Source organism: Pseudomonas sp. B1(2018) (assembly GCF_003097365.1).
GTDB lineage: Bacteria > Pseudomonadota > Gammaproteobacteria > Pseudomonadales > Pseudomonadaceae > Aquipseudomonas > Aquipseudomonas laurylsulfatiphila.
Genome location: NZ_PYUK01000003.1, coordinates 171,042 through 286,384, shown reverse-complemented (window position 1 = coordinate 286,384; position 115,343 = coordinate 171,042). Strand labels below are relative to the sequence as shown.

At 58.7% G+C, this 115,343-nt stretch carries 98 protein-coding genes (1 of these 98 only partly in view); 26 read left to right on the top strand and 72 right to left on the bottom strand.

Annotation, left to right across the window (positions count from 1 at the left end):
- Together C9422_RS06435 and C9422_RS06430 are read left to right on the top strand one after the other, a co-directional pair.
- Nucleotides 1-930, top strand: the 3' portion of a protein-coding gene (locus C9422_RS06435) for a methyl-accepting chemotaxis protein (RefSeq protein WP_116580058.1). The gene continues 552 nt to the left of window position 1, outside the view; the window shows 930 of its 1,482 coding nt (coding positions 553-1,482); the start codon falls outside the window, past its left edge; its stop codon occupies nt 928-930.
- 203 nt (nt 931-1,133) lie between these two features.
- Entirely contained in the window at nt 1,134-1,499 is a 366-nt protein-coding gene (locus tag C9422_RS06430) for an Mpo1-like protein (RefSeq protein ID WP_007973582.1), read from the top strand.
- A 1-nt stretch (nt 1,500) separates the two neighbouring features.
- Here C9422_RS06430 and C9422_RS06425 read toward each other — a convergent pair whose 3' ends face one another.
- The 3 genes from C9422_RS06425 to C9422_RS06410 all read right to left on the bottom strand — a co-directional run bounded on the left by C9422_RS06425 (nt 1,501) and on the right by C9422_RS06410 (nt 3,668).
- Nucleotides 1,501-2,298, bottom strand: a complete 798-nt coding sequence (locus C9422_RS06425) for an acyl-CoA thioesterase II (RefSeq protein WP_116580057.1) — start codon at nt 2,296-2,298, stop codon at nt 1,501-1,503.
- A 232-nt stretch (nt 2,299-2,530) separates the two neighbouring features.
- On the bottom strand, nt 2,531-3,289 hold the full coding sequence (locus tag C9422_RS06415) for a CHAD domain-containing protein (RefSeq protein ID WP_116580056.1): 759 nt from the start codon (nt 3,287-3,289) through the stop codon (nt 2,531-2,533).
- A gap of 100 nt (nt 3,290-3,389) precedes the next feature.
- Nucleotides 3,390-3,668 (bottom strand): hypothetical protein, encoded by a 279-nt coding sequence (locus C9422_RS06410; protein ID WP_104448937.1) that lies wholly within the window; start codon nt 3,666-3,668, stop codon nt 3,390-3,392.
- 221 nt (nt 3,669-3,889) lie between these two features.
- On the opposite strand from C9422_RS06410, the gene C9422_RS06405 reads away from it, so the two are divergent.
- Nucleotides 3,890-4,927: a patatin-like phospholipase family protein gene (locus tag C9422_RS06405; protein WP_116580055.1), complete on the top strand. Its 1,038-nt coding sequence runs from the start codon at nt 3,890-3,892 to the stop codon at nt 4,925-4,927.
- 143 nt (nt 4,928-5,070) lie between these two features.
- Here the strand turns inward: C9422_RS06405 and C9422_RS06400 are convergent, their stop codons facing one another.
- From C9422_RS06400 to kdpF, 6 genes are all read right to left on the bottom strand, one after another.
- Complete coding sequence (locus C9422_RS06400) at nt 5,071-5,760, bottom strand: response regulator (RefSeq protein ID WP_116580054.1); 690 nt, start codon at nt 5,758-5,760, stop codon at nt 5,071-5,073.
- Between the two features lie 48 nt (nt 5,761-5,808).
- Nucleotides 5,809-8,460, bottom strand: a complete 2,652-nt coding sequence (locus C9422_RS06395) for a sensor histidine kinase KdpD (RefSeq protein ID WP_116580053.1) — start codon at nt 8,458-8,460, stop codon at nt 5,809-5,811.
- Between the two features lie 123 nt (nt 8,461-8,583).
- Nucleotides 8,584-9,129 (bottom strand): potassium-transporting ATPase subunit KdpC, encoded by a 546-nt coding sequence (gene kdpC, locus C9422_RS06390; protein WP_116580133.1) that lies wholly within the window; start codon nt 9,127-9,129, stop codon nt 8,584-8,586.
- 143 nt (nt 9,130-9,272) lie between these two features.
- Complete coding sequence (kdpB, locus tag C9422_RS06385; protein ID WP_116580052.1) at nt 9,273-11,330, bottom strand: potassium-transporting ATPase subunit KdpB; 2,058 nt, start codon at nt 11,328-11,330, stop codon at nt 9,273-9,275.
- Nucleotides 11,331-11,341: 11 nt separating this feature from the next.
- Complete coding sequence (gene kdpA / locus C9422_RS06380) at nt 11,342-13,036, bottom strand: potassium-transporting ATPase subunit KdpA (protein WP_116580051.1); 1,695 nt, start codon at nt 13,034-13,036, stop codon at nt 11,342-11,344.
- An 8-nt stretch (nt 13,037-13,044) separates the two neighbouring features.
- Complete coding sequence (gene kdpF, locus C9422_RS06375; RefSeq protein ID WP_007899818.1) at nt 13,045-13,134, bottom strand: K(+)-transporting ATPase subunit F; 90 nt, start codon at nt 13,132-13,134, stop codon at nt 13,045-13,047.
- Between the two features lie 344 nt (nt 13,135-13,478).
- Between kdpF and rfbB the strand changes: the two genes are divergently transcribed.
- The 6 genes from rfbB (at nt 13,479) to C9422_RS06345 (ending at nt 19,008) form a co-directional block, all read left to right on the top strand.
- Nucleotides 13,479-14,561: a dTDP-glucose 4,6-dehydratase gene (rfbB, locus tag C9422_RS06370; protein WP_116580050.1), complete on the top strand. Its 1,083-nt coding sequence runs from the start codon at nt 13,479-13,481 to the stop codon at nt 14,559-14,561.
- On the top strand, nt 14,558-15,433 hold the full coding sequence (rfbA, locus tag C9422_RS06365) for a glucose-1-phosphate thymidylyltransferase RfbA (RefSeq protein ID WP_116580049.1): 876 nt from the start codon (nt 14,558-14,560) through the stop codon (nt 15,431-15,433). Before rfbB ends, rfbA begins: the two co-directional genes overlap by 4 nt.
- Before the next feature lie 46 nt (nt 15,434-15,479).
- Complete coding sequence (gene rfbD / locus C9422_RS06360; RefSeq protein WP_116580048.1) at nt 15,480-16,349, top strand: dTDP-4-dehydrorhamnose reductase; 870 nt, start codon at nt 15,480-15,482, stop codon at nt 16,347-16,349.
- A gap of 260 nt (nt 16,350-16,609) precedes the next feature.
- Nucleotides 16,610-17,974 (top strand): ethanolamine permease, encoded by a 1,365-nt coding sequence (gene eat / locus C9422_RS06355; RefSeq protein WP_116580047.1) that lies wholly within the window; start codon nt 16,610-16,612, stop codon nt 17,972-17,974.
- 141 nt (nt 17,975-18,115) lie between these two features.
- A complete protein-coding gene (locus C9422_RS06350; protein ID WP_079246726.1) occupies nt 18,116-18,283 on the top strand; it encodes a DUF2897 family protein in 168 nt (55 codons plus the stop codon).
- 167 nt (nt 18,284-18,450) lie between these two features.
- Nucleotides 18,451-19,008, top strand: coding sequence for a TetR/AcrR family transcriptional regulator (locus C9422_RS06345; protein ID WP_116580046.1), 558 nt, complete (start codon nt 18,451-18,453; stop codon nt 19,006-19,008).
- Here C9422_RS06345 and fabF read toward each other — a convergent pair.
- Nucleotides 19,005-20,279, bottom strand: a complete 1,275-nt coding sequence (gene fabF, locus C9422_RS06340; protein ID WP_116580045.1) for a beta-ketoacyl-ACP synthase II — start codon at nt 20,277-20,279, stop codon at nt 19,005-19,007. The genes C9422_RS06345 and fabF overlap by 4 nt on opposite strands.
- 31 nt (nt 20,280-20,310) lie before the next feature.
- Nucleotides 20,311-21,105 carry an SDR family oxidoreductase gene (locus C9422_RS06335; protein WP_116580044.1) on the bottom strand — a complete coding sequence of 265 codons (795 nt, stop codon included), beginning with the start codon at nt 21,103-21,105 and terminating at the stop codon, nt 20,311-20,313.
- A gap of 486 nt (nt 21,106-21,591) precedes the next feature.
- Between C9422_RS06335 and C9422_RS06330 the strand changes: the two genes are divergently transcribed.
- On the top strand, nt 21,592-22,872 hold the full coding sequence (locus tag C9422_RS06330) for a Wzz/FepE/Etk N-terminal domain-containing protein (protein WP_116580043.1): 1,281 nt from the start codon (nt 21,592-21,594) through the stop codon (nt 22,870-22,872).
- A 151-nt stretch (nt 22,873-23,023) separates the two neighbouring features.
- On the opposite strand, the gene C9422_RS06325 is transcribed toward C9422_RS06330, so the two are convergent.
- The 3 genes from C9422_RS06325 to C9422_RS06315 are packed head-to-tail and all read right to left on the bottom strand — an operon-like array spanning nt 23,024 to nt 27,508.
- Nucleotides 23,024-24,394 carry a TolC family outer membrane protein gene (locus C9422_RS06325; RefSeq protein WP_116580132.1) on the bottom strand — a complete coding sequence of 457 codons (1,371 nt, stop codon included), beginning with the start codon at nt 24,392-24,394 and terminating at the stop codon, nt 23,024-23,026.
- Nucleotides 24,395-24,429: 35 nt separating this feature from the next.
- Nucleotides 24,430-25,752: an HlyD family type I secretion periplasmic adaptor subunit gene (locus tag C9422_RS06320; protein WP_116580042.1), complete on the bottom strand. Its 1,323-nt coding sequence runs from the start codon at nt 25,750-25,752 to the stop codon at nt 24,430-24,432.
- A 13-nt stretch (nt 25,753-25,765) separates the two neighbouring features.
- Nucleotides 25,766-27,508 (bottom strand): type I secretion system permease/ATPase, encoded by a 1,743-nt coding sequence (locus C9422_RS06315; RefSeq protein WP_116580131.1) that lies wholly within the window; start codon nt 27,506-27,508, stop codon nt 25,766-25,768.
- Between the two features lie 289 nt (nt 27,509-27,797).
- Here C9422_RS06315 and C9422_RS06310 point away from each other — a divergent pair, with 289 nt between their 5' ends.
- On the top strand, nt 27,798-29,564 hold the full coding sequence (locus C9422_RS06310; RefSeq protein WP_165824754.1) for a calcium-binding protein: 1,767 nt from the start codon (nt 27,798-27,800) through the stop codon (nt 29,562-29,564).
- A 115-nt stretch (nt 29,565-29,679) separates the two neighbouring features.
- On the opposite strand, the gene C9422_RS06305 is transcribed toward C9422_RS06310, so the two are convergent.
- The 25 genes from C9422_RS06305 to mtnA all read right to left on the bottom strand — a co-directional run bounded on the left by C9422_RS06305 (nt 29,680) and on the right by mtnA (nt 61,867).
- Nucleotides 29,680-30,015: a ComEA family DNA-binding protein gene (locus C9422_RS06305; protein WP_116580040.1), complete on the bottom strand. Its 336-nt coding sequence runs from the start codon at nt 30,013-30,015 to the stop codon at nt 29,680-29,682.
- A gap of 112 nt (nt 30,016-30,127) precedes the next feature.
- Nucleotides 30,128-32,122 carry a nucleoside-diphosphate sugar epimerase/dehydratase gene (locus C9422_RS06300; RefSeq protein WP_116580039.1) on the bottom strand — a complete coding sequence of 665 codons (1,995 nt, stop codon included), beginning with the start codon at nt 32,120-32,122 and terminating at the stop codon, nt 30,128-30,130.
- A gap of 103 nt (nt 32,123-32,225) precedes the next feature.
- Nucleotides 32,226-33,251 carry a glycosyltransferase family 4 protein gene (locus C9422_RS06295; RefSeq protein WP_116580038.1) on the bottom strand — a complete coding sequence of 342 codons (1,026 nt, stop codon included), beginning with the start codon at nt 33,249-33,251 and terminating at the stop codon, nt 32,226-32,228.
- Nucleotides 33,252-33,315: 64 nt separating this feature from the next.
- A complete protein-coding gene (locus C9422_RS06290) occupies nt 33,316-34,278 on the bottom strand; it encodes an SDR family oxidoreductase (RefSeq protein WP_116580037.1) in 963 nt (320 codons plus the stop codon).
- A 20-nt stretch (nt 34,279-34,298) separates the two neighbouring features.
- Nucleotides 34,299-35,426 carry a non-hydrolyzing UDP-N-acetylglucosamine 2-epimerase gene (gene wecB / locus C9422_RS06285; protein ID WP_116580036.1) on the bottom strand — a complete coding sequence of 376 codons (1,128 nt, stop codon included), beginning with the start codon at nt 35,424-35,426 and terminating at the stop codon, nt 34,299-34,301.
- The gene (locus C9422_RS06280; RefSeq protein ID WP_015093995.1) at nt 35,419-36,429 is read right to left on the bottom strand and encodes a polysaccharide biosynthesis protein; all 1,011 of its coding nucleotides are present in this window, start codon (nt 36,427-36,429) and stop codon (nt 35,419-35,421) included. The genes wecB and C9422_RS06280 overlap by 8 nt, the downstream gene beginning before the upstream one ends.
- Before the next feature lie 33 nt (nt 36,430-36,462).
- Nucleotides 36,463-37,320 carry an SDR family oxidoreductase gene (locus C9422_RS06275; protein WP_116580035.1) on the bottom strand — a complete coding sequence of 286 codons (858 nt, stop codon included), beginning with the start codon at nt 37,318-37,320 and terminating at the stop codon, nt 36,463-36,465.
- Complete coding sequence (locus C9422_RS06270) at nt 37,317-38,561, bottom strand: glycosyltransferase family 4 protein (protein WP_116580034.1); 1,245 nt, start codon at nt 38,559-38,561, stop codon at nt 37,317-37,319. The genes C9422_RS06275 and C9422_RS06270 overlap by 4 nt, the downstream gene beginning before the upstream one ends.
- 3 nt (nt 38,562-38,564) lie before the next feature.
- Nucleotides 38,565-39,704 carry a glycosyltransferase family 1 protein gene (locus C9422_RS06265; protein ID WP_116580033.1) on the bottom strand — a complete coding sequence of 380 codons (1,140 nt, stop codon included), beginning with the start codon at nt 39,702-39,704 and terminating at the stop codon, nt 38,565-38,567.
- Between the two features lie 24 nt (nt 39,705-39,728).
- Nucleotides 39,729-41,654 (bottom strand): asparagine synthase (glutamine-hydrolyzing), encoded by a 1,926-nt coding sequence (gene asnB, locus C9422_RS06260; protein WP_116580032.1) that lies wholly within the window; start codon nt 41,652-41,654, stop codon nt 39,729-39,731.
- A 34-nt stretch (nt 41,655-41,688) separates the two neighbouring features.
- Complete coding sequence (locus C9422_RS06255; RefSeq protein WP_133248997.1) at nt 41,689-42,765, bottom strand: hypothetical protein; 1,077 nt, start codon at nt 42,763-42,765, stop codon at nt 41,689-41,691.
- A 250-nt stretch (nt 42,766-43,015) separates the two neighbouring features.
- On the bottom strand, nt 43,016-44,239 hold the full coding sequence (locus C9422_RS06250) for an oligosaccharide flippase family protein (protein WP_116580030.1): 1,224 nt from the start codon (nt 44,237-44,239) through the stop codon (nt 43,016-43,018).
- Nucleotides 44,240-44,244: 5 nt separating this feature from the next.
- Complete coding sequence (locus C9422_RS06245) at nt 44,245-45,294, bottom strand: NAD-dependent epimerase/dehydratase family protein (protein ID WP_116580029.1); 1,050 nt, start codon at nt 45,292-45,294, stop codon at nt 44,245-44,247.
- Between the two features lie 60 nt (nt 45,295-45,354).
- Nucleotides 45,355-46,632: a Vi polysaccharide biosynthesis UDP-N-acetylglucosamine C-6 dehydrogenase TviB gene (gene tviB, locus C9422_RS06240; protein WP_116580028.1), complete on the bottom strand. Its 1,278-nt coding sequence runs from the start codon at nt 46,630-46,632 to the stop codon at nt 45,355-45,357.
- 468 nt (nt 46,633-47,100) lie between these two features.
- On the bottom strand, nt 47,101-48,141 hold the full coding sequence (locus tag C9422_RS06235) for an LPS O-antigen chain length determinant protein WzzB (RefSeq protein WP_116580027.1): 1,041 nt from the start codon (nt 48,139-48,141) through the stop codon (nt 47,101-47,103).
- 406 nt (nt 48,142-48,547) lie between these two features.
- Entirely contained in the window at nt 48,548-48,862 is a 315-nt protein-coding gene (ihfB, locus tag C9422_RS06225) for an integration host factor subunit beta (RefSeq protein ID WP_104448966.1), read from the bottom strand.
- Nucleotides 48,863-49,012: 150 nt separating this feature from the next.
- Complete coding sequence (locus C9422_RS06220; RefSeq protein WP_116580025.1) at nt 49,013-49,294, bottom strand: hypothetical protein; 282 nt, start codon at nt 49,292-49,294, stop codon at nt 49,013-49,015.
- A gap of 207 nt (nt 49,295-49,501) precedes the next feature.
- Nucleotides 49,502-51,193, bottom strand: coding sequence for a 30S ribosomal protein S1 (rpsA, locus tag C9422_RS06215; protein ID WP_007973639.1), 1,692 nt, complete (start codon nt 51,191-51,193; stop codon nt 49,502-49,504).
- 120 nt (nt 51,194-51,313) lie between these two features.
- Nucleotides 51,314-52,003 carry a (d)CMP kinase gene (gene cmk / locus C9422_RS06210; RefSeq protein WP_007973641.1) on the bottom strand — a complete coding sequence of 230 codons (690 nt, stop codon included), beginning with the start codon at nt 52,001-52,003 and terminating at the stop codon, nt 51,314-51,316.
- The gene (locus C9422_RS06205; protein WP_240628981.1) at nt 52,000-54,207 is read right to left on the bottom strand and encodes a bifunctional prephenate dehydrogenase/3-phosphoshikimate 1-carboxyvinyltransferase; all 2,208 of its coding nucleotides are present in this window, start codon (nt 54,205-54,207) and stop codon (nt 52,000-52,002) included. The genes cmk and C9422_RS06205 overlap by 4 nt, the downstream gene beginning before the upstream one ends.
- A 28-nt stretch (nt 54,208-54,235) precedes the next feature.
- Nucleotides 54,236-55,348, bottom strand: coding sequence for a histidinol-phosphate transaminase (gene hisC, locus C9422_RS06200; protein ID WP_116580024.1), 1,113 nt, complete (start codon nt 55,346-55,348; stop codon nt 54,236-54,238).
- A gap of 12 nt (nt 55,349-55,360) precedes the next feature.
- Entirely contained in the window at nt 55,361-56,455 is a 1,095-nt protein-coding gene (pheA, locus tag C9422_RS06195) for a prephenate dehydratase (RefSeq protein WP_007939916.1), read from the bottom strand.
- On the bottom strand, nt 56,455-57,540 hold the full coding sequence (gene serC / locus C9422_RS06190) for a 3-phosphoserine/phosphohydroxythreonine transaminase (RefSeq protein ID WP_116580130.1): 1,086 nt from the start codon (nt 57,538-57,540) through the stop codon (nt 56,455-56,457). The genes pheA and serC overlap by 1 nt, the downstream gene beginning before the upstream one ends.
- A 203-nt stretch (nt 57,541-57,743) precedes the next feature.
- Nucleotides 57,744-60,398 carry a DNA gyrase subunit A gene (gene gyrA / locus C9422_RS06185; protein WP_007973648.1) on the bottom strand — a complete coding sequence of 885 codons (2,655 nt, stop codon included), beginning with the start codon at nt 60,396-60,398 and terminating at the stop codon, nt 57,744-57,746.
- A 392-nt stretch (nt 60,399-60,790) separates the two neighbouring features.
- The gene (gene mtnA, locus C9422_RS06180; RefSeq protein WP_116580023.1) at nt 60,791-61,867 is read right to left on the bottom strand and encodes an S-methyl-5-thioribose-1-phosphate isomerase; all 1,077 of its coding nucleotides are present in this window, start codon (nt 61,865-61,867) and stop codon (nt 60,791-60,793) included.
- 108 nt (nt 61,868-61,975) lie between these two features.
- Between mtnA and C9422_RS06175 the strand changes: the two genes are divergently transcribed.
- The 5 genes from C9422_RS06175 (at nt 61,976) to C9422_RS06155 (ending at nt 66,863) form a co-directional block, all read left to right on the top strand.
- Nucleotides 61,976-63,310 carry a TRZ/ATZ family hydrolase gene (locus tag C9422_RS06175; RefSeq protein ID WP_116580022.1) on the top strand — a complete coding sequence of 445 codons (1,335 nt, stop codon included), beginning with the start codon at nt 61,976-61,978 and terminating at the stop codon, nt 63,308-63,310.
- 57 nt (nt 63,311-63,367) lie between these two features.
- Nucleotides 63,368-64,066, top strand: a complete 699-nt coding sequence (gene ubiG, locus C9422_RS06170; protein ID WP_007985381.1) for a bifunctional 2-polyprenyl-6-hydroxyphenol methylase/3-demethylubiquinol 3-O-methyltransferase UbiG — start codon at nt 63,368-63,370, stop codon at nt 64,064-64,066.
- Between the two features lie 4 nt (nt 64,067-64,070).
- Nucleotides 64,071-64,742 (top strand): N-acetylmuramic acid 6-phosphate phosphatase MupP, encoded by a 672-nt coding sequence (gene mupP / locus C9422_RS06165; RefSeq protein ID WP_116580021.1) that lies wholly within the window; start codon nt 64,071-64,073, stop codon nt 64,740-64,742.
- A gap of 89 nt (nt 64,743-64,831) precedes the next feature.
- Entirely contained in the window at nt 64,832-65,572 is a 741-nt protein-coding gene (locus C9422_RS06160; protein WP_007999919.1) for a YciK family oxidoreductase, read from the top strand.
- Nucleotides 65,573-65,936: 364 nt separating this feature from the next.
- Nucleotides 65,937-66,863, top strand: coding sequence for a GGDEF domain-containing protein (locus C9422_RS06155; protein WP_116580020.1), 927 nt, complete (start codon nt 65,937-65,939; stop codon nt 66,861-66,863).
- A 151-nt stretch (nt 66,864-67,014) separates the two neighbouring features.
- On the opposite strand, the gene C9422_RS06150 is transcribed toward C9422_RS06155, so the two are convergent.
- The 7 genes from C9422_RS06150 to C9422_RS06120 form a co-directional block, all read right to left on the bottom strand.
- Entirely contained in the window at nt 67,015-67,776 is a 762-nt protein-coding gene (locus tag C9422_RS06150) for a TenA family transcriptional regulator (protein WP_256356713.1), read from the bottom strand.
- Between the two features lie 76 nt (nt 67,777-67,852).
- Nucleotides 67,853-70,312, bottom strand: a complete 2,460-nt coding sequence (locus C9422_RS06145) for an EAL domain-containing protein (RefSeq protein WP_116580018.1) — start codon at nt 70,310-70,312, stop codon at nt 67,853-67,855.
- Nucleotides 70,313-70,479: 167 nt separating this feature from the next.
- A complete protein-coding gene (locus C9422_RS06140) occupies nt 70,480-72,297 on the bottom strand; it encodes an ABC transporter ATP-binding protein (RefSeq protein WP_116580017.1) in 1,818 nt (605 codons plus the stop codon).
- The gene (locus tag C9422_RS06135; protein WP_116580016.1) at nt 72,290-72,925 is read right to left on the bottom strand and encodes a DsbA family protein; all 636 of its coding nucleotides are present in this window, start codon (nt 72,923-72,925) and stop codon (nt 72,290-72,292) included. The genes C9422_RS06140 and C9422_RS06135 overlap by 8 nt, the downstream gene beginning before the upstream one ends.
- Before the next feature lie 3 nt (nt 72,926-72,928).
- Nucleotides 72,929-73,870 carry a rhodanese-related sulfurtransferase gene (locus tag C9422_RS06130; protein WP_007973664.1) on the bottom strand — a complete coding sequence of 314 codons (942 nt, stop codon included), beginning with the start codon at nt 73,868-73,870 and terminating at the stop codon, nt 72,929-72,931.
- 171 nt (nt 73,871-74,041) lie between these two features.
- Complete coding sequence (locus C9422_RS06125) at nt 74,042-74,341, bottom strand: BolA family transcriptional regulator (protein WP_116580015.1); 300 nt, start codon at nt 74,339-74,341, stop codon at nt 74,042-74,044.
- A gap of 12 nt (nt 74,342-74,353) precedes the next feature.
- Nucleotides 74,354-74,878: a DUF2059 domain-containing protein gene (locus C9422_RS06120; protein WP_007973670.1), complete on the bottom strand. Its 525-nt coding sequence runs from the start codon at nt 74,876-74,878 to the stop codon at nt 74,354-74,356.
- 191 nt (nt 74,879-75,069) lie between these two features.
- On the opposite strand from C9422_RS06120, the gene C9422_RS06115 reads away from it, so the two are divergent.
- Entirely contained in the window at nt 75,070-76,464 is a 1,395-nt protein-coding gene (locus C9422_RS06115; protein WP_095966336.1) for a class II fumarate hydratase, read from the top strand.
- A 131-nt stretch (nt 76,465-76,595) separates the two neighbouring features.
- On the opposite strand, the gene C9422_RS06110 is transcribed toward C9422_RS06115, so the two are convergent.
- The 3 genes from C9422_RS06110 to pap form a co-directional block, all read right to left on the bottom strand.
- A complete protein-coding gene (locus tag C9422_RS06110) occupies nt 76,596-77,555 on the bottom strand; it encodes a DMT family transporter (RefSeq protein ID WP_116580014.1) in 960 nt (319 codons plus the stop codon).
- Between the two features lie 244 nt (nt 77,556-77,799).
- Complete coding sequence (locus tag C9422_RS06105; RefSeq protein WP_116580013.1) at nt 77,800-78,984, bottom strand: thiolase family protein; 1,185 nt, start codon at nt 78,982-78,984, stop codon at nt 77,800-77,802.
- Between the two features lie 102 nt (nt 78,985-79,086).
- Nucleotides 79,087-80,610, bottom strand: a complete 1,524-nt coding sequence (pap, locus tag C9422_RS06100) for a polyphosphate:AMP phosphotransferase (protein WP_116580012.1) — start codon at nt 80,608-80,610, stop codon at nt 79,087-79,089.
- A gap of 275 nt (nt 80,611-80,885) precedes the next feature.
- On the opposite strand from pap, the gene mnmC reads away from it, so the two are divergent.
- The 5 genes from mnmC (at nt 80,886) to C9422_RS06075 (ending at nt 88,363) form a co-directional block, all read left to right on the top strand.
- On the top strand, nt 80,886-82,865 hold the full coding sequence (gene mnmC, locus C9422_RS06095) for a bifunctional tRNA (5-methylaminomethyl-2-thiouridine)(34)-methyltransferase MnmD/FAD-dependent 5-carboxymethylaminomethyl-2-thiouridine(34) oxidoreductase MnmC (RefSeq protein ID WP_116580011.1): 1,980 nt from the start codon (nt 80,886-80,888) through the stop codon (nt 82,863-82,865).
- A gap of 170 nt (nt 82,866-83,035) precedes the next feature.
- Nucleotides 83,036-84,808: an N-acetylglutaminylglutamine amidotransferase gene (locus C9422_RS06090; protein ID WP_116580010.1), complete on the top strand. Its 1,773-nt coding sequence runs from the start codon at nt 83,036-83,038 to the stop codon at nt 84,806-84,808.
- A gap of 3 nt (nt 84,809-84,811) precedes the next feature.
- Nucleotides 84,812-86,560: an N-acetylglutaminylglutamine synthetase gene (gene ngg / locus C9422_RS06085; RefSeq protein ID WP_116580009.1), complete on the top strand. Its 1,749-nt coding sequence runs from the start codon at nt 84,812-84,814 to the stop codon at nt 86,558-86,560.
- Nucleotides 86,561-86,734: 174 nt separating this feature from the next.
- On the top strand, nt 86,735-87,925 hold the full coding sequence (locus C9422_RS06080; protein WP_116580008.1) for an osmoprotectant NAGGN system M42 family peptidase: 1,191 nt from the start codon (nt 86,735-86,737) through the stop codon (nt 87,923-87,925).
- Between the two features lie 210 nt (nt 87,926-88,135).
- Nucleotides 88,136-88,363, top strand: coding sequence for a YheU family protein (locus tag C9422_RS06075; protein WP_003199186.1), 228 nt, complete (start codon nt 88,136-88,138; stop codon nt 88,361-88,363).
- Between the two features lie 4 nt (nt 88,364-88,367).
- On the opposite strand, the gene csrA is transcribed toward C9422_RS06075, so the two are convergent.
- The 3 genes from csrA to C9422_RS06060 form a co-directional block, all read right to left on the bottom strand.
- Nucleotides 88,368-88,553: a carbon storage regulator CsrA gene (gene csrA, locus C9422_RS06070; RefSeq protein WP_007973685.1), complete on the bottom strand. Its 186-nt coding sequence runs from the start codon at nt 88,551-88,553 to the stop codon at nt 88,368-88,370.
- 154 nt (nt 88,554-88,707) lie between these two features.
- On the bottom strand, nt 88,708-89,040 hold the full coding sequence (locus tag C9422_RS06065; protein WP_007973686.1) for a YnfA family protein: 333 nt from the start codon (nt 89,038-89,040) through the stop codon (nt 88,708-88,710).
- A 64-nt stretch (nt 89,041-89,104) separates the two neighbouring features.
- Complete coding sequence (locus C9422_RS06060; protein ID WP_116580007.1) at nt 89,105-89,920, bottom strand: SDR family oxidoreductase; 816 nt, start codon at nt 89,918-89,920, stop codon at nt 89,105-89,107.
- 277 nt (nt 89,921-90,197) lie between these two features.
- On the opposite strand from C9422_RS06060, the gene C9422_RS06055 reads away from it, so the two are divergent.
- Nucleotides 90,198-90,356, top strand: coding sequence for a DUF3309 family protein (locus tag C9422_RS06055; protein WP_172435350.1), 159 nt, complete (start codon nt 90,198-90,200; stop codon nt 90,354-90,356).
- 58 nt (nt 90,357-90,414) lie between these two features.
- Here C9422_RS06055 and C9422_RS06050 read toward each other — a convergent pair whose 3' ends face one another.
- The 10 genes from C9422_RS06050 to C9422_RS06000 form a co-directional block, all read right to left on the bottom strand.
- Nucleotides 90,415-92,508 (bottom strand): LTA synthase family protein, encoded by a 2,094-nt coding sequence (locus tag C9422_RS06050; RefSeq protein WP_116580006.1) that lies wholly within the window; start codon nt 92,506-92,508, stop codon nt 90,415-90,417.
- A 337-nt stretch (nt 92,509-92,845) separates the two neighbouring features.
- Entirely contained in the window at nt 92,846-93,451 is a 606-nt protein-coding gene (locus tag C9422_RS06045) for an START domain-containing protein (RefSeq protein ID WP_116580005.1), read from the bottom strand.
- A 42-nt stretch (nt 93,452-93,493) separates the two neighbouring features.
- Entirely contained in the window at nt 93,494-93,748 is a 255-nt protein-coding gene (locus C9422_RS06040; protein ID WP_116580004.1) for a YkgJ family cysteine cluster protein, read from the bottom strand.
- Between the two features lie 166 nt (nt 93,749-93,914).
- Nucleotides 93,915-94,397, bottom strand: a complete 483-nt coding sequence (locus C9422_RS06035; protein ID WP_116580003.1) for a translation initiation factor 2 — start codon at nt 94,395-94,397, stop codon at nt 93,915-93,917.
- 80 nt (nt 94,398-94,477) lie between these two features.
- Entirely contained in the window at nt 94,478-95,917 is a 1,440-nt protein-coding gene (locus C9422_RS06030) for a PLP-dependent aminotransferase family protein (RefSeq protein ID WP_007973699.1), read from the bottom strand.
- Nucleotides 95,918-96,280: 363 nt separating this feature from the next.
- Nucleotides 96,281-97,087: an OmpA family protein gene (locus tag C9422_RS06025; protein ID WP_116580002.1), complete on the bottom strand. Its 807-nt coding sequence runs from the start codon at nt 97,085-97,087 to the stop codon at nt 96,281-96,283.
- Entirely contained in the window at nt 97,084-97,440 is a 357-nt protein-coding gene (locus C9422_RS06020; RefSeq protein WP_165824753.1) for a DUF4398 domain-containing protein, read from the bottom strand. The genes C9422_RS06025 and C9422_RS06020 overlap by 4 nt, the downstream gene beginning before the upstream one ends.
- Nucleotides 97,441-97,449: 9 nt before the next feature.
- The gene (locus tag C9422_RS06015) at nt 97,450-98,286 is read right to left on the bottom strand and encodes an ABC transporter substrate-binding protein (RefSeq protein WP_116580001.1); all 837 of its coding nucleotides are present in this window, start codon (nt 98,284-98,286) and stop codon (nt 97,450-97,452) included.
- A gap of 206 nt (nt 98,287-98,492) precedes the next feature.
- Nucleotides 98,493-99,422, bottom strand: coding sequence for an electron transfer flavoprotein subunit alpha/FixB family protein (locus tag C9422_RS06005; RefSeq protein ID WP_116579999.1), 930 nt, complete (start codon nt 99,420-99,422; stop codon nt 98,493-98,495).
- Nucleotides 99,423-100,172: an electron transfer flavoprotein subunit beta/FixA family protein gene (locus C9422_RS06000; RefSeq protein WP_015093946.1), complete on the bottom strand. Its 750-nt coding sequence runs from the start codon at nt 100,170-100,172 to the stop codon at nt 99,423-99,425. It lies immediately after the preceding gene.
- A 548-nt stretch (nt 100,173-100,720) separates the two neighbouring features.
- On the opposite strand from C9422_RS06000, the gene C9422_RS05995 reads away from it, so the two are divergent.
- Entirely contained in the window at nt 100,721-102,385 is a 1,665-nt protein-coding gene (locus C9422_RS05995) for an electron transfer flavoprotein-ubiquinone oxidoreductase (RefSeq protein ID WP_116579998.1), read from the top strand.
- 177 nt (nt 102,386-102,562) lie between these two features.
- Here C9422_RS05995 and C9422_RS05990 read toward each other — a convergent pair whose 3' ends face one another.
- From C9422_RS05990 to C9422_RS05965, 6 genes are all read right to left on the bottom strand, one after another.
- Nucleotides 102,563-103,366: an IclR family transcriptional regulator gene (locus tag C9422_RS05990; protein WP_116579997.1), complete on the bottom strand. Its 804-nt coding sequence runs from the start codon at nt 103,364-103,366 to the stop codon at nt 102,563-102,565.
- 60 nt (nt 103,367-103,426) lie between these two features.
- On the bottom strand, nt 103,427-104,737 hold the full coding sequence (locus tag C9422_RS05985; RefSeq protein ID WP_116579996.1) for an MFS transporter: 1,311 nt from the start codon (nt 104,735-104,737) through the stop codon (nt 103,427-103,429).
- Nucleotides 104,738-104,908: 171 nt separating this feature from the next.
- Nucleotides 104,909-106,057 carry a galactonate dehydratase gene (dgoD, locus tag C9422_RS05980; protein WP_116579995.1) on the bottom strand — a complete coding sequence of 383 codons (1,149 nt, stop codon included), beginning with the start codon at nt 106,055-106,057 and terminating at the stop codon, nt 104,909-104,911.
- Between the two features lie 45 nt (nt 106,058-106,102).
- Nucleotides 106,103-106,723, bottom strand: a complete 621-nt coding sequence (locus C9422_RS05975; protein WP_116579994.1) for a 2-dehydro-3-deoxy-6-phosphogalactonate aldolase — start codon at nt 106,721-106,723, stop codon at nt 106,103-106,105.
- Nucleotides 106,724-106,741: 18 nt separating this feature from the next.
- On the bottom strand, nt 106,742-107,734 hold the full coding sequence (locus tag C9422_RS05970; RefSeq protein WP_116579993.1) for a 2-dehydro-3-deoxygalactonokinase: 993 nt from the start codon (nt 107,732-107,734) through the stop codon (nt 106,742-106,744).
- A 196-nt stretch (nt 107,735-107,930) separates the two neighbouring features.
- Nucleotides 107,931-108,413, bottom strand: a complete 483-nt coding sequence (locus C9422_RS05965) for a GNAT family N-acetyltransferase (RefSeq protein WP_085724875.1) — start codon at nt 108,411-108,413, stop codon at nt 107,931-107,933.
- 343 nt (nt 108,414-108,756) lie between these two features.
- Here C9422_RS05965 and C9422_RS05960 point away from each other — a divergent pair, with 343 nt between their 5' ends.
- Nucleotides 108,757-109,962, top strand: a complete 1,206-nt coding sequence (locus tag C9422_RS05960) for an MFS transporter (protein WP_116579992.1) — start codon at nt 108,757-108,759, stop codon at nt 109,960-109,962.
- Nucleotides 109,963-110,043: 81 nt separating this feature from the next.
- Nucleotides 110,044-110,367, top strand: a complete 324-nt coding sequence (locus C9422_RS05955) for a hypothetical protein (RefSeq protein ID WP_116579991.1) — start codon at nt 110,044-110,046, stop codon at nt 110,365-110,367.
- 200 nt (nt 110,368-110,567) lie between these two features.
- Here the strand turns inward: C9422_RS05955 and araH are convergent, their stop codons facing one another.
- The 4 genes from araH to C9422_RS05935 form a co-directional block, all read right to left on the bottom strand.
- The gene (gene araH / locus C9422_RS05950) at nt 110,568-111,536 is read right to left on the bottom strand and encodes an L-arabinose ABC transporter permease AraH (protein ID WP_116580129.1); all 969 of its coding nucleotides are present in this window, start codon (nt 111,534-111,536) and stop codon (nt 110,568-110,570) included.
- 12 nt (nt 111,537-111,548) lie between these two features.
- A complete protein-coding gene (gene araG / locus C9422_RS05945; RefSeq protein ID WP_116579990.1) occupies nt 111,549-113,087 on the bottom strand; it encodes an L-arabinose ABC transporter ATP-binding protein AraG in 1,539 nt (512 codons plus the stop codon).
- Between the two features lie 64 nt (nt 113,088-113,151).
- The gene (locus tag C9422_RS05940) at nt 113,152-114,156 is read right to left on the bottom strand and encodes a substrate-binding domain-containing protein (RefSeq protein ID WP_007977026.1); all 1,005 of its coding nucleotides are present in this window, start codon (nt 114,154-114,156) and stop codon (nt 113,152-113,154) included.
- A 138-nt stretch (nt 114,157-114,294) separates the two neighbouring features.
- Nucleotides 114,295-115,113 (bottom strand): SDR family oxidoreductase, encoded by an 819-nt coding sequence (locus C9422_RS05935; RefSeq protein ID WP_007977027.1) that lies wholly within the window; start codon nt 115,111-115,113, stop codon nt 114,295-114,297.
- Between the last annotated feature and the right edge of the window lie 230 nt (nt 115,114-115,343).

Here is a 115,343-nt window from a genome sequence, read left to right as displayed (position 1 = left end):
CTGTCGGCCCGCGTGCCATTGGCTTGCAGCGACGAAGTCGGGCAGATGGCCAACGCCTTCAACGCCATGCAGGCCGGTTATCAACGGGTGGTCAACACCGTCGCCAGCACCGCCCGGCAACTGGACACCGGCGCTGCACGGCTGGCGGCGAGCATGAATGAAGTGCGCCACGGCATGCTCGGTCAGCAAAGCGAAACCGACCAGGCCGCCACGGCGATCAATGAAATGACCGCCACGGTCTATCACATCGCCCAGCACGCGGGCGCCACCCGCGACCTTTCGCAATCGGCCGATACCCTGGCCGGTAGTGGGCAGGAAGTGGTGACGCGGGTGCAGCGCTCGATTGCCGGGCTGTCCACCGGCGTGCAGCAGACCGCCGAGATGATTCAACGCCTGGCCGAGGACAGCCAGAAGATCAACGGCGTGGTCAACGTGATTCACAGCATCGCCGAACAGACCAACCTGCTGGCGCTCAACGCCGCCATCGAAGCGGCCCGGGCCGGCGAGATGGGGCGCGGCTTTGCGGTAGTCGCCGATGAAGTACGTAACCTGGCCAAACGCGTGCAAACCTCCACGGATGAAATCACGATCATGGTCTCGGCGTTGCAGGCCGGGACGCGGGACGCCGTGGATTTCATGCAAGAGAGCTCGTTCAAGGCCGATGATTGCGTACGACAAGCGCAAGAGGCCGGCGCGGCCCTGGCCGAAATTACCGGCGCAGTGGCACAGATGCGTGAAAGCAACACGCAGATCGCCGTGGCGGCCGAGCAGCAGAGCCAGGTAGCGGAAGAGATGAACCGGGCGGTGGTGAGCATCCGTGACGTGACTGAGAACACGGTGCAGCAGACGGTGTCTTCGGCGACGACCAGCAATGAACTGGCGGCGCTGGCCGGAGAGTTGAGCAAGGCGATAGGTCAGCTCAAACTCTGAGGGCCCTTTCGCGAGCAGGCTCGCTCCCACAGTTGAAATGCATGCCCCTGTGGGAGCGAGCCTGCTCGCGAAGGCGTCAGTCGAACCCACATCAAACTTGAACATGACGCCTATCAAGCCAATAGCCAGCCTTGATTCGCCGCCGGCATTGACCGGGCCTATTCTTCATTACATGTGTTCAACATGGATCGAGGATCAGCATCATGGGCAAACGTCACCCCAACCTTCCCGCCTGGCAATGGCGAGCGTACCCGAACAATCATCAGCACCCGACCAATCTGGTGTTGCACCTGATCGCGGTGCCGCTGTTCATCGTGGCATTTCTGCTGATCGTATCCGGGGTCTTCAGCCTGAGCCTGGCCAACATCGCCATTGGCGTGATCGGCGTGATTGCAGCGCTGGCCCTGCAACGCCACGGCCACAGCATGGAGACGCAAGCCGCCGAGCCGTTCAGTGACCGCAAGGATGCAATATCGCGCCTGTTGGTCGAGCAGTTTCTGACCTTTCCGCGGTTCTTCCTCAGTGGTGGCTGGTGGCGCGCCTGGCGTGAGCGCCACCGTCGTCACTGAATCAGGCGAACACCGTCACCGTCTGCCGGCTCATGGCGATCAACCGGCCATCGGCGCTCCACATTTTCGCGGCGGCATGGCCGTAACCATCCGCGGCGTGCTCGGTCTCGACGAGGTATTTGCACCAGTCCAGGGTGGTCAACTCCAGCAGCGGTTGCACGAACTCGATGGTCCAGGTCAGCGTGCTGCCCATCGCCGGCTTCTTCAAAAACGGCATCAGGGCCGGCGGCCAGGCGTCCACCAGTGCGAGGATATGCGCCTCGCCGATGGCCTCTTCCTTGACATCGCCGCGCAAGCGCACCCAACCACCCATTTGCCGCGATGTGCTACCACTGAACGGCAGCCCGCCAACACTCCAGCGCATCGCCAGGTGCCGCATGAACTCCGGAATGACGCCTTCGACAAAAGGCAATTCCTGGCACTCGTCCCAGTGCTTCATTTCAGGTGCCGGTTCAGCGGCCACGGCCACTACCGAAGGGCGTGAAGCGCCGAAACTCCCCTGGATCAACGTCACCACCTGGCCCTTCTGCATCACCCGACCCAACACCTGGCTGACCGCCTTGCCTTCGCGCAATACGTCGACTTCAAAGCTGACTGGAACCTCAGGCTCAACCGGGCCGACAAAGGTGATCGCCAATGAGCGCACCGGGCGATCCGCCGGCACCCGGGCACGCATGGCTTCGTACTGCATAGCCGCCACCACGCCACCGAAACTGGCGCGCCCCTGGCCCCAGGAGGCCGGAATGGACATCTCCAGCGGCTGGCTACGGACAGCGTCAAGCAGTTCGGAAAAACGCATGAAAACCTCAGGGATCGGAAAAAGATGAAGGGATCTTAACCAGCCAGCGATGGCTATACAGCACCCATTCCGGCCAAATTGACTGACAGATGAGCCGTGCAGGTTTCATGTCGAACATAAAACCCTGTGGGAGCGGGCTTGCTCGCGAAGAGGCCCTCAGCCCTGACATTGATGGTGACTGACAAACCGTCTTCGCGAGCAAGCCCGCTCCCACATTTGTTCGGTGGTGTTCTCAGGATTTAAAACAATCGCGACTGAGTTTTTCCAGCACCCGGTCTGCACACTGTTCAGCCTCGGCCATAGTGGCTTTCCACACTGCAACACAGGGCTGCAAATCCGCCTCCTGCTCAGCCATGGCCAGCCATTGCACGCAATCGTGCCAGTCGCCCAGTGCGCCCTGGGCCGATTTCAATCGGGGCATGGCCGCTTTCGGCAAACGGTCCAGCTCGGGGTAAGCGTCGATGCCATAGCGTACGCGCTTGATCAGCAGGCGTAGCCGATGACGGTCGTGGGCCGGGTCGTGCAGTGCTTCGTCGAGTTTTTTCCACTGTTTGCCCAGGCGTTTTTCGATGCGCTTGCGCAGGCCCTTGAGCAATCCCTGGCGCTGGGCAGCGCGCAGAAAACGCGGAAACGCATCGAGGACGATCAGCAATTGTGCGAGCTCGGGACTGGTCGCCACGGCCGGATAGGCTTCGGCCATTTGCGCCATGCGCCACTGTGCAGCTCGGGGTTGACCGTGCTCAAGCAGGTACGCCGCCAGCACTTCGCGATCACGCAACGGCGTGGTCAGATCGCCCACCCGTGAGGCGGCCGCTTCCAGTTGTTCGACACCGGGTAATCCTTGCAAGGGTCGCAACAGGCTGCGTAACCGACGCATGGTGGTGCGCAGATCGTGTAAAGCTTCAGGGTCGGTACGCTCTTTCAAGCGGGCCTGACAGGCCAGCAGACGAACTTCCAGGCCCAGGACATGAGCCACCAGCCGATCGATCATGGGGGGTTACTCCGTAAACAGCGCCAGGCTGCAAGCTGCGAGCTGCAAGCCCGAAGAGTCTTGCAACTCGTAGCTTAGAGGCTGCAGCTGCTTTTTGCCTTCAACGCCCCGCGCGCGACTCACGAATATAGAAACGAGCCTTCTCGGCCTTGTGGGTGCAGCCTTCGAACCCTTCGAATTGCTGCTGGGTCTTGGCCGCGGTCAACAGCGACAGGGCCTTGGAGTAGCTGACGGTCCCGGCGAAACCTTCGGCTTTAGCCAGGTCCAGTTCATGCCATGCCGCATCCAGGTTACTTCCGCAACTGTCGCGATAGGCGGTTTTGCCGGCACAACCGGCGAGCGCCAGGGCAATCAATGGCACGCAGATCCAGGCTTTCATCACTTACTCCTCAAAAATAGGTCAACAGTCATGCAGGTAAGACGGTGTGGCAGCTGAAAAGTGCCGTTGGTCCGCAGTGCGAACTATAGCGCTGACGCGAACAACCCTGTGCCACCATGGAGTGTCGAAAATACGACGCTCTTGTCCCCTCGAACGACCATGACGATTGAAGCATGCCCCTCGATGGGTGCATTGTTGAAGCATTCAAACGAGGGCGATTCATGAAAAAGCGTGTCGCACTGGTATTAGGCTCGGGTGGAGCCCGAGGTTACGCACATATTGGGGTCATTGAAGAGATCGAACGGCGCGGCTATGACATTGCCTGTATCGCCGGTTGCTCCATGGGCGCGGTGGTGGGCGGGATCTATGCCGCCGGCAAACTCAACGATTACCGCGACTGGATCGAGAGCCTGGATTATCTCGACGTGTTGCGCCTGGTGGACGTCAGTTTTCGACTGGGGGCGATTCGTGGCGAGAAGGTGTTCGGGCAGATTCGCAAGATCGTCGGCGAAATCAACATCGAAGACTTGCGCATCCCCTATACCGCCGTTGCCGCCGACCTGACCAACCAGCAGGAAATCTGGTTCCAGGAAGGTTGCCTGCACCAGGCGATGCGCGCCTCGGCAGCGATTCCCAGCCTGTTCACCCCGGTGATGCAGGGCAACCGCATGCTGGTCGATGGCGGCATTCTCAACCCGCTGCCGATCGTGCCCGTGGTGTCGAGCCATTGCGACCTGATCATCGCGGTCAACCTCAACTCCACCAACCAACGCCACTATCAATTGCCGGTGATCCAGCGCCCTGCCGCGTTCAAGACCCGCTTCGACAACCTGATCAGCTCTGTCGGCTCGAAGTTGCCGTTCCGGCGTAAACAGGCGGAGCAATTGTTGATCCTGGAGCAGGAAGCGTTGAAAGCCGAAGGGGCGGATTTCAATCCGTGGATCGAGTCCGCCGAACCCGAAGCCCAGCAACCCGCTGCTGCTCCGGAAGCCAGTGGCGCGCCCCGCTCCGCCACCGGCTCGTTCATCATCGATAACGTCGGACCGGCGTCCTTGCTCGATTTGATCAACCAGAGTTTCGAGGTGATGCAGACGTCGCTGGCGCAGTACAAGATTGCCGGGTATCCGCCGGACATCCTGATCAACGTGCCCAAGCGCGTGTGCCGGTTTTTCGAGTTCTACAAGGCGCCGGAGCTGATCGCGCTGGGACGGGAGATTGCGCGGGATACGCTGGATCGGTATGAGAATGAGCAGAATTGAAAGCCTGAAAGTTCTCGATTGAATGTAATGCCCTCTTCGCGAGCAAGCCCGCTCCCACAGTGAATCTTTGGTGTACACAAAATCCCATGTGGGAGCGGGCTCGCTCGCGAAAGCGCCAGATCTGTCACCACAAAATTTCAAAACTACTCACTCAACAACCGATACCCCACCCCCGCCTCGGTCACGATGAATCTTGGCTGGGTCGGGTCATCCGCCAGTTTCTGGCGCAAGTGCCCGACCACGATGCGCAGGTAGTGAGTGTCTTCGGTGTGCGTCGGCCCCCAGATGTCCTTGAGCAATTGCTGCTGGGTGATCACCCGCCCGGGATGCCGAGCCAGTTGCGCCAGCACGGCGTATTCCTTGCGAGTCAAGGCGACTTCGTTACCGTCGAGCAGCACCCGGCGATACGCCAGGTCGACCGTCAAAGGACCGAAGTTCAGCGCCGCTGGCTGGGCTTCGCCCACGGGCACCTGGCGCAGCAACGCACGAATCCGCGCCAGGAATTCCTGGATGCCGAACGGCTTGGTCACGTAGTCATTGGCGCCGCCATCCAGGGCCTCGACTTTCTGCCCTTCACCGGCGCGCACGGAGAGCACCAGCACCGGCACCGTCGACCACTCGCGAAAATCGCGCAATACCTGCTGGCCGTCCATGTCCGGCAAGCCGAGGTCGAGCACCAGCAAGTCCGGTTTGTTCAATGCTGCCTGGGCCAGGCCTTCACTGCCCGTGCCGGCCTCCAGCACTTTGTAGCCCTGTGAAGCAAGGCTGATGCGCAGGAATTTGCGGATCTGCGGTTCGTCGTCGATGACCAGGATGGTCGCGGTCTGGCTCATGAGTTCACATCAACACAAAGAAGTGGCAAGAGATTAGCGCAAGCAGGATCAGGCTTCACTCTCGTATCCCGGCTGAGCCTGTAGCGGCAGGTGCAACGTGATGCAGGTGCCACGCCCCTCGATGCCGTCGGCGACGCTGATGCGCCCGCCATGGGCACCAACCATGCCCTGACAGATCGCCAGCCCCAGCCCGGTCCCCTGCCCACCCCGATCACCTCGTGCCGCGGTGTAGAACATGTCGAAAATCTTCGCCCGATCCTCCTCCGGAATCCCCGGGCCTTCATCGCTGACCGAAAAGAACAGCTCACCGTCGTCGGCCCCGGCGCGCAATTGCAAACGCCCGTGGGGCGGCGAAAACCGCGCGGCGTTTTCCAGCACGTTGACCAATGCCTGTTCGATCAGCGCGGCGTGCACATACAGCAGCGGTAACTCGGCCGGCACGTCGGTGCTGACTTGCAGCGGCGCAAGGACTGCGCGCAGGCGATTGAGCGCACTGCCGACGATATCGGCCGGTGACACCCAGTCCCGCGCCAGCTTCAAGGCGCCGTGGCCGAGGCGGGTCATGTCGAGCAGATTCTGGATATAACGATCAAGACGCTCGGCTTCATCGCGGGTGCCTTCGAGCAGTTCACGCCGATCCTCCAGCGGGATCGCTTCTCCCAGGGCCAGCAGGCTATCGATACTGCCGCGCATGGACGTCAAGGGAGTGCGTAAATCGTGGGACACCGAAGCCAGCAAGGCACTGCGCAACTGCTCGGTTTCACCGTGCAGCCGCGCCGCTTCCAGATCATCGGCCAGTTGCGCCCGGGCCAGCGCCTGGGCCAGCGGCTGGCTCAGCGCGGTCAACAAACGACGGCGCTGGCCGCTCAGGGTCTGGCCTTCCTTGGCGCACACGCCAAGCAGCGCGAGCGGGCCGTCCTCGACCGATAACGGCCACCACCACCAGCGGCCGAACGGCAAGGTGCCGGTGCCCGCACCTGCCGGTTGATCGTGCTGCCAGGCCCAATCGGCGGCGGCGCGCTCAGCCTCGCTAAACTCCAGCGGGCCACCGATTTCGACTTTCCAGCCGCTCTGCCCGTCGCGATTGAGCAGACACAGTTGCACATCGCTCCAACCGTTGAGGTGCTGGGCGGCCGCACTGACCACGGCCTGGCGGTCGGTGGCGGCCGTCAGTTTGCGTGACAGGTCGAGCAATTCAGTGGTCTCTTCCTGGGTATCGCGCAGGGCCTGCAATTGCCTGCGCTGGCGCGCCGCGAGGTTGCCGGTGAGGGCTGCCATCAGCAGGAAAAACAGCAAGGTCAGCACGTCTTCTTCGCGCTGGATGCTGAAAGAAAAAGTCGGTGGAATGAACAGGAAGTCATAGGTCAGAAACGACAGCGCCGCACAGGCCAGCGCCGGCCCGAGACTGCTGCGCACCGCCACCAGCAGCACGGCGGCGAGGAACACCAGTGAAATATTGGGCAGTGGCAGGACACTCGCCACGGCCCAGGCCAGGGCGCTGGCCAGAACCGTCGCGACCACGGCCAGCGCGTAGTCGAACCAGACCAGTGACCCCACCGACCGCTGATGGGGTTGATGCTGTTCGTGATCGCTATCGAGAACGTTGATTTCCAGTCCGCGCGCATTGCGCAGCAGCCGCGCCGCCAACCCGCCACCGAACAGGCGGCGGCGCAATCTCGGCCGGGACTGACCCACCAGCACCAGGCTGGCGCGACGTTCGGCGGCATGCTGGATCAGGGTTTTCGCCACCTCACCGGCGCGCAGCAACACCACTTCACCGCCCAGGCGTTCGGCCAGTTGCTGGGCGCTCTGCAGGCGCAGGCGGGACTGTTCGTCACGCACTCGACCGTTGTCCACGTGCACCAGGCTCCAGGGCAGGTGCCGCCGTTGGGCCACGCGACTGGCATGCCGTACCAGACGCTCGGCCTGGGCATCGCCGTCCACCCCTACCAGCAAACGCCCGCGCACCGCTGGTGCCGCTTGTCCGAGTTGGCGATAGCCCAGGGCCAGATCGTTATCGACCTGAGCCGCCGCGGTTTGCATCGCCAATTCGCGCAGGGCTGTCAGGTTGGTCTGGGAAAAGAACGCGTCAATGGCCGCTCGCGCCTGCTCCGGCACATAGACCTTGCCATCGCGCAGGCGCTCGAGCAGTTCCCGTGGCGGCAAGTCGATCAGCAGCAGTTCGTAGGCTTCTTGCAGCACCCAGTCCGGCAAGGTTTCACGGACCTGCACGCCGGTGATGCCACGCACCTGATCGTTGAGGCTTTCCAGGTGCTGGACGTTGACTGTCGTGTAGACATCGATGCCGGCGGCGAGCAGTTCCTGAATGTCCTGCCAGCGTTTTTCGTGACGGCTGCCGGGTGCGTTGGTGTGCGCCAGCTCGTCGACCAGCACCAGTTTCGGTTTGGCTTTGATCAGCCCGTCCAGGTCCATTTCTTCGAGCAACACACCACGGTATTCCGAGCGCACCAACGGCTGCTGCGGCAAGCCGCTGAGCAGTACTTCGGTTTCGGCGCGGCCGTGGGTTTCGACGACGCCGGCAATGACCTTTACCCCTTGGCGCAACTGAGTGTGGGCCGCCTGGAGCATGGCGTAGGTCTTGCCGACTCCGGGCGCGGCGCCGAGAAATACCTTGAGCCGGCCACGGCCATCGCGGGGCAGGTCTGCTAACAGCGCGTCGGCGCGGCCGGAGTTGCTCATCTGTAATTGCCTTGTTTGACTTTGAATTGGGGGGTGTTGCCTTTAAAGATCGCAGCCTTCGGCAGCTCCTACAGGGGTTGGCGTGGATCCTGTAGGAGCTGGCGAAGCCTGCGATCTTTTGATCTACAGCTTTTCCAGCGCCAGATTCAACTCAAGCACATTCACCACCGGCGGGCCTACCAATGGCTGTTCGATGTGCGCGTCCAGCAGCTGTTGCAGTGACGCGACCGGCAAATTGCGCGCCGCCGCGACACGCGCCAGTTGATAGGCAATCGCCGCCGGTGGCAAGTGCGGATCGAGACCGCTGCCCGAGGTCGTGACCAACGCCAACGGCACCGGCCCCTGGCCGGGCACCAGCAGCTTGCCGGCTTCGTCGATCACCCGCGTGGCCAGGGCCGGGTTGCTCGGCGACAGGTTGCTGGCGCTGCTCGATACGGTGGCAAAGGCACCGGCCGAAGGACGCGGGTGGAACCAGGCGTCGCCGACGAAATCCTGGGCGATCAGCGAGGAACCGCGGACCTTGCCTTCGGCATCGCGCACCAGGCTGCCGTTGGCCTGATCCGGGAACGCGACCTGGGCCACGCCTGTGACCACCAGTGGATAGGCGACGCCGGTGATCAGCGTCATCAGGACCAACAGGCTCAGGGCCGGGCGTATCAATGTGGACATTTCAAAATCCTCGAATTCACGGGAAAAACCTGTAGGAGCGAGCTTGCTCGCGATGTAATTGAGAGCACCGCGTACAGTCAGCAAGCACGCGTTATCGTTAACCACCATCGCGAGCGAGCTCGCTCCTACAGGGGCATGTTCAGTCAAACCAGATGCAACGCCGTCAACAGCATGTCGATCGCCTTGATGCCCACGAACGGCACCAGGATCCCGCCCAGGCCATAGATCAGCAGATTGCGTCGCAGCAACGCCGCCGCACTCGCCGCCTGCACGCGTACACCGCGCAATGCCAAGGGAATCAGCACCACGATGATCAACGCGTTGAAAACAATCGCCGACAGAATCGCGCTCTGCGGACTGCTCAGGTGCATCACGTTGAGCACACCCAGTTGCGGGTAAATCGCGGCGAACAGCGCCGGCAGGATCGCGAAGTACTTGGCCACGTCGTTGGCGATGGAAAAGGTCGTCAGCGCACCGCGGGTGACCAGCAATTCCTTGCCGATCTGCACCACGTCCAGCAACTTGGTCGGGTCGCTGTCGAGGTCGACCATGTTGGCCGCTTCACGTGCCGCTTGGGTGCCGTCGTTCATCGCCATGCCGACGTCCGCCTGGGCCAGTGCCGGGGCATCGTTGGCGCCGTCGCCGCACATGGCGACCAGGCGACCGTCGTTTTGCTCGTGACGAATGCGCGCCAGTTTTTTCTCCGGCGTGGCTTCCGCCAGCACATCGTCCACACCGGCCTCAGCGGCGATGGCGGCTGCAGTCAACGGGTTGTCGCCGGTGACCATGACCGTGCGAATGCCCAGCTTGCGCAACTCGGCAAAACGCTCGCGGATACCGGGCTTGACCACGTCCTTGAGGTGGATCGCGCCGAGCAACTTGCCGTCGGCGCAGACCAGCAAGGGGGTGCCGCCGCTTTGCGCGATCTTGTCGATTTCGCGGGACAGGGCCGGTGCCAGGTCAGCACGTTTCAGGCCGACGAAGGCCAGCAATGAATCCACCGCTCCCTTGCGGTACACACGCCCTTGATAGTCGACACCGGACAAGCGGGTTTCGGCACTGAAGGGCACGGCTGTCAGCAGGTCGGCGGACGGTTCCGGTTGCGGATGAGTGCCACGCAGGTACTCGACGATCGACTTGCCTTCAGCGGTGTCGTCGGCCAGCGACGCCAGCAACGCGCCTTCGGCCAATTCCTTGCCTGTCACGCCTGGCGCGGCATACACCGCCGAGCAACGACGGTTACCGAAGGTGATGGTGCCGGTCTTGTCCAGCAGCAGGACGTGCACGTCCCCCGCCGCTTCCACCGCACGACCGGACTTGGCGATCACGTTCAGCCGCACCAGACGATCCATGCCGGCGATACCGATGGCCGACAACAGACCGCCGATGGTGGTCGGAATCAAGGTGACCAACAGCGCCACCAGGAACACCAGCGGCAAACTGCCGTTGGCGAAGTGGGCGAACGGTTGCAGGGTGACAACCACCAGCAGGAAGATCAGGGTCAGGCCGATCAGCAGGATGTCGAGCGCCACTTCGTTCGGGGTTTTCTGGCGTTTGGCGCCTTCGACCAGGGCGATCATGCGGTCCAGGGTCGACTCACCAGGGTTGGCGGTGATCTTCACCAACAGCCAGTCGGACACCAGCCGTGTGTTGCCGGTGACGGCCGAGCGGTCGCCGCCGGACTCACGAATCACCGGTGCCGACTCACCGGTAATCGCCGCTTCGTTGACCGCTGCGATGCCTTCGAGCACTTCGCCGTCACCGGGAATCATCTCCCCGGCTTCGACACGCACCACATCGCCCTTGCGCAGACTGGTGGCCGGCACGACCTGAAAGGTGCCATTGCTGGTTTTGCGCCGGGCGCTCAAGCCTTCGCTACCGGCCTTGAGGCTGTCGGCGCGAGCCTTGCCACGACCTTCGGCCAAGGCTTCGGCGAAGTTGGCGAACAACACGGTGAACCACAGCCACACGGCAATTTGCGCGGCGACGAAGGTCGGTACGGCCGTATCGGGAATGAAGCACAGCACGGTGGTCAGGATCGCGGTCAGTTCGACCACCAGCATCACCGGCGCACGTTGCAATTGCCGTGGGTCGAGCTTGACGAAGGCTTGCACCAGCGCCGGGCGCCACAGGGCCGAGATCGCGGTTTTCGGTTGTTCCGGCGCCTTGACGGCGACGGTTTTGGATACGGGCATATTCATCTTCAACTTCCTCAGAAGGCCATGCTCAGATGTTCAGCAATCGGGCCCAGCGCCAAGGTCGGCAGGAATGTCAGGCCGCCCACCAGCAAAATGGTCACGGTCAGCAAGGTCACGAACAGCGGGCCGTGGGTCGGGAAGCTGTTCTGGCCGATCGGTGCGGTTTTCTTCATCGCCAGGCTGCCGGCCAGGGCCAGAACCGGGAGGATGTAACCGAAGCGACCGATCAACATACCCAGGCCCAGCATCAGGTTGTGAAACGGCGTGTTGGCACCGAAGCCACCGAACGCCGAACCGTTGTTGGCACTGGCCGAGGTGTAGGCGTAGAGCAACTGACTGAAACCGTGGGCGCCGGGATTGCTCACCGAGGCCACCGGGCCTGGCAGGCTGGCGGCAATCGCGCCGAGCACCAATACGCCAATCGGCATGACCATCAGGGTCAGCACCAGCAATTGCACTTCCCTGGCTTGCAGCTTCTTGCCGAGGTACTCCGGCGTACGACCGATCATCAGGCCAGCGAGGAACACCGCGATCAGCACGTTGAGCAACATGCCGTAGAGCCCGGCACCAACGCCGCCGAAAATCACCTCGCCGACCATCATGTTGACCAGCGCGACCATCCCGCTCAGCGGGTTGAGGCTGTCGTGCATGCCGTTGACCGAACCGTTGGACGCGGCCGTGGTGGTCACCGACCAGAGCACCGTGGCGGTAGTGCCGAAACGCGCTTCCTTGCCTTCCAGCGGCGCAGTCTGCTCGACGGCGACGTTGTTCAGGATGGGGTTCGGCTGGTATTCAGCCCATAGTGAGGTCGCGCCGCCGATCAGGAACAGCGCCAGCATGCAGGCAATGATTGCGCGACTCTGACGCAGGTCCTTTACGTAGTGGCCGAAGGTGAACACCAGTGCCACCGGGATCAGGATGATCGAGGCCACTTCGAACAGGTTGCTCCAGGCCGTCGGGTTCTCGAACGGATGCGCCGAGTTGACGCCGAAGAAGCCGCCACCGTTGGTGCCCAATTGCTTGATCGCAATCTGGCTGGCAGCCGGGCCCAGTGGAATGACCTGATCGACGCCTTGCACCGTCACCGCATTCACGTACTGCGCGAAGGTTTGCGGCACGCCCTGCCAGACCAGGTACAGCGCCAGCAACAGGCACAACGGCAGCAGGCCGTAGAGGGTGGCGCGGGTCATGTCGACCCAGAAGTTGCCCAGCGATGCAGTGGATTTGCGCCCGATGCCGCGGCACAGCGCAACCAGTACGGCCAGGCCGGTGGCGGCACTGACGAAGTTCTGCACGGTGAGGCCGGCCATCTGGCTCAGGTAGCTCAGGGACGCCTCGCCGCTGTAAGCCTGCCAGTTGGTGTTGGTCATGAAACTGACGGCGGTGTTGAACGCCAGCGTCCACTCCTGGCCCGGCAGGTTTTGCGGGTTCAGCGGCAAATGGTCCTGGAACAACAGGATCGCGAACAGCAGCAGGAAACCCGCAAGGTTGAAGGCGAGCAAGGCCAGCGCGTACTTCTGCCAGCTCTGTTCGGCCTGCGGATCGACGCCGGCCAGGCGATAGCAACCGCGTTCGACGGGGCCCAGGACCGGCGACAGCCACGTGCGCTGACCCTCCATTACCTTGTAGTAGAAGCGCCCGAGAAACGGCGCCGGGACCAATACCAGGGCGAAAAACCCGAGGATCAGCCAATAGTCATAACTGTGCATAGCCGCTCCTAGTTCCGGTCCGCGCGCAACAGCGCAACCAACAGATAAATGAACAGCCCCACTGCCAACAGCAGTGACACCCCGTCCAGAACGCTCATGGAAGTTCTCCGTGTTACGGCGTATTGCCGCGTGTGGAGTCATTGTCGGAAAAGAGGCTGTAAAGGAACGAGACCGAGGGTGCGGGCCGGACATAAAGAATGCGTAAAGAGTGGGTTTACGCTGGGGTTACGGGGGTGCGCGATGGCGTTCCGGTACGCAAAAAACCGCGAGGGTCGTACCTGGAACTCCAAATTGTGCGCAAGAGTAGTGAGTGACGGCGGCAACTCATGGATAATCGAATCTGATCGGCGCGACGCAACCAAATGGGTCAAGAGCTCTTGCACCTCCCCGCTCGCGCCTGCAAGCTACCGCCATTCGCATTACTGAAAAAGGCTGGCCCAACGTGCGTATCCTCATTACCGGCGGAGCCGGCTTCATCGGCTCGGCCCTTGTTCGCGAGCTGATCCAACACACCGGGCATGAAGTGCTCAACCTGGACAAACTGACGTATGCCGGCAATCTCGAATCGCTGACCAGCATCGCCAACGACACGCGCTACGAGTTCGTTCAGGCCGATATTGTCGACCAGGCCACCGTCAGTGCTGTGCTGGCCCGCTTCCAGCCTCACGCGATCATGCACCTGGCAGCGGAGTCCCACGTCGATCGTTCCATCGACGGGCCATCGGAATTCATCCAGACCAACATCGTCGGCACCTACAGCCTGCTCGAAGCTGCCCGTGCCTATTGGCAAGCCCTCCCGGAGCCCGAGAAAAGCGCATTCCGCTTTCATCACATCTCCACTGACGAGGTTTACGGCGACCTGCACGGTGTCGACGACCTGTTTACGGAAACGACGCCCTACGCCCCCAGCTCACCCTACTCCGCCAGCAAGGCTGCGTCCGACCATCTGGTCCGCGCCTGGCAGCGAACCTATGGCTTGCCGGTGCTGCTGACCAATTGCTCGAACAATTACGGGCCTTTCCACTTCCCCGAGAAACTCATTCCGCTGGTCATCCTCAATGCCCTGGCCGGCAAGCCGCTGCCGGTGTATGGCAACGGCCTGCAAGTGCGCGACTGGCTGTTCGTCGAAGATCACGCCCGGGCCCTGCTCAAGGTGGTGACCACCGGCACCGTCGGCGAGACCTACAACATCGGCGGGCACAACGAACAAAAGAACATCGACGTGGTGCGCGGCATCTGCGCCCTGCTTGAAGAACTGGCACCGCACAAGCCTGAGGGCGTTGCGCATTACGCCGACCTGATCACGTTCGTCCAGGATCGTCCTGGTCATGACGTACGTTACGCAATCGACGCCGGCAAGATTGAACGCGAACTGGGCTGGGTGCCCGAAGAGACCTTCGAAACCGGCCTGCGTAAAACCGTTCAATGGTACCTGGACAACCTGGAGTGGTGCCGCCGTGTCCAGGACGGCAGCTATCAAGGTGAACGCCTTGGCGCCATCAATCCCAAGGAGCTGCTCGCATGATGAAAGGCATCGTTTTGGCGGGTGGCTCGGGCACGCGCCTGCACCCGATTACGCTCGGCGTGTCGAAGCAACTGTTGCCGGTCTACGACAAGCCCATGATCTACTATCCGATCTCGGTGCTGATGCTGGCCGGCATCAAGGACATCCTGCTGATCTCTACCCCGCAGGATCTGCCGCAGTATCGCAACCTGCTGGGTGACGGCAGCCAGTTCGGGGTGAACTTCAGCTTTGCCGAGCAGCCCTCACCGGACGGCCTGGCCCAGGCTTTCCTGATTGGCGAGGCGTTCATCGGCGATGACCCTGTGTGCCTGATTCTGGGCGACAACATCTTCCACGGTCAGCACTTTGGCGAACAGTTGCAGAACGCGGCACAACGCTGCTCCGGCGCCACCGTGTTCGGTTACTGGGTCAAGGACCCCGAGCGCTTCGGTGTCATCGACTTCGACAGCGACGGCCGTGCGCTGTCGATTGAAGAAAAACCGAAAAAGCCGAAATCCAGCTATGCCGTTACCGGCCTGTATTTCTACGACAACGATGTGATCGAAATCGCCAAGGCGGTGAAACCTTCACCTCGCGGCGAGCTGGAAATCACCGACGTCAACAATGCCTATCTGCAACGCGGCGACCTGCAGGTCGAGCGCTTTGGTCGAGGCTTCGCCTGGCTCGACACCGGCACCCACGACAGCTTGCTCGAAGCCTCTCAATACGTGCAGACCATCGAACACCGCCAAGGCCTCAAAGTCGCCTGTCTCGAAGAAATAGCCTATGAAAATGGCTGGATCGACCGCGAACAGCTGCTGGAACGCGCCCGGTACTTTGGCAAGACCGGTTATGGCCAGTACCTGGCCAAACTGGCAGGGGAAGAACAGTGAGCCTGTGTGAGCCGGATTTGCCTCGTGAAGAGACTGGGCTGCTGTCATGAAAGTACTCATCAATGGCCGCAACGGTCAGGTCTCCCATGAGCTGCAACGGCGGCTGGGGGGAATTGGCGAACTGATCGTATTGGGTCGCGATCAGCTTGATCTCGCGCAACCCGATCAGATTCGCCGCCAGGTGCAAAACATCAGGCCCGACCTGATCATCAACGCGGCGGCCCATACCGCGGTCGACCTGGCAGAAAGCGAGCCGCAAACAGCCTTCGCCATCAACGCGATCGCACCCGGCATCCTCGCCGAAGAGGCGCTGGCTCTGGACATCCCGTTGATACATTACTCCACGGACTATGTTTTCGACGGGTTGAAAGCCGGACCTTACAACGAAGACGACACGCCCAATCCGCTCGGGGTATACGGCAAGAGCAAGCTGGCCGGTGAACAGGCGATCAAGGAGGTGCAAGGCAAACACCTGATCCTGCGTACCAGTTGGGTCTATTCAACCCATGGCCGCAACTTTCTGTTGACGATGCAGCGCTTGCTGCAAGAGAAACCGGAGTTGCGTGTAGTCGCCGATCAAATCGGAGCCCCTACCTGGGCCGGCACAATCGCCAACAGCACCCTTGCCCTGATTGAGCACTGGCAGTCGAACGAAGTGGCCAACTGGGGCACTTATCACCTGAGCGCACAAGGTGAGACTTCCTGGTTCGGTTTCGCCCAGGCAATCGGTGAGGCATTGCGACAGCAGGGCAAACCCTGCGCCGCCCTGTTACCGATCCCGTCCAGCGACTATCCGACGCCTGCCGCCCGGCCGCTCAACTCGCGCCTGGACTGCAGTCGCTTGCAACGGGATTGGGGCGTCAGCCAACCTGACTGGCAGACGGCGCTGCGCGAGTGCCTTACCGAACAAACCTGAACATCAACGGCAGCCCGCACCTGCCTTGAAACACAACGTATCCGCATCGCAGCGGCGTCGTGTAGCAGACAGGCGGGCTTGCTCGCGAAAGCGGCATTTGCAGCAACGACGCCCCCGACTGACGCACAAAATCCGCACAATCAGACGCGAACATCTCCGATACGACGCCTTTCAGCCCATTACGACGCACCCAGGCGAAATGGCACGCCCACTGCACCGGCTTCCCCCCGAGCGTTCCAAACCACTCAGGGAGCAAGTGCATGAACACACAACTCAAACCCACGCTGGGCACGTTGCATCTGTGGGGCATCGCGGTCGGGCTGGTGATTTCCGGGGAGTATTTCGGCTGGAGTTATGGCTGGGGCGTGGCCGGGACCTTGGGCTTTCTGGTGACCTCGTTCATGGTCGCCACCATGTACACCTGCTTCATCTTCAGTTTCACCGAGCTGACCACCGCCATTCCTCACGCTGGCGGTCCCTTTGCCTACAGTCGTCGCGCCTTTGGGGAAAAAGGCGGATTGATCGCCGGCCTGGCGACATTGATCGAATTCGTCTTCGCCCCACCGGCGTTTGCCCTGGCCATCGGCGCCTATCTCAATGTCCAGTTTCCAGCCCTGGACCCGAAACATGCGGCAGTCGGTGCCTACATCCTGTTCATGGGTCTCAACATCCTCGGCGTGAAACTGGCGGCGACCTTCGAGCTGGTGGTCTGCGTGTTGGCTGTCGCTGAATTGCTGGTGTTCATGGGCGTGGTCGCGCCGGCGTTCAGCTTCAGTAACTTCGCCCTCAATGGCTGGGCCGGCAGCGACGTGTTCGGCGCTCCGGCGATTGCCGGAATGTTCGCGGCGATCCCCTTTGCCATCTGGTTCTTCCTGGCCATCGAGGGCGCCGCCATGGCCGCCGAAGAAGCCAAGGACCCGAAACGCACCATTCCCAAGGCCTACATCAGCGGTATTTTGACTCTGGTGCTGCTGGCGATGGGCGTGATGTTCTTCGCCGGTGGCGTCGGCGACTGGCGCACCCTGTCGAACATCAACGACCCGCTGCCCCAGGCGATGAAAACCGTGGTCGGCGAAAGCTCGGGCTGGCTGCACATGCTGGTGTGGATCGGCCTGTTCGGCCTGGTGGCGAGTTTCCACGGCATCATCCTTGGCTATTCACGCCAGTTCTTCGCCCTCGCCCGCGCCGGCTACCTGCCGGCGTCCCTGGCCAGATTGTCGCGCTTCCAGACGCCGCACCGGGCGATCATCGCCGGCGGCGTGATCGGCATCGCGGCGATCTACAGCGACGGTTTGATCAACCTCGGTGGCATGACGCTGACGGCAGCAATGATCACCATGGCGGTGTTCGGCGCCATCGTCATGTACATCATGAGCATGCTCAGCCTGTTCAGGCTGCGCAAAACCGAGCCGAACCTGGAACGCACCTTCCACTCCCCATGCTACCCGCTGGTACCGTTCATTGCGCTGATGCTGGCGGTGGTGTGCCTGGTGGCGATGGCCTGGTTCAACACCCTGATCGGCCTGATCTTCCTAGGCTTCATGGCCGCAGGTTTCGTGTACTTCACGCTCACTGCGCAATTGCGCGCCGACGCACCGGCGGATGCGATGCTGACCGGACTTTGAAAGCGTTCAAGTGATCCTTGGACAACAGGCATAGAATGGGGGTGATAGCGATGGAACTGCGATGAAACCCCGTCACTCAAAGTGCTATACGCGATTGGTTGACGAACCCTCGTCGACCCGCCTGCTTTCAAGGAGAGTCCTATGCCCTGGTATGCCTGGTTGATTCTGGTCGTTGCCATCGGCTCGATCGTTGGTGGTCTGATGATGCTGCGCGACACCGCCAACAAAGTCGAACTGACCGAAGAGCAACGTAAGCGCGTCGCCGAACGCAATGCGGAAATGGACGCCAAGGAAGCGCAGGACCGCTGAATGAAAACCCCGCCTTGAACGGCGGGGTTTGTTTTTGCGTGGCTTGCCCTGAAATCATGCCGCTTTGTACCCATATCGAAGCATCTGCATGCTTTTTAGACGTAGAAGTACAGTCACCATGCAATTTTCATTGGTTAATATGGGCCGCATTGATGCGGAGATATCAGATGCGTTACTCGCAGGACCATAAAGCCCAGACCCACCAACGCATAATCAAGGAAGCTTCAGCACGATTTCGACGCGACGGTATCGGCGCGACCGGGCTGCAACCCCTGATGAAAGCACTGGGCCTGACTCACGGTGGCTTTTACTCGCACTTCAAGTCCAAAGACGAACTGGTGGAAAAAGCCTTGCAAGAGGCTGGTGCACAAGTCGACGAGTTGTGCACGCAAATCTTCGCCGAGGAGCATCCACTCGAAGCCTTCATCGACACTTACCTTTCCGAGTGGCATCAAACCTCACCCCACGAAGGCTGCCCGCTGTTGACCATTTCTTCGGAACTGGGGCTGCGTGGCCAACCGAGCCCGACCAGCGACGTCGTGCTCCAGGCGCGACTCGATCAGATTCGGCACACCCTTGACGGAGAGCACACCGCCGAGCGCAGCATCGTCATCATGTCTACGCTGGTCGGCGCCTTGCTGTTATCGCGCAGCGTGGCCGACGCCGGGTTTGCCCAACGGATTCTCGACGTCGCACGCGAACACCTCAAACACCCGCAGGATTAATCCTGCCAACGCTTGAACAACACACTTGCATTGACCCCGCCAAATCCGAAGCCGTTGGACAACGCATATTCGATGGCCATCGGCCGTGCGCTGCCATGAACAATGTCCACGCCTTCAGTGGCAGGGTCCGGGCTTTCGAAATTGAGGGTCGCCGGCACGACCTGGTCGCGAATCGCCAGCAGCGTAAAGATCGCTTCGAGTCCACCCGCAGCACCGAGCAAATGCCCGGTTGCCGACTTGGTTGATGTCACGGCAATGCCATTTTGCGCCCCGAACAATGCCTTGATCGCCGCCAGCTCACCCAGATCCCCCACCGGAGTCGAGGTCGCATGAGCATTCAGATGCTGGACCTGCGCCGGTGAAACACCGGCCTGTGCCAATGCCAACGACATCGCTCGCCGCGCACCGCTGCCGTCCTCGGGACCGGCGGTCAGGTGATAGGCATCCGCGCTGGTGCCGTAGCCAACCAGCTCCGCCAGGGGCTTGGCGCCCCTGGCCAGCGCATGGTCCAAAGACTCGATGACCAGCAGCCCGGCCCCTTCACCCATGACAAAGCCATCGCGACCACTGTCGAAAGGTCGTGAAGCGCGCTCAGGCGTGTCGTTGTAGGCACTGGACAAGGCGCGAGCAGCGGCGAACCCTGCAAGGCTGACCCGGTCGATCGCCGCTTCCGCACCGCCGCACACCGCGATATCCGCCTCACCCGCGCGAATCATCCGCGCCGCGTCGCCAATCGCCTGAACCCCGGCGGCGCATGCCGTGACCGGCGCACCCAATGGACCCTTGAAGCCATGCTGGATCGAGACATGACCGGCCGCAAGGTTGACCAGAAATGAAGGAATAGTGAATGGAGACAAACGCCTCGGACCACGGCTATCGGTAGTCCGCACCGCGTCGGCAATCGCGCCGAAACCACCCACGCCTGAACCGATGATAGTGGCCGTGCGTTCCTGGGCATTGGCATCCAGCGCTTGCCAGCCGGCTTGCTCCAATGCCTGACGCGCGGCTTCCATGGCGAACAGAATGAAGCGGTCCATCTTCTTCTGTTCCTTGGGTGGAGTCGCCAGGTCCGGATCGAAACCCGCCTGGGGATCATCTGCCAGCGTCGGCACCGCACCGCCGACCTTGGCCGGCAGATCGGCAACCACCTCATCCGGCAGATTGCGCAGCCCGGAACGCCCGGCCAACAGCCGCTCCCAGACCACTTCGACACCGCTCCCCAGCGGCGACACCAGGCCCATGCCTGTTACAACCACACGACGATCACTCATACCACTCACACCTCGATCTGGTTGATGCCACTTACCGATAACGGGCAGCAGCCTTGCTTTTCGACAGGTTAGGCGCCATCACAAGACGCGCCGCCACGAACGCATTCCAATCCGCCGCATCGGGCAATGAAGGAATAGTGATCAACTCACCCTGATCCAGACCCGACAATGCAGCATCGACCATCTCACCCGCCTCCATCACCATGTCCGCAGGAATTTGTGACGCGTCGATGCCGGAGCGCTCCCAGATTTCGGTTCGGGTCACACCGGGCAGCACCGCCTGGATCTTCACCCCGGTGCCGTCCAGTTCGGCGTTCAACGATTGAGTCAGGCTCAATACATAGGCCTTGCTGGCGCTGTAGGTCGCATTGAAACGCTCGGGAAACAAGGCCACCACCGAAGCAATATTGATGATTGTGCCGCGTCCGGCCTTGGTAAAACCGGCTGCGGCCGCCGCGGCCAATCGCGTGACAGCGGTGATGTTCAACTGAATCATTCGCTCCAGTTGGTCGAGATCGGCATTGGCCAAAAGCCCGTCCGCCGCCACACCGGCGTTATTGAGCAACAGACTGATACTCGAATCGCTGCGTAACCGTTGTTCGAGCTGCAGCACGTCTGCTTTTTGAGTCAGGTCCGCCGTCAGCACCTCAACCTTGATCCCATGCTCCGAGCGCAGTTTGCTCGCGGCCGCTTCCAGCCGCTGCTCGTCGCGAGCCACCAGCAACAAATCAAAACCACGGGCCGCCAACCGCTCGGCGTAAACCGCCCCGATGCCGGACGAAGCACCGGTGACAAGGGCCGTACCTTGGGACTGAACTGAATTCATGACAGTGCTCCTGAAAGATGCTGAGGGACGCCTGACACCAACGCACACTGGCGCAAGCCGTATTCATTATATGCATAATTTATACGCAATATGATAGTCGTAATTTTATTTCTCGAGAAACGCTCGGCTCTCGTCGGTGACCCTGCCAGAATGAGAGTAGACCCTGAATGAGCATGAAACCGCGCCGGCCCTGTGCGATGGAATGAATGGTATTGCGGGCTGACCGATCAATGGTGGGGGATAAACAATGCGCTTTAAGGGTACCTTGGGGACAGGGGGGGCATGCGTAGAACCAGTCCTTGAGCCATCGAAGCGATGCCAGACCGGCCTTGCATACGTATTTGCGACTGCTTCTCACCCTTGCTGTTTGGTAGCAAATGCAGGAAAATCCAAAAAAATTTAACCGGATGTAAATTTTTCAACCTGGATGACAATATTTTTCCAGAAACACTTTTGGAGCGTCTATCCAAACTTTCAGAGCGCGCAATGAACATTCCAGTAAATACAATTAATACTCCCGGACACGAAGTTGCTGAAGTAAAGGAGCTTATTGGTAGCCTCTGGAGCCAACGGGCGATTGTTTTACTGTTTACTGCACTGACTGTTACCGCCGCTATTGCTTACGCCCTGTTGGCAACTCCGGAATACGAAGTTGAAACTACTATTCGACCTGTTCCACTGGCTGACCTGGACGAGTTGAACGAGTCCGGACTTTACAAAATCCTGCCAAATGATGCCCTGAATAACGTTGGCTCATCAATGCAGTCTTATGATGTCCGCCTTAAATTCTTCCAGGCCAACCCGCAGTTCCTTGCACCCTTGCAGGTGCCAGGGCAATCCCTTGAAGAGACATTTGAAAAATTCAACGAAAAAGCATTTTCGCTTGAAAAAATCGACCCTAGGAAAAGCTCCAGTCTTACCGAAGCCGTTGGCCTTAGTCTCAGATACCCTCAGGGTGTAGATGGCGTAGGCATCTTGAGAGCCTTTACCGACTTCGTCGTTAAAGCAGAGAAAGAAAAAGCTGCCGCGAACTTGAAAACACTCGTTGCCAACCGTATCGACAACGTGGAAAAGAAGCTTGAGTCAAAAAAATCCGTCTATGAGGCGGAAAAAGATTCAAAAATTGCCCACTTGCTGGAAAGCGACAAGTTAAAGAAACAAACACTTCAAGACGAACTCAAAGCACTGCGTCAACAACTGCAAAGCCGCAGACAAAATCGCATCAAAGAGCTTGATGAAGCTATCGTCATCGCCAAGAAACTCGGCATTGTAAAACCCACCACGCCCTCGGCGCTGGGAGATGGAGAGCAGGCACATCAAGGCAACATGATCCGCACGGAAGTCAACAATCAGAAAATACCGTTGTACTTCCTGGGACAGGCGGCACTGGAAGCAGAACGTGCCACCTTGGTAGCCCGTAATTCCGATGACTTCACCGAGCCACGTATTGATGAGATTCAAAAAGAACTCAGCCTGTTGGCTACAAACCGCGAAGCGGCACTTCTCAAAGAGCGGGATAACTCTGAGCTGTTTCTCAAGGACTTCGCAGGCATACGCGGAGAGTTAACTCACTTGAAACAGCTGAGTGTAAACTTCGATCAATTCAACCTGGTACAAGTTGATAAAGATGCGACGGCACCTCAAGCGCCTATAAAACCCAAGAAAGCCCTGATCGTCGGATTTGGCCTGATCTTCGGATTCATTCTCGGCGTGGGTGTCGCCATTCTGCGTCGCGCCCTGCTTTCAATGCATCTATCTCGTCGTTGATTGTCGAGAGCTGCGCTTGCTCCGCAGGCGCGGCCCGAGTTGATCTATTGTTTTAATCCCCGCCTTAATCGCTGTAAAAACCAACATCGTTTTTTTTCGACGCGCCATCTTGTCCAACGCGATACGCCAAGAGCGGTAAACAGGCGACCACTTATTCGCGCAATGTCTCGGGTGAAGTGATCACCTGATCATTCCCGCTCAACCAGACATTGACGTTCTCGACACTTTCTTGCGACAACTTTCCGGCCCAGCGATTCAGAATAAAAAGGTTGGTTATAAAATCGTATTGGGTCTTGAGCAGATCGCGACGTGCCGTGAACTCATTCTGCACCGCCGTCAATACATCCACGGCATTAACCACGCCGTAGGTGAATGCCTTTTCCGCGGCTATGCGTGACTGCTCGGCCGAAGCCAGTGCATTGCGATTGGCACGAATCTTTTCCACGCTTGAATCTGCAGTCAAATACGCGTTAGTCGTTTCCTTGACCACCTGACGACGTGTCGCCACCAACTGCTGTTCCGCGGTGAGCTGATCCTGATACAACTGCCTGACCCGTGCGGACGTCGCACCACCGCTATAGATCGGAATCTGTACCCCAACACCCGCGACATAGCTGTCGGTCTGCGGCGCCAACGAATTGTTGTAACCCTCGTTCGTCTGCTGTGCGCTAAGGTTCAGATTGACCGTGGGATAGTGCCCGCCCTTACCAGCGCGCAGGGCAGCCTCCGCAGCCTCCTGGGCATTTTCACTGGCCTTGATCGCCGGATTGTCGGCGATCGCCAGATTCACCCAACTCTCCAGGCTTTCGGCGGACACCTTCAATTCGACGTCATTACGTACACGGCTCAGCTTCTCTTTGACCGGCCGTCCGATAATCTCCGACAACGCGACTCGGCTCAGACTGGACTGGTTCCGTGCATCGACTTCCTGGGCGGCCAGCGAATCGACTCGAGCCTGGAGATCCAGCAAATCGGTCACCATTGCCAACTGTTTGCTGTAGAGCGCACTGACCCTGTCGAGGTTTTTCTGGGTAGCCCTGCGCTCGGCCTGCACCAGTTCAAGTTCATCATCGGCAGCCAATGCAGCGAAGTAACGCTGCGCAAGATCCACCGTGGCCTCGGCCTGAGCCTCCTTTGATTCGGAGTCCGCCTGCTTTGCCAGGCTCTTGAAGTGCTGGTAGTTTTCCCAGGCAGCCTTGTTATACAAAGGCTGGGTCAACCCCACCGAATAATTGCGGCTGTTGTAGGCCTCGTCGATCTGAAGGTTGGTCTGTTTGATCCGGTTGAAACCGGCGTTAGCCGTCACCGAGGGCAACAGACTGCCAAATGCCTGGTTTTGCTGTTCGACCCCGGATTGAGCCTTGGAGTAAGAAGCGATCACCCGAGGGTCTTCCAGACGTGACTCGCGATACAACTGCATCAAGTCAACCGAGTAGCTCTGTTTACTGACCGAAGCCGTTGGCGGTGTCGCAATAGAGGAGCGGGCGACCGGCGCTTCGGCGGCGTGGACAGGCAATGCCATCGAACCCAATACCAGGCAGGGAAACAGACGCACGATCACTCCTCGATCATCGACTGGGCGATAACGTTACGTGCCGGCTGCATCAGGTACTGCAGCATGGTGCGCTCTCCAGTGTTGATCAATACGTCTGCCGGCATGCCCGCCAACAGCTTGCGATCACCCAGCTTGCGCGCGCCTTCGCGGGTCACGCTGATCCGGGCAAGGTAATACGGCGCACTGGTCTTTTCGTTGATCAGGCGGTCGCCGGAAACACTGGTCACTCGACCTTCGATGACAGGAGTCGTGGCCGTGTTGAAGGCATTGAAGCGAATATCCGCCAACTTGCCGACGGCGATTCGGTCGATGTCATTGGGTGAGACCTGCGCCTCGACCACCAGATCGGAAACCGATGGAACGATATCCAGCAAGGGCGTCGCGGGTCGCACGACGCCACCGATGGTGTGAACCGTCATGCCGATCACCATCCCGTCATCCGGAGCGCGGATAACCACTCTGCTCAGGCGATCCTCCAGCGCCGAGGCTTTTTCCTGCAAGTCATAGGCCTTGGTCTGGGTCTCTGCCAACTGCCTGGTAACGTCGGCGCTGAAGTCCTTGTCGATCTGCAGGATCTGCAACTGGGTTTCGTTGATCTGCAACCTGGTCTTGATGTTGGTCGAGCGGTGATCCGCCACTTCGGATTTGAGCAAATCCAGCTTGCGTGCCTGTTCGAGCATGCGCTGCTTGTCGACAAAACCCTGGGCCAGCAATTCTTTCAATTCGGCAATTTCGCCGCTATAGGATTCCTGCAAGCTGGTCTTGGTACCGATCATGGTGTCGGTTCCCTTGATTTGCTGATTCAACTGACCAATACGCTCTTGCAGGACCGATATTTGTCCAAGTCGCGAGCTGCGTCGTGCGTTGAACACCTGAATCTCGCCGTAACGCGATTCGGAACTGCGCTGATTGTCGGAATTGAGGTCATTGGGGAACGCGATCATCGGCAGGCCATCACGCTCGGCCAGTAAGCGCGCCTCCATTGCCCTGGCAGCGATCAACTGGCTGCGGGTCATTTCGTATTCGGAGCGCAGTTGAGCGTCGTCGAGCACGATGATGGGGTCGCCTTTTTTCACGACATCGCCATCATGGGCAAGCAGATCCTTGACGATGCCGCCCTCCAGATGCTGCACCGTCTTGCGATACGTTTGCACGGTGACGACACCCGGCGCGTAAGCCGCACCGTCGAGCGGAGCAAACGCCGCCCATCCGCCAAACAGCCCGAACGTCACGAATACAATGAGAAATCCTTTACGGCGTACGGATCTGTCGGACATGGGCAGATCTGCGAAAGTATCGGCAGGAGTAGTGAGCGTGCGGTTCATCGATAACTTCCTGTCAAACTTCGGTCGAAGCGACTTCTGTGCCTGCCCGTGCGGCAGGCTTTTGCTGGGCGGCCAATTGATTCGCGTTGAGTTGCGCCAGGACCTGATCCCGCGGGCCGTACAAACTGATCGTGCCGGCGTTCATCACCAGCAAGCGGTCAAGCTGGGCCAGAATCGAGGTCCGGTGGGCGATCACGAAAACCGTTGCCCCGGTGAGTTTTATCTGTTGCAGCGCCAACGCCAGCGCTCGTTCACCGACCTCGTCCAGGTGAGCGTTCGGCTCATCCAGCACGATAAGCCGCGGGCTGCCATAGATTGCCCGGGCCAACCCGATACGTTGCCGTTGCCCACCCGACAGATTGATGCCCCCCTCGCCGATGACCGTATCGTAGCCATCAGGCAGCATCAGAATCATTTCGTGGACACTCGCGGTCCTGGCCGCCAGCACGACTTTATCCGGGTCCACGACACCAAAACGCGCAATGTTGTCGCTGATAGTGCCCTCGAACAATTCAATGTCCTGCGGCAAATACCCGAGGTGTGGTCCCAATTGGCTTTTGTCCCAATTGGCAATATCGGCAGTATCCAGGCGGACGACGCCGTGCTGTGGTTTCCATACGCCCACCAAGGCCTTGGCAAGCGTCGACTTGCCCGAGGCACTTGGCCCAACGACACCGATCATCGCGCCAGCCGGTGCGTTGAAACCGATGCCTTTGATGATCGCGGTCTTTGCTCCGGGAGCGCCCAGGGTGAGGTTCTCCACCGTCACATGACCGATTGGAGCGGGCAATGGCATACGCTCGGGTTCGGCTTTTAGCTGGTCGAGAATGCCGTTCAGTCGTGCGTATTGTGAACGGGCAGCAATGAATCCTTTCCAACTGCCGATCATCAAGTCCAGGGGGGCCAGGGCTCGTCCCAACAGCACTGAACCTGCGATTACCAGCCCGGGATTGATCTCATGGCTAACCGCCAGATAAGCCCCGAGGCCGAGAATCAGTGATTGAACAAGCAGACGGAAAGTCTTTGATATCGACGTGATGATCCCGCTGCGATCGCTGGCTCGGGATTGCAACTGCAGCACCTTCTTGTGCCTCAGACTCCAGCGTGACATGAGAGAGTCAAGCATGCCCATGGATTCGATCACTTCGGCATTGCGCAAATTCTTGTTGGTTTGCAGCGTCGCACCGATGCTCTCTTTATTGGCCTCCGCCAGAACCTTGCCCGTGGATTGCTCATTGATCCAGGCCAGCGCCAGCAGGATCAGCGCACAACCGATTGCCGTCCAGCCATACCAAGGGTGAAACAGAAACAGCACCGCGATATAGATGGGCAGCCACGGCGCATCGAAAAAAGCGAACAGGCCGTTCCCGGACATGAATTGGCGCAGCCCGGTCAGATCGCTGAGCGGCTGGGCCGACGCGTCCTGGCCAGCGCTGTCCAGGGCCCGTTTGAAACTGGCCCTGTAGACATCCCGGCCCAGCAACACGTCGAGCCTGGTGCTGACACGAACCATGATCCGCGAGCGTACCCACTCCAGCAAGCCCATCGTCACGAGCAGAAAGGTCAGTATGATGGTCAGCATGGCCAACGTCGTCAGGCTACCGCCCGTGACGACCCGCCCGTAGACCTGAAGCATGTAGAAGGTCGGGACCAACATCAGTGCGTTGATGAACAGGCTGAAAAAACCCACCGACATGAAACTGCTCCTGCAGAGCCTAAGGGCTTCCTGCAAGCTGTTTTCGGGTGTACTGCGTATCATCTGGGAACTGACAACCTGGCGTGTTGATCGGGGATTGCGGGGCGCGCGAGTGTATCACCTGAGCGACGTACGCAGAATGAAATCGCCACTATCATGGTTTTGCGATGTAGTCGACGAGCAGCGCTGGTCCTTACTCTCTGAAGATTTATAATTCCTCTAAAGTTGATAATGGTTCTTTAACATACCGGCCAATGAACTGTAACATATGTGAAATTTTGGCCAGCAACGCCGTTTGCAGAACGATTTGGATATCGGGAGCGGCCACCCAATCAATATGGAGTCACTCTTGATCAATTATTTTTCTTTACTCGCCAATATCGTCCGTGAAGAAGCGGCCGCAACCGGCGCGTTGCTGCAAGACGTCGCCCGTGAACTATTGGCCACCAATACAACTCACTCGGATGGTGCCTGGTGGGCTGCCCACGGCAATGACCCCTACTATACCGCCGAGCAAATCTACAAAACCGTCACCGGCGACCCGACCGCCGAACGCGCAGAACTCCTGTGCGGCAATATGGTTAACGTATTCAGCGGCCTCTGTGCGGAACTTGGCCTGCAAAAACGCACCATCTGGACGTATTCAGACTCTCAAGGGTACTTTCAGGGACATACGTACCTTGAAATTTTTAACACCACAACCAACAAGTGGGAAATTCAGGACGCGGACTATAACGTCTATTACACCGACGTTCGCACGGGCGAGCGTGTCGGTGTAAAGGAAATGATGAACGCTGACGATATTGAAAATTTCATCCCGCATAATGCCAGTGAATCCGGATGGTCAGAGACAGGCGCAGAAGCCTTGCGCCTGGCGAATCTGTATGCAGCGCAAATGATCACTACGGAGCATAAACTCTATACCAGTAACGACAGCCTCAGCGATACCTTGCTGGATAGTATTGCCAATTCTCTTAGCGGAGTCTTTGTCTATACGGTAGATAGCGGTATCGCCGATCTGACCGCCACGCATCTAACAGATAGCGACGCCGTCACCAACAACGGCAGAGCCACGGTCACCGGCAGTTCGAGCGCTGACTTCATTTCATATGATGGCAGTTCACTCAGCCCGGTGTTCGCCACGCTCATCGGTGGAGCGGGCGATGACACGCTCGCGCTACGATTTTCCAGCGGTCAACTTTACGGCAATGAGGGCAATGACATCCTGATTGGCGGGCAGGCTGCAGACCTTCTGGTCGGCGGTACAGGTGATGACTACATGTCCGGCGGTTACGGTGCCGACCAGTATGCGTTTTCCAAAGGCGACGGTTTCAATGACACCATCGACAGTTTCGGCGTAGGTGCCGACAAGCTTGTTTTCCTCGGCGTCAGCGGCACCGGTGGTACCGGTCGTACGCAAATTTCGGAAAAAGAGTTCAACTTCAGGATCGACCAGAAACTGACCTCGGACGGCGTCTATCTTCGCTATGACACCGATGGTGACGCACGTTTTGATGGCGGGATGCTGATCGAAGGCCGTACGACACTGCTCACCGCTAATGACGCTACATTTATTTTCAACGCCGACCCACTCAAAGGCTTCAATACGACTGCCGTCGCTGGCAATCCTGGTTCAGGACACGCCGAAAAAATCTACGGCGGCAGTGCGGCAGACAAAATCCTCTACACCGGCACGCTTGGCGCTGAACTGGCTGGCAGTATCACCGGAGTAAACAGCGGCAATGACATCATCCAGTCTCACTCGGATGCGAACTGCTCGCTGTACGGTCACGATGGCAACGATGTATTGGTTGGAGGAAACGGCAGCGACTTCATTGTCGGCGGCACCGGCAACGACCTGCTGATTGGTGGAAATGGGCGGGATACCTTCGTATTCAACGCAGGCTCGGGCTCAGACACCATCCAGGATTTCAAACAAGGTCAAGACACCCTCTACATCTACGGCTGGACGACTACCAAGGCTGTGACGCAGACGCTGCAGGACAATGGACTGGTTGTGAGTTTCGACACCGCCGGTGACGGCGCTCACGGGGGCAATATCACGCTGCTCGGCCAGACCACCTTGCTGAACAATGCCGACCTGGTCTTTTCCTGAGTTCGGATGAGCGGCAACAACGCACCATACACGTTAAAGGGATTGGCCCGCCGGCTTAAGTCTCGCTATAGAAAAAGGCCGATCAATGATCGGCCTTTGTCGTTTCAATCACACCTCAGTTCACTTCGATCCTGTCGCGGTTTCTATCCAGAATCGCTTTGCCGATACCTTTCACTTCCAGCAATTCGTCAACTGACGCAAACGCACCATTACTTTCACGATAAGCAACAATCGCTTTGGCTTTGGCCTCGCCCACTCCAGTCAACTCGCGTTGCAGCGTAGGTGCATCAGCACTATTGAGATCGACTTTGCCTGGTTGCGCCTTGACAGTGACATCCTGCACCAACGGCGCACTCATGACCTCAGGTGCATTGACAGGGGCGGCGATTGCCGTGAGAGAGGTGCTGGCGAGAAGGGCGAAAACCAGAGAATGGAAACTGCTTGTACGCATTAGTGAAGCTCCATGCCGTCGTTTGAGAAAGCAGCTTTTCCGCAGCTGCTCTCCAAACTTAGGCCATGACATCGAGCTGTCAAAAATGTGTACGTTACCGGATATGAAACAATCAGGGTTCCAGGCGGCGCTGCTGGTAGATCCAGTCGACGATCTCACCGTCCGGGGTGTAGCCGCTGACGGTGTCGCGCAACAATTGACGGACGCGCGCATAGTCGTCCTGATCCACCGCAGCAAGCAACTCGGTCAGTTTGACCTTCAGCACATCCCAGGACAGGTGATCTTCGTTGGCCGTCATGATCATCGGATGCTGGGTGGCCGCCACGTTGTCACCAATCAGCAGCTCTTCGTAAAGCTTCTCACCCGGTCGTAGCCCGGTGAACTCGATAGCGATGTCGCCATGCAGGTTCTTTTCCGAACGCACGCTCAGGCCGGACAAATGGATCATCTTCTCGGCCAGTTCGACGATCCTCACAGGCTCACCCATGTCGAGGACAAACACATCACCGCCCTGCCCCATGGAACCCGCCTGAATCACCAGCTGCGCCGCTTCCGGGATGGTCATGAAGTATCGAGTGATCTTCGGATGCGTGACCGTCAGCGGGCCGCCCGACTTGATCTGCTTGTGAAACAACGGAATGACCGAACCCGACGACCCCAGGACGTTACCAAACCGCACCATCGTGAAGCGTGTTTTGTTCACACGGGAGACATTGCTCGTATCGCCGAACAACACCGGAGCCAACTCACGGCTCAACGCTTGCAACGTCAACTCGGCAAGGCGCTTGGTGCTGCCCATGACATTGGTAGGCCGCACGGCCTTGTCCGTCGAAATCAGGACGAAGTTGGCCACTCCTGCCTGGAGCGCGGCCTGGGCCGTATTAAGCGTGCCTATCACATTATTGAGTACGCCTTCGGCAATGTTGTGCTCGACCATGGGCACATGCTTATAGGCGGCGGCGTGATACACCGTGTCTACTCGCCAGGTTTTCATGACGTCCAGCAACTTGTCCGGGTTGCGCACCGACCCGAGAATCGGCAAGAGACGGATGGACAGCGACTCTCGAGCGACCCGCTGCTCCAGCTCAGACAGGATGGAGTAGAGATTGAACTCGCTGTGTTCAAACAGAATTAGCGTTGTCGGACGCAGCGCCAGAATTTGCCGGCAAAGCTCGGAGCCAATGGAGCCCCCGGCGCCCGTGACCAACACGGACTGCCCCGTGATGCAATGTTCGAGCAAATCAGCCTGGGCCGGGACTGCGTCACGCCCGAGCAGATCGGCAATGTCTACTTCCTGGATATCGTCGACCTTGACCCGGCCACTGGCCAGATCCATGAAACCCGGGACGCTTCGAACGTGCAGCGGAAAGCCTTCGAGAAACCCGAGAATCTCGCGACGGCGTCCACGGTTTGACGACGGAATAGCGAGGAGGATTTCCTGGGCACCGGTGTTATCGATCATCTGCTGGATGTGCTTGGGCTTGTAAACCTGCAATCCGGAAATCACACGGTCGGCGATCCCGCTATCGTCATCGATAAAGGCAACAGGTCGCATGACGCGCCCCATCCGCAAGGCTGCAACAAGTTGATTACCCGCTGCCCCTGCCCCGTAGATCGCCACTTTCGGCAGACCGTCATCCCGGCTGGTGAACGGGACGTGCTGGGCAGCGCTGAACCAGTCGCCCATAAAGTACTGACGCATGGCCAGGCGCAGACCGCCGATCATGATCAGGCTCAACCACCAGTAGTTGAAAATGATCGAGCGCGGAACGACGTTTTGATGATTGCTGTACCAGTACACCACGACGCCCAGTATCAGGGACGATAGTGTCACCGCCTTGATAATGGCAATGAGCGCGTCATTTCCAAAGTAGCGCATGACCGCACGGTACATGCCAAAGCGAACGAAAAGAGGAATGGCGATGACAGGTGCGCTGACAAAAAGCCAGACGTGCTGAGTGAACGGGTTGACCAGCTCGTCCACACCAAGTCGCACGACAAAAGCCATCCACAGGGCAAACCAGACCAGCGAAATATCAGTCAGGACCTGCAGAATGCGTTTATGTCGTCTTGGCAGACTTAACAACTTTGCCCGAATCTTATCCATAACCCCTCTAAACACCTGTCGAAGCTCCTAGCATTGATACAGCAACTGCAGCTTTCGGTAACTCATTTACCGACAAAGCAATACTCAAAAACCAATGCGTTCATCACGCCTTGCCGGCAATTTCCAATTCGCCCGCGTGAAACTTGAAAGCCAGCAACACCAGAGGCACATAGGCCAGGACCAAACCTGCCACGCCATCGATATATTGCATGACGACCAATATAGCCACTGGTACTAACCACAACAAATTGATCGCAGCAATTGTCAGCGTGACCACCCGATGGCTGCCATATTGCCGTGAAGCATACTGGTATCCATGGCTGCGATGGGCCTCATAGACCTTATCCCCACGCAATAGCCGACGAATGAGGGTAAAGGTGGCATCCACAATGAAGACGCCCAACAAAATGAGCCAGGCCCAGAGGAACAGTGGATTCGTCCAGGCTGCATAGAGCGACATCACTGCCAGCACTATGCCCAGAAAACCACTGCCGGCATCGCCCATGAAAATCTTCGCGGGCGGAAAATTCCAGGCCAGGAAACCCGATACGGCCATCGCCAGCACCAGCGGAGCAATCGCAAGGCTGGTGTGACCTGCGATCCAGTAGACCAGGCAAGCACCGACACAGGCACAAATCGCCTCGACGCTGGCCAGGCCATCAATGCCATCCATGAAGTTGTAGAGGTTGAGCATCCAGACCAGATAGAACGCGCCGATGACATACCCGAACCAGCCGAGACTGAACTCGTAGCCGAACAGGTTGATCGGCGCCATCCCGCCAATCCAGATCAATGCCCAGATGGCACCCGCGAAATGCGCAAGCAGGCGCCAACGCGCGGCAATATGCCCATGATCGTCGAGAAACCCGATGATCGCGATCCAGCCGCCAGCCCCCAGCAGAGCCAGCGCCATCGGCCAGGCGACGGCATCTGTCCAGGCCAGGACTGGCAATGCGATCAGAAAGCTCAGGACGATAGCCACACCACCACCCCGGGGGGTCGGGACCGAGTGCGAGCTACGTGCATTGGGAATATCTATCAAGCTGCGTGCCAGCGCGTATTTGCGCAATGCTCCGGTGCCCAAGAATGAAGCACCCACCACCAACGCCAACAACCATATCGTGTTCAAAGGTCAACTTCCTGAAACAGCCACAATCAATTCTGCAATTGAACCGGCATTGTCATAAGGCAACTTAGCGCTGCCTTTCCTTGTAGTAGTTGGCAGCCGAGACCAGCGCCTCATCGACGCTGACCGGCGGAATCCAGCCCAGCAATTCTCGGGTTTTGCTGATATCGACTTGCAAAGAACCGCACAGACGTTGCGACAAAGCCTTCTTGCCGAGCATCTGCGCCCCTCGCTCAAGCAACACGCTTGGCACAGGCAACAGGCGGGCAGGTTTACCCAATGCCTTTGCCATCCGCGTCAACAATTGTGTCGTTGACAGATCCTCCCCGTCGCTGACGAGGAAGGTCTGATTGGCAGCGGCCGGATGACGGATGCAGGTCAGTATCAAATCCGCAAGATTGTCCAGCGCGACCAGGCTGCGTCGATTATGGATAGCCCCGAACGGCAAGGGTATTCCCTTGTCCAGCCAACGCATCATGTTCAGAAAGTTGGCTCTCACGCCCGGGCCGTAAACCAGTACCGGACGGATGATCACCACTTCCATCCCGCAAGTGCTCGCAATTTCACGCAGCCCCTGCTCGGCCTCCATTTTCGAAACGCCGTACGGATCACCAGGCGCGGGCGTCGCGTCGGCGAAGTAAGGCTGATTGAGCGGCGTACCTTCGCCATTCACCTTGATCGAACTGATGAACACAAAGCGACGAACACCCAACGAGGCTGCCTGCCGAGCGAGGCTTAGCGTACCCTCGACATTCACCTTGCGAAACGCCTCCAGCGGATCGGATTCGGTGTCATTCATGACGTGAACGCGAGCCGCGCCATGAATGACAACCTCCACTTGATCCAGCGCCTGAGACCAATCGGTAGCGGCACTGAGCCCGGCGGTTCGAACGGTAACAACGCGCGACGGACAGTCAGGCAGGGCGTGCCCACGAATGGCTGCCACCGGTTCCAGATCGTCAGAGGCCGCCAAGCGACCCAATACTGCGCGACCCACGAAACCCGTAGCACCTGTCAATAAAACACGCATTTCTCAAACCTCGACGACGCTCAGGATTTCGACCAGACAGTACGATTGATGTAGTCGGTGTAACTCAGCACGACCCGAACGACCTGCTTCGACACAGGACCTGCCTGGTAATCCCTGACGACCGGGATAACGCGCTGGCTACGATCATGCTGGCTGGTAACTACACGTACGGCATCCAGAACGCCATCCACTTTCAGGCCGCTCATGATGAGAGTGCCTTCATCCATCCCTTCCGGACGCTCGTGCGCATTACGAATGGTAATGGCGGGCAGATTCAGAAGAGAGGCTTCTTCGGTGATGGTGCCGCTATCGGACAGCACACAGAACGCCGACATCTGCAACTTGATGTAGTCGAGCAGACCGAATGGCTTCGAGAAGCGAATCAGAGGGTGGTCCAGCGATTCGCCTATCGCTTCCAGGCGCTTGCGCGTACGAGGATGCGTGGAAACGATAATCGGGTACTGGTATTTGTCGGCCAGGGCGCGCAGCGTCTTGAGCAAGTCGCGAAGGTTTTCCGGCGTATCGACGTTCTCCTCACGATGAGCGCTGATGATGAAGAACTTGTCCTGCTCCAGGCCTTCTCGCGCCAGCACGTCGGAAGTGAGGATTTTCGGCATGTAATAGTCGAGCACCTCCTCCATGTGCGAGCCGGTCTTGATGATGGTTTCAGGACGAATACCTTCAGCAATCAGGTAACGCCGGGCATGCTCGGTCAGGACCATATTGATATCGCTGAGGTGATCGAGCACCTTGCGGTTCAATTCTTCAGGAACGCGCTGGTCAAAGCAGCGGTTGCCGGCTTCCATATGGAACACCGGAATCTTGCGGCGCTTGGCGGCAATGACGGCCAGACAGGTATTGGTATCGCCGTAGAGCAAAAGTGCATCAGGCTTTTCGGCCTCAAATACTTCGTCCGCCTTGGAAATGACTTCGGCGATGGTCTTGGCTGCGGTATCGCCGGCAGCACCCAGGAAGTAATCAGGCTTGCGGATTTCGAGATCATCGAAAAAGACCTGATTCAATTCGAAGTCGTAATTCTGACCCGAGTGAACCAACACATGATTAACCTGCTTATCAAGCTCGGCAATAACGCGGCTCATCTTGATAAGTTCTGGTCGCGTCCCGACCAGCGTCATGACCTTAAGCATCAAGTTGCTCCTGAATGTATTCCAGATTCAACAGAACTTTCTTCACGCCTTCTACATCGAGACGCTCGGTGTTGTGAGAGGTGTAGTCGTCGAGATCGGAAATTTCCTGCTCGCCCTCGACAAAAAACTTCTTGTAATTAAGGTCGCGATTGTCCGAAGGGATACGGTAGTAGCGCCCCATGTCTTCGGCCTTGGCCATTTCTTCACGGGAGATCAGCGACTCGTAGAGTTTTTCGCCGTGGCGAGTACCAATGACCTTGACGGCATTGTCGCGAACAAACAGTTCCTTGAGTGCCTGGGCCAGGTCCGCCACTGTCGAGGCAGGTGCTTTCTGGACGAAAATATCACCTTGCTCGGCATGCTCGAACGCGTGCAGGACCAGGTCAACGGAATCCTCGAGCGACATCAGGAAACGTGTCATGTTCGGGTCAGTGACGGTCAGCGGCTCGCCACTCTGCAGCTGATTGATGAACAACGGGATCACCGAACCGCGCGATGCCATGACGTTACCGTAGCGGGTTGCGCAAATCACCGGGCCTGTCGCCGGAATCATCCGCGATTTGGCAACCATCAGCTTTTCAGCCATGGCCTTGGAAATACCCATGGCATTAATCGGATAGACAGCCTTGTCGGTACTCAGTACAACGACACGTTGCACACCCGAAGCAATGGCCGCATTGAGAACGTTCTCGGTACCCATGACGTTGGTGCGCACGGCTTCCATCGGGTAAAACTCGCAGGAAGGCACCTGTTTCAGGGCTGCGGCATGGAAAATGTAATCCACACCCACCATCGCCTGATCCAGGCTGTCGCGATCACGCACGTCACCGATGTAGAACTTCACCTTGTCATTCGACAAGGCAATGCGCATATCTTCCTGCTTCTTCTCGTCACGGCTGAATACGCGAATCTCTTTTACATCGGTATCCAGAAAACGCTTCAACACCGTATGGCCAAACGAGCCCGTACCGCCCGTGATCATCAAAACTTTATTATCGAACATAACTACCTTCCCAAACCTGATTGAATTTAATGATCAACGCAACGCGCGCATCGATTTAACCAATTCCAACCACGACGGTGGAACGTAACCGGTTGCCGCCTGAAACTTCGAGGAGTTCAGCGAGCGATCTATAGCAACTTGACTGTCCGCGATGATATCGATTTCCTTTTCGTAAACTTCCGCTACCAGCTTTAGAAGAGACAACTTGTCAATCGGTGCCACCGACACATGATACAGGCCGTGAAGCTGTGGATTCGGGATCACATAGTCGCGAATGACACGTGCCAGCTCAACGGTAGGCAGCCCCGAGAAAATGGCTTTCTCATAACCCTTGACCGGACCGTTCTGGGACAGGAACCAGTCCACCAGCGAGTACTGGCTCCCCAGTTCGTGACCGATGATGGAGGTCCGCAGCGTGACGGCATTCAGGTCCGTGTGAAGCTCGCCGATGTACTTGGACTTTCCGTAGAGATCCTCCGCATCGGAGATATCTTCCTCGGTGTACATGCCTTTTCGGCCGGAAAACACGCAATCGGTGCTGATATGAATCAGGCGAGCACCGGACAACGCGCACAATTTGGCAATGCGATGCGGCAACATGGCATTGATGGGAAGCGCAGAAAGTGGGTCCTTGGCATCGGCCAATTGCTTGATCAGCCCGACGCAGTTGACGACGACATCCGGCTTGACCCGTGCCAGAACCGAGACCAGCGAGTCCTGGTCAAGCACGTCGACATTACTGATCAACGAACTGTGCATGTCCTCAGAAAAGTATTTTGCGCCACCCGGATTGCGCAAAGTGCCCCACACCTCGACATGCGGGTTTCCATGGAATTGCCTGAACACTGTGCTGCCCAGCATTCCGGTGACCCCTAACACAAGAACTTTCATTTTGAGCTACCTTTTAATTCATTGATCCTGCTACTGAGGATTTCGACCAAACGCTGGCTTTGCCGCTCCATCTCGAAATGCTCGAGGTAGTACGCACGACCCGCCTGTCCCAACGATTCCCGCTCATCCGAAGTCATGCGGAAAAGTTGCTCAATGCAGTTGGCCATACCTTCGGCGTCCTGCGCCGCAGTGGTCAAACCGGCTCTGGCCTCCAGAATGACTCGCGCACCCTCGCCATCCAGCGCGGCGATAATCGGCCTCCCCGCAGCCAAGTAAGCCTGGACTTTACTGGGGATGGTATAGGAGAACGCCTCATCCTGCTTCAACGTCACCAACAATCCCTGCGCACGGCTGAAAAAATGCGGCATTTCAGTGGCCGCAAAGCGTCCGGCAAGAACAAGGTTGTCCAAACCGCGGGATTTCTTCTGGCTTTCGATCCAGTTCATCATGCTGCCGCTACCGACCAGTACAATCCTGACCTGCGACAAATGGCGGAGCTTGTCAGCGACCTCAACGAGGGTCTCGACCGACTGCGCGGTCCCCAGGTTTCCGGCAAAAACAAGACAGAAATGATTGTCGAGCTCCGCAAGCAAAGGTGCAGGGATCCGGGTCTCTTCTACACTCGGCGGCACGTCCTGATAGGAGTTGGGGTAATACACGACCTTGCCAGGATTGGCATAACGGGCGACCGGGTCTCGAAACGCCCTCGATTGAACAAGCAGCGTATCGACGAAGGCGTAAATGCCTCTCACCAGCCAGCCGACAACGCGCAATATTGCCTTGTTCTTGATGAACCCGGTCGCACTCAAACTCTCTGGCCAGAGATCCTGGACCCATACAACCAGATGGCTTTTGAGTTTCCACTTCAAGTAAATCGCCGGAATAACCGACGTGATGGGAGATGGCGCAAATACAAAAATCGCATCATAGGCCTCCCCTTTCACTGCGCGTGGGTAGTGCTTCAAGCCATTCAAGATAAATGACAAATAGTTCAAGACGAGGTTTTTTGCGCCGGAAGTACCACGAGGTCTGAGCGGCGCACGAAAAACACTGACAGAGGACTCGAACTGTTCTTCCTGAGTTCCGGAAGCACTGTAGCCATTAAAGACTACACCATCTGGGTAGTTGGGCTTTCCGGTGAGAATTTTTACAACGTGGCCCTGGGCAGATAAGGTTTTAACCAGGTCATTGATAATAAAAGACTCTGGCCAAAAGTATTGCGACACCACAAGAACCTTCATTTATCAAACACCTTTTTTGGGGCTCACGGCCAACGCCAGCAACTCTGACCATGTTTTTCTTGAGGTTTTTTCCCAGTCAAACTTATCACTCTGGGTCACTGCCGCAACGGACAACGCCTTCAACGTATCAGGGCTCGTCAGCGCCTCAGACAGCACATTTCTTATATCTTTTGAATCAAACGGAGAAAAATACAGCGCTGCATCCGCCCCAAATTCCGGCATCGGCATTACGTTGGAGCAAATCATCGGCCTACCAGAGGCGAGCGCTTCGAGAAGAATATTAGGGCAGTTCTCGCACGACGAGGCAAAGAGATTCAGATAGGCGTGATGATAAAGTGGAGGAAGCGTGTGATAGGGAATAGCACCCAATAAAAGCACTTGGCCTTCAAGGCCTAGCGTTGCAATGAGAGACTTGACCCGATCGGCCTCCGGCAGGTTTGTTTCACCCACAAGAACCAATGGAAATTTTTCACGAAGTTCCTTTGGCAGTTCCGCATAAGCGCTCACCACTTCATAATGATGTTTGTAAACATCAAATCGCGACACGTATAAAACATATTCTCCAGCGGGCAGAAAGTCCGGCCGAAGAACGGCAGAATCGCCATGCGTCCTGAATACCGAGCCGATTCCGTGAGGAATCGTAACTGGGTTCTTGATATGGGTCAGTGACTCAATGACACTTCGCGCGTAATTTGAGATAAATATCGTCAAATCCGCATCGCGCATGCTCTTGAGCATAATACGATTCAACAACCAATTTCTCAGGCGCTGCAATCCAAGTGGAATGCTTTTGCGTACTCGCAAATCAAATGGAATCATGTTCCGAAACATTGTCGCAACTTTGCAACCTGTTGGAGCAGAGGTGCCCACTACGCCACCGGGACAAAACAGAACGTCAGCTTTCTCAGCCTTCAAGATACCGGGCAGCACCCACCGCTCCCACACGGCTCTCACAATCGGGTTTTCAGTGGGCCAGGCTGGTTCGACCCGCTTGATTCTTGGGTGATCAGGCAGCTTGAGTGACGCCGGGGCGAAAACCAGAATCTCAAGGTCCGCATTGTCAGGTACGAACTGAAAAAGATTGATCAGATATGTCTGACCTCCACCCAGACGGGCAGAGAGTGCGTTGAAAACTATCTTCATGGAAAACCTTTTGCTCAATCTGGATTAGTGGCTATTTTTATCGAGCCAGGATTGGAACATTAGAATATTCCACAAATGAAGACTGCGATCGTATGTTCCGTTCTGATGCTGGAGCCATGCCGAGCGAATTTTCTGAGAATCGAAGTAACCCTCTCTCTTGAGCCGCTCCTCCGTTAACAGCTCCTCTGCCCACTCTTTCAGCGGCCCTCGCAACCATTGCGCCAATGGAATAGAGAATCCAGCCTTCGGCCTGTCAAAAAATGAAGTAGGAACATATCGCTTAAGAAGCTCGCGAAGCGGCCACTTCCCCACACCATTTTTTATCAGTTGGTCTGACGACAAGGAAAACGCGAGTTCCGCAACCCGATGATCAAGCAATGGAGCGCGGGTTTCCAGGCTTGCGCTCATCGCCCCCCGATCCACTTTAACCAGCAAATCGTCAGGCAAATACTGAGAGACATCCCAGCGACGCATTTCCTCGACGTAATCCACTGCCGACTCCCAGGAAACCACGTCTTGCCGTTGAGCATCGACACCCAGCACCACATTGTCGGTCGACTGCCACTGAGACATCAAACCGGTATACATCTGCGCCAGATTTTCAGAACCCAACAGCTCGGACATTCTGTAGATACGTCGACCATTGACCTTGGTTCGAAGGCTGCCCGGCAGAATCGAACAGACGTTGTCCCACCCCTTGGACGAGAGCGAACGAAGTGAATAAGCCATGACCTGGCGTGCAGGCAACGGCAGCTTTTTTATACGCTCCCATAGCCCGGCAGTAATCTGGTAACGGGGATATCCGGCAAAAAGCTCGTCGCCACCATCACCGGACAGGGCAACGGACACATGCTGTTTTGTCATCCTGGATACCAGGATTGTAGGTATTTGAGAGGAGTCAGCAAAAGGCTCGTCGTAAATTTCCGGCAGGTGCGGAATTATTGAAACAGCATCATCGGCACCCAGATAAAACTCGGTATGGTTAGTCCCCAAATGTTTGGCAATGGCTTTGGCGTAAGGCGCCTCATCAAACTCAGGTTCATTAAACCCGATCGTGTAAGTGTTGATACTGGTAGAGCTTTGTGACTGCATCAACGACACTATCAAGCTTGAGTCGACACCACCTGACAAAAACGCCCCAAGTGGAACATCGGCGATCATTTGCGATTTTACTGCTGCAGACAATCTTTGACCGACAACATCCACAACTTCCTTATCGCTGGCCTGCGAAAGTTCGCGTTTCAACTCGCCAGCCGGCGGTAAGGACCAGTAGGAAACCGGCTCCAGTGCACTGGAAAACGAGCCGACACTCAAATAGTGTGCCGGCTCCAACTTTTTAATGCCTTCATAGATGGACTCCGGAGCCGGAACATATCCATATCTTACGAACTTGGCTAGTGCATGACGATCAATTCGCAGATCGCTGCCAAATGCAGCCTTGATCGCTTTCAACTCGGAGGAGAAGACAAAACGGTCGCCCACAATACCGTAGTAAAGTGGTTTCTCTCCCATTCTGTCTCGTGCCAATGTAATCGTCTTGGAAACTTTATCCCACACCGCAAAGGCAAACATGCCCACCAGGTTTTCGAGAGTTTTTTGTACCCCCCACGCACCGAGCGCTGCCAGTAACACTTCCGTATCAGAGTGCCCGCGCCAGACACGCGTCAAACCTGACGCAATCAACTTCTCGCGCAATTCATTAAAATTATAGATTTCACCATTGAAAACAATAACATACCGCTCATCGTCGGAAACCATCGGTTGACTTCCGTGTACCGAGAGTTCCAGGATCGAAAGCCGTCGGTGCCCCAGAGACACTCCACTATCGGCATCTGACCAAACTGCTCCATCGTCGGGCCCACGATGTATCAGCGCGTCCACCATCTTGCCAACGGCAACGGAGCCTTGCTGATCCAGCTTCCACCCGACAACTCCCGCAATTCCGCACATACCTACTCTCTCAATCCAATGAAAATATTGAAACTCACTTCAAAACCCGAACGAGTTTCATCGTGAAGAATAATCCTAATGCCATCACATAAAAAACCAATGAGTTCAGCAAGTATATTTCGCCGTACCAAACCCAGTGCATAACCGATGCAGCACACAGCATGTACAAGAAAATTCGCAAAAAATCATCCTCGCGGCAGCGCGAGTCGATCAATCGCAAGAAGCAGACACTGATGAATCCATTGAGGAAAACACCAAACAGACCGAAATTCTCAAAAGCCACGCCGGCAACGTGGATCCCACCGAGCCCGGTAATGTAATACCAGAGGGCAGGATTATCCACCATAATGGGTTTTTCCATACCGAAAGCCGAATAGAAAGGTGACGGTGCCAACGAAAGGAACATATCGAGATAGGTCTGGCCGTAACGCAGGTGCTCCCCATCCCAGAAATTGGTTAACTGCTGAACAAGCGGTAAAATGATCGCATTCCAGGAGTTGAACAGTAAATACTGAGTAACGTTATCCGACGTTAAGTCCACATCCATTCGGCTCATTGAAACAACAACACCGCTGACGAGCAGAAGAACCATGAATACAGCAACGGACAACAGAGCTTTAAGCTTGATGAATTTATTATAGCGAAACAACAACCCTAGAATCGAAGCGACAACCAGGACAACAAAATCACGATCCCCCGTCATTGCGTTGGCAACACTATAAGAAACCACCAGAGCCGCAGACACGAAAAACATCGATCTGGATGGGTACGAAAATGCCAAGGCAATGATCGCGATGATGGAAAAAACCACCACCGACTCGATACCCGCAAACATCTCAAGCAGTGCGTTCGCGTTCACCAGCCTGAAGCTGATAAAGAAGATGGACAGCGCAAGAAAAATGACACCTGCCAGCTTGAAGTCCATCGCAAAAAAGAATGTTTTTGGCTCTGCATGCAAACTTCTGGGCGGCACCGCCAATGACAATAGATAACCAACGAGTCCGCCAGCAACACCAAGAAACCAGACCAGCGAAAGTCGGAATACTAATAAGTCATCCAGATAAAAGTCATAGTCCCCAATAGGCCAAAGTGTAATGGTTTCGCCCCACAAGCAACTGACAAGTCCCAAAAAAGGGACTGAATAGCAAACGGCGTACAACGCAACGAGATATTTTTTTGATATCAGGCACAGAACGCATTGTACGAGCAATACCAGCAGGCACGTCGAAACTAGTAATATAACCATTAACCTTGACCAACAAAAACAAAGCAACTGAACCGTAAACCAGACTCAATACTGGCCCCAATATCACTTTCAGCCATGCACCCTGTATAACCAACGCACATGTTCAACATATTCATCACTGCACCAACTTACGGCCACCCAGGACCGCAAGCACGGCAATTTGAGCTGCCAGCGCCAAAACAAAGGACCTGAAAAGATCGACCGCCAACATATCGCCTTTTAACCCTGCAACTACCGTCAGCGATAAATAAACAAACGCATAAACACAGCTACCAAGAAAAACAACCCTGGTCATGTTTTTACTGTGCAATATTTGAGTGACGATTGTAGTTGTAAGCCCAATGCCACCCGCCAATACTGCGTAAGCCAGAAGATCATTTTTACTGCAAAAACTACTACCAAGCAGGCACAGCCAGTAGCTCTGCGACAAGACCAGGAACACAGGCAAGCAAACTGAAATTGATAGCCCGAGCATCAAGTACAACTTACCGGCACTATTCCCGTGCCCTGCCAGCTTTACAATGGCATAGGATGTCAGCGAGCTAGGCAGGACAGTTACGAGAATATAAAAAAGGAAAAACAGATTAAAATAGCCAATCTCCGAGACATTCAAACTCGAGTTGGCAAATATCATCAGACAAACAATATGAACAGGCGCCCCGAGAAGCATACTACCGGCAATAGTCGGAGCCCCTGAGCGCGAAAGCAATGTCGCCATTTGTTGAAAAAAGGAAGGTTCTCTCTCCCCCTTGCCATCATGGCTGAACTGGTTTTTCTTTATTGTAAGGAATCCATATGCCGGCGCGATTAGCGTACAAATCGCCAGGGTAAGAATGACCCCCTCTATTTGCCCTGCAATCTTCGCAATGGAAACTACCAGCAGCAACCCAAGAAGACCATGGGCCGCCAGTGCAGCAGCCCATTTTCCCGAAGTATTAAGGGAGAACATCAATCCGGTTATAGTCAAATTGCAAACACAAGCGAAACCTAGAAAAAATGCACCGATCAACAAGTAACCAGAATTCATTTCGTAGGAAGAAGCCGGCGCCGGAAAAATCAAAAAAACGATGACACAGAGGGCACCTACAATGATGCCGCCCCATGACATGAGCCCCAGGGAAGTCTTGTAATTTACCTCATCGGCATTCAGGACCGCATAACGACTCAGTGCCACGCTCAAGCACTCTCCTACCACCGTTGCGATGCCTGTGACTATCGCATAATGGTAAGAGAATACACCGTATAGTTCGACGCCTAAAATTCTTGCCAAACTGAACAACAATACAAACATGCAAAGTTTGTTTGCAAGAACCGTGATTGCGCAGATCTCTTTAATCACTAGTCTTAACTTCTTGCAAAGAACGAGACATACCAACTTGCTGCTTTCAGCATACCTTCACCAACAGTGAAAAGCGGCTTGTAGCCCAACAAACTCTTGGCCTTATCGATATTCGCCTGCGAGTGCCTAACGTCACCAGCCCGGAAGTCCCGATAAACCATATCCGATGTAGACTTGACATCAACACGAGCCAAAGCATCCTTTATGCAGGCAAAAACCTGATTCAGTGTTGTCCTGTCACCAACGGCGACGTTGTAAACATTGTTCTTTGCTTCAGGACTGGCACAGGCAGCCAGTATATTGGCTTGAACTGCGTTTTCTACGAAGCAAAAGTCCCGACTTGTTTCACCATCACCATTGACGAAAACCTCTTCGTTATTGATCATGGCCGCGGTCCACTTAGGAATCACGGCTGCATAGGCGCCATTCGGATCTTGACGCTTGCCAAAGACGTTAAAATAGCGAAGCCCAATAGTATTGAACCCGTATGTACTGGAAAAAACCTCAGCATACAGTTCGTTTACATACTTTGTGACCGCATAAGGGGAAAGCGGCTTGCCAATCACACCTTCAACCTTGGGAAGCCCAGGATGATCGCCATAGGTAGAACTCGACGCAGCATAAGTAAAACTTTTTACTTCCGCATCTTTCGCCGCAACCAACATATTCAGGAAACCGTCGATATTGGTACTGTTCGTTGTAACAGGATCATTGATGGAACGTGGAACAGAGCCTAATGCTGCCTGGTGCAAAACGTAATCCACTGGAATATCGGTTGCCGCCGGAAAAGTCATCGCGGCTCTGCAATCGTCAATATTTCTGATATCACCTTTTACCAGCACGAAGCGCGCCCATTGCTCAGGACTCACTACTGATTGCACTTCATCGAGATTACGCTGGTGCCCTGTTGCAAAGTTATCGAGACCTACAACCCGCTGATCTAATTGCAGCAATGTCTCCAATAAATTGGAGCCAATAAATCCGGCCACCCCCGTAACCAGCCAAACCTTTGGGGATTGTTGAATTTCAGCTTTAACTTCTTCGAAACGGGTCATTTGATTCTCGACTTGTTTTTTCCGGCGGTAACGAATCAGGGTCTTTACAGACCCTGATATTCAAAGACGCAAATCTGATTGAGAGGCGTCCAGCAGGTACTTGAGATCATAGAGAACGTGCTCTGCCTTACCCAGGCTGCGAATTTTTTCAGCCCCCATCGCAGAGAACTCATTATGTGCGACAGCCAGAATAATACCGTCGTAAGAATCAACCTGCGGTTGAGCGATAGGAGTAATTGAATACTCGTGCATTGCTTCCGCTGCATCTACCCACGGATCATAAACGTCAACAACAATATTGAATTCAGCGAGCTCATTCACAATATCGATGATTTTAGTATTACGCAGGTCCGGGCAGTTCTCTTTGAACGTCAGCCCCATGATCAAGACGCGAGCACCATCAACATGAATCTTGCGCTTGAGCATCGCCTTGACAAGTTGAGATACTACATAGGCTCCCATGCTGTCATTCAAGCGACGACCCGCCAAAATGATCTCGGGATGATAACCGATGGACTGCGCCTTGTGAGTCAAGTAATAGGGGTCAACACCGATGCAGTGGCCGCCAACCAGTCCCGGACGGAAAGGTAAGAAGTTCCACTTCGTCCCTGCCGCCTCCAAAACCGCCTGAGTATCGATACCCATCTTATTAAAAATAAGTGCCAACTCATTAATCAGGGCAATGTTCAAGTCGCGCTGTGTATTTTCAATAACCTTTGCCGCCTCGGCAACCTTGATACTCTTGGCCTTATGAGTTCCGGCGACAATTATTGTATTATACAAAGCATCAACCAGATCAGCGACCTCTGGAGTAGACCCGGCAGTTACTTTCTTGATGGTAGTAACACGATGTTCTTTATCGCCAGGATTTATCCGCTCCGGGCTATAGCCTGCATAAAAATCGACATTGAACTTCAGTCCGGATACTTTTTCCAGCACTGGAACACAGTCTTCCTCAGTAGCACCAGGATAGACCGTTGATTCATAAATAACGATATCGCCCTTTTTTAATACACGCCCAATCGACTCACTTGCTTTAACTAAAGGAGTAAGATCCGGCCGCTTATGTTCATCAATCGGGGTTGGGACGGTAACAATATATATATTGCAGGCGGACAACTCTTCCAATACAGAGCTAAAACTTAAACCCGACGCAGAACGCAATTCAGAATCAGACACTTCGAGTGTAGAGTCATGACCTGCTTTGAGCGCTTCGATTCGACGCTGGCTGATATCAAATCCGACGACTTGCATTTTTTTGCCAAACTCAACCGCCAGCGGCAAGCCCACATAACCGAGACCCACTATGGCCAACTTCACATCTTCGAGTTTAAGCATTGTTTTCCCTTGCCATTCATCAATATTAAGTCGATCGTAAAAAGCGCGCCAAATCTTGCGCTTTAGAAACAAACATCACGGCTGCGTAAATTAGAAATTATACCGAAAGCGCCTATGGGAGCCATAAGAATTTTCAGAAAGCCAACGAAGAGCTCGACCGCCCCCCCCTTTCCGCCTGCACACGCTCAAAGCCACGACCGCAACGCAAGCCGCCACAACGCAATTGCCAGTCTTTGATCGCACCTTGCCTGACAAGGTGCCGGGCACACACTCAACCCCGCACATGAAAAAAACATGCAAAGTCCGGAAATTGGCGTTCAGCCTGTAAAATTTCCTATCAGAACTGACAACACCAAGGTCAGCGGGATCAATACTCAACCAGAACCCGATCCGTTTTGACTAAACGGGCAGACAGCCTGCTCCTACCCCAAAGATCCCCCCTCCCTGGGAGACACCCTAAAAACTCAGCTATTCCGACCTCACGACAAACAGACCACGAAGCAATACGAAAGCAATACCTGTTATCAGGCCAACAATAGTACCCAATACAAGAATCAGAGCCTTGTGAGGCTTCACCGGGCTATCTGGCAACTCCACGACACCGTCTTGCCGATAGACAGATACCACCGCTGGCTCTGTTTTCAACCCCTTGAAGAAGCTGTATCGATCCTGAAGATCACGCAAGTTATCGGTAAAAGGATCATCGGACACGCGAGCCTGTAAATTTTCAATTTCCGCCTTGAGCGCTTTCGAGCCACGCATGTACGTCAGCTGACCAGCCTCCCCACCTGCTATGACCGACTGACTCACCGTGATTGCCGGTGGTTTCTCCAGACCAATTGACTCGGCGATCCGCAGCGCCTCACTCAACCTGGCAATGGAATCTTCTCTGGCCTTGCTGCTTTTCTCTCTGGCGGAACTTATCTGCTGCTCCAAATTGCGAGCCCTGACCTCAGACTCAATTGAAACGTTCTTGATCATTTCTTTCTTGGCCAATTCACCAGCCTGAACCACGTATTCAGCAACCCACTCTTTGGCCTTCACAGGATTGGTGGTCTGTACGACAACCGAATACCTGTCAGAGTTTTCCCTGAGCGGCGGAACCACACGCAGCACCTCGGAAAATTTCGAATACAGAACATCCCGGGATTTTTTTTGCTCCTCCGAGGATAAACTCGGGACATAAACCTTGCTAAAAAAATCCAGACGAAGAGACTCTGCCTGCAAATATCGAGTGTAAATATCATAGACATCCTTAACCGTGTAAGGAACTAACTCTGACTCTTTCATTCGACCGTAGTTAAAGTTGGATATATCACTCTGAGACGGCGGAATAACAAAAGCTTTCGCCTCATAGACAGGAGAGACCAGGAAAGCATAGCTCGCCGCCAGGGCAGCCCCTAAAACAGCAAAACCGACAACAACCAGTTTCTGCCTTAAAAGTGCACGAACAAATTTTTGAAACTCGAAATCTTCCAACCCACTATCTTTTTTTGAATCAACACGCATATATTGTTAGCCTTATTCACTTAAGCGCTTGCGTTAAATACATAAACCAGACCACTAGAGACGAATCAACGTAAACCGAGCAGAAGAAGGAGCCCCCTCCTTTCCCTCAACTCACGCTAAATACTTTATTACATCTACAAACGCGCAGACTAACAACACCAGGCAAAATCAATCCCCGGCCTATCGTCCACGCCTCTTCCCCAGAAAATGAGCCACCACGACCCCTCCCCCAAAAATCATCCCCATCAGGAACGAAGCAACTCCAAACATCGAGATCTGTAGCTGAGGTGACGAAAAACCGAAGAAGGAAACAACAACAAGCTGCTGGTTTTCCAGCACGAACAGCAGGCTTGTAATTGATATTAACAAGACTAGCCCAGTGATCATGAATCGCTTGATGCGACTCTTATCTCGCCAACTCATCGCCACCTAAACCCTCCTCTTCCTCATTTACACGATCACGCAATTCTTTACCCGGTTTGAAATGCGGGACGAATTTTCCGTCGAGACTGACAGACTGCCCGGTTTTCGGATTACGACCAACCCGTGGAGCGCGGTAGTGCAGAGAGAAGCTGCCAAACCCCCGGATCTCGATACGATCTCCAGTAGCCAGACATTGGGACATTTGCTCAAGCATGGTCTTGATGGCCAGCTCCACATCCTTGGATGAGAGCAGCCCTTGATGGGTGACAATTCGTTCGATCAACTCCGACTTCGTCATATTTTTCCCTTCTTTTTCAAGCAGCTAGATCAGCGCTCCAAAGGTTTTAGCACGCCGGCATGATTTTGAACAGCCCGAGTTTTGCCATACATCCCACCACCCCGGAACGCCTGATTCCTGGACAGGGGAGGCCTCCGAGCCATCACTGCATCATTGGCAAATCACCAGCATCGTGCGCGTCAGGAAACCTGCGGGATTGAAGCCAAAGGGGAAGCCCTCTTCCTCTTCCTTGACATCGTCAGACCTCGCCACCACCTTATAGCCCGCCCCCCTGCACTCCTTGGCCGCGCGTTTGTAACATTTATCCCATTTCGAGCCGAGCCCCGAACAATCAACCTCAATGCCGCTCACCCCGCGCACTGCGTGAGTCTTGGCATTGGTGGTACAACCCGCTAGCGCCAGCACTGCTACTGCGACAATTAGCTTGTTCATTCACGTCCTTTTGCCAGATAACCCAATGGGTAATCATTAGTCTCAGGCTAAAGACTAGCCGCAAATAAGCACTTGATCCGAATAAACAATCAGACATTTTTTCGGCGTCTTTGGTTCACCAGCCGAACAGCCAAGGCCAGGCCCCCAACAAATTTCAGACAAAAAAAAGGGCGACCGAAGTCGCCCTTTTTTACAGAAAGTCAGAACTTAGTTCTGCTTTTCCATTTGTGCACGCAGCAGGTCACCCAGAGTGGTGGCCACAGGAGCATCAGTAGCTACTGGCTTGTCGCGCAGGCTCTGGATTGCTTCTTTCTCGTCTTCAACGTCTTTCGACTTGATCGAGAGCTGGATTACACGGCTCTTGCGGTCAACGCTGATGATCTTGGCTTCTACTTCTTCGCCTTCTTTCAGAACGTTGCGCGCGTCTTCAACGCGGTCACGGCTGATTTCGGAGGCTTTCAGAGTCGCTTCGATATCGTCGGCCAGAGTGATGATGGCGCCTTTAGCGTCAACTTCCTTCACGATGCCTTTAACGATGGCGCCTTTGTCGTTCTCTTGAACGTACTCGGAGAACGGATCGCTTTCCAGTTGCTTGATACCCAGGGAGATGCGCTCGCGCTCTGGGTCAACCGACAGGATAACGGTGTCCAGCTCGTCGCCCTTCTTGAAGCGGCGTACGGCTTCTTCGCCCACTTCGTTCCAGGAGATGTCGGACAGGTGAACCAGACCGTCGATGCCGCCGTCCAGACCAATGAAGATACCGAAATCGGTGATCGACTTGATGGTGCCGGAGATTTTATCGCCCTTGTTGAACTGGCCAGAGAAATCTTCCCATGGGTTGGATTTGCACTGCTTGATGCCCAGGGAGATACGACGACGCTCTTCGTCGATGTCCAGAACCATGACTTCCACTTCGTCGCCGACTTGTACGACTTTCGAAGGGTGGATGTTCTTGTTGGTCCAGTCCATTTCGGAAACGTGTACCAGACCTTCAACGCCTTCTTCCAGCTCAGCGAAGCAGCCGTAGTCGGTCAGGTTGGTTACACGCGCGGTAACGCGAGTGCTTTCTGGGTAACGGGCTTTGATAGCAACCCATGGATCTTCGCCCAGCTGCTTCAGGCCCAGGGAAACACGATTGCGCTCGCGATCGTACTTCAGAACCTTGACATCGATCTCGTCGCCAACGTTGACGATTTCGGAAGGATGCTTGATACGCTTCCAAGCCATGTCGGTAATGTGCAGCAGGCCATCGACGCCACCCAGATCGACGAATGCGCCGTAATCGGTGAGGTTCTTGACGATACCTTTGACTTGTTGGCCTTCCTGCAGGGATTCCAGCAGAGCTTCGCGCTCGGCGGAGTTCTCGGCTTCCAGGACGCTGCGACGGGAAACGACAACGTTGTTGCGCTTCTGGTCCAGCTTGATGACCTTGAATTCCAGCTCTTTGCCTTCCAGGTGCGTGGTGTCGCGCACTGGACGGACGTCAACCAGAGAACCTGGCAGGAACGCACGGATGCCGTTAACGTCGACAGTGAAGCCGCCTTTAACCTTACCGTTGATAACGCCCTTGACCACTTCTTCGGCTGCGAAGGCTGCTTCCAGAACAATCCAGCATTCAGCGCGCTTGGCTTTTTCACGGGACAGCTTGGTTTCGCCAAAGCCGTCTTCAACCGAGTCCAGAGCAACGTGAACTTCGTCACCGACGTTGATGTTCAGTTCGCCAGCGTCGTTGTAGAACTGCTCAAGCGGGATGAGTGCTTCAGACTTCAGGCCAGCGTGAACGGTTACCCAGCGAGCCTGGTAATCGATATCAACGATAACACCGGTGATGATGGAGCCTGCCTGAAGGTTCAGGGTTTTTAGGCTTTCTTCAAAGAGTTCCGCAAAGCTTTCGCTCATTTTAATTCCTGTTGATGAGGGCGAAGAAAACGCCCATCTCCACACCCCAGACGGTGTGGGTTAGTTTCATTTAAAAGAAGCCACCGCAGGACTATGACTGGTCCCCTGCGGCCCTCTTGGTCACCCGGCGATATCGCGAATGGCGATCTCGCTCATGATGCGTTCCAGCACCTGGTCGATGGACAATTCCGTGGAATCCAGCTGTATGGCGTCAGCCGCCGGTTTGAGCGGGGCTACCGCTCGCTGGGTGTCACGCTCATCGCGCGCACGTATCTCATCTAGCAGACTCGACAGACTAACACCCTCGACTTTGCCCTTCAACTGCAAATATCGACGGCGCGCCCTCTCCTCGGCACTGGCGGTCAGAAAAATCTTCAGCGGCGCATCAGGAAAAACCACCGTTCCCATGTCGCGCCCATCCGCCACCAGGCCCGGCGCTTCCTGAAAAGCACGCTGGCGCTGCAGCAGCGCCTCGCGTACAGCGGGCAACGCAGCCACCTGGGAAGCGCCGGAACCGACGCTTTCGGTGCGAATGACATCGCTGACTTCATCACCTTCCAGGATGATGCGTTGCAGCTGACCGTCCGTCGCCGCGATGAACTGCACGTCCAGATGAGCGGCAAGTTTCTTCAGCAGCTCCTCATTGGTCAGGTCGACACCATGGTTATGCGCGGCGAAAGCCAGCAGGCGGTACAGAGCACCGGAATCCAGCAGGTTCCAGCCCAGGCGCTTGGCCAGAATCCCGGCTACCGTGCCCTTGCCCGAACCGCTGGGCCCATCGATGGTGATGACCGGTGCAATGTTGTTCACGACTGCGCCTCTTGTGCCACACGAATACCGACCTGTGCGCACAGCGCCAGGAAGTTCGGGAACGACGTCGCGACGTTGGCGCAATCATGAATGCGGATCGGCGCACTGGCGCGCAGCGAAGCAACGCTGAACGCCATGGCGATACGGTGGTCACCATGACCGTGCACTTCACCGCCGCCGATCTGGCCGCCGTCGATGATGATGCCGTCCGGGGTCGGTTCGCATTTGACGCCCAGTGCCAGCAGACCGTCCGCCATGACCTGGATGCGATCCGATTCCTTGACCCGTAGCTCTTCGGCGCCGGTCAGCACGGTGCGCCCTTCGGCACAGGCAGCGGCCACGAACAGCACCGGGAATTCGTCGATGGCCAATGGAACCAGCTCTTCGGGAATCTCGATACCTTTCAGTTTAGCTGCCCGCACACGCAGGTCAGCCACGGGTTCGCCGCCGACTTCACGCTGGTTTTCCAGGGTGATGTCCGCACCCATCAGGCGCAGGATGTCGATCACGCCGGTACGGGTCGGATTGATGCCGACATGCTCGAGCACCAGGTCCGAACCTTCGGCGATCGATGCTGCCACCAGGAAGAACGCCGACGACGAAATGTCGCCCGGCACTTCGATGTGGGTCGCGGCCAGCTTGCCACCGGACTCAACCGATGCCGTGGCACCGTCAACGCTCACCGGGTAGCCGAAACCGCGCAGCATGCGCTCGGTATGGTCGCGAGTCGGAGCTGGCTCGGTCACGGTGGTCTTACCTTCGGCATACAGACCAGCCAGCAGCAGGCAGGACTTAACCTGGGCGCTGGCCATCGGCATGGTGTAGGTCAGGCCCTTGAGCTTGTTGCCACCACGGATGGTCATCGGTGGACGACCTTCGGCGGCAGTCTCGATCACCGCGCCCATTTCACGCAGCGGATTGGCCACGCGATTCATCGGGCGCTTGGACAGCGAGGCGTCGCCGGTCAGGGTGCTGTCGAAGTTCTGGGCAGCCAGCAGGCCGGACAGCAGACGCATCGACGTACCGGAATTACCCAGGTAGATCGGGCCCGGCGCCGGCTTCAGGCCATGCAGGCCAACGCCGTGAATGGTCACGCGACCGTGGTGCGGGCCTTCGATGACCACGCCCATGTCACGGAACGCCTGCAAGGTCGCCAGGGCATCTTCACCCTCGAGGAAGCCTTCGACTTCGGTGACGCCTTCAGCGAGGGAACCGAGCATGATCGAACGGTGGGAAATCGATTTGTCACCCGGTACGCGAATCCGACCGGACAGGCGGCCACCAGGTTGAGCCAGGAAAATCAGATCGTTGGAATTCATAGCGTCCACATAGGCCCTGCGGGCCAGGATTTTACTGAAATGCTCGCGGGCAACCCGGGCGCGAGTGAAAACGCCCAACAATTGGTGCCCATCCCCTGCATCGACCGCGTCGCGCAAGGCGTCGAGATCGCTGCGAAATGTATCGAGTGTGCGCAGGACAGCTTCGCGGTTGGCGAGGAAGATGTCGTGCCACATGACCGGGTCGCTTCCGGCGATTCTTGTGAAATCGCGGAAACCGCCCGCAGCGTAACGGAAGATCTCAAGATTTTCATTGCGCTTGGCCAACGAATCGACCAGGCCGAACGCCAGCAAGTGCGGCAGATGACTGGTCGCAGCCAGTACTTCGTCGTGACGCTCGACCTGCATGTGCTCGACATCGGCACCCAGCGCGCGCCACAAACGGTCAACCACGGCCAAGGCTGCCGGATCGGTCTGATCCAGCGGCGTCAGGATCACCTTGTGCCGACGGAACAGTTCGGCATTGGAGGCCTCGACCCCACTCTGCTCGGAACCGGCAATCGGATGCCCCGGCACGAAGCATGGCGGCATCTTGCCAAATGCTTCGGTGGCAGCGCGTACAACGTTGCCCTTGGCGCTACCGACATCGGTCAGGATCGCCTGCCCCAGGTCCATGCCAGCCAGACGCGCGAGCACTTTCTCCATGGCCAGGATCGGCACTGCCAGCTGAATGACATCGGCGCCCTGACAAGCAACGCCCAGATCTTCCTCGCAGCGATCCACCACCCCCAACTCGACCGCGAGCTTGCGCGATTGTGGATCGAGATCGACCCCGACCACTTCGCGACACATCCCGCTTTCGCGCAAACCCTTGGCAAACGAACCGCCGATCAACCCCAGACCGACCACCACCAGGCGACCGATCATAGGTTCGGCAGATTGCAGTGCAGTGACATCAACCACGAGCCAGAACCTTGGTCAGCGCTTCCAGGAAGCGGCTGTTCTCTGCCGGCAGACCAATGGTGACACGCAGGTGATTCGGCATGCCGTAGTTGGCCACCGGGCGCACGATCACGCCTTCACGCAGCAAGCCCTGGAACACCGGGGCCGCCACCTGACCGAGGTCGACGCAGATGAAATTGCCCTTGGACGCAATCCAGCTCAGCCCCAGCTCACGGAAACCGGCTTCCAGTTGCTGCATGCCGGACTCGTTCAACTGACGGCTTTGCGCCAGATACTCGTCGTCCTTCAACGCCGCGCAGGCCGCGGCCAGGGCCAGGCTGTTGACGTTGAACGGCTGGCGCACACGGTTCAGCACGTCTGCGACTACCGCCGTGGACAAGCCATAACCCACGCGCAGTGCTGCCAGGCCATAGGCCTTGGAGAAGGTACGGGAAACCAGCAGGTTCGGATAAGCCGCCAGGAAGTCCAGGCCATCCGGCAGATCGCTACCTTCGGCGTACTCGATGTAAGCCTCGTCCAGTACGACCAGCACATGCTCCGGAACATCCTGCAGGAATTCGTCCAGTGCCTCGGCGTCGAACCAGGTCCCGGTCGGGTTGTTCGGGTTGGCGATGAAGACCACGCGGGTATTGGCGTCGATGGCTGCCAGCATTGCAGGCAGGTCATGCCCCCAATCCCTGGCCGGAACCACCTTGGCCTGCGCACCGACCGCCTGAGTGGCAATCGGGTAGACAGCGAACGCATGCTCGCTGAACACGGCGTTCAGGCCCGGTGCCAGATAGGCACGCGCGACCAGTTCCAGGATGTCGTTGGAACCATTGCCCAGCGTAACCTGATCAAGTTCGACGCGGCACTGCTCGGCCAACAGGCTCTTGAGCGCAAAGCCGTTGCCGTCCGGATAACGGGTCAGCTCGGCCAGCGCATCGCGGATGGCCGCCAACGCCTTGGGGCCGGGGCCCAGCGGGTTTTCGTTGCTCGCCAGCTTGATGATGCTGGCTGGATCGAGGTCCAGCTCGCGAGCCAGTTCGTCCACGGGCTTGCCCGGAACGTAAGGCGAAAGTTGTTGCACGCCCGGCTGTGCCAGAGCGAGGAAATTGCCACTCATTTGCTACCGCCCTTAGAGAACTGCTTTCGGGTAGGAACCCAGCACTTTGAGTGCCACTGCTTCCTGACTGATTTTTTCCAGCACACCTTTTACCAGCGGATCGCGGTGGTGGCCGACAAAATCGATGAAGAACACGTAGGTCCATTTGCCGCTGCGCGACGGACGGGTCTCGATTCGCGTCAGGTCGATGCCATTGTCGTGGAACGGCACCAGCAACTCATGAAGCGCACCCGGCTTGTTGCTCATCGAGACGATGATCGAGGTCTTGTCGTCGCCGGTCGGCGGCACTTCCTGGTTACCGATCATGAGGAAGCGCGTGGAGTTGTCCGGGCGATCCTCGATTTTTTCGGCCAGACGGGTCAAGCCGTAGAGGCCGGCCGCCATGTCACCGGCAATCGCCGCCGAATTCCACTCGCCCTTGACCCGTTTGGCCGCTTCGGCGTTGCTGGACACCGCCACGCGCTCGACATTCGGGTAATGGGCATCCAGCCACTTGCGGCACTGGGCCAGGGACTGGGCGTGGGAGTAGATGCGGCTGATGCTGTCGGTCTTGGTGTTTTCACCGACCAGCAGGTGATGGTGGATACGCAGCTCGACTTCGCCACAGATCACCATGTCATGTTCGAGGAAGCTGTCGAGGGTGTGGTTGACCGCGCCTTCGGTGGAGTTTTCCACCGGCACCACGCCAAAGTTCACCGCCCCGGCCGCCACTTCACGGAACACTTCGTCGATCGCCGCCATCGGCTTGCTGATCACCGCGTGACCGAAGTGCTTCATGGCCGCCGCCTGGGTGAAGGTACCCTCAGGGCCGAGATAAGCCACTTTCAACGGCTGCTCGAGTGCCAGGCAGGAAGACATGATTTCGCGGAACAGCCGCGCCATCTCTTCGTTGCCCAGCGGCCCCTGGTTACGCTCCATGACACGCTTGAGCACCTGAGCCTCACGCTCAGGACGATAGAACACCGGCACTTCGCCTTCGGCCAGCGAGGCCATCTTTACTCGCGCGACTTCCTGGGCGCAGCGCGCACGCTCACTGATCAGTTCCAGGACCTTTTCGTCCAGGGCATCAATGCGCAGGCGCAGTGCCTTGAGTTCTTGCTCAGACATTAGCCGTGTTCCTTCTCGAACTCTGCCATGTACGAAACCAGCGCGTTGACGGCGTTGATGTCGACGGCGTTATAGATGGAGGCGCGCATGCCGCCCACGGAGCGGTGCCCCTTGAGGTTCAACAGGCCGCGCTCGTCGGCACCGGCCAGGAACGGCTTGTCCAGACGATCGTCGGCCAGGCGGAACGGCACGTTCATCCATGAGCGATCCGACTTGTTGATCGGGTTGCTGTACAGGCCGCTGGCATCGATGAAGCTGTACAGCGTGCGCTGCTTGACTTCGTTGAGCTTGCCGATGGCCTCGACGCCGCCCTGCTCTTTCAGCCACTCGAACACCAGGCCGGACAAGTACCAGGCCAGGGTCGGCGGGGTGTTGTACATCGAGCCGTTGTCGGCCGCGACCTTGTAATCGAGCATGGTCGGGCACAGGGAGCGGGCCTTGCCGAGCAGGTCTTCGCGAACGATGTTGACGACGATACCGCTCGGGCCGATGTTTTTCTGGGCACCGGCGTAGATCATGCCGAAACGCGAAACATCCACCGGGCGCGACAGGATGTCCGAAGACATGTCGGCCACCAGCGGAACGTCACCGGTCTCGGGAATCCACTGGAACTCCAGGCCACCGATGGTTTCGTTCGGCGCGTAGTGAACGTAGGCCGCGTCTTTCGACAGCTTCCACTCGTTCTGACCGGGAATGGCGAAATAGTCGTAGGGTTTGGCGGTGCCAGCAACGTTGACGCGGCCGTAGCGCGAAGCTTCTTCGATGGCCTTCTGCGACCAGATACCGGTGTCGATATAGTCGGCCGAGCCGTTTTCCGGCAGCAGGTTCAGAGGAATCTGCGCGAATTGCTGGCTGGCGCCACCTTGCAGGAACAGCACTTTATAGTTCGAGGGGATATTCAGCAGATCACGCAGATCCTGCTCGGCCTTGGTCGCGATGGACACGAACTCATCACTGCGATGGCTCATTTCCATGACCGACAGACCCTTGCCGTGCCAGTCGAGGAGTTCACCCTGGGCGCGCTGCAGGACAGCTTCGGGAAGCGCCGCAGGACCGGCACAGAAGTTATAGGCTCTCTTGCTCACATCCAATCTCGCTCTGATTTCAATCAATCTATTTGATCTGTAGGCGCTGTCGAGCGAAGCGAGGCTGCGATCTTTTGATCTTTATTCCTGAAGGCAAGATCAAAAGATCGCAGCCTCGCTTCGCTCGACAGCTCCTACATGAGAACAATTCGACAATTCAAACAACAAGGGGGCGAATTTTCATCCGCCCCCTGCTTACCCGCTTATTCCTGTGGTTCTTCGTCAGCAGCGGCGTCGAGTTGCTGGTCTTCAACGGCATCGTCGATCACGACTTCACCATCGAACACCGCACCCTCTTCACCTTCCAGCTCTTCACCTTCGATTTCCGAAGGTTCCTGGACCCGCTCCAGTCCGACCAGGGTTTCATCCTTGGCCAGTTTGATCAGGGTCACGCCCTGGGTGTTACGACCCAGGCTGGACACTTCGTCGACACGGGTACGCACCAGGGTGCCCTGGTCGGAAATCAGCATGATTTCCTCGCCGTCGAGCACCTGGACGGCGCCGACCAGGCGGCCGTTACGCTCGTTGCTGACCATGGCGATAACGCCCTGACCGCCACGCTTGTACTCAGGGAACTCGGTGATCGCCGTGCGCTTGCCAAAACCACGCTCGGAAGCGGTGAGGATCTGGCTGCCTTCTTCCGGGATCAGCATGGAAATCAGCTTCTGGCCTTCCGGCAGGCGCATGCCGCGCACACCGCGGGCGGTACGGCCCATGGCGCGAACGTCGGACTCCTTGAAGCGGGTGACCTTGCCGCCGTCGGAGAACAGCATCACTTCACGCTCGCCATCGGTAATGGCGGCGGAGATCAGCACGTCGCCTTCATCCAGCTCCAGCGCGATCAGGCCGACGCTGCGCTGACGGCTGAAGGATTCCAGCGGGGTCTTCTTCACGGTGCCGTTGGCGGTGGCCATGAAGATGTAGTGACCTTCGGTGTACTCCTCGACCGGCAACATGGTGGTGATGTATTCACCGTCATCCAGCGGCAGCAGGTTGACCAGCGGACGACCACGGGCCGCGCGGGACGCCTCAGGGATTTCGTAGGTTTTCAGCCAGTACACCTTGCCCTTGCTCGAGAACAGCAGCAGCGTGGTGTGGCTGTTGGCAACCAGCAGGTGAGCGATGTAGTCCTCATCCTTGACGCCGGTCGCCGACTTGCCTTTACCGCCACGACGCTGGGCCTGGTACGCAGCCAATGGCTGGGTCTTGGCATAGCCGCCGTGGGAAATGGTCACGACACGCTCTTCTTCCGGGATCATGTCACCCAGGGTCAGGTCGAGACGGGCATCGAGGATCTCGGTGCGACGCACGTCGCCGTATTCGGCGCGAATCACTTCCAGTTCTTCGCGGATCACTTCCATCAGGCGCGTGGCGCTGTTGAGGATGCGGATCAGCTCGCCGATCTGGTTCAGGATCTCTTGATACTCGGCCAGCAGTTTTTCGTGTTCCAGACCGGTCAGGCGGTGCAGACGCAATTCCAGGATGGCTTGCGCCTGTTCCGGCGACAGGAAGTACTTGCCGTCACGCAGGCCGTATTGCGGATCGAGGTTTTCCGGACGGCACGAATCGGCGCCAGCACGCTCGACCATCGCCACCACGGCCGAGGACTCCCAAGGGGTGCTGACCAGCGCTTCCTTGGCTTCCGACGGCGTTGGCGAGGCCTTGATCAGGGCAATGACCGGGTCGATGTTCGACAGGGCAACCGCTTGACCTTCAAGGATGTGACCACGCTCGCGGGCCTTGCGCAGTTCGAACACGGTACGGCGAGTGACGACTTCGCGACGGTGACGCACGAAGGCTTCCAGCAGGTCCTTGAGGTTCAGGATCCGCGGACGGCCGTCGATCAGCGCGACGATGTTGATGCCGAACACCGCTTGCAGCTGGGTCTGGGCGTAGAGGTTGTTGAGGATCACCTCAGGCACTTCGCCACGACGCAGCTCGATCACGACGCGCATACCGTCCTTGTCGGACTCGTCGCGCAGTTCGGTGATGCCTTCGAGCTTCTTCTCTTTTACCAGCTCGGCGATCTTCTCGATCAGACGCGCCTTGTTCAACTGGTAAGGGAGTTCGGTGATGACGATCTGCTGCCGGCCACCGACCTTGTCGATGTCTTCGATCATCGAGCGGGCGCGCATGTAAATGCGGCCACGGCCAGTGCGATAGGCTTCGATGATGCCGGCGCGACCGTTGATGATCGCAGCGGTCGGGAAGTCCGGACCGGGGATGTATTGCATCAGCTCGTCGACAGTCAGCTCGGGATTGTCGATGAGCGCCAGGCAACCGTCGATGACTTCACCGAGGTTGTGCGGCGGAATGTTGGTCGCCATGCCCACGGCGATACCGCTGGAACCGTTGACCAGCAGGTTGGGAATACGGGTCGGCATGACCGCCGGGATCATTTCGGTGCCGTCGTAGTTCGGCACCCAGTCCACGGTTTCCTTATGCAGGTCGGCCAGCAGCTCGTGCGCCAGCTTGGTCATGCGTACTTCGGTGTATCGCATGGCCGCGGCGTTGTCGCCGTCCACCGAACCGAAGTTGCCCTGGCCGTCTACCAGCAGGTAGCGCAGGGAGAATGGCTGCGCCATCCGAACGATGGTGTCGTACACCGCGGTATCACCGTGCGGGTGATACTTACCGATCACGTCACCGACAACACGGGCAGATTTCTTGTACGGCTTGTTGAAGTCGTTGCCCAGCTCGCTCATCGCGAACAGCACGCGCCGGTGCACGGGCTTCAAGCCATCGCGCGCATCCGGCAGTGCCCGCCCGACAATTACGCTCATCGCGTAGTCGAGGTAGGACTGCTTCAGCTCGTCTTCGATATTGACCGGGAGGATTTCTTTGGCCAGTTCGCCCATGAGAAGCCTGATTCCTTTTTCTGGTGAAACTTCGTCAGGACCAACGAAGCTCGCCGCTGCAGGCTCGGTGCCATGCATTGGCTTACGACAAATCAACGAGTTATGCCATGGATCTGCGCAGTAAAGGTCACCCCGAAGGGTAACCATGGAAACCGCCGGATGTTATCACAAGAGCCGCCACGCACCTATCCCCCAGATGCGCATGGAGAGTAGTTAGTTGACCGGTGACAGGCTTGAAGGGGACGAGAGGGGCTTAGAGCTTCGATCAGCAAACAATCAAGCGCATTTTTCACTTGCAAACACGGACCTGTAGGAGCTGCCGCAGGCTGCGATCTTTTGATTTTGATTGTTAAAAAACAAGATCAAAAGATCGCAGCCTGCGGCAGCTCCTACTAGTGCAGGCGCTTGCGGCACATCAACTGCGCCATCTTCGCCGTGTCCGGGCGCTCGACGATGCCTTTTTCGGTAACGATCGCATCGATCAAGTCCGCTGGCGTCACGTCGAACACCGGGTTGAAGGCATGGACATCGGCCCCGACGCGCTTGCCACCGACTTCCAGCAACTCGCGACCATCACGCTCTTCAATCGGAATGTCGTCGCCACTGGCCAGGTTCATGTCGATGGTCGAACTCGGCGCCACCACCATGAAGCGCACACCGTGGTGCATGGCGTTGACGGCCAGTTGATAGGTGCCGATCTTGTTGGCCACATCGCCATTGGCGGTGATCCGGTCAGCGCCGACGATGACCCAGGTAGGGCCTTTGGTCTTCATGATATGCGCGGCGGCGGAGTCGACATTGAGGGTCACGGGAATGCCTTCATTGGCCAGTTCCCATGCAGTCAGCCGCGAGCCCTGCAGCCATGGGCGGGTTTCGTCGACATAGACCTGCTCGACCATCCCCTCGATGAATGCAGCGCGAATCACCCCCAGCGCCGTGCCAAAGCCGCCCGTGGCCAGTGCGCCGGTGTTGCAGTGGGTCAGGATCGCCTGGGCATTGCCCTGATGCTTGCGGATCAGGTCGACACCCAGTTGCGCCATGGTCAGGTTGGCTTCGCGATCACTTTCGTGAATGGCGATGGCCTCGGCCTCCAGCACCTCCAGCGGATCGGCATCGCCTTTCAGGCGATCAAGCCGGTCGTGCATGCGGCCCAGCGCCCAGAACAGGTTGACCGCCGTAGGACGAGAGTCGGCCAGCAGCATGAAATCCTCTTCCAGCGCCGCATACCAGTCGCCACCTTCGGCAATCCGGGCGCGGGCCGCGAGCACGATGCCATAAGCGGCGCTAATGCCGATGGCCGGCGCGCCACGCACCACCATCGAGCGAATGGCCTCGGCCACACCGGCTGCGCTGGTGTAGGCGATCCAGGTTTCCTCGAACGGCAAAATACGCTGATCCAGCAGATGGAGAGCGCCATCACGCCAATCGATGGCCTTTACCTTTTCCGCAGCCAACAGTCGATCGCGCATCCCTCACCCCGCACTCATGAACAAAAGCCGCCGATTATAGCGATCCCCCCGCGAAGACGCTCGGGTATACTTCGCCATCCTTTACAAAAGCACTGGAACCGACCCTCGATGCCGAACACTGCCGCTGCGCTCGACCTGTTATTGCTGCCGACCTGGCTGGTACCCGTCGAACCCGCTGGTGTCGTCCTCAAGGAACATGGCGTGGGCATCCGTGATGGACGCATCGTGTTTATCGGCCCACGTTCCGCCGCACTGAAGCTTAACGCAACCGAAATCCGCGAATTGCCCGACATGCTGCTCAGCCCCGGCCTGATCAATGCCCACGGGCACGCGGCGATGACCCTGTTCCGCGGCCTGGCCGATGACCTGCCATTGATGACCTGGCTGGAAAACCACATCTGGCCCGCCGAAGCCAAGTGGGTCGACGAGGACTTCGTGCGCGACGGCACCGACCTTGCCATCGCCGAGCAAATCAAAGGCGGCATCACCTGCTTCTCTGACATGTACTTCTTCCCGAAGGTTGCCAGCGAACGCGTGCACAACAGCGGCATTCGCGCGCAGATCGCGATTCCGATCCTCGATTTCCCTATTCCGGGCGCCGCTACGGCGGACGAAGCCATTCGTCAGGGCGTTGAACTGTTTGGCGATCTCAAGCACCACGAGCGCATCAAAATCACCTTCGGCCCCCACGCACCCTACACCGTGGGCGACGAAAACCTGGAAAAAATCCGGGTGATCGCCGAGGAACTGGACGCCTCGATCCACATGCACGTGCATGAAACCGCCTTCGAAGTGCAGCAAGCGGTCGAGCAGCGCGGTGAACGCCCGCTGGCCCGCCTGGCGCGCCTGGGCTTGCTGGGGCCGCGCTTCCAGGCGGTTCACATGACCCAGATCAGCGATGAAGACCTGGCCCTGCTGGTAGAAAGCAACAGCAATGTGATTCATTGCCCGGAGTCGAACCTGAAGCTGGCCAGCGGGTTCTGCCCGGTCGAGCGTTTGTGGGAGGCCGGGGTCAATGTCGCGGTCGGCACCGATGGCGCGGCGAGTAACAATGACCTCGACCTGCTCGGCGAAACCCGCACCGCGGCCCTGCTGGCCAAAGCTGTCGCCGGCTCGGCCACCGCGCTGGATGCCCATCGCGCCTTGCGCATGGCCACCCTCAATGGCGCCCGGGCCCTGGGTATCGAGGCCGAAACCGGCTCGCTGGAAATCGGCAAGGCCGCGGACATGGTGGCTTTCGACCTCTCCGGCCTGGCCCAGCAACCGGTCTACGACCCGGTTTCCCAGCTTATATACGCCACCGGTCGGGACTGCGTGAAACACCTTTGGGTGGCCGGCAGGCAACTGCTCGACGACCGTCGCCTGACACGCCTGGATGAACAACAGCTTGGCGCTGTCGCGAAGGCCTGGGGCCAGCGCATCAGCGGCCGTACCGAATCGTAAGCACCCCGGAACACATCCGGGGCAACAGGATTTTTCAAGTTTCAGAGGACTTAAACCATGAGCAACGTCGACTACGCCGAAATCGCCAAATTCGAGGCCCTGGCCCATCGCTGGTGGGACCGCGAAAGCGAATTCAAACCGCTGCACGACATCAACCCGCTGCGGGTCAACTGGATTGACGAGCGGGTCAATCTGGCCGGCAAGAAAGTCCTCGACGTCGGTTGCGGCGGCGGCATCCTCAGCGAAGCCATGGCCCAGCGCGGCGCAACCGTGATGGGTATCGACATGGGCGAAGCGCCGCTGGCGGTTGCCCAGCTGCATCAGCTGGAGTCGGGGGTCAACGTCGAATACCGGCAGATCACCGCCGAAGCCCTGGCCGAGGAAATGCCCGAGCAGTTCGACGTGGTCACCTGCCTGGAAATGCTTGAGCACGTGCCAGACCCGTCTTCGGTCATCCGCGCCTGCTTCCGCATGGTCAAGCCCGGCGGCCAGGTGTTCTTCTCGACCATCAACCGCAACCCCAAGGCGTACCTGTTCGCCATCGTCGGCGCCGAATACATCATGAAGCTGCTGCCGCGTGGCACCCACGACTTCAAGAAGTTCATCCGCCCTTCCGAGCTCGGTGCCTGGAGTCGCATGGCCGGCCTGACCGTCAAGGACATCATCGGCCTGACCTACAACCCGCTGACCAAGCACTACAAGCTGGCCGCCGATGTGGACGTCAATTACATGATCCAGACACTGCGCGAGGAGTAAGCCGATGCGAATCAGAGCAGTTCTTTTCGACATGGACGGCACTCTGCTCGACACCGCGCCAGACTTCATTGCGATCTGTCAGGCGATGCGTGCCGACCGCGGCTTGCCCCCGATGAACGACAAGCACATCCGCGACGAGATTTCCGGCGGCGCCAGGGCAATGGTCGCCGTGACCTTCGCCATGGATCCGGAATCGCCGGGTTTCGAAGCCTTGCGCCTGGAGTTCCTGGAGCGCTACCTCGTCGGTTGTGCGGTGCACAGCAAGCTGTTCGACGGCATGGCCGAGTTGCTCGCCGATATCGAGAAAGCCAACCTGATCTGGGGCGTGGTCACCAACAAGCCATTGCGCTTCGCGGAGCCGATCATGCAACAACTGGGGCTGTCCGAGCGTTCGGCGCTACTGATCTGCCCGGATCACGTGAAGAACAGCAAGCCGGACCCGGAGCCGCTGATCCTGGCCTGCAAGATGCTCGACCTGGACCCGGCCAGCGTGCTGTTCGTTGGCGACGACCTGCGCGACATCGAGTCGGGCCGTGATGCCGGCACCCGGACGGCTGCAGTGACCTTCGGCTACATCCACCCTGACGATAACCCGCGTCACTGGGGTGCGGACGTGGTGGTGGATCATCCGCTGGAGTTGCGCAAGGTTTTGGATAGCGCCCTCTGTGGCTGCTGATTAACGTCAAAAGATCGCAGCCTTCGGCAGCTCCTACAGGGGGCTGCGATCTTTTCAGCTCTATTGATGGATTATGTAGAGGTTTTTTTATGTTTGATTATTCCGCCCGCCCCGAACTGCTCAAGGATCGGGTCATCCTGGTCACCGGCGCAGGACGCGGCATCGGTGCCGCAGCGGCAAAGACTTACGCAGCCCACGGCGCAACCGTGTTGCTGCTGGGCAAGACCGAAGCCAACCTGACCCAGGTCTACGACGAAATCGAAGCCGCCGGGCATCCACAACCGGCAGTGATCCCGTTCAACCTCGAAACCGCCCTGCCCCATCAGTACGATGAGCTGGCGGCGATGATCGAAAGCGAATTCGGGCATCTCGACGGCCTGCTGCACAATGCCTCGATCATCGGCCCGCGCACGCCGATCGAGCAGCTTTCCGGCGAAAACTTCATGCGGGTCATGCAAGTCAACGTCAATGCCATGTTCATGCTCACCAGCACATTGCTGCCGTTGCTCAAGCTGTCGCAGGACGCCTCGGTGGTGTTCACTTCCAGCAGCGTCGGCCGCAAAGGGCGTGCGTACTGGGGCGCTTACGGCGTCTCTAAATTCGCGACCGAAGGCCTGATGCAAACTCTGGCTGACGAAGTCGATACCGTGGCCCCGGTGCGCTCCAACAGCATCAACCCGGGCGCTACCCGCACCAGCATGCGCGCCCAGGCCTACCCGGGGGAAAACCCGCTGAACAACCCGACGCCCGAGGAGATCATGCCGGTCTACCTTTACCTGATGGGCCCGGACAGCACCGGTATCAATGGTCAGGCCTTCAACGCCCAATAAGACCATACGTCGCTTATCGGTGCCGCGCCGGCTTCCCGCCGCGGCACTCGAAGACACCCCGGCACCTGTCAAACAACCGTCACACGCTGCGCCATACCGGTAGTAGTCGAAGCACAACCATTTGATTTAATACGAATTTTATTTTGATGAACCGAATGGCACGACTTTCGCTCTAAGTTTGCTCAGACACGCAACGTGAAAGCAGACGGGGTGAAGCGTGAGTGCAGTCGTTACTCATCTTCCAGAAAGCAGATTAAACTTGTACGAAATGTCCTACGGGACTGATGGACCAGTACGACGCGCAGCCCTAAGCCGCTCTCACCCTGCTTGTAAGACAGCCTTACTGCTCAGGGGCGCACGCCTAATGAAACCACCTTCCCAGACCAACGCAATTGACTTCGATAGCGCCAAATTGCAGCGCCTGGGCTTTGGTCAGCAGCCGCCTCTTCTGGAACGGCCCGTCAGCCTTGCGCAAATGCGCCAGCAACTGGGCCTGCAACTGCAAACCAGTCTGGAACCGCAACGCATTCTTGGGACTTTCTATCGCGAGATTCAGCGATTGGTGCCGTTGGACGCCTTGTGTTACCTGCACAAAAGCAGTGATCTGCGCCTGGAATTCGGCCAGCGTGGCCACCATTCCATCAGTTACAACCTCAGCCACGATGGCGAACACCTGGGTGAACTGATTTTCCGCCGCAATCAACGTTTCAGCGAACAGGAACAGGGCAATCTCGAATCGCTGCTGGCCGCGCTGCTGTTTCCGATGCGCAACGCGCTGCTTTACCGTACTGCCACCCAGAGCGCACTGCGCGACCCGCTGACGGGCACCGGTAACCGCATCGCCATGGACCAGACGCTGCAGAGGGAAATCGAGCTGTCCCGGCGCCATCTGCAACCGTTATCGGTGCTGATGCTGGACATCGATCATTTCAAGCTGGTCAATGACACCCATGGCCACAGCACGGGTGATCACGTGCTCAAGGCGGTTGCCGCCTCGATCAAAAACCAGCTACGCAATGTCGACATGGTGTTCCGCTATGGCGGTGAAGAGTTCCTGATACTGCTGTCCAATACCAGCCGCGAAGCCGCGGCCATGGTGGGTGAACGGCTGCGGTTTGCGGTGCAATCCGAAGAGTACCTGGTCGACGGTCAGACGATCTTGCTGACAGTCAGCCTCGGCTGTTCGACCCTGTTGCCCGGCGAGTCCGCCGACAGCCTGTTGCGACGGGCAGACAGTGCGCTGTATGTGGCCAAGCGCGAAGGGCGTAATCGGCTGGAGATGGCGGGCTGAGTCATTAGCTGCGACACAAGACAATGTGGGAGCGGGCTTGCTCGCGAAGGCGGCGTATCAGCTGACATCTAAGCTGAATGACACTCCGCTTTCGCGAGCAAGTCGAATCGTCGCACCGCCGCTCCCACAGTTTTATTGCGTGATAGCTGAATCAGCCTTCGGCCAATGCCATCCGCTCACGCACGACCGGTGCCCGCTCTGCGTGCTCCAATTGCATGCAACGCTCGAGAAACAGGTACATGTAGTCGTAACTCTTGCAAACGGCCTGGCGCAGTTCCACCTGCAGGGCTTTGCTCGGGTTGGTGCCCGCCAATGTGCAGATGATTTCCAGGGCTTCCCACGGATGGGCATCGTCGTACTGGGCATGCATCTTCAGCCACTTCATCGCCCGCTTGCGATCCTCCTCGGGGAACGAGGCGGCGTAGATACCGTTGGAACAAACCACCGCCGACCATTCACCGGTCGCTCCCTCGATGGCGTAGTTGGTGGCGGCAATCGCAACGATCAGCGAGTCGGCCGAACTGGTGTGCCAGCACCAATGGCTCAACGCGTGAAGCTCCGGTGCAACCTGCTGTGCCTGCAGGTCCTCCAGGCTGACACCGTGCGCGCGACTCCAATGCACCCAGTAATCGGCGTGGTTCAATTCGACGCGGATGTTGCGCATCAGCCAGCGACGGGCCATGTCTTCGCCGGGATGACGAGCGAAGCGGGTCTTGGTCAGGTTTTGTGCCATATACAACGCGAACTGTTCGACCACCGGCCAGCCACCGATCAGGTACTGGCGCATGGTCTTCGCACTGAGTTTGTTGTCTCGCATGCGTTGGTACAGTTCGTGTTCGACAACCCGGCGCTTGCTCTCGCTGCAATCCTGGATCAGGCGCTGGGCCCAGGCAGGGTAACTTGCAGCTTCCATGAGCGGTCCGGTTCGGTTGAATGTGTCGATCACTGTCGAGCTCCTTTTGATTGTGATTGTAAGACCGGCAGGAATTTCAACGGAACGTGCCAGGGGCCTTGAACAACATCGGCTGTGGCCTGGCAGGACGACTCAACAAGCTATCGCTGGTAAACAGATGCGGGCGTTCAATCACATACCCTTGAGCGTAATCCACCCCGATCTCCAGCAATGCCTGCTCGATCTGGGGCGTTTCGACAAACTCGGCAATCGTGCGTTTACCCATGACATGGCCGATGTGATTGATCACCTCGACCATGGCGCGGTTAATCGGGTCGTCCAGCATATCCTTTACGAAACTCCCGTCGATCTTCAAGAAGTCTACAGGCAAATGTTTCAGGTACGCGAATGAGGACATTCCGGCACAAAAGTCGTCCAGTGAAAAATGGCATCCTAAGCCCTTGAGTTCATTAATGAATCTAATGGCACTGCCAAGATTTGAAATAGCACTGGTTTCAGTAATTTCAAAACAAATCATTTCAGGCGGAATCGAATGCGTCACAAACTGTTCACGCAGGAAGTCCAGGAACGCTTCATCCCCGATCGTCGTGCCTGACAGATTGATCGCACACATGGCCAGCGGGCCCTGGCCTTGCTCGGCCCGGCATTGGGCAATGATCTTGAACACGTTCTGCACCACCCAACGATCAAGCGAGCTCATCAGGCCATAACGCTCGGCAGCCGGAATGAAGCTGTCGGGCAAGATCATCCGCCCGGCTTCATCATGCAAACGCAGCAGAATTTCAATATGCCCGCCGTCCCGCTCGACATGACCCAAGGGGACGATTTCCTGTGCGTACAGACAGAATCGATCTTCCTCCAGCGCCATGTGCAAACGTTGCACCCAGGCCATTTCGCCGAAACGCAGGGACAGTTCCGAGTCATCCGGATGATAAACCTGGACCCGGTTGCGGCCCTTTTCCTTGGCCATGTAGCACGCCATGTCAGCAGCACGCAGCGAAACTTCGAGCGTCGTCGGATTCTGCGCGACATGAACCAGCCCGATGCTGACAGTGGTGACGAAAGGTCGACCCTTCCAGACAAAATGCAGATTTTGCACAGTCTGGCGCAGGCTTTCGGCAATTTTCTCCGCCGCTTCCGGCGCGCAGTTTTCCAGCAGGATGCCGAACTCGTCACCGCCAAGGCGCGCCAGGGTATCGCCTTCGCGCAGCCCCGATTGCAGCAAGGCGCAGATATGCCGCAACAGTTCGTCGCCCGCCGCATGGCCGCAGGTATCGTTGACCAGTTTGAACTGATCCAGATCGAGGAACATCAGCGCATGGCGCCCCGAGTAGCGGGTCAGGTTGTGCAGCGCCTGTTCCAGGCGATATTCGAACTCACGGCGATTGGCGAGTCCGGTCAAGGCATCGTGCGTCGCCTGCCATGACAGATTGGCGATGTATTGCCGCTCCTGGGTCATGTCATGCAGCACCAGCACCGTCCCGCTGACTTTGCCGGCATTGCGGATGGGCGCGCCCACCAGCGTGACCGACACCGTGCTGCCGTCCAGGCGTTGAATCAGCCTGGAGTGCTCGCTGCCGCCACTGAGCTGGCCGCTGAGAATATGCTCGATAAGGGTGAAGCCATCGGTCTGGGCCTCTTCGTCCAACAGGTTGAACAGCGCCGCCAGCGGCAAGCCTGTCGCCTGCTCGGCCTTCCAGTGGGTCAATGCCTCGGCCGCCGGATTCATGTAGGCAATCGCACCGGAAACATCGGTGGTGATCACGCCGTCGCCAATCGATTGCAGGGTGATCTGCGCCCGTTCTTTCTCAAGCTGCAGCGCATCGGCGAAGGCATGGCGCTGCTTGAGCAGCTTGTGGGTGCGCATCAGCGCCAGTGCAATCAATCCAAGCGCAGTGGCGAGGTTAGTCAGCAGCAGCAGACGAAGAATGACCCGCGACCCTTCCCCCAGCGCATCACTGAAGGCTTTCGCAGCCGGAGTCACTTCATCATTGATCGCGAAGATCTGCTCCTTCCAGCGCTGGATATCCGCAACAGAGGCAGGCCTGGCATTGATGTGCTGATGCATGTCCCTGGCAACGTCGTCGAGCTTGGCCAGATAGGCATCCCCAACGGTCCACAGGTCGATGGCTTTTTCGAGGTAACTGAAGTGACGAAAGTTGAGGTACAGCCAGATCAGGCTGGAAACGTCGTCCGGGTGGTTGCCGCCCTTGAGAATCGCCAGGCGCGCCGCTTCGATGTTCGGCGGATGCTGATCCAGCGCCACACGCAATTCATGCCCGCCTTGGGGCACGGAAATGGCGTTCTGGTACTTATGAAATGTCCCTTCGTCGCCGCTGTCGGCGTAGAGGTTGAGGTAATAGATGGCATCTTTCTGGCCCTTGGACCAAAGGCTTTCGCCGGCAACATAGCCGCGAACAGCCGACAGCACATAAAGGCTAACGCCGCCCAGCAAGGCTTGAAACAACACAACGGCGATAAATGGCCAGACAATGCCCAACAACCGTGGCGTTCCGAGAGTCCGCGTTTGATTCATGAGGTCCCTTGCATTAGCACTGCTTGCTCGTCTTCCGGACGAAATCGCTAACGCTAGACTAGGTTGCGATTCCGATCCCGGCAAGCGACAAGCTATGCCCGGAGGGTGTATCGCGGCCACTGAATTCGGCCGCGACGATGTTTTTTTATAATATTGATGACATCCGGCTACAACCGCTGCAAGTGACCGTATAGCTTGGCGTACAAACCACCGTCGGCAATCAGTTGTTGATGATCGCCATCTTCTGCGATCTGGCCGCCGTCGAACACCAGCACTCGGTCGGCCTGTTTCACCGCAGACAGGCGGTGGGCAATGATCAACGTGGTGCGGTTGCTCAGAAACCGCGCCAGGGCCTGGTGCAGGTTGTATTCGGTGGCGGCATCCAGCGCAGAGGTGGCTTCGTCGAGAATCACCACCTTGGGCTCGGCCAGCACCATCCGGGCGATGGCCAGGCGTTGGCGCTGTCCGCCGGACAAACGCACGCCGGAGCGCCCGACGACGCTGTCCAGGCCATTCGGCAAATCCCGTACCGTGCCGTGCAATTGGGCGATTTCCAGTGCATGCCAGCAAGCCTCGTCACTGCGCTCGCGACCCATGGTCAGGTTGGCCCGGATAGTGTCGTTGAACAGCGCCGGATGTTGCAGGACCACGGCAACATTTTCCCGCACGGTTTCCAGACCAATCTCCTGCTGGGTCGAACCGCCAAAGCGAATGGTTCCGGCCAACGGCGTGTACAAGCCCAGCAGCAGTTGCACCAGCGTGCTCTTGCCCCCGCCACTGGCGCCGACGATCGCGACCTTTTCGCCGGGGGCGATGGACAGGTTCATCTGGTTCAGGACCAGTTCATCGCCATAACCAAAGCTCAACCCTTGTACTTCCAGCCCGACCGTCTCGCGCCCGATGAACGGGTCGACGCCGCCCGGGTATTCAGGCTCATCCGCGCGCGACAGCAGCTCATTGATCCGCGACAGCGCACCACCGGCAGCGTAGTAGGCATATTGCAGGTTCAGCAGCTGTTCGACCGGACCGATCATGAACCACAGGTAGCTGAACACCGCGAGCATCTGGCCGATGGACAGGTCGGAGAACAACACCGTGAGCATGGCCGCAGCGCGGAAAATATCGATGCCGAACTGGAACAACAAACCGCTGGCCCGGTTCGACGCGTCGGTTTTCCATTGCGAATTCACCGCATAGTCGCGCACGTCACGAGCGCGTTGCCCCAAGCGACCGAGGAAAAACCCCTGACGGTTGCCGGCGCGAACTTCCTGGATGGCATCGAGGGTTTCGGTCAGCGCCTGGGTAAAGCGCGAAGTGCTGTCGTTCTCGAGCTTCTTCAGGTGCTTGACCCGTTTGCCCAACTGCACCGTGGCGTAGATCACCAGCGGGTTGAACAGCAGGATCAGCAATGCCAGTTTCCAGTGCATCCACATCAGAATGCCCGCCGTACCGACCAGGGTCAGCATGGCCACGAGGAAACGGCTCAGGGTTTCACCGACGAATTTGTCCAGCGTGTCCAGATCGGTGACCAGATGCGTGGTCACCGTGCCGCTGCCCAGGCTTTCGTATTCACCCAGCGAGATACGCTTGAGCCGTTCGATCAGGCGTATGCGAATGCGGTAGACGATGTCCTTGGCCAACCCGGCGAACAATTTCGCCTGCACCACGTTGAACAGCAACGCCGTACACCTCAGGGTCAAGGTCACCAGCAGCATCAGGCCGATGTAGCCCGCCGCTTTTTGCCAGCCTTCGGGCAGCGCGTGGTTCATGATCTTCAACGCGGCGTCACCGTGCCCCAGCAACACCTCGTCCACCAGCAACGGCAGGAGCAAGGGAATCGGCACGCTGCACAAGGTCGCCAGCACGGCCACGCCGTTGGCGATCCAAAGGGACTTCTTGTGATGCAGGGCCAGACGACGGATTTCCGCCCAGCTCAGACGGTCGACACGTTTAGCGGCAGCGACGTCATCGGGCAAGTCATGCACAGGCAGCGCGCTCCAGCCAGCGGCCGAGCAGCGGGGACAGCACACTCAGAGGCTGATAGCCGTTGGTCAGCAATGCCAATTGACCCTTGCGCTCAGCGAGCAATGTAGGAAAACCGGCGATGCCCAGGTCCTGGACCCAGGTGAAATCGGCGGCGGTGGCGGCGTGCATGTCAGCCCGATCGAAAGCGCCGGCGAACTCGATGCGCGGCAGACCGGCCTGTTCTGCCAACTCGACCAACACGCTGGCCTGGGTGACATCGCGGCCTTCGGCATAAAATGCGTGCTGAATCAGCCCGAGCAGTTTCAACGCGCAATCCGGCGCCAGGCTGCGCGCCGTCACCAAGGCCCGGCAGGCCGGTTCGGTATCGTAGACAAAACCGTCGGGCAGCGCGCCGTCGAGCTTGAACGGCTGGCCAGTGGCCTCGTTGACCGCCTGCCAATGCTCAAAAATATAGCGTCGGGTGGTCGGCTCCAGCGCCGCACCGCTACCGGTGCGCAAACCACCCACGATCAGATGCACATCCACACCCGCGGCTTGCGCCTGCTCGACCAGCGCGTTGGCCACCGGGGCGAACCCCCAGCACCAGGAACACATCGGATCCATCACATAGAGCAGGCGCGCAGACATGGTTCAGGCCTCGGTGGATGCTTGCTTGTAGTTGTAGCCGATCGGGTGAGGCTGGTTACGAGCCTTGGCCAGCTCGATCTGCTTCTGCCGGTCGATGGCACTGCGACGGGTCTTCTCACTCAGCTTATCCCAGCAATGCGGGCAACTGATGCCGGCCACGTAATGCTCGGACGCGCGGTCTTCGATGCTGACCGGTGTGCGGCAGGCATGACATTGATCGTAGTCACCTTCGCTCAGGTCGTGACGCACGGTCACGCGGTTGTCGAACACGAAGCAGTCGCCCTGCCACTTGGTTTCTTCCTGCGGCACCTCTTCGAGGTACTTCAGGATGCCGCCCTTGAGGTGGTAGACCTCACCGAAGCCCTCGCTGAGCATGTAGCTCGACGCCTTCTCGCAGCGGATGCCGCCGGTGCAGAACATCGCGACCTTCTTGTGCACGGCCGGATCGAAGTTGGCTTTGATGTAGTCGGGAAATTCGCGAAAACTGGTGGTTTTCGGGTCGATGGCGCCTTCGAAGGTGCCAATCGAGACTTCGTAATCGTTACGGGTGTCGATCAACAGCACTTCCGGGTCGCTGATCAGCGCGTTCCAGTCTTGCGGGTCGACGTAGGTACCGACCTTCTTGTTCGGGTCCACGCCTTCCACGCCAAGGGTGACGATTTCTTTCTTGAGTTTGACTTTGGTGCGGTAGAACGGCTGCTCGTCGCAGTACGACTCTTTATGGTCGATGTCGTCCATGCGCGGATCGTTCTTGAGCCAGGCCATCAGCCCGTCGATGCCTTCGCGGCTGCCGGACACGGTGCCGTTGATGCCTTCTTCGGCAATCAGCAGGGTGCCTTTGATGCCGTTGTCGATCATCGCTTGCAGCAGGGGCTCGCGCAGGGCGACGTAATCTTCCAGGGTGACGAACTTATACAGTGCCGCCACGACAATCTGTTGTGTCATGGGTAAATCTCCAGGTGGCTACCCTCGTAAGGGGTGAACCGGATGCGAAAAAAAACGCGCCGGGTGAGCGGCGCGTTGGGCATTCTAACAAAAAAGATCGCAGCCTGCGGCAGCTCCTACATGGGAATACAATTTCCTGTAGGAGCTGCCGCAGGCTGCGATCTTTTGATCTTAATGCTTGCTGCCGCCAGCACAGGTCGGCGAGGCCGGAGCCGCGTCGATCTGTGCCCATTCCTCTGGCGTGTAGGTATGCAGCGCCAACGCATGGAACTCGCCCATCAGCTCGCCTAGCGTGCCGTAGACTTTCTGGTGACGCTTGACCCGATTCAGGCCATCGAACTGCGCGCTGACCACCACGGCCTTGAAATGGGTTTGCAGCCCAAGGCTGTGCATGTGGCTCTCATCCAGCACTTGCAGATGCTCGGGCTGAAGCAGCGCCAGCGTCGATTCGATGCGTTGTTGCATAGTCATACCGAACTCCGCTTAAGGCTTTTTCTTGGCGGGTGCAGCCGCGTCTTTCGGGGTCAGCTCGGCGGTCATGTCAGCCAGCAGCTTGTTGACCACCGGCACCGCGCTTTCCAGCTTGGACTGGGTCATCTGGGCCGATTGCTGGGTCAGCTGGGGCATTTTTTCCATGACTTTCTTGCCCAGTGGCGACTGGTAGAACGCAACCAGGTCCTTGAGCTCGGATTCGCTGAAGTTGCTGGTGTACAGCTTGACCATGTCCGGCTTCAGCTTGTTCCAGCCAATGGCCTGGTCCAGAGCGGCGTTAGCCTTGGCCTGGTAGGTTTCCAGTACGGCTTTTTTCGATTCAGGGGCTTTGGTCTGTTCGAAACGCTGGGCAAACATCTGCTGTACTTGCATGTACACCGGGGTGCCCAGTTTGTCAGCATGCGCCATGGTCAGGAAAGCCTCGGCACTGGCGTTATGGCTGGCGGTGTCGGCGAGAACCTGGCCGCTGGCGCAGACCAAAGCAACGGCGGTACAGATGGCACGAAGACGAGTCATCGAGTTTCCTTTTCTAGCTGGCGAGGTAAGACCCCAAGGGCCTCCATTCTGCGCCTAAAAAAGTGTGTCGCTCAACCCCAAGCCTTGTCGCACCTGATTTAGAGGGGTTGAATGGTCAAATACAGACTGATGGAACCACGGCCGTCGATCACGGCCTAAACTGCGCAATCGGACCTACAGGAGTGAGCAAGATGAGCCGTATCGAAACCGACAGCCTCGGCCAGGTTGAAGTCCCGGATGAAGCCTATTGGGGTGCTCAGACGCAACGCTCGCTGATCAACTTCGCCATCGGCAACGAACGCATGCCGCTGGCGGTGTTGCATGCCCTGGCGCTGATCAAGAAAGCCGCGGCGCGGGTCAATGATCGCAACGGCGACCTGCCCGCCGATATCGCCCGTCTGATCGAGCAGGCCGCCGACGAGGTGCTCGCCGGCGACCACGACGACCAGTTTCCGCTGGTGGTCTGGCAAACCGGCAGTGGCACCCAGAGCAACATGAACGTCAACGAAGTGATCGCCGGTCGCGCCAACGAGCTGGCCGGCAACCCCCGTGGCGGCAAGTCCCCGGTGCACCCCAACGATCACGTCAATCGCTCCCAGAGCTCCAACGACTGCTTCCCCACCGCCATGCACATCGCCGCCGTCCAGGCGGTGCAACAGCACTTGCTGCCGGCGATCAGCGAGCTGTCCGGCGGCCTGGCCGAGCTGGCTGCTCGTCATATGAAGCTGGTCAAGACCGGTCGCACCCACATGATGGATGCGACACCGATCAGCTTCGGCCAGGAAATCTCCGCCTTCATTGCGCAACTCGATTACGCCGAGCGGGCGATCCGCAGCGCACTGCCTGCGGTCTGCGAGCTGGCCCAGGGCGGCACTGCGGTCGGTACCGGGCTGAATTCGCCCCACGGTTTCGGTGAAGCCATCGCCGCCGAACTGGCCGCCCTCTCCGGCTTGCCGTTTATCACCGCGCCGAACAAATTCGCCGCACTGGCCGGCCATGAGCCGCTGACCACGCTGTCCGGCGCACTGAAAACCCTCGCCGTGACCCTGATGAAAATCGCCAACGACCTGCGCCTGCTGGGCTCCGGGCCCCGCGCCGGCTTTGCCGAAGTCAGGCTCCCGGCCAATGAACCGGGCAGCTCGATCATGCCGGGCAAGGTCAACCCGACCCAGTGCGAAGCGCTGTCGATGCTGGCCTGCCAGGTGCTGGGCAATGACGTCGCTATCGGCTTTGCGGCCAGTCAGGGCCACTTGCAGTTGAACGTGTTCAAACCGGTGATCATCCATAACCTGCTGCAATCGATCCGATTGCTCGGTGATGGCTGCAGCAACTTCCAGCAGCATTGCGTGGCCGGCCTGGAGCCGGATGCGGAAAAAATGGCTGAACACCTGGAACGTGGCTTGATGCTGGTGACGGCGCTGAACCCGCACATTGGTTACGACAAATCGGCGGAGATCGCCAAGAAGGCCTATAGCGAAGGACTGACCTTGCGTGAGGCGGCGTTGCAGTTGGGGTATCTGACCGATGAGGAATTCGATGCCTGGGTAAGGCCGGAGAATATGCTGGAGGCCGGGGCCAAGGGCTGAATTCTGTAGCGCCTGATAGTCCGTCATCGCGGGCAAGCCACGCTCCCACAGATTTTGCGTCGTTGACAATTTTCATGAACGACTCGAAACCTGTGGGAGCGTGGCTTGCCCGCGATGAACGATGACGCGGTCTAACTGGCTGCCATCCGCACCTTCCGCGCCTTCAACCCCGCAATCAACGATGGCCCCAACGCCACCAGCGCCGACCCCAGCACCACCAGCACCGCACCGCCATAACCCAACCCATTGATCGTCTCGGCATGCACATAGTCGGGCCACAGCCATGCCGCCATGGCAACCGCCGCAAAAGTCACCAACGGCGTGATGGCCAGCGTCGCGCTGACCCGGGAAGCTTCCCAGTGGGCCAGGGCCTCGGCAAACGCGCCATAGGCAATCAGGGTGTTGAGGCAGCACGCCAGCAGCAACCAACCCTGCAAGGGGTTCAGTTGCAGCGCTTCGAGCGGATGCACCCAGGGCGTCAGCAGCGCCGCGCAAAACAGGTAGATCACCATCATCACCTGCAGCGAGTTCCACACCGTCAGCAATTGCTTCTGCCCCAGGGCATAGAAGGTCCAGACCGTGGACGCCAGCAGCACCAGCAGCACGCCGGCGGTGTAGTCGGTCAGCGACGTGAGCAATTCACTCAAACGCTGGTTGAAGAACAGCGCAAAGCCGATCAGCAGCACCAGCAAGCCAATCCCCTGCCCCAGGCTGAAGCGTTCCTTGAACACAAACAGACTGGCGATCAGCAGCATGATCGGCCCCATCTGCACCACCAGTTGCGCGGTGCCGGGGCTGAGCAGGTTCAGGCCCATCAAATACAGGACATAGTTGCCCACCAGGCCGAGCACAGCCATCAGCACCAGCCAGCCACCGCGAGGACCGAGCACTTTGCGGCTGGGCAGGCGCCTGGTAGCCGCCAGGTAAATGAACAGGCAACCGCCAGACACCAGCAGGCGAAACCAGGTCACCGTCACCGGGTCCATCACCAGCAACACTTGCTTGAGCTTGATCGGCAGGATTCCCCACAACAACGCGGTCAGCAAGGCCAGGAACAGACCGTAAACCCAGCGACCCGATGAAATGTGCATGTGAACCCCGAAGCCAACTGACAGGAGCCGTCATTCTAGGCGCACGGCGGTGACGCACACAGGGACAGTTACGGTCTGGCCGCGAATGAAACTGTGCAGGTCGTAATCTTCGGGGGATGATTTTAGACCGCGGCGCGCCCATCGCGAGCAAGCTCGCTCCCACAGGTTCTTTGGTCACCACAAAACCTGTGGGAGCGAGCTTGCTCGCGATGGCTATCTAACTGACAACGAGGAACATCGAGGCTTACCGCACCGCTTCAAACAACCCCGTAGCCCCCATCCCCCCACCCACGCACATGGTGACGATGCCGTAACGCAAATTGCGCCGCTGCAATTCACGCACAAGGTGCCCGACCTGACGCGAACCGGTCATGCCGAACGGGTGGCCGATGGAAATCGAGCCGCCGTTGACGTTGTACCGGGCGTTGTCGATTTCCAGGCGATTACGGCTATAGAGGCACTGCGAAGCGAACGCCTCGTTGAGTTCCCACAGATCGATGTCGGCAACTTGCAAGCCTTTGGCCTTGAGCAGTTTCGGCACCGAAAACACCGGGCCGATGCCCATCTCGTCCGGTGCGCAACCAGCCACGGTAAAACCGCGAAAGAAGGCTTTCGGCTTGAGCCCCAGTTCCAGTGCCTTTTCCAGGCTCATCACCAGGGTCATGGACGCGCCGTCCGACAGTTGCGAAGAGTTGCCGGCCGTGACCGAGCCATCTTCGGCGAACACCGGTTTCAAGCCGGCCAGGCTTTCCAGGGTGGTGTCGGGGCGGTTGCAGTCGTCGCGGTCGACAATGCCGTCGAGGATCTGCGCCTGGCCGGTCGCCTTGTCTTCGACGCGGTACTTCACCGCCATCGGCACGATTTCATCAGTGAACAGCCCGGCGGCCTGAGCCTCGGCGGTACGCTGCTGGCTTTGCAGCGCGTACAGGTCCTGCTCTTCCCGGCTGACGTTGTACCGACGCGCGACGATTTCAGCCGTCTGGCCCATCGGGAAGTAGATGCCCGGCACCTGCTCCTTGAGCAGCGGGTTGATCAGGTTGTCGGTGTTGACGCTTTTCATGGTCAGGCTGATGGACTCGACGCCACCGGCGACGATGATGTCGCTGCAACCCGAAGCGATCTGGTTGGCGGCGATGGCGATCGCCTGCAAGCCCGAGGAACAGAAGCGGTTGAGGGTCATGCCGGCCGTGCCGATGCCCAGGCGCGACAGCACCGCGACATTGCGCCCGATATTGAAACCCTGGGCGCCTTCGTTGGAACCGGCGCCAACGATGCAGTCCTCGACGCTTGCCGGATCGATACCGGTGCGCGCCAACAGGGCATCGACGCAGTGTGCCGCCATGTCGTCCGGGCGGGTCATGTTGAATTTGCCGCGAAAGGATTTGGCCAGGCCGGTCCGCACGCTGTCGACGATCACCACTTCACGCATGGCATACCTCATTGTTGTTGTCGGTTGAGAGTGGACCGAGCATAAGTCCAGCCCTTCACCGACCGCGACAATCATTCACCCCGCGTATGCGCAACCATCGCCTCAATCCTTGTCCTTCTGCTTCTTGCGCTCATGCCGGTCGGATTTTTCAAAAGCCTCCTCCAGTGCCCGGTTGATGGTGCGCAAGACTTTGACTCGCGCCCAGCGCTTGTCGTTGGCTTCCACCAGGGTCCATGGCGCAATCTCGGTGCTGGTACGGTCGACCATGTCGCCGACCGCTGCGCGATAGTCATCCCATTTTTCACGGTTGCGCCAGTCATCTTCAGTGATCTTGAAGCGCTTGAAGGAAATCTTTTCGCGCTCCTCAAAGCGCTCCAGTTGCGTCCGTTTGTCGATGGACAGCCAGAACTTGACCACGATCACACCGGCGTCGACGAGTTGTTCCTCGAAATCGTTGATTTCGCCGTAGGCACGCAGCCAGTCTGCCGGACTGCAAAACCCTTCGATGCGCTCCACCAACACCCGTCCATACCAGGAGCGGTCGAACACGGTGAACTTGCCCCGGGCCGGGAGGTGCCGCCAGAAGCGCCACAGATAGGGTTGCGCCCGCTCCTCTTCGGTGGGTGCGGCAATCGGCACGATGCTGTATTGGCGCGGATCAAGCGCCGCCGCCACCCGGCGGATCGCCCCGCCCTTGCCTGCCGCGTCGTTGCCCTCGAACACCGCCACCAGCGCATGGCGACGCATGCGTTTATCACGCATCAACCCGGAAAAACGCGCCTGCTCGGTGATCAGCTGTTCTTCGTAATCCTCCTTCTCCAGGTGCAGGCTCAGGTCCAGGCTGTCGAGCAGGTTCACTTGATCGACACTGGGGAACACTGGCGCTGCGCTGACCTTCTCCGGATGGATCGTTGGCCGTTGCAATGCGCCCTGCAGGCCCGCCAGCAGAATCCGCCCCACGGCCAGACTGCGATAATGGGCATCCGCCCCGGCGATCACATGCCAGGGTGCATAGTCGCGGCTGGTACGGCGCAGCACCCGCTCGCCATACTTCACGAACCTGTCGTAGGTTTCCGATTGCTGCCAGTCCAGCGGGCTGATGCGCCAGCTGTGCAGCGGGTCGTCGGCCAGCGCCTTGAGGCGTGCCTTCATTTGCTTCTTGGAAAGGTGAAACCAGAACTTGAAGATCAGCGCACCTTCATCGCAGAGCATCTTTTCCAGGCGCTCGGCGGCATTGATCGCCTGGTCGAGTCGCGGATCCTTGAACTCACCGTGGACCCGCCCCTGCAACATCTGGCTGTACCAGTTGCCGAAGAAAATCCCCATGCGGCCCTTGGCCGGAAGCATCCGCCAGTAGCGCCAGGCCGGCGGCCGTGCCAGTTCTTCGTCGGTTTGCTGATCGAAGGTACGGACCTCGATCAGGCGCGGATCCATCCACTCATTAAGCAACTTGATCGTCTCGCCCTTGCCGGCACCTTCGATGCCATTGATCAAAATGATCACCGGAAAGCGGCGTTGCTGCTGCAATTCGAACTGCGCATCCAGCAACGCTTCGCGCAGGGCCGGTTCTTCGGCGTCATAGGTTTCTTTGTCGATGGCGTGATCGATTTCGGCGGATTCGAACATGGATGACTCCCTTCCAGATGTGAGCAAGACTAGCGGATTGAACTGAAGGCCAGCAGAGTTTTTCCCTAACGCCACCAACACCTGTGGCGAGGGGGCTTGCCCCCGTTCGGCTGCGAAGCAGTCGTAAAACCAGCCAACCGGATTTACCTGACAGACCCAGTAGGCTGATTTCAGGGCCGCTTCGCGACCCAACGGGGGCAAGCCCCCTCGCCACAAAGAGCTTGGCCACGCGGTCAATCGGCTAGAATGGCGACCTTGCCGTTGCCGAGCCTGCCATGAAACCTGTATTGCCCCACGCCCAACTCGACTGGGACGACCAAGGTCGCCCGTATTCGCGAGTGTTCGATGATGTGTATTTCTCCGACAAATCGGGGCTGGACGAAACCCGCTACGTGTTCATCGAGCAGAACCGTTTGGCGGAGCGCTTTGCGGCCTTGCCCGACGGCGGGCGGCTGGTCATCGGTGAAACGGGGTTTGGCACCGGGCTGAATTTCCTGTGCGCCTGGCAGGTGTTCGAGCAACACGCCGCGACCGGTGCGCGGCTGCATTTTGTCAGCGTCGAAAAGTACCCGTTGAGCCCGGCCGACTTGCAACGAGCCCTGGCGCTGTGGCCGGAACTCAAGGTGTTTGCCGATCAACTGCTTGAGCAGTACGTAGCCATCCATCAGGGCTTTCAGCGCCTGACACTCGACCACGGTCGCGTCACCCTGACCCTGCTGATCGGCGACGCGCTGCAACAACTGCCCCAACTCGACGCCCGGATCGACGCCTGGTTCCTCGACGGTTTCGCTCCGGCGAAAAACCCTGACATGTGGACCGCCGAACTGTTTGCCGAACTGGCGCGCCTGGCCGCGCCCGGTGCCTCCATCAGCACCTTCACCAGCACCGGTTGGGTGCGTCGCCTGCTCAACGCCGCCGGTTTCAAGATGAAACGCACCCCGGGCATCGGCCACAAATGGGAAATCCTGCGTGGCGAGTTCCTCGGCTGGCCCCACGACGTACCCGCTCCGGCGCCTGACAAACCCTGGTTTGCCCGACCTGCACCGCCGAGCGGCGAACGCCGGGCACTGGTGATCGGCGCAGGGCTGGCCGGTTGTGCCAGCGCCGCCAGCCTGGCCGCACGCGGCTGGCAAGTGACGTTGCTGGAGCGTCACGACGACATCGCCCGGGAAGCTTCGGGCAATCCGCAGGGCGTGCTCTACCTGAAGTTATCGGCCCATGGCACGACGCTGTCGCAAATGATCGTCAGCGGATTCGGCTACACCCGGCGACTGCTCGAACACTTGCAACGGGGCCGCGACTGGGACGATTGCGGCGTGTTGCAACTGGCCTTCAATGCCAAGGAAGCCGAACGCCAGGCGCAATTGGCGGCGGCGTTTGCGCCGGACCTGTTGCACCTGCTGGATCAATCCAGGGCCCAGGCCGTGGCCGGGATCGGGCTGGAACACGGGGGCCTGTTCTATCCGCAAGGCGGCTGGGTCCACCCACCGGCGCTGTGCCAGTGGCAGGCCGGACATCCGCAGGTCCAACTGCTCACGCATTGCGATGCGCTGGAACTGCGCAAGGTCGAGGATCAGTGGCAAGCCTGGAACGGCGAGCAATTGCTTGCCAGCGCCCCCGTGGTGGTTCTCGCCGGTGCTGCGGAAATCCAGCGTTTCCCCGAGAGTGCCGGGTTGCCGCTCAAACGCATCCGCGGGCAAATCACCCGCCTGGCGCAAACACCGCAAAGCCAGGCCCTGAGCACTGTGGTGTGCGCCGAAGGTTATGTCGCTCCGGCACGCTTGGGCGAACACACCCTGGGGGCCAGTTTCGATTTCAACAGCGATGACCTGACGCCGACCACGGCTGAACACCTGGGCAACCTGGCCATGCTCGAGGAGATTTCCCACGATCTGGTCGAGCGCCTGGAGATCGACCGCCTCGACCCCGAGAGCCTCCAGGGGCGCGCCGCGTTTCGCTGTACCAGTCCCGACTACCTGCCAATCGTCGGCCCTTTGGCCGACACCCAGGCCTTCGCTCAGGCCTATGTCGCGCTGGGCAAGGACGCCCGACAGGTGCCGGACATCGAATGCCCGTGGCTCGACGGTTTGTACGTCAACAGCGGCCACGGCTCGCGCGGCCTGATCACCGCGCCGCTGTCCGGAGAACTGCTGGCAGCCTGGCTGGACAACGAACCCCTGCCGTTGCCCAGAAGCGTGGCCGAAGCCTGTCATCCCAACCGGTTTGCGTTACGGCGCCTGATCCGGGGCAAATAGCCGATACCGCCGTCGAGAGCGCCCGCACAGCGGCTCTCGGCCCCGGCTTCGCCCGCTTATAACTCATCGATATAAAACTCCCCTTGCCGAGGCGGGTCAGTTTCTGAGTACCCGCCATTTTGGCGCGGTATCGATTGACCCTCCCCAACGGAAAAACCGGTAAGGAATTTATGTGCGGATTAGCTGGCGAGTTACGTTTTGATCATCAACCTGCAGACCTTGCAGCCGTTGAACGAATCACCCATCACCTGGCCCCTCGCGGCCCCGACGCCTGGGGGTTTCATAGCCAGGGGCCGGTTGCCCTGGGCCATCGGCGCCTGAAAATCATGGACCTGTCGGACGGCTCGGCGCAGCCGATGATCGACCCGCAATTGGGCCTGTCCCTGGCCTTCAACGGCGCTATCTACAATTTTCCGGAATTGCGTGCCGAGCTTGAAGGCTTGGGTTACAGCTTCTATTCCGGTGGCGACACTGAAGTCTTGCTCAAGGGCTATCACGCCTGGGGCGAAGCCTTGCTGCCGAAACTCAACGGCATGTTTGCCTTTGCCGTCTGGGAGCGCGATGCCCAACGCCTGTTCATCGCCCGCGACCGTCTTGGCGTAAAACCCTTGTACCTGTCGCGCACCGGCCAGCGTTTGCGCTTTGCCTCAGCTCTGCCGGCCTTGCTCAAGGGCGGCGACATCAATCCGGTCCTCGATCCGGTGGCGCTCAATCACTACCTGAATTTCCACGCCGTGGTCCCGGCTCCGCGCACGTTGCTGGCGGGCATCGAAAAACTACCGCCAGCCACCTGGATGCGCATCGAAGCCGATGGTTGCACCGAGCAGAAAACCTGGTGGACCCTGGCCTACGGCCCCCACGACGACGAGAAAAACCTGACCCTCGAAGACTGGCGCGACCGGGTGCTCGACAGCACCCGCGAAGCCGTCGCGATTCGTCAACGTGCGGCGGTCGATGTTGGCGTGCTGCTGTCCGGCGGTGTCGACTCGAGTCTGCTGGTGGGCCTGTTGCGGGAAGTCGGCGTGGACAATCTGTCGACCTTCTCCATCGGTTTCCAGGATGCCGGCGGCGAGCGCGGTGACGAGTTCCAGTACTCCGGCCTGATCGCCCGGCACTACGGCACGCAGCATCACCAATTGCGCATCGATGAAAAAGAGATCATCGAACAACTGCCCGCCGCGTTCCGCGCCATGAGCGAACCGATGGTCAGTCACGACTGCATCGCCTTCTTCCTGTTGTCCCGCGAAGTGGCCAAACACTGCAAGGTCGTCCAGAGCGGCCAGGGCGCCGACGAACTGTTCGCCGGCTACCACTGGTATCCGCAAGTGGACGGTGCGAGCGATCCCTATGCCGCGTACCGCGACGCATTTTTCGACCGCAATTACGACGACTACGCGGCGACCGTGCAGCCAAAATGGCTGACCGCCAATGACGCCGCCGGTGATTTCGTCAAAGCCCATTTCGCCCAGCCCGGTGCCGATGCGGCGGTGGACAAGGCCTTGCGTCTGGACAGTACGGTGATGCTGGTGGACGACCCGGTCAAACGCGTCGACAACATGACCATGGCCTGGGGTCTGGAAGCGCGCACGCCGTTTCTCGACTATCGCCTGGTCGAGCTGTCGGCCAGGATTCCGGGGCGTTTCAAACTGCCGGACGGCGGCAAGCAAGTCTTGAAAGAAGCCGCGCGCCTAGTGATTCCCAGTGAAGTGATCGACCGCAAGAAAGGTTACTTCCCGGTGCCGGGTCTCAAGCATTTGCAGGGCGATACGCTGGAGTGGGTGCGTGAATTGCTGCTCGATCCGAGCCAGGATCGCGGCCTGTTCAACCCGGCAATGCTCGACCGTCTGCTGACCGATCCCCAGGGACAATTGACGCCGTTGCGCGGCTCCAAGCTGTGGCAACTGGCGGCCCTCAACCTGTGGCTCAGTGAACAAGGAATCTGACCGATGAAACCTCACGCCACGGCTTTCAGCCAACGCCTGTTGCGCGGCCAGTCGCCTTCCTACGAACGTTTGCAGGCGCGTCTGGCCGAGGATGGCAGTGAACTCGGCGCCGCGCCGATTGCCGTGCATTGCGGTTGGGGTCGCTTGTTGATCGGCCACACCTTTGCCGATGCGGCGAGCCTCGCCGCGGAGTTGCTCAACGAGCACCCCGGCGAACGGGACATCGCGCTGTACGTCGCCGCGCCCCAGCAGGTGCTGGGGCTGGAGCCGGCGCAGCTGTTCCTCGACCCGTCCGACACCTTGCGCCTGTGGTTCAGCGACTACCGCCAGGCGACCCGGGTGTTTCGTGGATTTCGCATTCGACGCGCGCAGAGCGACGCCGATTGGCAGGCCATCAACCAGCTGTATCAGGCGCGCGGCATGCTGCCGATCGATGCCACCCTGCTCACTGCGCGCCACCTGGGCGGCCCGGTGTACTGGCTAGCGGAAGACGATGACAGCGGCGCGGTCATCGGCAGCGTCATGGGCCTCAATCATGCAAAAGCCTTCAACGATCCGGAACACGGCAGCAGTCTCTGGTGCCTGGCGGTCGACCCGCATTGTGCGCGGCCGGGCGTCGGCGAGGTGCTGGTGCGGCATCTGATCGAACACTTCATGAGTCGCGGTCTCGCTTACCTCGACCTGTCCGTGCTGCACGACAACCGCCAGGCGAAAAACCTGTACGCCAAGCTCGGTTTTCGCAACCTGTCGACCTTCGCCATCAAGCGCAAGAACGGCATCAACCAGTCGCTGTTTCTCGGGCCGGGCCCTGAAGCCGCCTTTAATCCGTACGCCCGGATCATAGTCGAGGAAGCACACCGTCGCGGCATCGATGTACAAGTCGATGACGCCGATGCAGGAATGTTCACCCTCAGCCATGGCGGACGCCGGGTACGCTGCCGCGAATCCCTGAGTGACCTGACCAGCGCCATCAGCATGACCCTGTGCCAGGACAAGAGCCTGACCCACAAGGCGCTCAAGGCTGCCGGGTTGAACCTGCCCGTGCAGCAACTGGCCGGCAACGCCGATGACAATCTGGCGTTCCTTGATGAGCACCGGCGCGTGGTGGTCAAACCGCTGGATGGCGAACAGGGCCAAGGCGTGGCGGTCGACCTGCAGACCATAGAGGAGGTACAGCACGCCATCGAGGCGGCCCGCCGGTTTGATAGCCGCGTGCTGCTGGAAAGCTTCCACCAAGGCCTCGACCTGCGAATCCTGGTGATCGGTTTTGAAGTGGTCGCGGCCGCGATTCGCCGGCCGGCCGAAGTGGTCGGCGATGGTCAGCACTCCATCGGCGAGCTGATCGAAGCCCAGAGCCGGCGCCGACAAGCGGCCACGGGTGGCGAAAGCAAGATCCCGATGGATGCGGAAACCCTTCGCACCTTGCAGGCGGCCGGATACGACTACAGCAGCATTCTGCCGGCCGGCGAGCATCTGTTCGTACGACGTACGGCGAATCTGCATACCGGCGGCATCCTCGAGGACGTCACGGCGATCCTGCATCCGACGCTGCTGGATGCGGCTGTACGGGCCGCTCGGGCGCTGGACATTCCCGTGGTCGGCCTCGACCTGATGGTGTCCGCCGCTGACCAGCCGGACTACGTGTTTATCGAAGCCAACGAACGGGCCGGGCTGGCCAACCACGAACCGCAGCCGACGGCGGAGCGGTTTGTCGATTTGTTGTTTCCGCACAGCCAGCCGGCGGTCTCTTAGCTATGCGTTGCCTGGACCGGCCCCTTCGCGAGCAAGCCCGCTCCCACATTCGACCGCATTTGCATGGAGTAACTCGGTCAACTGTGCGAGCGGGCTTGCTCGCGAAGACGGACTGACAAACAACACAAATCCCTCATCGAAACCATCGATGCGCTCAACTCATCAGGAGTTTCCATGACCAGCAAAATCCCCGAACCGGACCTCGCTTACCTGCAAAAAGTCCTGCTGGAAATGCTCGCCATTCCCAGCCCCACCGGGTTCACCGATACCATCGTGCGTTACGTCGCCGAACGCCTTGAAGAACTCGGCATTCCCTTCGAGCTGACCCGGCGCGGCACCATCCGCGCCACGCTCAAGGGCAAGAAGAACAGCCCCGACCGCGCCGTTTCCGCCCACCTGGACACCATCGGCGCGGCAGTGCGTGCGGTGAAGGACAACGGCCGCCTGACCCTCGCGCCGGTCGGCTGCTGGTCCAGCCGCTTTGCCGAAGGCAGCCGGGTCAGCCTGTTTACCGACAACGGCGTGATCCGCGGCAGCGTCCTGCCGTTGATGGCGTCCGGGCACGCGTTCAATACCGCCGTGGATGAAATGCCGATCAGTTGGGATCACATCGAGTTGCGCCTGGACGCCTACTGCGCCACCCGCGCCGACTGCGAGTCGCTGGGCATCAGCGTCGGCGATTTCGTCGCCTTCGACCCGTTGCCGGAGTTCACCGAAAGCGGCCATATCAGCGCCCGCCACCTCGATGACAAGGCCGGAGTGGCCGCGCTGCTGGCCGCCCTCAAAGCCATCGTCGACAGTGGCGAAGAACTGATGATCGACTGCCATCCGCTGTTCACCATCACCGAGGAAACCGGCAGCGGTGCCGCGGCGGCGTTGCCCTGGGACGTCAGTGAATTCGTCGGCATCGACATCGCACCGGTCGCGCCCGGCCAACACTCCAGCGAACATGCGGTAAGCATCGCGATGCAGGATTCAGGTGGGCCGTATGACTATCACCTTTCGCGTCACCTCTTGCGCCTGGCCAGCGACAACGAGCTGCCGGCACGCCGCGACCTGTTCCGCTACTACTTCAGCGACGCGCATTCGGCGGTCACCGCCGGCCACGACATTCGCACGGCCCTGCTCGCCTTCGGCTGCGACGCCACCCACGGTTACGAACGCACCCACATCGACAGCCTCGCCGCCCTGAGCCGCCTGCTCGGTGCGTACATCCTCAGCCCGCCGGTGTTTGCCAGCGATGCGCAACCGGCCAAGGGCTCACTGGACCGGTTCAGCCATCAGCTCGAACATGACACACAGATGGAAAGCGATACGCGGGTGCCGTCGGTGGACAGCCTGGTGGGGCAGCGGTCGGAGAGCTGATCCAGGATCTTCATCGCCGGGTAAACCGCTATCGCGAGCAAGCTCGCTCCCACAGTTGATCGGTGGTGAACACAATTCTCCGGTTCGCCGCTGAACTTTGTGGGAGCGAGCTTGCTCGCGATGGCGTCAGTGCAGACAACATCAAATCCCAGGCTAGCCGATACCTGCCATACGCCGTAGCATCCCGCCATTGATCCAACCGAGGTGCCTATGCTGATCCCCCACGACCAACTTGAAGTCGACACCCTCACCCGCCTGATCGAGGACTTCGTGACCCGCGACGGCACCGACAATGGTGACGACACGCCGCTGGAAACCCGCGTACTGCGCGTGCGCCAGGCGCTGACCAAGGGCCAGGCACTGATTGTCTTCGACCCGGAAAGCGAGCAATGCCAACTGATGCTCAAGCATGACGTGCCCAAGCACCTGTTTGACTGAAGCTTCAGCGCTCCTTGGTTTTCGCCAGTTTGTTCTGGATGCGTTCATAGATTTCGGAGCGGTGCACATTGACGTCCTGGGGCGCCTCGACGCCAAAGCGAACGTGGTTTCCGTTGACCGCGAGAACGCGCACGCAAATGTTGTCACCGATGGAAATGGTTTCGCCCACAACGCGACTGAGTACGAGCATAAGGAGTGTCCTTCAGGGATTACTGGCCCCTGAAGATGCCCGGCCCGCCGTGCGCCTACAATGCTCCGACAGCAAACCGGACCGGACTGACAGCCCCTGAGCCACCCCACTGACGGAAAAGTCTGACAAGCAGGTTGATTGTAGGGACGAGCTGTCAGGACGCGGAGAATCGCGGACCGAACAGGATGATACTCGCGCCCATCACACACAGCGCCACGCCGAGCCAGTCCGAACCCAGCGGACGAATCCGCTCGACCACGGCCAGCCAACCGATCGAGGCAATGATGTAGATGCCACCGTAGGCAGCGTAGGCGCGGCCGGCGTAGGTGGCCTCGATACGGGTCAGCAGCAGGGCGAACAGGGTCAGGCTGAGGAGCGCCGGCACCACCCACCACATGCTTTTACCCTGGCGCAGCCACATCCAGAAGGCGAAGCAACCGGCAATTTCGAACAGCGCGGCGAGGAAAAACCACAGGTAATTGAGCATGCAAGCGTCTCGCAAGGATGGCCGATGGCGGCCACCCTAACCACAGCGTTGCCTGCGGGCAAGATCAGCTTGCGGATTGCCTGGCCTTGGCGCGCATTTTATCGGCCATGACGGTCATTTCGTTGTAGAGCAATTGCGGGTTCTTCTGCTTGATCGCCCAGGCCATACGGCCCTGTTCGTGGGGCAGGATCATGAACTCGCCGGCAGCGACCTGCCGGTAGATGTAGTCGGCAATGTCGGCGGCGCTGATCGGCGAGCTTTCCAGCAGCTTGCCGACCTGGGCTTTCATGGCCGGGGTCGGGCCGCGGAAGGAGTCCAGCAGGTTGGTCTGGAAGAACGACGGGCACACCACATGTACGCCGACTTCCTGATGCGCCAGCTCGATCAGCAGGCTTTCGGACAACGCCACCACGCCCGCCTTGGCCACGTTGTAGTTGCTCATCGCCGGGCCTTGCATCAGCGCGGCCATGGAGGCGATGTTGATGATCTTGCCTTTGCTTTGTTCCAGCAGCGGCAGGAAAGCCTTGCAGCCCTTGACCACGCCCATCAGGTTGATCGCGATCTGCCAGTCCCAGTCCTCCAGCGACAACTCACTGAAGAAGCCGCCAGAAGCTACACCGGCATTATTGACGATGACATCGATGCCGCCGAGCTTGACCTCACAGGCCTGGGCGAACGCCGTCAATTGGCTGTAGTCGCGTACGTCGCAGCGCTGGATAAAACCATCGCCACCGGCTTCACGGACCAACTTCAGGGTTTCCTGCAAACCGGGCTCGCTGACGTCCGACAAGGCCAGTTGCCAACCTTCACGCGCCCAGCGCAGCGCGATTTCGCGACCCAGGCCAGAGCCTGCACCAGTGATCATCATGCGATTTTGCATAGCAAACAGCCTTGTTGTTCTCGGAAGATGCATCGAGTGTAGCGAAGGAAATTGCCCGACCCACGCTCCATCAGATTGCTGAATGGCCCGAGCAAACCGCGGGCGCGTGACAAGCAACTAAGGCAATCACAAAAGAAATAAGAACCTGTCCGAAATACTTCAAAAAAACTTGGAATTTTCCTGCAGGCGCGAGAGTCGGATTTTTTAAGCAGCTCGAATTTACTTCATTCCCGCTGACCTGATTGGCATGGTCATTCCACTGCATTTCGACAAGGAAATAGACATGGGCACAATACTGATCATCATTCTGATCCTGTTACTGATCGGTGGTTTACCGGTCTTCCCGCACTCCAGAAGTTGGGGTTACGGCCCGTCCGGAATCATCGGCGTCGTATTGGTGGTGCTGTTGATCCTGCTCTTGCTCGGCCGAATATAAAAACCGCCAGGCAAAAAAAAGAGGCCCTCAAAGGGCCTCTTTTCTATTGCGTCACAACTTAGTCCGGCGTGCCGTCAACGACACCTGCGGTGTTGTCCAGCAGGCTCTTGGTCGCTGTTTGCAGGAACGCTTCGAGCTTGAGTTTCAACTCGGCGGTACGCGGCGCGTCAGCAATGATTTCGGCGCGAGGCGTGGCCCCCAATTCATACTGATACAACTTCGGCGCCATGTCCTTGTCCTTCGGCAGAACCAGAATCTGGTCGGCGGTGAGGATGGCCGTGGTCTGCTCGCTGCCCGACGGCTTGATCACACCAATGCCGAGGTCGCCTTGCGGCAGGTTGAGCAAATCGCGTCCCCAGCACTGATGGCGCACTTCGCCACCGATGCGGCCCATGATGGTCGGCACGATGTCGATCTGGGTGCCCACGGTGTGGTCACGCTGGCCGAATTTTTCCTGGATGCCCGGCGCGATCATCAGCATCGGCACGTTGAAGCGGCCCAGGTCCATCTCGGTGATCTGTTGTTCGTTACCAAAACCGTGGTCACCGACGATGACAAACAGGGTTTCCTTGAAGTACGGCTCCTTGCGGGCCTTTTCAAAGAACTGACCCAGTGCCCAGTCCGAGTAACGCATGGCGGTCAGGTGTTCGTTCAGGCTGCCCCGATCGGTTACGCGCTCGACTGGCAATGGCGTCGGCAAGGCATAAGGCGTGTGGTTGGACAGGGTTTGCAGCAAGGCATAGAACGGCTTGCCGTTTTCCCGTGCCTTGAGCTCGACCAGGCCACGGTCGAACATGTCCTGGTCGGATACGCCCCAGGTCGGATCAGAGAACACCGGGTTCACAAAATCGTTACGACCGATGAAGTTGGTCATGCCCTGGTTGCTGAAGAAACCCGACTGGTTGTCCCAGGCGAAATCGCCGTTGTAGACATACACGTCGTCGAAGTCACGGGCACTGAGCAACTGCGGCAGACCAGACAGCTTGTGGCTGCCTTCCGGGGTCTGCATCAGGTATTCGAAGCCCGGCAGGTTCGGGAAGCAGGCCATGGTGGCGAACATGCCCTGGTGGGTATGGGTGCCGTTGGAGAAGAAACGGTCGAACAGCAAGCCTTCCTTTGACAGTTTGTCGAGGTACGGCGTGATGTTGCCCGGCCCGCCCAGCGCGCCCACCGAGTGACCGGCCATGCTTTCCATCAGGATCACAACGACATTCTTGATCGGCAGGGTCTTGTCGGCCGGCGGGGTGTAATCGCGACGTACCGCTGCAGTGTCGACATCCACCAGTTTATCGGCCGGAACCACCAGCATGTCACGCACCACTTGCTGGGCTTGTGGCTGAGGCAGGGTCGCCTTCCAGATATTGTCGCGTTCCTCGGACATGCGGCTCTTGGCTGCGGCGACCAGCGACAGCGTGCCGTTGAGGCCCAACTGGTTGGCGAAATTCGAGTCGGTGGTATAGACGTCACCCCACCGTAGCGGCGGGCCCTGGCGCAGCGTGCCGCGCGCGGCGACCACACAGATCAGCAGGCACACCACGAATACCGCAATACGTGCGTACCACGGCGCAACCTGGCGAGTACCGATGCTGCCGCCACTGAACGGGCCACGAGGGCGGGTCGCACGGTCGGCGCCCTTGAATGCCAGGCTCAGGATCCAGGTGCCCACGGCCCATGCCAGCAGGTAGCGGACCACGGGGAAACCGTACCAGAGCATGCTCATCACGGTTTTCGGATCTTCCTTGACGTACTGGAAGACCAGGCCGTTGAGGCGCTGGTGGAACTCACGATAGAAGTCCATCTCCATCAGGCCCAGGAACAGCGCAATGCTGGAGACGACCGTCAGCCAGAGACGGAACAGCCCGCGTGCGGCCATGGCCCGGGCACTGAACAATGCCAGCAGCAACGGAATACTGAGATACACCACCAGGCGCAGGTCGAAACGCAGACCGTTGGCGAATGCCTCGAGGAAGGTCGAAGCCGGTGTATCGAGGATCATCGAGCGGTTGTAGACCAGCAGCGCGACGCGCAGCAGGCTGAACATGACCATCATGACCAGGGCACACAACAGCGTGTAGGCCAGATGCGATTTGACGGTCGGTTGCAGCAGGCGACTAGAAGCTCGCTGCTGATTCAGGGCGTCCGGGATTGCCATGTCGTTTTAGGACCCATTGGAAGTTGAAGTTTCAAAAATACAGCTGCGCCTGGCCCTCTTTTCGGCCCGTACCAGGCCCGGGGGTTTGCGCGGTGCGCAAATGTTGCACGATCAACGGCTGTATTGCCATTGATTACTACCCTCATCCCGACTGTTTCATCCTGCACTCAGGAATACGTTGCGTGTGGCGGGAGAGCCGGCGAATTGTCTTGGAGACTTGGTGAAAATTTCGTGCAACGCATATCCAGAAACAAATTAAAGCGCCCTGCCCGGCCAAAAACGCAAACGCCCCGAACCGGTCGGGGCGCTGCGAAGTCGCCTTTAAAGCACCACGCCGTTACTTCTCGGCGCGCTCCCTGAGGGCTTTCAAGGTATTGAACGGGGCATCCACCACGAACTTGTTGGCCACCATCGACGGCACGCTGCCGCCCGGCTCGGTGTGCACCTGATAGGTCACTTCTATCTGGTCGCCCTTGGGTACGAACTTCCAGAAACCGTCGACCTTGGCGACCCGGACGAAGCCTTTTTCTTCAGGAATGTATTTCGGTACGCCTTCGAGCTTGCGGGTCAGGCTGCCATCGGCACCTTCGGTGGTGGTGATGTGCAGCACCGAATCACGCGGAGTCACCGGCCATGGGGTGTTGAACTGAGTGTAGGTCCAGCTCTGGTCACCTTCGTGCTTGAGCAGCTTCTGGGTTTTGCATTCGTGAATCCAGGCGCAGGCTCCGGACACGTCATCCTGCAACGCACGCAGCTTGGCGATGGTGGTTTTCATCAGCGTAACGCCCTGGTAGGCCTTGTAGTCAGACCCGGCCACTTCACTCAGGGAGATCTTGATGCCGTCTTCGTCTTTCTTGACTTTCCAGTCTTCGGCCTGGGCCGTCGAGATAGCCAGCACAACCGTCAAACCACACAGCACAGCCATACGATGCAGCGAACCCATAGTCTTATTCCTTATTGTTGAAGTTCCGTTCGTTGGGACACATCACGCCGCCGTCATTTGCTCCCACCAGCCAATCAACCGGATGGCCTCTTCGCTGCTGCTTCCGCACACCTCGGGGTCGGCCTCGAAGGCAGAACACACCGCCGGCCGTTCCGGCTGGCCGAAAATATTGCACAGGTTATCGGCGGAAAGTTGCAGGCAACGCTGCCCCGCGGGCTTGCCGTTAGGCATACCGGGGATCGGTGAACTGATGGACGGGGCAATGCAACAAGCGCCACAGCCCTCACGGCATTTCATGACGACAAGCTCCTCGCGACGAGCAATGTGTAAAAGGACGGGGCACAGAGTACCCGCTAAAACAGTTGTTTTAAAATACCTGCGAGCGGGTTTTTCCGCGCAAACGGGCATGACCGACCAGTCTCCGACAAAGCGTCTGTTCTGCGGCTTGCCAATCTTGTTGGTGTTACTGCTTGAATTCGAAATCCAGTGCCGCGCCTTCAACCTCGCGGCGCTCTTCATTGCGCAGTTGCAACTGCATTTCATTGCTGAGCAGGCGGCCGTTGAGCTGGAACGGGCTGCTGCCGCTTTTGTCACCGAACATCTGGGGCAGCAGCGGTTCGCGCTTGGACAACGGCACCGTTCCGACCGGCTTGAGCTCCTGAACCATATCCTTGGGCAAGCTCAGGTCCAGCTTGGCGGATGGCAGCTCGGTCTTTACCACTTCGCTGGCCGGTTTCGATTTGGAAGCAATGGGTGGGCGTTTTTTCGCGGGCGTCGCCGGTTTACTGGCCGGCGAGGCTTTTTTTGCGGGTGGGGTTTCTATCGGTGCGACGTGGAAACTGCCGGTGGCCTGCTGATCCTGCCCGGCGGCCGCAACGAAGGATACCGGCTGAATACTCGCAATCAGGCAGAGCAAAAGCCAGGCGGCAGGAAAAATCGGTTTCATGTATCCAACGGTGGGTGCAAACGGCAGAGGTGCCTATGCTCGCCTGTTGCAGCCCACAAGACAAGCGCAGTAGCAGACTGTTACAAACCGCCAGCCATCTCCTGGCAGAGTTGGGTGGCCAGCATGCCCAGGGTCATCAACGCGCGCTCGGCTTCACGATTCCAGGGCGTACCGCAGTTGAGGCGAATGCAGTGATTGAATTGCTCGGTATTACTGAAGATCAACCCGGGCGCAATACTGATGCCCTGCTGCAATGCCCGCACGTGCAACTCCTGGGTGTTGACCCGCCCCGGCAGACTGACCCACAGAATGAAGCCACCGGTAGGCCGGGTCATCTGTGTGCCTTCCGGGAAATACTGCTGCACGGCCAGCTGGAAGGCACTGAGGTTCTTGCGGTACTCCTGACGGATGAAGCGCAGATGCCGGTCGTACCCGCCATTTTCCAGGTAAGCGGCGATGCCCATCTGGGTCACGCTGCACGCTGAATGCGTACTGAAGGTCTGCAAGCGCTGAATTTCCTGCTGGTACTTGCCGGCAATCATCCAGCCGATCCGCACCCCGGGCGACAGGGTTTTCGAGAAACTCGAGCAATAGATCACCCGATCCAGCCGGTCATAGGCCTTGAGGGACTTGGTGCGCCCCTGCTCGAACATCAGCTCACCGTAGATATCGTCTTCGACAATCTGGATATCGAAGTCCGACGCCAGGCGCAGCAGTTGTTTCTGCCGTTCTTCAGGCATGGTGCCACCCAACGGATTACTCAGCCGGGTGGTCAGCACCAAGGCCTTGATCGACCATTGATTGGCTGCCAGTTGCAGGGCTTCCAGGCTCATGCCCGTGGCCGGATCGCTGGGGATCTCGATGACCTTGAGGCCCAACAGATCGGCCAGTTGCAGCAACCCGTAATAGGTCGGCGACTCGGCTGCGATCAGATCGCCCGGACGGGTCAGCACACGCAAGGACATCTGCAGCGCATCGACGCAGCCGTGGGTGATCACCACTTCCGACGGGTCGACCACCACGCCGGCATCACGCATGCGGATCGCCACCTGTCGGCGCAACGGCTCGAAACCGGGGCTGAACATGTAACTGAAGGCACGCGGACTATGGAAACGAGTGACTTTGGCCAATTGCTGATGCAGCGCCCGCACCGGTAAATAGTCGACACTCGGCACCGCAGCGCCCAGCGGGAAGACACCTTCACGACGGGATTCGACCAGCACTTGTTGAATGATGCTGCTACGGGTGACCAGGCCGGGGCGCTCGACCCGGGCGATATCCGGCGTCGGCGCCGTGAGTGCCGGCGTCTGGTGCACGTAGTAACCCGACTGCGGGCGGGCACGGATCAGCCCCTGATCTTCGAGATTGGCATACGCCTGCAACACCGTCGCATGACTGACATTGAGCTGCGAGCTCATCTTGCGCACCGAAGGCACGCGCTCTCCCGGCTGATAGACCCCACGGCGGATGTCTTCGGCCAGTTGTTGAGCAATACGTTGATAGAGCAAAAGATTGGTCATGACGCAGCACTCGATTTCACGGGCATTTTATTCTTGTGTGAAACAATACCGGAACAGTTTAGAAGTGTACGGGGACAGTTACCACAATAGTCGACCGTACAGTGCAGTGTCAGCAAAATCTGTACTGTTTTGTGCGGTAATCGGCAGGCATAAAAAAACCCGGCGTTGCATGGCAGGCCGGGTTGTAGGGCTGTAGGAGCTTGTGAGCTTGTAGGAGCTTGTAGGAGCTTGTAGGAGCTGTCGAGTGAAACGAGGCTGCGATCTTTCCAGCCCCACTTGAATATCAAGAGCAAGATCAAAAGATCGCAGCCTCGTTTCACTCGACAGCTCCTACAGGGTGCATAGCGTCACCCTGGAGTAGCTTTAGCGGGCGGCGCCGAGCTGGCCGTTTTCGTCGGAAAACACAATCTCCACCCGACGGTTCTGTGCACGGCCCCGTTCCGACGCATTCGCGTCCACGGGGTATTCATCGCCATAACCTTCGACCTGGATGCGCTTGTCGTCGATACCCAGGTCCATCAGCACGTCAGCCACCGATTGTGCGCGGTCGCGAGACAGCTTGAGGTTTTCCTGCTTGCCCCCGGTACTGTCCGTGTAACCTTCGATCCGCACCACACGCTTGGGGTTGAGTTGCAGGAACTGCACGATCTTCAACACCACGCGGTTGGCCGAAGGTTTCAATTCCGCTTCGCCGGTGTCGAACAGCATGTCGCCCAACGTCATCACCAGACCGCGGTCGGTCTGGGAGGTGGTCAATGCCAGGATCTGCTCCTCAAGCCATTTGCCTTGCTGCTGCACACTGAACAGTTTGGACTCACGCAATGCCAGTTGCAGACGCTGGCGTTCCAGTTCGAGTTTTGCCGCTTGCTCTTCGTTGAGCGCCTGATTGGTGTGTTCCCGGGCAATGGCGCTATAGCGCTGGCTCAGGTAGGCGTAATGCACCACGTCCGAACCACTGCCCCAATAGCTGGACAGGCGATCGGCACGGGCCAGGGACTCACCGGCACGGATCACATCCTTGGGGGCGATTCGCAGCACATTGGAGTCTTCCTTGACCTTCTGAAAGTCGGTTCCGGCCTGCTGCAACGCGTTCTCGCTGTGCTGGCTGACGCAACCGGTCAGGCTGGCGGCCAGGATCAAACCGCCAAGGGTTTTGCGCTTGAGGCTCATTGAGCATCTCCCAGTTGCTTGTGCAGACGGGCGATACGGGTGTTGAGCACGTTCAACTGTTCTTCGCTCTTGGCCGTCAGCACCTTGGCCTCAGCCAGGCGCGCATCCAGTTCGGCCTGCTCGGCGCGCATGCGCGCGTTCTTGAACGATTGGTCAGTCATGTTGCCCTTGGCGCGATTGTACTTGTCCTCGGCCAGTTTCATTTCCGGCACATCGTCGGCGGTCGCACCCACGGCCTTGGCCTGCTCGAGTGCCTGTTCGGTCAGGCGCATTTGTTCATTCGGCGCCGGATCGGTTGCACAACCGGCCAGGGCGACAATGGCCACGGCAGCGAAAAGAGGTCGAATACTCACTAAATATCCCTACTGTTTTGGGGTACTGACGGGTTGTTGCGAGGGTTGCTGCGGTTGTGAGCGCTGTGCCTTCCAACGCTCGATATTGCGCAGCAGAACGGCCTCCGTCAGTCCGGACGCGGGCAATTCTGTCATCTTTTTGGCCAACTGTCCGCGCAACCACGGATCGTTGCAGGCCGAGTTGTGGGAAATCGCCAGGAACAGGCCAGGCTTGTCGACCGGTTGCGAACGCGCGCTCAGATCACCGGCCATGCCCAGTGCCTGTGCAGTCGCCATGCCCGAGTAACGTCCGGCCAGGACAAATTCGACTTCGCCCAACAATAGTTTCTGAAAGGCCAGGGTCAGGTTGGACGTGCGCGCGAGGGTTAATTGCTGTGCGGCAAAGGTGTTGAATTGCGGGGTCAATCGAGCCTTTTCCGACACGGCACCCGGATGGCCGTGCAGATCGGGTGCCTGGTTGTAGACCAGTGTCGAATCCTTGCGCGTCCAGACCAGGTAGTCGTTTTCCAGCAAGGGTGGATGGATGTAATCCAGGGTTTCCAGCTCACTGACGGTCAACGTCGCGTCCGCCAGCATGTCCATGCGTCCACTGCGCACTTCGTCCAGGGCCTGGGCGCGTTTGCCGGCATACAGCAGCTCGACCTTGAGCCCCAACTCCGCCGCCACTTGCTGCAACAAATCAGCGCTGGCACCGATCAGGTGTTTGGGATTCTGCGGGTCTTGCCACAGGTACGGCGGCGCGTCGGGGCTGCCGGTGACCACCAGGCGTTCACACTTGCCTGCAGCGAAAGACAGCACCGGCAACAGCGTCAATCCCAGCAAGCTCCACACAAGGCGCAGATCCATGGCTTCACACTCCACTCATACCCGGTTATGCCTCCTGTAGGAGCGAGCTTGCTCGCGATGGACGTTAACGATGACGCGTTCATTCTGGAAAAACGCGGCGCATTGAAGTCCATCGTCGGAACGCCGCCCGGAGCAAGCTCGCTCCTACAGAGAGCAAAAAAAAGCCCGACCAAAAGGCCGGGCTCTTTATAAGTGAAGCAGCCGGTTTAGACCAGCTTCTCCAGCTCAGGGATGGCTTCGAACAGGTCCGCCACCAGGCCGTAATCGGCCACCTGGAAGATCGGCGCTTCTTCGTCCTTGTTGATCGCAACGATCACTTTGGAGTCTTTCATGCCGGCCAGGTGCTGGATCGCGCCGGAGATACCGACGGCGATGTACAGCTGTGGAGCAACGATCTTGCCGGTCTGACCGACCTGCATATCGTTCGGAACAAAACCTGCGTCGACCGCGGCGCGCGATGCACCCACGGCAGCGCCCAGCTTGTCGGCCAGGGCGTACAGGTGTTTGAAGTTGTCGCCGTTCTGCATGCCGCGCCCGCCGGAAACGACGATCTTGGCAGCGGTCAGTTCCGGACGATCGGACTTGGCCAGTTCTTCGCCGACGAAGCTGGAGATGCCAGCGTCGTGGGCAGCAGCAACGGCTTCAACAGCAGCCGAACCGCCTTCAGCGGCAACCGGGTCGAAACCGGTAGCGCGCACGGTGATCACTTTCACTGCAGCGTTCGATTGAACGGTAGCGATGGCGTTACCGGCGTAAATCGGGCGCTTGAAAGTGTCGGCGCTTTCTACCGAGATGATCTCGGAGATCTGGTCAACATCCAGGGCAGCGGCAACGCGCGGCAGGATGTTTTTGCCGTTGGAAGTGGCGGCAGCCAGGATGTGGCTGTAGCCCTTGCCCAACTCAGCAACCAGAGGAGCGACGTTTTCCGGCAGCTGATGCGCGTAAGCGGCATTGTCAGCGTTCAGGACTTTGCTCACGCCAGCGATTTTCGCAGCGGCTTCAGCCACGGCGCCAGCGCCCTGGCCTGCAACCAGAACGTGGATGTCACCACCAATTTTGGCAGCAGCAGCAACGGTGTTCAGCGTGGCCGGGGCCAGCACTTTGTTGTCGTGTTCAGCAATAACCAAGATAGTCATTTAGATTACCTTCGCTTCGTTTTTCAGTTTCTCGACCAGTTCAGCCACCGACTTGACCTTGATACCCGCGCTGCGTGCAGCCGGCGCTTCGACTTTCAGGGTCTTGTTGGTGGAGGCGGTGGAAACGCCCAAAGCGTCCGGAGTCAGCACTTCGAGAGGCTTCTTCTTGGCTTTCATGATGTTTGGCAGAGACGCGTAGCGCGGCTCGTTCAAACGCAGGTCGGTGGTGACGATGGCCGGCAGCTTCAGGGAAACTGTCTGCGCGCCGCCGTCGATTTCGCGAGTCACGGCAACGCTGTCGCCGCTGATTTCGACTTTCGAAGCGAACGTGCCCTGACCGTAGCCGCTCAATGCAGCGAGCATCTGGCCAGTCTGATTGTTGTCGCTGTCGATGGCTTGTTTGCCAAGGATCACCAGCTGAGGCTGTTCCTTGTCGACAACGGCCTTCAGCAGCTTGGCAACGGCCAGGGAAGTCAGGTCTTCGGCGGACTCGACGAGGATGGCGCGGTCGGCACCCAGAGCCAGCGCGGTGCGCAGTTGCTCTTGAGCGGTGGACGGGCCGACGGAGACGACGACGATTTCAGTCGCAACACCTTTTTCTTTCAGGCGTACGGCTTCTTCCACGGCGATCTCGCAGAACGGGTTCATCGACATCTTGACGTTGGCAAGATCGACGCCGGAATTGTCCGCCTTGACGCGAACCTTGACGTTGTAATCCACAACGCGTTTGACAGCTACAAGAACCTTCATGGATTCCTCGTTACTCTCCGGTGAAAAGAAAGTCGCCTAGGCGAACCTGGCGGTTGATGCTCATCGGGCGCAAGGGCACCTCCAAAAACGCCGGCAAAGGTGTCAAGTGACCAGCGCTCATGATCTGCATGACCGTTCGTCAGTGGTGACTGACGAGTCATTCAACATCGCGGCGTGTAAACTGCGCATCAAACCCGCGCAGCGCATCACTCTCTACTGCCATAGCCCTGTCTTTAGAGGTGCTCTTGAAACCAACTGCCAGCCTACGGCGAGCGCAAAACCGCCCGTATCTTGACCGGAACGCCTATTCCGGTCAATACGCCAAAATGGCCGTTCATAAGCCGCGTGACTTTGATTTCTCTGGCTTTGAGCCAATTCAAACAAACGTTTGTATTGGACGCTGAGAGTGGTGTAGATATAATGCGCCACCCAAAGAGAAAGGTGGTCAATCGATTGTCCGCTTTCGGCGTTGCGCCGGAATTCATGGATGCGACACCCAACCTCCAAATTAGAAAAAAAACTGTTGAGCCTTGAGTAGGAGATAACCTGTGGAACGCGAATACATGGAATTCGACGTCGTCATCGTCGGTGCCGGCCCCGCTGGTCTTTCCGCCGCCTGCCGCTTGAAGCAGAAGGCCGCCGAAGCCGGTAAGGAAATCAGCGTCTGCGTGGTCGAAAAAGGCTCCGAAGTCGGTGCTCACATTCTGTCCGGTGCCGTGTTCGAACCACGCGCCCTGAACGAACTGTTCCCGGACTGGAAAGAACTCGGCGCGCCGCTGAACACCCCCGTCACCCGTGACGACATCTTCGTGCTGAAGAACGCTGAAAGCGCGCAGAAAGTTCCTGACTTCTTTGTGCCCAAGACCATGCACAACGAAGGCAACTACATCATCTCCCTGGGCAACCTGTGCCGCTGGCTGGCCCAGCAGGCCGAGAACCTGGGCGTGGAAATCTACCCAGGCTTCGCCGCTCAGGAAGCGCTGATCGACGAGAACGGCGTGGTGCGCGGGATCATCACCGGCGACCTGGGTGTCGACCGCGAAGGCCATCCGAAAGAAGGCCTGTACACCCCGGGCATGGAACTGCGTGGCAAATACACACTGTTCGCCGAAGGTTGCCGTGGCCACATCGGCAAGCAGCTGATCAAGCGCTTCAACCTCGACAGCGATGCCGACGCCCAGCACTACGGCATCGGCCTGAAGGAAATCTGGGAAGTCGACCCGGCCAAACACCAGCCAGGCCTGGTGGTGCACACCGCCGGTTGGCCGATGGACATCATGGGCACCGAGAACACCGGTGGCTCGTTCCTCTATCACCTGGAAAACAACCAGGTCGTCGTCGGCCTGATCGTCGACCTGTCCTACAGCAACACCTACCTCTCGCCGTTCGACGAGTTCCAGCGCCTCAAGCATCACCCGGTGCTCAAGCAGTACCTGGAAGGCGGCAAGCGCATCAGCTACGGCGCTCGCGCCATCTGCAAGGGTGGCCTGAACTCGCTGCCGAAGATGGTCTTCAAGGGCGGCGCGCTGATCGGTTGCGACCTCGGCACCCTGAACTTCGCCAAGATCAAGGGCAGCCACACCGCGATGAAGTCCGGCATGCTCGCCGCTGAATCCGTGGCTGACGCACTGTTCGCTGAAAAGGACGGCAGCGAAGAGCTGACCACCTACGTCGACGCGTTCAAGAAGAGCTGGCTCTACGACGAACTGTTCGCCAGCCGCAACTTCGGCCCGGCGATCCACAAGTTCGGCGCCATCGTCGGTGGCGGTTTCAACTGGCTCGACCAGAACATCTTCGGCGGCAAACTGCCGTTCACCCTGCACGACACCAAGCCGGATTACGCTTGCCTGAAACTGGCGGCCGACTGCAAGAAAATCGACTACCCGAAACCGGACGGCAAGATCAGCTTCGATAAACTGAGCTCGGTGTTCATCTCCGGTACCAACCACGAAGAAGAGCAGCCGTGCCACCTGAAGCTGGCCGATCCAAGCATCCCGCTGGCCAAGAACCTGCCGCTGTACGATGAACCGGCACAGCGTTACTGCCCGGCCGGCGTGTATGAAGTGATCACCAAGGAAGACGGCGAGAAGCGCTTCCAGATCAACGCCCAGAACTGCGTTCACTGCAAGACCTGCGACATCAAGGACCCTGCACAGAACATCACCTGGGTAACGCCGGAAGGCGCTGGCGGCCCGACTTACCCGAACATGTAAGCCGACCGCTGAACATCAAGGCTCCCGAAACGGGGGCCTTTTTGTTGCCAGCGATCCAGGGCATAACACCACTCCCTGTGGGAGCTGGCTTGCCAGCGATGACGGTTCATCATTCAACATTGCCGTCGACTGACCCACCGCTATCGCGGGCAAGCCCGCTCCCACAGTGTTCTGCGTTTAAACCTTGAGACCCAGCTCCGCCGAGAGCCGCGCCGTAACACCCTTGATCAACGGAATCAGCTCGGCCATTTTTTCCAGCGGCATGTACGGCACGGTACTGGCGATGCTGATGCCGGCAACAATGCGCTTGCTGGCATCGCGCACCGGCGCCGCCACGCAACGGATCGACGGCTCGTTATCTTCCAGATCGAAGGCATAACCGCCGGCCACGTACTCGACCATGCGCTGCTGAAACTGCTCCCAGGATTGCTCCGGGTGCTGCGGCCAGAACTGGTTTTTTCCACCCACCGGCAGGCTGACTTGGTACAGGCGCTGCCACTCTTGCGGCGAATCGTCGAGCATCAGCGCCTTGCCGATCCCGGTGCGCGCCAGCGGCATGCGATGGCCGACCCGCGAACGCATTTCCGGGCCATTGCGCCCCGGGTTCTTGTGCAGGTACAGCACTTCGTCGCCCTCACGGATCGCCAGGTGAATGGTGTCGCCGGTCAACGCCGACAACTCATCCAGATACGGACCCGCCAGGGTCACCAAGGGCAACTCTTCACGGGCCTGAAACCCCAACTCGATCAGTTTCGGCCCCAGCAGATATCCGATTTGCGGCACCACCCGCAGGTAACGCTCGTCCACCAGGCAACTGGCCAGGCGATGGGTGGTGCTGCGCGTGGTACCGATCAGCCGGGCGATTTCCTTGAGATCGCGGGCGCCGCTGGCCACGGCATGAACCACACCCAAACCGCGAAGCAGGGTCTGGGTGCCGGTCGGTGCGGCGTCCTTGGCGATTTTTGGGGCGTCTTCCTGCATATCCAGCCTTTACCGTTGAGCGAGTGAACGGGCGGCATTATGGTCGCCCGCGTGCCACGACTACAACTTGATACGCTCGACCTTGCCCACCAGCAAGATGTAGGACAGTGCACCGATCAACGCCAGCACCGAGATGTAGGTGATCGCCGGGGCAAAGGAATCACCCGTGGCGAGGAAACCGATCACGATCGGCGTGGCAATGGCCGCCAAGTTGCCGATGAAGTTGAACACCCCGCCGGTCAGCCCGAGCAAACGCGCCGGGGCGAGCGTCGACACCAGTGACCAGGTGATCGACGCCAGCCCGTTGCCGAAGAATGCCAGTGCGAGGAAGGCAATCACCAACGGCGTCGACTCAACGAAGTTGGCGCCGATGATCGAGGTGGAAATCAGCAAGCCGCTGATGATCGGCAACTTGCGGGCGAAACCTACCGTGTAACCGCGACGGATCAAAAAGTCCGAGAAGAAACCGGAACATAGCACACCGACGAACGCGGCGAGAAACGGCAGCGACGCCAGCAGGCCGGACTTGATGAAGTCCATGCCGCGGTATTTCACCAGGTAGGTCGGGAACCACGTCAAGAAAAACCACAGGGTCGAATTGAGGCAGAACTGCCCGAGGTAGATGCCCCAGAGCTTGCGCTTGGTGAGGACAATGCCAAGGTCAGTCCAGCTGAATTTGGCTTTGACCTTGGCCTGTTCGGCCTGGATATCCACCAGCCCGCCGCCCTCGCGGATCAAGTCGATCTCCGCCTGATTGGCGCCTTTGAAGTCCCGCGGCTCGCGATACACCGCGTACCAGATCACTGCCCACAGAATGCCTACCGCGCCGGTGGTGACGAACACCATGTGCCAGCCGAATTCGTGCTGCAGCCAGGCCAGCACCGGCGTCAGGAAGGCCAGGCCGACGAATTGCCCGGAGGTGTAGAAACCGATGGCCGTGGCACGCTCGCGTTCGGGGAACCAGGTGGTGACCACGCGGCTGTTGATCGGATAGGCCGGCGCTTCCAGGGCGCCGACCGCCATGCGCAACACGAACAGCGCTATGAAGCTGCCGGCGAAGCCGAGCATCACGGTGGCAATCGACCACAGCAAAAGCGCTGCCGTGTAAAGGATGCGTGGCGGGACCCGGTCTACCAGCCAGCCACCGGGGATCTGCATGGCGGCGTAGGTCCAGCCGAAGGCAGAGAAGATCAGACCGACATGAATCGGGTCGATGCCCAGGTCACTGGTCAATGCCGGGGCGGCAATCGACAGGTTGCTGCGGTCCAGGTAGTTGATCACCACGGTGATGAACAACAGCACCATGATGAAAAAACGCTTGCGGCTGGGCGTCACCAAGGACGCCTGCCCGGTGAGGGTTTGCGGTTGCATGGGGGGGTGCCTCTTCTTATGGTTATTGAGGTCGGCCTGTGGCCTTGCACCGAACCCTGTGGGAGCTGGCTTGCCAGCGATAGCGGTGGAACTGTCACATCAATGTTGAATGTGCTGCCGTCATCGCTGGCAAGCCAGCTCCCACAGGGTTATTGGTGAATCAGAACCGGATCACCACTCGGCAAAACTGCCATCGGCATGGCGCCAGATCGGGTTGCGCCAGCGGTGGCCGATGGCGGCGCGTTCGATCACGTACTCCTCGTTGATCTCGATGCCCAGGCCCGGGCCGTTCGGGATCTTCACGAAGCCCTGGTCGTAGTCGAACACCCGTGGGTCTTTCACGTAGTCGAGCAGGTCGTTGCTCTCGTTGTAGTGGATGCCCAGGCTCTGCTCCTGGATGAACGCGTTGTAGCAAGCCGCATCCAGTTGCAGGCAGGCCGCCAGGGCAATCGGACCCAGCGGGCAATGCAGCGCCAGCGCCACGTCGTAGGCTTCGGCCATGTTGGCGATCTTGCGGGTTTCGGTGATGCCACCGGCGTGAGACGCATCCGGCTGGATGATGTCGACGTAGCCTTCGCTGAGCACGCGCTTGAAGTCCCAGCGCGAGAACAGGCGCTCACCGAGGGCGATCGGAGTGCTGGTCAGTGGCGCCAGCTCTTTCAGCGCTTCGTAGTTTTCGCTGAGCACCGGCTCTTCGATGAACATCAGCTTGTACGGATCAAGCTCCTTCATCAGCACCTTGGCCATGGGCTTGTGCACCCGGCCATGGAAGTCCACGCCGATGCCGACGTTCGGGCCGACCGCATCGCGCACGGCAGCGACGTTGGCCAGGGCCTGGTCGACTTTGTCGAAGGTGTCGAGGAATTGCAGTTCTTCGGTGCCGTTCATTTTCACCGCGGTGAAACCGCGCTCGACCGCTTCCTTGGCTGCACGCGCCGTTTCCGCCGGGCGGTCGCCGCCGATCCACGAATACACACGAATCTTGTCCCGCACCTGACCACCCAGCAGGTCGCTGACCGACACCCCCAACGCCTTGCCCTTGATGTCCCACAACGCCTGGTCGATACCGGCCAGGGCGCTCATGTGGATCGCACCGCCACGGTAGAAGCCGCCGCGATAGAGCACGGTCCAGATGTCTTCGATGTTGCGCGGGTCCTTGCCGATCAGGTAGTCGGACAATTCCTCAACGGCAGCGGCGACGGTATGGGCGCGGCCTTCCACCACGGGCTCGCCCCAGCCGGTGACGCCCTCGTCGGTTTCGACCTTGAGGAAGCACCAGCGTGGCGGAACGATGAAGGTGGTCAGTTTGGTGATTTTCATCTGTTGTCTCTCTTATGGATGCAGCGCTCGCAGCGCCAAAAAGTCTTAGCGATGGGCTTTCCAGGCAGCGACATAGGCCTTGGCATTGGCCGCCACTTGCGCAGGCGTCATGCCCGGTTTGAACAGACCGGAGCCGAGGCCGAAACCTTTGACGCCCGCGTCGATAAACACCTGCATGTTGTCCGGGGTGATGCCACCGACCGGAGCCAGGATCGTCCCCGCCGGCAGTACCGCCAGCCAGGCCTTGACGACTGCCGGCCCCATTTGCTCGGCCGGGAACAGCTTGAGGATGTCCGCGCCTTCGGCCAGCGCCGCGAAGGCTTCGGTTGGCGTGGCGACACCGGGCGACAGAGACAACTCCGCCGCTTTCGCCGCACGCAGGACCTTCGGATCGCTATGGGGCATGACGATCACCTGGCCCCCCGCCGCTTTCACCTGCTCGACCTGTTCCGGCGTCAGCACCGTGCCGGCACCGATCAGGCAATCGGCAGGCAAGGTACTGCGCAGGATGCGGATGCTGTCGTACGGTTCAGGGGAATTGAGCGGCACTTCGATGACGCGAAATCCGGCGGCGTACAGGACTTCGCCGATAGCGGCAGCTTCCTGTGGACGCAAGCCGCGCAGGATCGCGATCAGGCCGTTTTGCGCCAGCGCTTGTTTGAGCATGTCAGACCTCCAGCAGGTTTAACGGGATGCGGTGGACGTGACCAGACCGGCGGCGAGCGCCAGTTGCCACAATCCGCGTTCGGTGGCCTGTTCGGCCAGGCTCACCCGGGCAAAACCGCAGGCGTCGAGCGCACGGCGGTAGCGGGCACAGAGTTGGGTATTGCCGATAAGGATGATCGACGGAAGATGGACGCTGTTGCGCCGACGCCGCTGGACATTGGCCAGGGCCGACAACTCGTGGCCGATCAGCAGGCCGGACAGATAGTCCGCCTGAGCGGTGGCGCTCAATTCGCCGGTCAGGCCCAGGCTGCGGGCACTGAACAGGGTGGACAGCGGACCGGTTTCACCGTCCGCCGACAACGCGACCTGCACGCCGCGATCAAACGCGTCGCCATCGAAAGACCCGCCGCGTTGCTGGGTGCGTCCGAGAATGCTGTGCTCGCTGAGCACGGCGAAGACTTCGCCGGTCATGAAGGTATCGAAATGCACGATACAGCCGTCGGCCACTTCGACCCATTTCGAATGACTGCCCGGCAGACCGATCAGCAGGTCCGCGCTCGCCTCGCCCGGCAGGTTCTGCAGCACACCGAGCACCTGGGTTTCTTCGCCGCGCATCACGTTCGGCAAACGTGAATGCTCGATGACGCCGGGCACGATGTGTACATCCACGCCACGCAGGCTGCGCACGGTTTGCAAGGAAGTGCCGAGCGTGGCGACGTTCGCCGGCGTGTCGCGGTACGCCGCTTCGCACCAGCCCTGGGCACTGCCGACCATGCCACAGGCAATCACCGGCAATTGCGGCTGGGCATCGAGCCAGTCACCGCATGCCTCATCGAAGGCCAGTTCAAAACCATCGGTGCATTCCCGGCCGCCGATGATTCGCGGCGCCTTGGGCAGTTGCATGATCCCCGACGCCAGCGAACGCTGTTCGAGCACCTGCCCGCCTTCAGCCAGTTTGTAAGCACGTAATGAGGTTGTCCCCCAGTCGAGCGCGATCAATTGCGCCTGCATCGCTTCACCTGTTTTGGTTTTTGGCAGTGAGTGAGCGGGACTATAAACCCGGATGCTGGGAAATCTCAATATATAAATATCAATCCCATATTGTGAGATGCAGACAAAAAAAGATCGCAGCCTCCGGCAGCTCCTACAAGGTGAACGTTCGTCCCGTTGTAGGAGCTGCCGAAGGCTGCGATCTTTTAAGGGCCGATCAATTACCCGCAGCAAAATCCCTCAAAACGGCCCCATCCATCCGATACCGAACCCACTCCTCCTGCGGCTGCGCACCCAGGGATTTGTAGAAGTCGATGGCCGGCGTATTCCACTCCAGCACGCTCCACTCGAAACGACCGCAGTCGTTGGCGCAGGCGATTTTCGCCAGATGACGCAGCAGGGTCTTGCCCGCGCCACCGCCGCGCTGCTCCGGAGTGATGTAGAGATCTTCGAGGTACAGGCAATTGCTACCCAACCAGGTGGAATAGCTGAAGAAGAACACCGCGAAACCGATGGCTGCACCGTCGCGCAGGCAGATCAGGCCATGGGCGGTGGCGCCTTCGCTGAACAGGCTGCGCTCGATATCGGCAACGCTGGCGATGACTTCATGGCGGGCACGCTCGTAGTCGGCCAGTTCAGTGATGAACGCGAGGATTTGCGGTGCATCACTGGGGGTCGCCGGGCGGATTTCGATCGTCATGGACGTGCCTTGTCTAAAGTTGAAAACGCCATACTAAGGCGACACGTGGCATGTGGCGAGGGGGCTTGCCTGTGGCGAGGGAGCTTGCTCCCGCCGGGTTGCGCAGCAACCCCAAAAGCAGGCAATGCGATCTATCTGGAAAAACAGAGCAGGTCGCGACAGGGCCTGCTTCGCAGGCCAGCGGGAGCAAGCTCCCTCGCCACAAAAGCTGGATCGCCACAACAGCACAGAGGCTTCACTCCGGTCGCCACTAACCCTGGCATCGATAACCTTGGACCTGACTTTCAGGCATAGCGTGGTTAGATAGCGGCGCTGCTCACTTATCCGGTCAAGGAACCGCGTCATGTCTACCGCAACACCCCCTGTCTCAAGCAAGTTGTTCGGCCTGTTTTGCCTTGCCAGTTACCTGTTGTCATTGTCCTATGGCTCGACCTTCCTGCTGTCGCTGTTGATCGGCTCGCGTGGCGGCAACGAACACGACGCCGGCAGTGTGATTTCGGCGGCGATGCTCAGCACCTTTGCGGCGGTGATCGTTTCCGGTCATTTGTCCGACCTGCTCGGTGCCGCCCGGTCGGTGGCGCTGTTCGGTGCGTTGCTGGTAGCGGCCAGCCTGGGCTTCGCCCTGACCCCGGGCTTCGGCCCTCTGCTGTTGTTTTTCGGCCTGCTGCTGGGCCTGGGTTGGGGCGTGTTCTACACCCTCGGGCCGATCATCGTGGCAAGCCTGGTGACACCCGCACAGCGCGCCAGATACTTCGCCCTCCTGTCGGGCAGCATGATGTCTGGGATCGGCAGTGGCCCGCTGCTCGGCCGCGCGGCGAGTGCCCTCGGGTATCCAGTGACCGCTGCGTTTTATCTGGCGGCGCTGGCCAGCCTGATCGGTGTGTTGCTGTTCTGGCGCCTGGATCGAAAATTGAAACAGGCACACACCCAATCGACCAGCGTGTCGCGCATTTCCTGGCGAGCAGCAGGTCAGGTGTTGTCGTCCCGGGCGGTGTTCCCGATCATCATGGTCGGTCTTGGCGGCTGCGTGTTTGGCGGGCTGTCGAGTTTTCAAACCAGTTATGCCGCAGCGCACTCGCTCGACTACTCGCTGTTCTTCCTCGGCTTCATGAGCGCGGCGATCAGTGGCCGGATGCTGATTGCCGGGTTCGTGGTCAAGCGCGATCCCTTGCGTGCCTCGTGCCTGCTTTCGGGGCTGATGCTGGCATCGATCGTCATGTTCGGTTTTGTCGTCGACAGCAGCTTCAGCTACGTGCTCGCGGCGGTGATGCTCGGGATCGGTTACGGCCTGACCTACTCGGTGATCAACGGCCTGGCCGCCAATGAAGCGCCGACTGGCACCACCGCGCAATCCCTGCTGCTGTTCAGCCTGTCGTACTTCATCGGAGTGTTCGGCTTCCCCTTGCTGGCCGGGAAAATCATCGTCGAGCAAGGCATGGCCACCCTGCTGCTCACCGTTTTGGCGGTTGCTGCGCTCAACTGGTTGATCACCGCAGCCCGATTGATCTGGCGAAGAGCTGCAGTGGCCAGGGCATTGACACAGCCCTGAGCCGTCCGTCGCTGACAACGCACCTATCCCGGTCGAGGACGGACTAATCAGGTAAGGACTCTACCCGTTGGAGACAACACCATGATCCTGTCCAGGTTGACCGCCCTCGTCCTCACCGCCCTGCTGTCTAGTGCTTCGTTCGCCGGGACCCTCGGCTCCAGCACCGGCCCGACCAATCCGGTGGAAAAGCCCAGGGCGCCGGCCATCCAGAGCGCTCCCGGCATGAACACCGACGGCACCACCATCGACCACAACCTGCCTCCGTCCACCGGCACCGACCCGCGCATCCAGGGCAATGACATGGGGCGTCAGGGCGGGGCGGATTTGCCGGACAAAAAAACGCCCGGCAGCGGTGGCCTCGGCTCCAGCACCACCGAGGACGAGGACAGCAACATCAGCCAATAGTGAAGCCAGGATAAATGTACTGAAGCTGATGGACCCTTCGCGAGCAAGCCCGCTCCCACGGGATCTATGCCACACCAGCACTCAATGTGTGAAGGTAGAACCCTGTGGGAGCGGGCTTGCCCGCGAAGGCGTCGTCATATCCAACATTTACATTTCAGACAGACCTTCGCGGGCAAGCCCGCACACAGAGGAAATGAGTGTCAGCGCTGCTTCAGTCGGTCAATAACCACCGCCAGCAGCAGAATCGAACCGCGAATCACATACTGATAAAACGTATCGATGTTCTTCAGGTTCATCGCATTCTCGATGATCGCCAGAATCAACACCCCGGCAATCACGTGCCGGATCATGCCGATACCGCCACTCAACGATACCCCGCCCAGTACACAGGCCGAGATCACCGTCAGCTCGAAACCCTGGCCGATCATCGGCTGGCCGGAGGTCATGCGCGACGCCAGGATCACCCCGGCCAACGCGCCAATCACGCCATGCACGGCAAAGATGACGATCTTGGTCCGGTCGACATTGACCCCGGCCAGCAACGCCGCCTCCTGATTGCCGCCGATGGCCATGGTGTTGCGCCCATAGGTCGTGTAGTTCAGCAGCCAGCCGAAGAACAGGAAGCAGACGATGGTGATCAGGATCGGTACCGGCACGCCGAACATCTGACCGTTACCGAACACGAAGAACGACTCCTGGGACACCCCCACCGCTTTGCCATTGGCGAAGATGTAGGCCAGGCCGCGCACTATCTGCATGGTCGCCAGCGTGGTGATCAGCGCGTTGACCCGCAGCTTGGCGATGACGATGCCGTTGATCAGCCCGACGATCAGGCCCATCACCAGCGCTGCACAGACACCGAGAAACACACTGTTGGTGTCGCGCATCACCACCGCCGCAACCACCCCGGCACAGGCGATCACCGAGCCCACCGACAAGTCGAAATGCCCGGACGCCAGGCAATACAGCATGGTGCACGCCGCAATGCCGGTGGTGGAAATCGCCAGGCCCAGGCCACGCATGTTCAGCGGCGACAGGAAGTTGTCGATCATCAGGGTACAGAGCACGAAGATTCCGACGGCCGCCAGCAGCATTACCCAGTCATCTAGAAAACGCCGCATATCCAGCGGTTTGCGTGTAGTCGGCAGGGTGTTGTTTTGGGTTGTCATCATAGTCACCTCTCAGTTCGCCACGCCGTCGGCGCGTTGGCGCGGCAAAGCCAGTTGCAGCAGGTTGGATTCGTTGGCCTGGTCGCGGCTCAGTTCGCCACGCAGCGCGCCTTCGCACAGCACCAGGATGCGGTCGGAAATGCCCATGACTTCCATCAAGTCGCTGGACACCACGATCACCGCGATCCCTTCGGCCGCCAGGTTATGGATGATCTGGTAGATCTCGGCCTTGGCGCCGATGTCGATGCCGCGGGTCGGTTCGTCGAGCAGCAGCACTTTCATCGGCATCGACAGCCAGCGGCCGAGAATGGCCTTCTGTTGATTGCCGCCGGATAGAAACTTGATCGGCTGCCCGGCGTGTGGTGTCTTCACCTTGAGCGCCTTGATCTGCTGGTCGGCGTTGCCTTTCTCCCACAAGCCACGCAACAGGCAGCCGAAGGTGGAATGGGCGCCGCGGGCGCTGATGTTGATGTTCTCCGCGACACTGGCCAGCGGCAGGATGCCTTCCTTCTTGCGGTCCTCGGGGCACAACAGGATCCCGGCGGCAATCGCGTCCCGGGGTGAACGCAGCTTCAGTTCATGGCCACGCAGTTTCAGCTGTCCGGCACTGTTGCGTGCCAGGCCGCTGAGCAGGCGCAACAGTTCGGTGCGACCGGCGCCCACCAGCCCGAACAACCCGAGGATCTCGCCTTTGTGCACCTCGAAACTCACCGGTTCGCGCAAGCCAGGCCCGAGCAGGCCGTCGACCTTGAGTGCCACCGCGCCGCGCTGGCGCGGGCGATAATCGTAGATGTCCTGGATGTCGCGTCCGACCATGCAGGTGACCAGTTGATCATGGGTCAACTCGCTCATGTCATCGAACGTACGCACGTATCGCCCGTCCTTGAACACCGTCACCGCGTTGCAGATGCGGAATACTTCTTCCATGCGGTGGGAGACATAGAGCACCACTTTGCCCTCGTCCCGCAGCCGGCCGATGATCGCCATCAGGCGGTCGATCTCCCGCGCCGAAAGACTGCTGGTGGGTTCGTCGAAAGCAATCACATGAGCACCACGGGACAGCGCCTTGGCGATTTCCACCAGTTGCCGCTGACCGAGAGACAGGCGCCCGACCTTCTCCTGCGGGTCGATCTCATCGGCCAGGCCTTTGAGACAGGCCAGCGCCTGCTGGCGCAGGGTGCCGCGATTGATCAGGCCAAAACTGGCCGGCAGATGCCCGAGAAACAGGTTCTCCGCCACGGTCATTTCCGGCACCAGATGCAGCTCCTGGTGGATCACCGCGACGCCACTGCCGATGCTGTCGGCGGTGGACTTGAAGTCCATCGTCCGCTCGCCGATCTGCAAGGCTCCGCTGCTGGGTATGTAGGCCCCGCCGAGGATTTTCAGCAGCGTCGATTTGCCGGCGCCGTTCTCGCCCATCAAGGCATGAACCTGCCCCGGATGGGCGACGAAGCTGATGTTGTCCAGCGCCTTCACTCCGGGAAAGGACTTGCCGATCCCGTTGAAGCGCAAGCTGCCGCTGTGTTGTTGTGTATGTGTTTGCGCGTGCATAACCCACCTCTTCAAACCGGACAGGCAACCTCGTCACCGAGGCCGCCGCTGAAATCAATGGCCGTCAGTTCCACAGGCCGATCTTTTCCAGTTCCTGCTTGAAGTTGTCGCGGGTGATCAGCGTCACGTCGTCCATGGCAGTATATTTCGCCGGTTCAGTGCCGGTGGTGACCCACTCGTACATCATGCTCGCCGTGTTGTAGCCCTCGATGTGGGGGCTCGGCAGCATCGAACCATAGAAGCCGCTGTCGGGCTTCTTCAGCTCGCCGATGGCGTCGGTACCATTGATGCCGATGCCGATTACGTTGGCCGCAGCGAACCCGGCGCTCTCGGTGGCGCGCACACCGCCGAGCACGGTGTTGTCGTTCATGCCACCGATGATCAGGTTCTTCGCTGCACTCGGCAGTTTCACCAATGCCGAGTTGGTGGCGTCCATGCTGCCCGGCACGTCGAGGGTCTTGAGGGCCGAGAACAGGATGTGGTCCTTCGGCATGCCGGCGTCTTCCAGGGCTTTGACCGAACCGTCAGTGCGCTTCTTGCCGGTGTCGAGTTCGTTGTAGGTGTTGATCACCGCGTACGTGTCTTTCCAGTCCCAACCGCGTTTCTTCGCCTCGGTGGCCATGGCATGGCCTTGCTTCTGGCCGACTTCGAACGCGGCCATGCCGAGGTATGGCACGTCTTCCATGAATTTGCCGCCGGCATCGACGAAACGGTCATCGACAGCGATCACCTTCAACCCGTTGAGCCTGGCCTTGGCCATGATTGCCGGGCCGAGGGACACGTCCGGCGGGCAGATCACGAAGCCTTTGGCGCCATTGGCCGCGAGGCTGTCGATGGCCGACAGGGTTTTCTCACCGTCCGGCACGGCGATCTTGATCAGGGTGAAGCCCTTCTCTTTCCCGGCCTTTTCGGCAAACGCCCACTCAGTCTGGAACCAGGGTTCTTCCGCCTGCTTGACCAGGAAACCGATTTTCACTTCCTCGGCCGCCAGCAGTGTGCTGCTCAGGCTGACCGCCGAGACCGCCAACGCGGCACAGCACAGGGAACGGATAGCATGACGACGATTCATAAGCTGACTCCTTGTTATTTTTCTTGAGCGTTCTTTGAAAGCGTTCTGTAAAGCCAAGGTGGTAAACCGTACCGCCAATAGTCATATCGTATGATGATTGTATTTCAGACGTACCAGGACGCCTGAAAGCCGGGTCACTCAGTCGTGGTACATCACCGAACGCCCACCATCGATGGTGATGCACGAGGCATTGATGAACGGTGCTTCATCACTGGCCAGGAACACTGCGGTCATCGCCACTTCAATCGGCTGGCCGATGCGTTTGGGTGGATGCAGGTCAAACGCACGTTGACGTTCAGCGTGAGGGTCGGCGAAACCGTTCCAGTAATCGATATTGATCTGGGTTTCGATATAGCCCGGTGCGATGGCGTTGACGCGGATGCCCCTGGACGCATATTCGATGCCCAGCGCGCGGGTCAGGCCGAGCAAGCCGTGCTTGGCCACCGGGTAGGGAAAGCAGCCCGGAATGATGTGGGAGGAATGGGTCGAGGCAATATTGATGATGCTGCCGATGCCCTGTTCGATCATCTGCGGCAGCACCGCCTTGCAGCCATACCACGCGCCATCGAGGTCAATGGCAAAGCAGCGACGCCAGTCTTCCTCGGTCATTTCCAGCGGATCACGGAACACGTTGACCCCGGCGCAGTTGACCAGCACATCGATCCGGCCGTGTCGCTCGACCGCCAGCCTGGCCATCGCCTGCAGATCCTGCGGCTGTGAAACGTCAGCCTTGATCGCCACCACGTCGGCGCCCTGTCCGCGCCAGTGCGCCGCGACCTTCTCGACCTTTTCGGCCTGAATGTCGCTGATGATCAGCCTGGCCTGCTGGGACGCAAAGGTCGCCACAATGGCCTCGCCAATGCCCTGGGCGGCACCGGTCAGCAACACGACTTTGTCTTTGAGGCGCTCCCCCTTGGGCGGTTCGGGTACCGGGGGCAATGACAGCGGTTCAGCCATGGTTCAAGACTCCTGTTCGAAAACACGACGAAAACCGGACATCAGTCGATGGCCGGTCAAAAGGCGTTGTGGAAGAAAACAGGTAAGCGCGAAAACGTTTCAGCTTGAAAACGCTTTGCGGCACTGTCTCCGCAAGGGAGCACGGGGGAGTTTCGCTGCATCACTTCACCTGTTTTGTTTTTTTGAGTGTGAGTGCATGTAACTGGTGAGGCCGACTATAAACCTGGCCC

Bases quoted from the DNA above. Each gene is read 5' to 3' on its own strand.
- C9422_RS06430 (WP_007973582.1), top strand. From the start codon at position 1,134: ATGGGCAAACGTCACCCCAACCTTCCCGCCTGGCAATGGCGAGCGTAC.
- C9422_RS06425 (WP_116580057.1), bottom strand. From the start codon at position 2,298: ATGCGTTTTTCCGAACTGCTTGACGCTGTCCGTAGCCAGCCGCTGGAG.
- C9422_RS06415 (WP_116580056.1), bottom strand. From the start codon at position 3,289: ATGATCGATCGGCTGGTGGCTCATGTCCTGGGCCTGGAAGTTCGTCTG.
- C9422_RS06410 (WP_104448937.1), bottom strand. From the start codon at position 3,668: ATGAAAGCCTGGATCTGCGTGCCATTGATTGCCCTGGCGCTCGCCGGT.
- C9422_RS06405 (WP_116580055.1), top strand. From the start codon at position 3,890: ATGAAAAAGCGTGTCGCACTGGTATTAGGCTCGGGTGGAGCCCGAGGT.
- C9422_RS06400 (WP_116580054.1), bottom strand. From the start codon at position 5,760: ATGAGCCAGACCGCGACCATCCTGGTCATCGACGACGAACCGCAGATC.
- C9422_RS06395 (WP_116580053.1), bottom strand. From the start codon at position 8,460: ATGAGCAACTCCGGCCGCGCCGACGCGCTGTTAGCAGACCTGCCCCGC.
- kdpC (WP_116580133.1), bottom strand. From the start codon at position 9,129: ATGTCCACATTGATACGCCCGGCCCTGAGCCTGTTGGTCCTGATGACG.
- kdpB (WP_116580052.1), bottom strand. From the start codon at position 11,330: ATGAATATGCCCGTATCCAAAACCGTCGCCGTCAAGGCGCCGGAACAA.
- kdpA (WP_116580051.1), bottom strand. From the start codon at position 13,036: ATGCACAGTTATGACTATTGGCTGATCCTCGGGTTTTTCGCCCTGGTA.
- kdpF (WP_007899818.1), bottom strand. From the start codon at position 13,134: ATGAGCGTTCTGGACGGGGTGTCACTGCTGTTGGCAGTGGGGCTGTTC.
- rfbA (WP_116580049.1), top strand. From the start codon at position 14,558: ATGATGAAAGGCATCGTTTTGGCGGGTGGCTCGGGCACGCGCCTGCAC.
- rfbD (WP_116580048.1), top strand. From the start codon at position 15,480: ATGAAAGTACTCATCAATGGCCGCAACGGTCAGGTCTCCCATGAGCTG.
- eat (WP_116580047.1), top strand. From the start codon at position 16,610: ATGAACACACAACTCAAACCCACGCTGGGCACGTTGCATCTGTGGGGC.
- C9422_RS06350 (WP_079246726.1), top strand. From the start codon at position 18,116: ATGCCCTGGTATGCCTGGTTGATTCTGGTCGTTGCCATCGGCTCGATC.
- C9422_RS06345 (WP_116580046.1), top strand. From the start codon at position 18,451: ATGCGTTACTCGCAGGACCATAAAGCCCAGACCCACCAACGCATAATC.
- fabF (WP_116580045.1), bottom strand. From the start codon at position 20,279: ATGAGTGATCGTCGTGTGGTTGTAACAGGCATGGGCCTGGTGTCGCCG.
- C9422_RS06335 (WP_116580044.1), bottom strand. From the start codon at position 21,105: ATGAATTCAGTTCAGTCCCAAGGTACGGCCCTTGTCACCGGTGCTTCG.
- C9422_RS06330 (WP_116580043.1), top strand. From the start codon at position 21,592: ATGAACATTCCAGTAAATACAATTAATACTCCCGGACACGAAGTTGCT.
- C9422_RS06325 (WP_116580132.1), bottom strand. From the start codon at position 24,394: ATGGCATTGCCTGTCCACGCCGCCGAAGCGCCGGTCGCCCGCTCCTCT.
- C9422_RS06320 (WP_116580042.1), bottom strand. From the start codon at position 25,752: ATGAACCGCACGCTCACTACTCCTGCCGATACTTTCGCAGATCTGCCC.
- C9422_RS06305 (WP_116580040.1), bottom strand. From the start codon at position 30,015: ATGCGTACAAGCAGTTTCCATTCTCTGGTTTTCGCCCTTCTCGCCAGC.
- C9422_RS06300 (WP_116580039.1), bottom strand. From the start codon at position 32,122: ATGGATAAGATTCGGGCAAAGTTGTTAAGTCTGCCAAGACGACATAAA.
- C9422_RS06290 (WP_116580037.1), bottom strand. From the start codon at position 34,278: ATGCGTGTTTTATTGACAGGTGCTACGGGTTTCGTGGGTCGCGCAGTA.
- wecB (WP_116580036.1), bottom strand. From the start codon at position 35,426: ATGCTTAAGGTCATGACGCTGGTCGGGACGCGACCAGAACTTATCAAG.
- C9422_RS06280 (WP_015093995.1), bottom strand. From the start codon at position 36,429: ATGTTCGATAATAAAGTTTTGATGATCACGGGCGGTACGGGCTCGTTT.
- C9422_RS06275 (WP_116580035.1), bottom strand. From the start codon at position 37,320: ATGAAAGTTCTTGTGTTAGGGGTCACCGGAATGCTGGGCAGCACAGTG.
- C9422_RS06270 (WP_116580034.1), bottom strand. From the start codon at position 38,561: ATGAAGGTTCTTGTGGTGTCGCAATACTTTTGGCCAGAGTCTTTTATT.
- C9422_RS06265 (WP_116580033.1), bottom strand. From the start codon at position 39,704: ATGAAGATAGTTTTCAACGCACTCTCTGCCCGTCTGGGTGGAGGTCAG.
- asnB (WP_116580032.1), bottom strand. From the start codon at position 41,654: ATGTGCGGAATTGCGGGAGTTGTCGGGTGGAAGCTGGATCAGCAAGGC.
- C9422_RS06245 (WP_116580029.1), bottom strand. From the start codon at position 45,294: ATGACCCGTTTCGAAGAAGTTAAAGCTGAAATTCAACAATCCCCAAAG.
- tviB (WP_116580028.1), bottom strand. From the start codon at position 46,632: ATGCTTAAACTCGAAGATGTGAAGTTGGCCATAGTGGGTCTCGGTTAT.
- C9422_RS06235 (WP_116580027.1), bottom strand. From the start codon at position 48,141: ATGCGTGTTGATTCAAAAAAAGATAGTGGGTTGGAAGATTTCGAGTTT.
- ihfB (WP_104448966.1), bottom strand. From the start codon at position 48,862: ATGACGAAGTCGGAGTTGATCGAACGAATTGTCACCCATCAAGGGCTG.
- C9422_RS06220 (WP_116580025.1), bottom strand. From the start codon at position 49,294: ATGAACAAGCTAATTGTCGCAGTAGCAGTGCTGGCGCTAGCGGGTTGT.
- rpsA (WP_007973639.1), bottom strand. From the start codon at position 51,193: ATGAGCGAAAGCTTTGCGGAACTCTTTGAAGAAAGCCTAAAAACCCTG.
- C9422_RS06205 (WP_240628981.1), bottom strand. From the start codon at position 54,207: ATGATCGGTCGCCTGGTGGTGGTCGGTCTGGGGTTGATCGGCGGTTCG.
- hisC (WP_116580024.1), bottom strand. From the start codon at position 55,348: ATGAGTGGCAATTTCCTCGCTCTGGCACAGCCGGGCGTGCAACAACTT.
- pheA (WP_007939916.1), bottom strand. From the start codon at position 56,455: ATGTCTGAGCAAGAACTCAAGGCACTGCGCCTGCGCATTGATGCCCTG.
- gyrA (WP_007973648.1), bottom strand. From the start codon at position 60,398: ATGGGCGAACTGGCCAAAGAAATCCTCCCGGTCAATATCGAAGACGAG.
- mtnA (WP_116580023.1), bottom strand. From the start codon at position 61,867: ATGCGCGATCGACTGTTGGCTGCGGAAAAGGTAAAGGCCATCGATTGG.
- C9422_RS06175 (WP_116580022.1), top strand. From the start codon at position 61,976: ATGCCGAACACTGCCGCTGCGCTCGACCTGTTATTGCTGCCGACCTGG.
- ubiG (WP_007985381.1), top strand. From the start codon at position 63,368: ATGAGCAACGTCGACTACGCCGAAATCGCCAAATTCGAGGCCCTGGCC.
- mupP (WP_116580021.1), top strand. From the start codon at position 64,071: ATGCGAATCAGAGCAGTTCTTTTCGACATGGACGGCACTCTGCTCGAC.
- C9422_RS06160 (WP_007999919.1), top strand. From the start codon at position 64,832: ATGTTTGATTATTCCGCCCGCCCCGAACTGCTCAAGGATCGGGTCATC.
- C9422_RS06155 (WP_116580020.1), top strand. From the start codon at position 65,937: ATGAAACCACCTTCCCAGACCAACGCAATTGACTTCGATAGCGCCAAA.
- C9422_RS06150 (WP_256356713.1), bottom strand. From the start codon at position 67,776: ATGGAAGCTGCAAGTTACCCTGCCTGGGCCCAGCGCCTGATCCAGGAT.
- C9422_RS06145 (WP_116580018.1), bottom strand. From the start codon at position 70,312: ATGAATCAAACGCGGACTCTCGGAACGCCACGGTTGTTGGGCATTGTC.
- C9422_RS06135 (WP_116580016.1), bottom strand. From the start codon at position 72,925: ATGTCTGCGCGCCTGCTCTATGTGATGGATCCGATGTGTTCCTGGTGC.
- C9422_RS06130 (WP_007973664.1), bottom strand. From the start codon at position 73,870: ATGACACAACAGATTGTCGTGGCGGCACTGTATAAGTTCGTCACCCTG.
- C9422_RS06125 (WP_116580015.1), bottom strand. From the start codon at position 74,341: ATGACTATGCAACAACGCATCGAATCGACGCTGGCGCTGCTTCAGCCC.
- C9422_RS06120 (WP_007973670.1), bottom strand. From the start codon at position 74,878: ATGACTCGTCTTCGTGCCATCTGTACCGCCGTTGCTTTGGTCTGCGCC.
- C9422_RS06115 (WP_095966336.1), top strand. From the start codon at position 75,070: ATGAGCCGTATCGAAACCGACAGCCTCGGCCAGGTTGAAGTCCCGGAT.
- C9422_RS06110 (WP_116580014.1), bottom strand. From the start codon at position 77,555: ATGCACATTTCATCGGGTCGCTGGGTTTACGGTCTGTTCCTGGCCTTG.
- C9422_RS06105 (WP_116580013.1), bottom strand. From the start codon at position 78,984: ATGCGTGAAGTGGTGATCGTCGACAGCGTGCGGACCGGCCTGGCCAAA.
- pap (WP_116580012.1), bottom strand. From the start codon at position 80,610: ATGTTCGAATCCGCCGAAATCGATCACGCCATCGACAAAGAAACCTAT.
- mnmC (WP_116580011.1), top strand. From the start codon at position 80,886: ATGAAACCTGTATTGCCCCACGCCCAACTCGACTGGGACGACCAAGGT.
- C9422_RS06090 (WP_116580010.1), top strand. From the start codon at position 83,036: ATGTGCGGATTAGCTGGCGAGTTACGTTTTGATCATCAACCTGCAGAC.
- ngg (WP_116580009.1), top strand. From the start codon at position 84,812: ATGAAACCTCACGCCACGGCTTTCAGCCAACGCCTGTTGCGCGGCCAG.
- C9422_RS06080 (WP_116580008.1), top strand. From the start codon at position 86,735: ATGACCAGCAAAATCCCCGAACCGGACCTCGCTTACCTGCAAAAAGTC.
- C9422_RS06075 (WP_003199186.1), top strand. From the start codon at position 88,136: ATGCTGATCCCCCACGACCAACTTGAAGTCGACACCCTCACCCGCCTG.
- csrA (WP_007973685.1), bottom strand. From the start codon at position 88,553: ATGCTCGTACTCAGTCGCGTTGTGGGCGAAACCATTTCCATCGGTGAC.
- C9422_RS06065 (WP_007973686.1), bottom strand. From the start codon at position 89,040: ATGCTCAATTACCTGTGGTTTTTCCTCGCCGCGCTGTTCGAAATTGCC.
- C9422_RS06060 (WP_116580007.1), bottom strand. From the start codon at position 89,920: ATGCAAAATCGCATGATGATCACTGGTGCAGGCTCTGGCCTGGGTCGC.
- C9422_RS06050 (WP_116580006.1), bottom strand. From the start codon at position 92,508: ATGGCAATCCCGGACGCCCTGAATCAGCAGCGAGCTTCTAGTCGCCTG.
- C9422_RS06045 (WP_116580005.1), bottom strand. From the start codon at position 93,451: ATGGGTTCGCTGCATCGTATGGCTGTGCTGTGTGGTTTGACGGTTGTG.
- C9422_RS06040 (WP_116580004.1), bottom strand. From the start codon at position 93,748: ATGAAATGCCGTGAGGGCTGTGGCGCTTGTTGCATTGCCCCGTCCATC.
- C9422_RS06035 (WP_116580003.1), bottom strand. From the start codon at position 94,397: ATGAAACCGATTTTTCCTGCCGCCTGGCTTTTGCTCTGCCTGATTGCG.
- C9422_RS06030 (WP_007973699.1), bottom strand. From the start codon at position 95,917: ATGACCAATCTTTTGCTCTATCAACGTATTGCTCAACAACTGGCCGAA.
- C9422_RS06025 (WP_116580002.1), bottom strand. From the start codon at position 97,087: ATGAGCCTCAAGCGCAAAACCCTTGGCGGTTTGATCCTGGCCGCCAGC.
- C9422_RS06015 (WP_116580001.1), bottom strand. From the start codon at position 98,286: ATGGATCTGCGCCTTGTGTGGAGCTTGCTGGGATTGACGCTGTTGCCG.
- C9422_RS06005 (WP_116579999.1), bottom strand. From the start codon at position 99,422: ATGACTATCTTGGTTATTGCTGAACACGACAACAAAGTGCTGGCCCCG.
- C9422_RS06000 (WP_015093946.1), bottom strand. From the start codon at position 100,172: ATGAAGGTTCTTGTAGCTGTCAAACGCGTTGTGGATTACAACGTCAAG.
- C9422_RS05990 (WP_116579997.1), bottom strand. From the start codon at position 103,366: ATGCAGGAAGACGCCCCAAAAATCGCCAAGGACGCCGCACCGACCGGC.
- C9422_RS05985 (WP_116579996.1), bottom strand. From the start codon at position 104,737: ATGCAACCGCAAACCCTCACCGGGCAGGCGTCCTTGGTGACGCCCAGC.
- dgoD (WP_116579995.1), bottom strand. From the start codon at position 106,057: ATGAAAATCACCAAACTGACCACCTTCATCGTTCCGCCACGCTGGTGC.
- C9422_RS05975 (WP_116579994.1), bottom strand. From the start codon at position 106,723: ATGCTCAAACAAGCGCTGGCGCAAAACGGCCTGATCGCGATCCTGCGC.
- C9422_RS05970 (WP_116579993.1), bottom strand. From the start codon at position 107,734: ATGCAGGCGCAATTGATCGCGCTCGACTGGGGGACAACCTCATTACGT.
- C9422_RS05965 (WP_085724875.1), bottom strand. From the start codon at position 108,413: ATGACGATCGAAATCCGCCCGGCGACCCCCAGTGATGCACCGCAAATC.
- C9422_RS05960 (WP_116579992.1), top strand. From the start codon at position 108,757: ATGTCTACCGCAACACCCCCTGTCTCAAGCAAGTTGTTCGGCCTGTTT.
- C9422_RS05955 (WP_116579991.1), top strand. From the start codon at position 110,044: ATGATCCTGTCCAGGTTGACCGCCCTCGTCCTCACCGCCCTGCTGTCT.
- araH (WP_116580129.1), bottom strand. From the start codon at position 111,536: ATGACAACCCAAAACAACACCCTGCCGACTACACGCAAACCGCTGGAT.
- araG (WP_116579990.1), bottom strand. From the start codon at position 113,087: ATGCACGCGCAAACACATACACAACAACACAGCGGCAGCTTGCGCTTC.
- C9422_RS05940 (WP_007977026.1), bottom strand. From the start codon at position 114,156: ATGAATCGTCGTCATGCTATCCGTTCCCTGTGCTGTGCCGCGTTGGCG.
- C9422_RS05935 (WP_007977027.1), bottom strand. From the start codon at position 115,113: ATGGCTGAACCGCTGTCATTGCCCCCGGTACCCGAACCGCCCAAGGGG.